We start from the raw sequence: 115,343 nt of genomic DNA, 5'->3' as shown, positions 1-115,343 counted from the left end.
CCATGGAGATGCTGCGCGACACGGACGCATCGGTCGTCGCGGTCGCGGAGGTCCTCGGCTACGGCTCTCAGACCGCGTTCGCCGCGGCATTCAAACGGTTCACCGGCGAAACGCCGACCAATTGGCGGCGCAGCATGCGCTAGCAGCAATCGCGCTGCAATCGGCGCAATCGCTCTTGGGCAGTGGTCCGCGAGCTCCCCTAGATAGCCGCAAGAAATCTGACGACACGGAGACCAACAGATGATTTCCAAAAAGACCTTCAGCGGCCTCGCCACGTCGCGTCGAAATTTGCTGGCGAGCACGCTCATTTGCGCGACATCGCTGACCGTTCGCCCGTCTTCGGCGATTGGCAAGGAAAGGGACCATTCGATGTCGGCCACACAAGGAAGCGATCCCGCGACTTCTGTGACGACCAAGGACGGCGTGCAGATATTCTACAAGGATTGGGGGTCGAAGTCCGCCCAGCCGATCGTCTTTCATCACGGTTGGCCGCTCAGTTCCGACGATTGGGACGCGCAGATGCTGTTCTTCGTCGGCAAGGGCTATCGAGTCATTGCGCATGACCGGCGAGGTCATGGCCGCTCGAGTCAAGTGAGCGATGGCCATGACATGGACCACTACGCAGCCGACGTTGCGACTGTCGTTGACCATCTCGATCTTCGCAATGCCATTCACGTTGGTCATTCCACGGGCGGCGGCGAAGCAGCGCGCTACGTCGCACGCCACGGCAGGAACCGGGTGGCCAAACTGGTCCTGATCGGGGCCGTGCCTCCCTTGATGTTGAAGACGGAAGCCAATCCGGCGGGCGTGCCCATTGAGGTGCTTGACGGATTGCGCAAGCAGCTCGCAGCGAACAGGGCACAGTTCTATCTCGAATTCGCGAGTGGCCCGTTCTATGGCTACAATCGCCCAGGTGCACAGGCGTCCCCGGCGGTGATCTGGAATTGGTGGCGCCAAGCAATGATGGGTAACGCCAAGGCACAATACGATGGCGTCAAAGCCTTCTCGGAAACCGACTTCACCGAGGATCTGAAGAACATCGACGTCCCCACGCTCGTCCTGCATGGCGGCGACGATCAGATCGTGCCCGTTGGCGATTCTGCAACCTTGTCGGCGAAGCTTCTGAAACGAAGCACTTTGAAAATCTACGACCTGCTACCGCACGGTCTGTGTACGACGCATCCCGATATCATCAACGCAGACTTGCTGAAATTCGTGAGCGCCTAACCCGGTGCCTTCATCGAAGAGAGTCAAACCCAAGGAGCAATCAAATGCGACTAGTCATCATTGGCGCCGGATTCGCCGGCATGTATGCCGCTCTCTCTGCGGCCCGGCTGCGCGACATCCAGGGCGTTTCGCCCGAGGCGTTCGAAATTGCGTTGGTTTCACCGGAGCCGACGCTGGTGATTCGACCGCGGCTCTATGAGCCGAAACCGGAGACCCTGACAGCTTCGCTCCTGGATGTGCTGAAGGCCGTTGACGTTGCCTATGTGAAAGGCAGCGCCGAGTCGATCGATACCAAGTCTCAAGTGGTAGACATCGTTGCGGCCAAGGGTGCGAAGCAGAGACTCACCTATGACCGATTGATTGTCGCAGCTGGTAGCCGGCTGTTCCGTCCCAGTATTCCCGGGCTCGCTGAACACGGTTTCAGCGTCGACCAGCTCGACGACGCGATCGCCCTCGACCGGCATTTGCATCATTTGGTGGGGTGGCCGGTATCACGGATGCGCGACACGGTTGTCGTGGCCGGCGGCGGATTCACTGGCATCGAAGTCGCGACAGAAATGCCCGCACGGCTTCGTGAGATCCTCGGCAAGGATGCCAAGCCGCGTGTCATCATCGTCGAACGAAACAGTGCGATCGCCCCCGACATGGGCGAAGGTCCTCGTCCTATCATCGAAGCCGCGCTCCGCAAGTTGGGGGGTCGAGACCCGGCTCGGCGTTGGCGTTACCTCGCTCGACAAGTCCGGCATCACGCTTTCCAGCGGCGAGCATATTGATAGCGGGACCGTGATCTGGGCGGCCGGCATGCGGGCCGCTCCGCTAACCGCGCAGATTCCCGCTGAGCGCGACAACTTTGGGCGCCTGCTCGTCGATCCCGACTTGCGCGTGCTGTCGGTGCCTGGGGTCTTTGCGACCGGCGATGCGGCGAGGGCGGCATGTGACGAGGTTGGCAACTACGCGCTGATGTCCTGCCAACACGCCACGCGGATGGGCGCCTTCGCCGGCAACAATGCGGCCGCCGAGCTGCTCGGCGTCCCTACCAAACCGTACCGCCAGAAGGCTTACGTCACTTGTCTCGACTTAGGAGAAGCCGGTGCGCTCTTCACGCGCGGTTGGGAGCGCAAGGTCGAGATGGTCGGCGACGAAGCCAAGAAGACCAAGAAGGAGATTAATACCGTCTGGATCTATCCGCCGCGGGCCGAGCGTGCCGCTGCTCTTGCTTCCGCTGATCCGGAGCGTGTCACTGATCTCTAAACACCTCACGAGCATTGACCGCGCTTTCTGCGCGAAAGCACGAGCCGCTCAGGATCGAGCGCAGAAGTTCTCGAAGATGGATCGGATGATTCGCAATACTCAACAGGAGACAACCATGAACTTAGACACTGTCGCACGCTCCGTTAGATCGAAGCCCGACGAATTGGTACCATCGCGCTACGCGCTGAAAATCGGCGACATCGATGTTATGGTGATCAGCGACGGCGTGCTGCCGCTGCCGTCCAAAATGCTGGCGCACAACGCCGACCCGGCCGTCCGCGCCGCCTGGCTGGACGACATGTTCCTGCCGCCGGACGCGTTCGACTGGGCACTGAACGTGGTCGTGGTACGCAGCGGCGCGCAGACCATCTTGATCGACGCGGGTCTCGGACTGGACCCGGATCTGCACCTGCCGCGGGCCGGGCAGTTGGTCAAGCGACTGGAAGCCGCCGGCATCGACCTGGCATCCGTGACCGACGTGGTGCTGACCCACATGCACATGGACCATGTCGGCGGCTTGCTGGTCGAGGGCGTGAAGGACCGGCTGCGTCCGGACCTGCGGATCCACGTGGCGGCCGCGGAGGTCAAATTCTGGGAGGCGCCCGATTTCTCCCGCGTCTCCATGCCGCCGGGATTCCCGGACGCGCTTCGGGCCACCGCCAAGCGGTTCGCGAACGAGTACCACAACCAGCTGCGGACGTTCGAAGATGAGCACGAAGTTGCGCCGGGCGTCGTAGTCCGCCGCACCGGTGGCCACACTCCCGGACACAGCGTGGTTCGCGTGGCATCCGGCGGCGACCGGCTGACATTCGCTGGCGACCTCGTCTTCACCGTCGGGTTCGAGCACCCGGATTGGCACAACGGCTTCGAGCACGATCCCGAGGAAGCCGCTCGCGTCCGGATCGAACTTTTGCGCGAACTGGCGGCGAACCGCGAACTGCTGGTGGCCACGCACATGCCGTTCCCGTCGGTCGGTCATGTTGCGGTCGCAGGCGACGCGTTTCGTTGGGTGCCGGCCTTCTGGGACTACTGACCGATTGTTGGCTCAAATCCGAACCAGGGGCGGGCGTTGACAAGCGGCGACCGCGCCCGCCACTGACAAGCTTGGAGCTTACCACCGTGAAACACGAGACCGTGCGCGCATCGTCGTTCGCGATGCCGCTGAGCAGTCCGGCCTTTCCTCCCGGTCCTTACCGCTTCGTCGACCGCGAATATTTCATCATCCAGTACCGCACCGATCCCGACGCGCTGCGCCGCGTGGTGCCGGAGCCGCTGGAGATCACCGAACCAGTAGTGAACTACGAGTTCATTCGCATGCCGGATTCCACCGGCTTCGGCGACTACACCGAGAGCGGCCAGGTCATTCCCGTATCCTACAGGGGCCAGCTGGGCGGCTTCACCCATCAGATGTTCCTGAACGACCATCCGCCGATTGCGGGCGGGCGCGAGCTATGGGGGTTTCCCAAGAAATTGGCGCAACCGAAGCTCGAGGTCGAAATCGATACGCTGGTTGGCACTTTGAACTATGGCTCAATCCGCATTGCGACCGGCACCATGGGCTACAAGCACCGGTCGCTCGATACGGCGGCGGAAGCCCGCAAGCTCGCAGCCCCCAATTTCCTGCTCAAGATCATTCCGCATGTCGATGGTTCGCCGCGCATCTGCGAGCTGGTGCGTTTCCACCTAAAGGACATCACCGTGAAGGGTGCTTGGACCGGCCCCGCTGCCCTGGATCTGTACTCGCATGCCCTGGCACCCGTCGCCGAGTTGCCGGTGCTGCAGGTGCTGTCGGCCAAGCACCTCGTCGTGGACCTGACGCTCGGGCTAGGCGGCGTGGTCCATGACTATCTTGCCACCGACCAGAGCCGCGGCTCGGTCTCGGACGTCTTGATCGAAGCAAATGCCGGCTGACCGAGATCAGCCCTACATCCGGAGCTCCAGAAAATGCTGAACGTCATGCGCGGGGATATCGATCCGGCGCCGCAAGCGGCCAAGCCATTGCCATATGATGTCGTGGCCTTGGTGCTGCAGGGTGGCGGCGCGCTTGGTGCATATCAAGCCGGCGTTTACGAAGGCCTGCACGAAGCCGGCATACGGCCGAACTGGTTGGCTGGCATTTCGATCGGCGCGCTGAACGCCGCCATTATTGCCGGCTCGCCCGAGGCCGAGCGGATCGAACGGCTACGCAAGTTCTGGGAGAGCATCTGCGCGGCGGCGGTGGAATGGCCGGTCGGCGAAGGGCTTGCCAATGCGATGCCGTTCGCCTTCGATCTCCGCTCAGCGCACAATGCCCTGGCGGCGCTCAGGGCCCTCTTGCAGGGGCAACCCGGCTTTTTCAAGCCACGCTTCCCGCCACCGTTCCTGTCGCCCTTCTCGGGCAACGCGGCGACGAGTTTCTACGATACCTCACCATTGCAGCAGACGTTGGAGCGGCTTGTCGACTTTGATCGGCTGAACGCCGGGCAGGTGCGCGTCAGCATTGGCGCGGTCAACGTCCGTACGGGCAACCTGACCTATTTCGACACGGCTGAACGCCGGCTCGGACCGCAGCATTTCATGGCATCCGGTGCCCTGCCGCCGGGCTTCCCTGCGGTCGAGGTCGACGGCGAGCACTATTGGGACGGCGGCGTCGTTTCGAACACGCCTCTATCCCGAGTGCTGTCGAGCGAGCCGCGCGACACGCTGACCTTCCAGGTCGATCTTTGGTCGGCACGGGGCCGTGTGCCGAATGACTTGATGGAGGTGTCGAGCCGCCAGAAGGACATTCAGTATTCCAGCCGCACACGCGCCATCACGGACCAGGCGCTACGGATGCAGAAGATGCGTCAGGCGCTGCAGCGAATGCTCGAAATGTTACCGGATGGCGCGAAGCAGGATCCGGAAATCCGCGCCATCGCGGACATGGCTCGCCATCGCTCCTGCAACATCATCCATCTGATCTACCAGTCCAAGATCTACGAGCGCCATTCAAAGGATTGCGAATTCGGATTGAATGCGATGCGGGCGCATTGGCAGAGCGGTCTGGAGGATATCCGCCGTACATTGGCCGATCCGCGGCGGCTCGACCCGCCTGCTCCCGAGCTCGGCATTGTCACGCACGATATCCACCGCCGTGACTGATCTCGCGGCAAATCTAATCCCAAACCATCGAAAGGAAGTCCCATGTTGAAGGGCAGGGTAGCCGTCGTCACCGGATCGACCAGCGGTATTGGGCTCGGTATCGCTAAGGAGTTGGCTAAGCTCCGGGCAGACATCGTTTTGAATGGCTTTGGCGATGCCAGCGAAATCGAGGCGATCCGAGGCGGCATCGAACGCGAGCATGGTGTGCGCGCCGTTTACGATGGCGCCGATATGTCGAAGGAGGAGGCCGTGCGCGGATTGATCGCAGCGACGGTCGAGAAATTCGGCCGGCTCGACATCCTCGTCAACAATGCCGGCATCCAATTCACTGCGCCGGTCGAAGAGTTCCCAGCCAACAGGTGGAACGCGATCCTGGCGATCAATCTGTCGGCCGCCTTCCACGGCATTGCGGCGGCGGTCCCGCAGATGAAGAAGCAGTGCTGGGGGCGGATCGTCAACATTGCCTCCGCGCACGGCCTCGTCGCTTCGACGCATAAGGCAGCCTACGTCGCGGCCAAGCACGGACTGGTCGGCTTGACCAAAGTAGTCGGCCTGGAGACTGCCGGGAGCGGGGTCACATGCAATGCAGTCTGTCCGGGCTGGGTGCGAACGCCCCTCGTCGACAAGCAGATCGACGACATCGCTGTGCAAAGAGGGGTCAGCCGGACGGAAGCGGCCAGGACACTCCTGGCGGAGAAGCAGCCGTCCCTCGAATTTGTTTCTCCGGCGCAGCTTGGCGGCACTGTCGCTTTCCTATGTTCGTCCGCCGCCGACCAGATCACCGGAACCGCGATCTCGGTTGATGGCGGTTGGACCGCCCAGTAACCGCAAAGGAACGCGATCAACATGCATAGCGAAGAAAAGGTCATTGTCCTGACCGGCGGCACCTCAGGGATCGGGCGAGCGGCGGCAATCCGCCTTGCCAACCAGGGCGACAAGGTGCTCGTGACCGGCCGCCGGGCGGGTCCTCTGGACGAAACGATCGCCGAGCATCCGAACATCGCGGGTATCGTTGCGGATGCGGCCTCGATCGATGATGCCAGGCGCACAATTGCCAAGGCGATGGATCTCTGGGGCAGAATAGACGCCTTGGTCAACAACGCCGGCGCGGGCGCAATCCTTCCATTGGCCGATACCACGGCCGATCGGATCATGGATATCTTCTCGGTTAATGTGCTCGGTCCTAGCCTGCTTGCCTCCGCTGCCCTTCCGCACCTGAAGACGAGGTGCGGCACCATCATCAACGTGTCGAGCACCTTTGGTCACCGACCCGCGGCCGGACTGTCTCATTATGCTGCGAGCAAGGCCGCGCTGGAGCACCTGACCCGTTGTTGGGCGCTGGAGCTTGCGCCATTCGGCATACGGGTGAACGCTGTCGCCGCTGGGCCAACGGAATCCGGCGCCCTCACCGGCATGATGGGACTGACCCAGGAACAGGCCGCCGCGGTCAAGGAACAGGAGCGTGCGCGCATCCCGCTCGCGCGGCGCGGCGTTCCGGACGATGTCGCAGAATGGATTGTCCGGCTTGCCGGCTCAGCCTCGGAATGGATGACCGGCCAGGTGGTTGCCATCGACGGCGGCCTCGGGTTGGCCTAGTCGCAATCGGGGTGTGGGCGCTGAATCCGGAAGTGATGATCAGCACAATGGATGCCGACCTGAGGAACAGGGTCGATGAGCTCGAACAACGACTGCAGAGCGGAGTAGCCGAGAATGCCCGCCTGCAGGGCGAACTCGCGATCGCGTTGGAGCGGCAGTCCGTCACGGCAGGAATCCTCAATGTCATCGCCAGTTCGCCAACTGACGTGCAGCCGGTATTCGACGTCATCTCCGAAAGCGCGAGGCGATTGCTTGCCGGCCAAACGGCGCTCGTGACACGTGTCGTCGGCGACATGCTTCATCTGGCGGCATGCACGGCAGGAAGCGTGGCCGGTGATGAGGAGATCCGAATCTCATTTCCCGCGCCGCTCACGTCCTCCGGGATCCACAGCCGGGTCGCACTCACGTCGACGATTGCATTTCGCTCCGATATCGAGACCGAACCGGGTGTGCATCCGGCGATCAGGAGTATGGCACGCGCGAGGGGATATCGAAGCATTGTGGTCGTGCCCATGCTCCGAAAAGGCGTGGCGATCGGTACGATCGGCGTTTCGCGCGTCGAACCCGGAACCTTCACTGGTAGCCAGATCAACCTTCTCAAGACGTTCGCCGATCAGGCCGTGATCGCGATCGAGAACGCACGGTTATTCGAAGAAGTAGAGGCCCGCACGAAGGAGCTCGCTAGATCCCTCGACGATCTACGCGCGGCCCAGGACCGCCTGGTGCAGACCGAAAAGCTCATATCGCTCGGTCAGCTCACTGCTGGCATTGCGCACGAGATCAAGAACCCGCTCAACTTCGTCAATAATTTTGCCACGCTCTCGGTCGAACTGACCGGCGAGTTGAACGAGCTCCTCACTCCGGCCATGCTCCCGGACGACATCCGCGGCGAAGTGGATGAACTGAGTGAGCTGCTAACGGACAACCTTCAGAAGATCGTGCAGCACGGCAAGCGCGCCGACTCCATCGTCAAGAACATGCTCCTGCATTCGCGTGGTGGCGGCGGCGAGCACCGGCCTGCCGACGTCAATGCGCTCGTCGAAGAGAGCCTCAATCTTGCCTATCATGGCGCGCGCACCGAGAGACCGCAGTTCAACGTCACCCTCAGGCGCGAGTTCGATCCGAACACCGGGATCGCCGACGTGTTCCCGCAGGAGATCACGCGGGTGCTGCTGAACGTCATCTCCAATGGCTTCTATGCCGTGGCGAAGCGCTGTGAGCGCGGTGATCCCGGATTTGAACCCGCGCTCAGCGCCGTCACGCATGATCGCGGCGAATACGTCGAAATCCGCATCCGCGACAATGGCGTCGGTATTCCGCCCGAGGTGAAGGAGAAGATGTTCAATCCGTTCTTCACGACCAAGCCGCCGGGCGAGGGAACGGGCCTCGGACTTTCCATGAGCCACGACATCATCGTGAAGCAACATGGCGGCAGGATCGATGTCGAGACTGAGCCCGGCGAATTCACCGAGTTCACCATCCTGCTGCCGCGCAACATCGGTCTTTCTCACAGTATCGGGGGCTGACTATGACTGTATCGGTTCTTGTGGTGGATGACGAACCCGATCTGGAGGTTCTGTTTCGCCAGCAATTTCGACGCGAGCTTCGCGCCCGGCGCTTTGTGATGGACTTTGCCGGATCGGCAGCGCAGGCCCTGAACCGCATTTCCGATACCGGCGAGCAAACGCTGATCCTCATCCTCTCCGACATCAATATGCCCGGAATGAGCGGGCTGGAGATGCTGCCGGAGCTTCGCGCTCGGCGGCCCGACGTTCCGGTGATCATGATCACGGCGTACGGGGATGCCGAAACGCGCAAGACGGCACTTGAACGGGGGGCACACGCCCTGTTGACCAAGCCGATCGACTTCGGCCAGGTCCGCCAGGCGATCCAGGCGAGACTGGAACAGCCCGCATGACCTCCACCGTTCTTGTAGTCGATGACGAGCCGGATCTGGAGGTGCTCGTCCTCCGGAGGTTTCGCCGGCAGATTCGCGAACGGCAGTTAAGCTTCGTGTTCGCGCGTGACGGTCTTGAAGCGCTGCAATCGATCGAGCAGCATCCGCATGTCGATCTCGTGGTCTTGGACATCAACATGCCGCGCATGGACGGCCTTTCCCTGTTGGCGAAACTGCAGGAGCGAGAGGACAAGAAGGTGGCGATTGTCGTGTCGGCCTACGGCGATATGAGCAACATACGTACCGCAATGAATCGCGGCGCGTTCGACTTCCTGACCAAGCCCATCGATTTCGCCGACCTGGAATCCACGATCCAGAAGACCATCCGTCACATCGAGGTCTTGCGCGAAGCACGCCGGCGACAGGCGGACGCGGAGCGGGCTCATGCGTCGCTGTCGAGATATTTCTCGCCTGAGCTCGCCAAGCGCCTTGCTGCTGTAGATGGCGACGATGGAATGCAGGTCCACTGGCGCGACATTGCAGTGATTTTCACCGATATTACAGGGTTTACGTCACTCGTCGAGACGGCCTATTCGAATGTGCTGAGAGATCTGCTCAACGAATATGTCGGTGGACTGACGGAGGTCGTCTTCGCCTATGAAGGGACGGTGGCGAAGGTGATCGGTGACGCCATTCAGGTACTGTTCAATGCACCCGGCGACCAGATCGATTACCCCGCCCGCGCGATCGCCTGCGCGCAGGCGCTCGATCGATGGGCCGAAACATTTCGGGAGCGCTGGAAACAGAGGGGCGTTGACTTCGGTGTCACGCGGATAGGCGTCCACGCCGGACCTGCGCTGGTCGGCAATTTCGGCGGCGGCCGTTACTTTGACTACACAGCCTACGGGGACACAGTTAACACTGCCGCCAGACTGGAGGCGGCGAACAAGACATTGGGCACACGGATCTGCGTCAGCGACTCGATCGCATGTAAGGTTCGGGAGTTCAGAGGGCGGCCGATCGGCGACCTTGTTCTGCGGGGACGAAGTGAGGCGCTACGCGCCCACGAGCCCTTGTCAGCTGCGGAGAGTTATGGGTTGGCCGCGACACAGTACGCGACTGCCTTTAACAAGTTGGAGGCAGATGACACTGACGTGGTGCCAGCCTTCGCAGCACTGGTCGGTCTCAACGCCGCCGACCCGCTGGCGAATTTTCATCTGAAGCGGCTCCTCAACGGGGCCAAGGGTGTTCGAATGCATGTGGGGTAATTGGGCACACCTCCAGGGCGTGGGCTCATTGATGCGTAGCTTCACCTGAGCGTAGGGCCCTTCCGTCGGTGGCAACCGACCGCTATTGCTGAATCCCAATCATGTTAAACGAAGATCATATGATGCCGCTTGTTCTGACCAACATCCTCGGAATTGCCGGTATCGTCGTTTGGCATCTTCAGGGGAGCAACCGTCCGACCGGCCGACTGATCGCCCAGATCCTGTTCTTTATCGGCATGAGTTTTACGCTCTATCTGGGCGGCATCGCTCCGCATCGCGTCGATGGCGCCCAGTTGCGGGGTCTCGGCGCGTTGCTCTCCATATCGGCCAGGATCCTGTGGTGGACCCATCTCGCATGGGCCATCATTGGCCTAGTCCACATCTATATGTTGCTCAATCGTCGGCCACGGGAAGCGCACCTGATCCAGGACATGGCCGTTGGTGTCATCTATCTCGGTGTGGTGCTGTCGATCATTGGTTTTGTGTTCGGTGTCCCGGTTGGTACGCTGGTCGCGACCTCAGGCGTCGTCGCGATCATTTTCGGCCTTGCGCTGCAAAATACCCTTGGCGATGTCTTCTCAGGGATCGCGCTGACGCTGGGGAGGGCCTATGCCATAGGCGACTGGATCCAATTGAAGGATGGCACGGAAGGCCGCGTCGTTGAGACCAACTGGCGCTCGACCAATCTGCTTACCGGAGGGTACAATGTCGTCGTTGTGCCGAACAGCATCCTGGCAAGACAGGGTGTTACCAATCTCAGCCGCCCCGATGAGACGCACCAGATCACGTTGACCGTACGCATTGCCACCACGACGCCAAACTTCGTCGAGCAAGTCATGCGGTCCGTACTGGATGCCAGCACGCGGATCGTCCAGGACCCGTCGCCGATTGTCGCCCTGAATTCGATTGACGCCGCCGCGATTGAAGTCGAGTTGTTATTCCGTGTGGAGAGTCCCGCCGGCTGGACGGCGGCCCGCAACGAAGTCATCGACCTCCTTTACAGCCAATGCAAAGCAAACGGTCTATCTTTGGCCGCGCCGGCCGAAAGCCTTGTCTTCGACTCGGCCGCGATCAGCGGCGAACATTCTGCCAGGGCAATCGAAGCGCATTCATCCCGCGCGGGTTAAGGTTCACGCAAAGGTATCCTTCCAGAGCGCCGCAGGTGTTTCCTTTGAAAGGAACGAGATCGGACAGCGTGACGCTGCGCGGTTTCTCGCGCCAAGCGTCGTCGGCCTCCCACATGATCTGTGCGACAGCGCCCCTAGTACCCCAACGCGTGGACATGGAGCTTGAGGTTGCCGTCCTCCCGGTTGCCGATGTCGATCGCGCTAAGCGATTTCGGCGGCTACAAGGCGTAGTCGATTGCGCAGCCAGGCGTGTGCGGGGTCGTTGTTATGTCGAGGATGCCAATACATCGCTTCGTGAATGTCGGGCAAGGCAATGGGGGGCTCGAATAGTTTGAGCCTCGGGCAGGAATGCAGCGCCCGGACCTCGCGCTCCAGCACGAGACTGATGAGCGGGGTACCCTCGATGAGAAACGGAACCAGCAGGAAGCTTTCGACCGTGACGTGAATGCGCCGCTGGATACCCATCTCGGCAAGGCGCTGGTCGGCCAAGTTTAGCTGCCGGTCCATACCGATGCCATAGACGAGATGCGGCAGTTCCAGGAACTGTTCGTGGGTCAAGCAATCCTTCGCGATGTGCGGATGTTGGGCGTCGGCGGCACATAGCCAGCGGTCGCTAAGTAGAGGCGTCGACGGGAATCCGGCGTCGCCAAACAGTTCGCTGGGCTCGATCACGAGGTCGGCCTGGCCGCTCTGCAACATGCGCCCCGGGTCGCGGGCGCGCGGCAGGAGGTGAACGGTCACGTTGGGTGCTTCGGTGGTGAGCGCACGCACCAGCGGCGTCAACAATACCAGGACGGCGTAGTCCGAAGCACTTATCGAAAAGCTACGCGAATTTTCGGCAGGATCGAAATGCGCCTTCTTTGAAAGCGTCTGCTCGATGCGCTCCAGCGTCTCCCGCACCGGAACGATGAGCTCTTCTGCGTTTCGCGTCAGCTCCAACCCTCGACCGAAGCGAACCAGAAGCGGATCGTCGAACAACTCGCGGAGACGCGACAGAGCCGCACTCATCGCAGATTGCGTAAGGCCAATGCGCTCGCCGGCGCGACTGACGTTTCGTTCCGTCAGCAGTGCATCGAGCACGACTAGGAGATTGAGGTCGACGCTGCGAAGGTTCAAAGCCCTGCTCCCGTTGACCGGCAAGTGGCACGATGCAGGAGTGTGCACGTTCCGACCGAACAAAATCAACCTGATTTGATGGTTTCGGGAGCCCGCGGCCGGGGAAAGATCGGGTCATAATATCCATACGATCGATGTTAGACATCCATTGCATCGATAGTGGGGCGCGGCGCCGGGTTTGCTGATCGCCACAGTCCGATCGCCTGCAAAACGCAGCATTCGCGTAAATATTTGAAATCACAAATATCGATTGGACGCCTTGTAATTCTCCCGAATAGCCTCGTGACGTTGCCAACATGTCGCGCACTTTCCTCCAAGCGGGGCAGGAAATAGCGCGAGGCTGCGATGGGAGGCTATACGATGAGACATCGTTTGGAGATGGGCGTTAGTGCGCGCGCTGCGCTTTGGGATCTCGCTTCCGGTCCGCGACCCGATGCTTTCCGCACGGTGATGCGTCGGATCGTGGGAGGCGTCGCCGTTGTTGGCACGCTTCGGGAAGAACGGCCGTGGGGAATGACGGTGAGCGCGTACACGCCCGTCTGCATGGAGCCACCGACCCTTCTGGTCTGCATCAACGCGAAGACGGTCACGGCCGCGGACATCGAGAGAGACCGGAAGTTCTCGCTCAATCTGCTCAGTGAAGCTCAAGCCGGACTCTCTCAACGTTGCGCACAGCCCGGTGCTTCGAAGTACCTCGACGGCTATGTCGTGCCCGCGGACGAGCTTCCCGTCCCATCTTTTACACCCGTGCTGCGTGAGGCGATCGCAACGTTCGATTGCGACGCCTCCGAAATCCAACGGATAGGGACCCATGTCGTCGTGATCGGTGCGATCCGCACGATCTTGGCGCCTACGTCGCTTCGTCCCCTGCTGTACGGGCAGGGCCGTTACTTGAAGACAGTCGCGTTGGACCTCGCATCCGCAGGGGCGTCTGCATGAGTATCGAGAAGGTCGTCGAACGATTCTACGAAGCCCACAACGCCCGCGATGCCGCAGCGGTCGCGGCTCTTTATGCGCCCGACGCCAGTCACGAGGAGATTGCGCAACGCAAGGTCAAACAAGGTCCGAAGGAAATAGCGACGGGCCTGGAGCGCTTCTTCGGCTGGTTTCCCGACGCTTCCTGGACACCGGAACGGCGTGCCGTCGGTGCGAACGGTGTCGCCATGATGAGCTACCTCCTGAAGGCGACGCTCAAGAGCCAGATGGGACCGATCGCGCCGCGCGAGCAGGCGATTTCACTTCGCGGCGTGCATTTGTTGGTAATCCGCGACGGCCTCATTCACCGGAGCGAGGACTACTGGGATGCAGATACTTTTCAACGTCAACTCAACCATGTCTAACGGAGAATAGAAATGAGAAGCGGGAAGGAATACCTGGAGTCGCTCCGCGACGGCCGGAAAGTCTATGTCGGAGGCGAACTGATCGAGGACGTCACGACTCACCCTGCGACTAAGGGCTATGCCCAAGCCATCGCCGGATATTACGATCTCCACCTCGATCCGAAGAACCAGGAAATTGCGACCTTCATCGACAAGCACGGTAACCGCCAGTCGATGCATTGGTTCCTACCGCGCAGCAAAGAGGACGTCGTCAAGCGCCGGCAATACTGCGACTTCCTCTGCCGCCATTTCAAGGGCGGCATCTTCACCAGGCCGCCTGCCGGCATGAACGTCGTGATGTTTACCCAGGTGGACGATCAGAAGCCCTGGTCGGAAAACTCCCGCTTCTCCGGAAAGAAGCGCGATCTCTCCGGCAACATCCAACGGCAGTGGGAAGAAGTGACTTCGCAGGATCTGGCCATCTCGCCGATGTTCCTCGACGTGCAGTTCGATCGCGGCCGCGAAAATGCGATGGCCGAGACGCCGATGCTCAAGATCATCGAAGAGCGCGATGACGGCATTCTGGTGCGAGGCTGGAAGGCGATCGGCACCTCCGTTCCGTTCGTCAACCACCTCCTCATTGGAAACCTCTGGCGCCCCGGTCAGACGCCCGAGCAGACCGTTTACGCGCTGGTACCGATCGCCACGAAGGGCATCTCGGTCGTCGCCCGTAAATCGAACGCTCAGCCAGATGCCGATCCGTACGATCGTCCCTTGGCCACGATCGGAGACGAATTGGATGCGATGGTGTACTTCGACGATGTCCTGATTCCCTGGGACCGCGTCCAACACGTCGGTAATCCCGATCATGCCAAGTGGTATCCGCAGCGGCAGTTCGACTGGGTGCATCTCGAGACTCAGATCCGGCATTGCGTCCACGCCGAACTGATGGTTGGTCTCGCGCTGCTCCTAACGCAATCGCTGGGTACCAGCACCAATCCGGTCGTACAGGCCCAGCTCGCTGAACTCATCCGCTTCCGCGAGACGTGCCGTGCATTCATGATCGCCGCCGAAGAAACCGGCTTCGCGACACCCGGCGGTCTTTTCAAGCCGAACAACATCTACATCGACTTCGGCCGTGCCTATTATCTTGAAAATCAGAACAAGATGGTCAACTTGCTCATCGATTTCTGCGGCCGCGGCGTCGTGATCCAACCGTCGAGAAAAGAGCTGGAGGACCCCTACATCGGTCCGAAGCTTTCCGAGGCTTTGCGCGGTGCCGAGATCAGCGCGTACGACCGCATCAAGATCTTCCGTCAGATCAGCGAGCGGTTCCTGACCGAATGGGGCAACAGGCACGAGATGTTTGAGAAGTTCAATGGAACGCCGCTCTACCTCATCAATCTGCTCACGATGCAGCGTACGGAGTACCAGGTAGACGGTCCATTGACCGAGTTGGCTCGGCAGGTTCTCGGCTTCGGCGATACGGCAGAACTCGGCAAGCGAGCTGCAGAGGCACAGAAGAACTCGCACTACGCCAATGTGCGCTTCCAACCCGAATACGTCAAGGCGCAGGACCAGCGCGACGGTTATATGTCGACGGCCGCCGAGTAGAAAACATCCTGAAGAGCTCGGGCGAAAGCCCGAGCGTCGAGGGCTCTCTTCAGTGAGAGGCCGGCAGGTGGCAGCGCTCCGCCATCGACCAACCCCTCACATTTCGGACTTGAATCTACTCGATACGGATTTGCAAGGCGCCGCGGCAACCGCTGCGATGCCCTCGAACTTGAGCGACCCACGGATCGGGCTGCCAACCTACGCTCTCATAAGAACAGTGCTGGCATGATCGGATCATTCACGTACGAAAGTCTTCCGTGTCGCGTTGTCTTCGGCAGTGGCACGCTGGGTACCGTCAACGCCGAGGTCAGACGCCTCGGTGGCAAACGAGCTCTGGTGTTGACCAGTTCGCAACAAATGACGCAGGGCGTCTCGCTCGCGGACGAGCTTGGGTCGCTCTGTGCCGGCATATTCTCCGACGCCACGATGCATACGCCGGTCGAGGTGACAGAGCGGGCATTGACCGCGCTGAGGACGTGCCAGGCGGACTGTGTCATTTCGCTCGGCGGCGGATCGACCATCGGCCTCGGCAAGGCGTTAGCGTTGCGCACCGGCGTCAATCAGCTCTGCATTCCCACCACTTATGCGGGCTCCGAAATGACTCCGATTCTCGGAGAAACCCGCGATGGACGGAAGACAGCCCTACGCAGTGCGGCCGTGCTGCCGGAAACGGTTGTCTACGACGTCGACCTGACGATGACCTTACCTGCTAAGCTTGCCGCGACTTCGGGCATCAATGCGATCGCCCATGCCGCGGAGGCGCTCTATGCTCAAGAGGCCAATCCCGTGATCTCGCTGATGGCGGAAGAGGGCATCCGTGCCCTTGCACATGCGCTGCCCGTGATTGCCGTCACAAGCGACGATCACGACGCGCGCACCGAAGCACTCTACGGCGCATGGTTTTGCGGGGTTTGTCTCGGTACCGTCGGAATGGCACTGCATCACAAGCTTTGTCACGTGCTCGGTGGTCGGTTCGATCTTCCGCATTCGGAAATGCACGCCATCGTTCTCCCGCATGCGCTGGCCTATAATGCGGCGGCAGCCCCCGACGCCGCGGCTCGCATCGCCAAGGCAGTAGACGCGAACAACGCAGCCGCCGGGTTATTCGATCTAAGCCGGCGACTAGGCACGAAGCGCGGGTTGCGCGAGATCGGTATGCCGGAAGATGGTATCGACCGTGCGGCGGACCTTGCGATAGTCGACGCCTATTGGAATCCCCGTTCTCTCGAGCGCGACGCAATCCGAGACCTTATCGCCCGCGCTTGGGCAGGCGAACCGCCTGCCGTACCTTAGGAGACGATGCTCTCTTCCGCCAAACAAAGCGAACTCAACCCACGGAGTGATAATGCGCAACTTCAACGAAGATACGATCACTGATGCGGTGCTTGAGCGACTGCAGGGCGCAACGAATGCCCGCATTCGAGAGATCAGCGAGGCCCTGGTGCGACATCTCCATGCGTTTGTACGCGAGGTGCGTCCCACCCAAAAGGAATGGGAATACGGCATCGACTTCCTCACGAGGACCGGTCAAATGTGCGACGACAAACGCCAGGAGTTCATTCTGCTCTCGGATACTCTGGGCGTCTCGATGCTGGTCGACGCGATCAATGTTTCTTCGGTGCCCGGCGCGACGGAAAGCACGGTGCTCGGCCCGTTCTTCGTTCAGGACGCTCCAGAAGGGAAATTGGGGGAGGACATCTCCAACGGCGTCGAAGGCGATCCGCTTTTCGTCACGGGCTCGGTCTCGACCGTCGACGGTCTCCCCCTTGCCGGCGCATCGGTCGATGTCTGGCATTCCGACGACGATGGTAATTACGACGTGCAGCAACTCGGTGAGATCGGGGGGCTGGCGATGAGGGCCCGCTTCCGCACCGACGCCAGTGGTCGATTTAATTTTTGGTCGATCAAGCCGGCAGCCTATCCGATACCGCACGACGGCCCAGTCGGCGAAATGCTAAAGGCACAGGGCCGGCATCCTTGGCGGCCGGCACACGTGCATTTCATGATTTCCGCCCCGGGCTTCGAGCAATTAGTGACGCACATCTTCGTCGCAGGCGACCAGTACCTCGATTCCGATGTCGTCTTCGGCGTGAAGGACGATCTGGTCCGGGAATTCGTGCTTCGTAACCCCAGCGACGAAGGCGACGGTCGGGCCACCAATAGAAAGTACTACTACCTAAACCACAATTTCGGTCTGAAGAGGGCTGCGAAAAGCTCACAATCCTTGGAGTCAACGAAGGTCTCGAGAGTTCCCGGCGCACAAACCTGAGTGCGTTCGCCGCTCAGCTCTCTCGACCGTAGCGTCGAGCAGCTACTCACTAGTGTTGGGCTGCCAAGATGAGCATAGGCGCCACGCAGGGCTCAGCGCGCCCGGCGAGACTGGCGGTCCATCGTCCGATCCCTGTTGCCGGCACGCGTGGCCCATTCCGACAAAGCAAAATTATCTAATGATCTCAATAGCCCGAAAGGCTGCAAAATATCGGAATAGCACCAGAAAACATTGCCGAGATTCGAAGACTTCCAATCTGAATGGAGACCGGCTTCTCGATCATCTTAGCGCGATAGGAGGTCGCGTCGAGGCGGCTTTAGGCGAAAGATTTCAGAAGGTACCGTAGGTTTTCTGGCTGTGCGGAAAGGCGGTAGCGCTCCCCCGCTACCATGCGGCATTCGTCATAACGTCGCGGTTCACCGCCTTATCCAGCCTCCAAAGGGATGGTGCCTTCCACGCGGTCCGCCAACTCGGGGGCCAGCTCGCTCTGCGGCCACGGCACGAGTAACGAGGGAAAGGCTGCCTGGCGTTCAGCTGTCGGGTCGGGGGCGCTGCATCATCATGGTCGACTCTCGCCGTTTTGATGGCGGTCGTCATTCTAAGACCTTCGTACAAGTGCGGTGTCTTGGCGACCATTGAGCGAATTAGTGGCGCCAAGCTTTCCGGCCGTCAGCGTCGTACCAAGATACGGCCCAGCAATGCCGTGCTGTACTCGCCGGTGGCCCTCGCCAGATTTCTTGCGCTCGAACTCGGCTGCCCGGCCGGAAAGTTGAAGGGCAGGCTGAGCGTCCAAGGCGCGATGAACCGGAATCCCCAAGAGTCGTCCTTTTGCGGTGGCTTTGAGATCGGTGCGAGTTCGATCTCCTCTGCCTTATGGGCGAAAGGCGAGGATAGCGCGATCTTGCCCTTGATGGGTTGAACGACCGCACCGCCAAGACCGTATTTCAGCATCGAGTAGATGAAATTGCCATCCGGCTGGACGCCGACCAGAGGCTGATCCAGTTTGTCGCGGAGTTGCTTGATGACGAGATAGCTGTCGATGCCACCGGGCACGCCGTCGCGCTCGAACCAGGTTCTTATGGTGCCGGATGAGCTTCGCATGGAGAAGGAGTCATTATCATCCTGGATTCGTGCGACCTGTTTGTTGAAGCCGTAAAAATTCTGACCGATCAACGTGGCTGCCAGCGAGCTCACGAACAAATGCGGCATGTAGCTGAACAGGACGTTCTGCAATGAAGGTGCGTTCTTATGGACAACGTCGGGAATCAGCTGGGCGATTTCGAGGTAGTGCGCGCCGCCGAAGGGTAGTGGTCCCGGACGCACGTTGCGTTGCCGGGCAAAGATCAGGACGACATGATGCGGTGGCTCGGGAATAATCTCCGGTGTCTTTTCCGTCTTGCCCTCTGCATCGGACGACGTGCCGTGATGCGCTGTCTTGATCGTGCTGTGGGGCGCTGGAGGTTCGAGGAGTGTCAGCCCATCGGGTAGCATCTTCTCGAGTTCGCAGCGCGGCCGTTGTTGGACGACGCAAAACGCCTCGATTTCGCCGGTACCGGCGACGGCGTTAGTGGCAAGCTTGCGCAACAGGTCCAATGCCGGCAACAAGGCGGTTGGCAGCGAAACGTCGTTGAAGTCGTTGGCGTTTGGCATGGCAATATCTACTCCTGCAATTGCGGCTGCCGCGGCGCGGCCCGCCATGACCGATGCTTCAATACAACCCGCATTAATACCGGTACGAACCCAGTCGCCGGCGAGAAAGAGATTGTCGACCCCCGACTTGCCGGCCTCCATGCGTTTGAACACGCTGCCGGGAACCGATAGCACATATCGGTCCGAGGGATTGATGTTCACCCTCGGATATTGCGCGAAGAACCGCCTTCGAGTCGGGGGGGAATAAGCACGATAGTCGAAGAATCGCTCCCAACGAATGGCATGGCCGGGGCCTTCAATTCCGGGCCATAGGAAGTGAAGGTTGCTCTCGACCCAGTGCAGCATCCTTCGCCTTTGCCGCGCGAGCATCCTGGCCGGATAACTGTGTTTGCAGAACGGGGGCGGCGGATGCAGGGGATCGTCGACCAGGGAGCCAACGAAATATGCCAACCCCTTGGGAGGCGATTGAGGCCATTTTTCCAGTGGCAACATCAGGCTGAGGTCGGCCCAGGTATCGAGCGGCAATACGAATCCCGAAAGAGCCGTTCGATCCTGCTTGCAACCGAGCTCTCGCATGCCGACGCTTGTCCATGCCTGAAAGGCTACCGTCGCCGTCGTCTTGATGGCATCGACCATCTCTCGCCAGCCGGGCGTGTGGCAGATCAGGTCGCTGCATATCGTGCAAAATGCGCCGATGCCGATGCCGAGCACGACATCGTCGAAATCCCTCCCTCGCCGCAGCTTTCGGGGAGGGGCGACGCCGGGCCACTTCGTCCACGCCGATTCCAGGTCTATTCTTTGGTCCCGCAGATCCTGTCCTTGGACCAGCTGACAGTAGTCTGGATGGGAAGGCCAGCTCGGGATTGTGCCGTCTGCGCCGATCCAGATCAGCGGATCGTAAGAATTGCCGGAGTGGGTGGTCGCCTGCACGGTGGTGTCGATGAACTCGATCGAAGCTTTGTCTTGAGACAGTCCGATGTGCTCGACCTTGGTAAAGAATTCGAATTTGACATGGCGTTTCGTGAGGACCTGGTAGAGCGGAGCGAACAGCAGCTCGCCCATGGTCGCCTTGAGAAGGTAGAAGAACGACCCGCGATATGTGAAGAGCAGCTTCAACAGGATGCGGGTGCCGGTGCCTGCCGCCACGTTCCTGCAGGGAATGACATTCCCGTATTCATGCGTGTGGCGGCTACCGAAGAACCCGAACACATAATCATAGCAGCCACGGATAATGGCGGAATCCAGCGTCGAATCCGAGCAACCGTTCGACCTCATCCAATCGGTCCACTCCTGATGGTCGATGCAGTCGAAGCCCTGCCACAGCACGCCGTCGCTCAACATGCCGATCGCGATCGTCAGAGCGACCTCCGCCACGATCTCGCGCGGGTCGCGAGACATCGCAGCTGATGGCGGCTTGTCGCAGAGCTGAGTCCGCGCATGCCTTAGTATCGTCTGTAGTTCGGCGGCGTCACTCGGGCTGACCGCCCTGGGATCCTGCGGCAGGATATCGATCTTCGCCCGCGCCGTTCTGAACGGACCGTCGGTTGTTCCGGCCGCCACGGCGGAGTGCTGGGTCCCCGCCGGCCATTGGTCGGTGAAACCAGCGATCGACTGGCTCTGCTGCACCGAGCATTCGAGCAGGGAGCGCAGAAAATCGACGAGCGAGACTGCGGGACGCGGTGTGCCGGGAATACCTTCATGGGGTGGAATGCCGATAGTCCATGAAGTCCAACCGGAATTGAACGGCTCCATGAGCACGGATCGATCGAGGCCCTCGAAGGCGTTCTCGCGTGATCCGAACGGCGGGCTGAGATCGAGATCGTTCATCGCGGCATAAAGCCGGTCGACCAGTTCGAATGCGTTATCGTAGAAACCGGTCCAGACATGAAGTCCGTGTTCTTCGGCGCGATATCCTTTTTCCTTGTCGCGGCCGACCGCTCCCTTGCCGCCAAGCCGCCAGCCGATCGTGTAGACGGTGATGTCGAACAGTTGATGCTGCGGATCTTGCTCCGTCAGCTCGAACGCCGCGCTGAGCGCCGCGACACCGCCTCCCAGGATTGCAATCTTTCTGAGCGCCATGCGGCCGATCCTCATTCAGCGGGAGCGGGCGCGCAGCTGCGCATAACATCACAGAGAGACACAAATTGTCGGGTAGCGTGAAGGAAACGCTCGCCGGGAATTTCGAGCTCTGCGCCGGTGATCGCGCGCGCCGCCTGCATTCCCGAGATCACGGCTGTTTCAACGCATTCGGTGTTGAAGCCGGTGTCGATCCAGGTTCCGGCGAGGTACAGGTGCTTGAAGCCGGACTCGTCGGTCTTCAGGCGCCAGGCGCTGGTGCCGGCCGCGGTCGCGACACAGCAGTCCCAGGGACTGATATTGGCTTTGACGTGCTGCGCCCTGATCCGGCGATAGCCGTGGCGATCCTGATCGTCGTAAAGCACGGTCCAGTCAAACGCACCGTTCGTCATCACCTTCGGCCAGATGAATTTAGCCTTGTGCTCGAGCCAATCCAGCGTCTTGAGATAGGCGAGCAGATTTGCCATCTCCTGGGCATGCCGGCTTGTCTGCGGCGCTGCGTACAATTTCGAAGGGAAGACGTCACAGAGGTAGTGAAGCGAGTAGGGAGGAGGGGCGCGGCGCTCATACCGCAGGAGCTGGAACATGTCCGCCCAGATGTCGAGAGGATTGGGGCCTGACACCAGCGCGGGCTTTTGTCCGGACCAGCCGAGGTCGGCAAGCGAGCGCGTGCTCCAGAGCTGAACTGCGATGCTGGGCACCAGGCGAAGCTTTGCCGCCATATTCCAGAAGCCGGTGCTGTAGTTGTAAAGGTCGTCGAACGGCTCGTGCATTGCTTCAATAGCAGATAGGCCTGGTCCGGGCGGTCGCTCGACACTTTTGTTGCCCGTGAACTTCTTGAAAGCGCCGAGCGGTATCGCCAGGACGACATCGTCGAAATCGTCGACGCGTGTCTTTACGTCGGTGCCGACCCGCTCGTTGCACCAGAACGATTCAAAATCAACGCAGCCGTTCGGGGGCACGTCGAGGTGAAGCCAGTCGGGTTGGCTGCTCCAGCCGAACAGTCCATCGCCAATCGGCACGGTCCATTCATAGCCGGACTTCGGTATCGCCTGCACGTCAAAGTGCAGTAAATCGACAGATCGCCCATCCGACGAGACCCTGATGTCGGTCAGTTTGTGAAAGAACCGAAACTCGACGTCTCGCTGCTTGAGTATCTCGAACAGGGGAGCGACGATCACTTCGCCTGCACCGGCCTGCAGCTCCCACGCCACGGCTCCTTGATAGGTTCCGAGTGCTCGAAGCAGGACCTGGACCGCGGTTCCTGCGCCGTAGCTCGCGTTGGCGATGTCTCCGTCCGGATACTGAAACATCGTGTCGTAGAGCGCTCTCACCATTGGCGACTGCTTGACCAGTGAGGGCTCGGCGCCATGACGAACCAACCAGCGGCGAAAGTCCTCGCCGTCCATCTGCTGGATGGATCGTTGCTCAATCACGATGTCGTCGAAAATGCCGTCCACCAGCGGCCACGCTAGTCGCAAGGCCTGGTCGAACAAGTGACCGGCTGCGGTATTCGCAAAGGTCATATGACAACTGGCGCCGGCAGCGCCCTGAAGCACCCGGCGGACTAATTCCATGTCCGCGGGGCCAAACGAGATCATGTCTTCGTCGAGATGCAACAGCCATGCCGAGGCAATCTCCAGACAGGTTCTTGCCGTCACCACACCGAGTAGTCTTGAGGGGGGAAACCGCGGGTCGTCGCGCATTTTTATCGTTTCGATCGAAACTTCGTCGAGCTTGACGATCGGCGAGTCTGACCCGAGCGCATAGTCGTGGAAGTTGATCAACAGCCCTATCGCGTGCGACAGACAATTGGCGATGCTGAGGTCAGCCGGTTCTCTGCCGGGTATACCGACTTTCTTCGATGTCGGGAAGTTGACGTCATACACGGTCGGCTTGGCCCCATCGGGATCGCCGATCGGCGTGTAACCCTGTGGGAGAATCAAAGTGTTCAAATCGACTTTCGCTCCCTTCCGCGGCAAGTCTCGGTAAACTTCGGCCAACATCTGGAAAGCGTTCAGGTAGTGGCCGAACCAGATATGCAGGCCATGCTCGATGTTGCGGCCCTGCGCATCGCGCCCGCTGGCGCACTTGCCTCCGAGCCGCCATCCCAGCTGATAGACCGTGACGTGATATTGCTTGCGCAATTCCGATGTAAGGCTGAGCTGATAGGCGGCGGAAAGTCCCGCCATTCCGCCGCCCACGATGATGATGCGGCGCTGGCTCAAGCCTGTCTCCATTGCGACGACGGCGATGGATGGACACGTTTCAGTTCGGCGAGCTCCTTGGCGGCGCCGAGGCGTTCAAAGATGTCGGCCGCCTGCCGGAGGCGAGACTCACGCTCAGGATCGCTCGCGCTGGTCGCAAGGCCGATTCGATAGATCGCCTGCGCCTGCTCGCGGGGGGTTTGCAGCAGCTCGGCCACTTCGGCGGCGCGCTTCCAATTCTCGAGCGCCCGCGCCGGTCGACCGGTCAGGAAGCACAATCGGCCGTTCATTAACAGACTGTAGAGACGGCAGATCGGCGATGTTCGAGCGAGCCGGGAAAGCTCCCGGCACGCCAGCTTCGCCTGGCTTTGAATGTTCGAAGAGACCGCGCCGGAAGCTTGCTCCCAGTGGCTCAGTAAGACATCGGCGATTCCTGCCGGCCCGAAGGCATATCCGCCCCAAACAACGCCGCATTCGCGCAAGATCGGAAGTCCCCGTTCCGCAAGCTCCAGGGCGACCGCGGCCTCGCCGCGCTCGAGGTAGCCGGCCGCGGCCACGCCGGTGCAAAGCAATTGTTCGGTGCGGATCAACCGCTGGCCCGCCAGCGCTTTCAGTTTGTCGAGGCATCCCGTATCGGCCCCGCCCCGGGTGATGTCGATCAATGCCCGTAAGGAAAGACTCCAAGCGCGGATCTGCGGCGGGGAATCGTCGGAGAGTTCCGCGAACAGCCTGGCAAGCCGCTCGTCGGCGAGCGAAATATATCCCCGCAACAGCGCGATGAAGATCAACATCGTCTCGCTGTTCTGCGCACGCTTTCGGTCTCCCAGGCGCTCGTAACAACGTCTTGCATGTTCGCCATGCGCCTCGGCATTGTCCCATTCGGCTAGGCCATAAGAGAGAACGCCGAGCACGAGTCGGACCCGCGCGATCTCGGGCAGCGAGCCGTAACCTTCCGCAAGTTGGATCGCGCGCGCCGCGTAGCTGCGGCCGATCCCCACCATGCCGGACATCCCCATTCCGAGCGCCAGCGCGCTGTATCCTCGAATCGTCTCCGGGGTCGCGCCGCATTTTTCGGCCAGGTTCAACGAGGCCAGCGTTCCGTTGAGCACGGCCAGCGAGTCATTCTGGTAGAAATACTGCTCCGACAGAAATTCGTGCATATGAGCGACGCGCTGCATGTCGGACCTGTCCTGCTCAGCCAGGGCCACTTGTTTCGACGAAGTATACCGTAACCTCAACTGGGTTGCGGCGTTGCGAACAAGCGCGCCGATTCGTTCGGTCTTGCTCGCCGGAAGACGATGACCAAGCAACTCCATCGCGCGGTGGTAGTGGTTGGCGGAGCTCTCGTAGTCCGACAATTCGTGACAAGCGTCACCGAGGATGACCTCCCAAGCCGCCTTGCGGCTGCGTCCGATCTGGATTGCTTCGCGCTGCGTGAGATCGAATAGCTTCTCCACGTAACGGATCGCTTCGCGATTTGCCGAGTTGTTGCGCGACTGTTGGGCCGCAAGCTCGAGGTAAGTGATCGCCCGCAACGGCTCGCCGCCAAGCTCGAGATGCCTTGCCAGGCGCGCATAATTCGGTTGCAGCTCCTCGGCGTGATGCTGCTCGATGAAGCCGGCAATCCGCCGATGGAGGGTTTTTCGCTGCGCAAAAGACAAGACATGATAGGCAACCTCCATCGTTATGGAGTGCCTAAACACAAAGGAAAGTGGCCGCGTCTCGCGATCGAGTTGCAGGAAGTCGAAGTCGATCAATCGGCGGATGCATTCCGCCTTGGTGGCAGCGGACAACTCCGGGACGATTTGATCCAGCAACTCGGAGGAGAAGGCGTCGCCGACCGCACTGGCGGCCTTGAGCACCAGCTGGTCGTCGAGCGATAGCAGGTCGATCCGGCTGACGATTGCGCGTTCAACGCTGGTCGAGAGCGAGATACTGGAATCGGCGAGGCTCTGTTCATCGAACGAACATATCCCCCGCGTAACCTGAATCTTTCCGGTGTCCCTGAGCGCGAGCGCGAGCTCCTCGCTGAAGAACGGATTTCCACTGGCATGACCGTAGACATATCGCACCAGTTCCGGCGGAACCTCGGACGATCTCAGGCGCCGCTTCACCAACAGCCGCACGTCGTCGCGCGACAGCCGGTCGAGCCGCAACTGCAGCGATGAGGCGAGTTCGACGACAAGACGCTGCTCTGCGATCGCTGTCGTCTGGGTCCGCTGAGTAACCACGATCAGGAAGTCCGAAAGCCGGCGCGCGACGGCGCCAAGCAGTTCGATCGAGGGGCCGTCGAACCAGTGGACGTCCTCCATCAGGAGGATGCGAACGCTCGATCGGCGAAGGATGAAGATCACGAGTTCTTCGATCGCGCTCGCGCGAGCCGAGCCGACGATCTGTTCAGTGAAGGCGAATTCGGAAAATCCCAGTGGAATGACTTCTTCGAGCAGCGGAAGCCAATTCAGCAGCGACTCGTTTTCGAGCAGCGCTTCCGACAATTCGCGTCGAACCCGCGGTCCGTCGCCCGGTCCTTCAAACTGCAAGATCTGCCGCAATACGGCGCGCCACACGAAATAGGGCGTCGATCTTTCGATCGCCGTGGCATTTGCAACCAGGACGGCGTGATTGTCGGCCTGCGCCGATCCGATGAAGTCTTCGAGTAGGCGCGATTTTCCGATACCGGCTTCGCCTGCAATGAGGACGAGCTTACCGGTTCCTGTCTTCAGACCGTCGAGACAGCTCCTGAGCATCGCGGTTTCGCTGATGCGGTCGATGATGGTGCGCCGGGGTGGAGCATGGAAATCGTCGGTCACTGCCGCCGGACTGAACGCCAACATCGATGCGCCCGTCCCCTTGACCTGGAGATGTGGCAGCAGATTGAACACGATCCTGCGCCCGACGGCCTGGGCCGTCGTGGCGTCGCAGACGATGTCGCCCTGTGCGGCCTCGGCGAAATGCGCGGCCACATTGATGGCCTGCCCAAAAATCCCGAATGTCCTTTGATGGAGGCCGCCATAATTGCTGCAGAACAGGCGGCCGGTCGCCAGGCCGACAGAAATCGGAATGGCCTTCGCTTCCAGCTGGCGACGGAGGCGCAGACACGCCTCGACTGCCCTGAAGGGATCGTCTTCGTGGGCAAGCGGAGCCAATCCGAAGACGAGCGTGAGAGTCAGGCCCTTGTCGTCCATCAGGACCTGATGAACGGTTCCCTCGAGCCGTTCGGCGATTTGCTGGACGTCGACGACGAAGGCCTGCAGTCTCGTCAGGAAATCATCATCAAAATTGAAATCGGGGAGGCCGACCCGCGCCACTGTGAGCGTGCGAAACTCGCCGACCCAGTCGCTGGCATCGGCCTTGCCCGTGTGGCTTCCGAAGATAATGCCGTCTATCGGTGCGACGGCATCGGGCGCGTTCATTCCAAGGAGCCGTGCTCCATAGGGCATGGGCTCGAGTTCGCACGAGCCCGTCAACAGCCGCGCGGCGTTTGCACACAACGCGATGTCGCCGATCGCGGCCTTCTGATAGGCGAGGCCGATGCTGTAAAAGGGTTCTCCGGCTGCAACATAGTGCCATTTGTCCTGCCAGCCGCCGAGCCTGCAGAAGAACACTTCGCCGGTTTCCACCGCCGTACGCGCACTGATCGCTTCTCGGCCCGGCCCGGCGGTCATGGCCTGTCGCAGCGCAAGGCCGCAGCGCACGGCCTGCGCGGTAGCGACGGCAGCGTCCGGATCGACCCAAATCGCGAGAATGGCGTCACCGGCGAAAGCGACGATGTCGCCTCCCTCGGAATCAATCACGTCGGCCAGTATCGCAAAGCAATCGTTGATGAAGTAGGTAAGGCTTTCAGCGCCGTCGCCGGCAGCGCGGTCGGTCTTCGCTGTGAAGCCGGCAATGTCGATAAGCAGCACTGCCGCGGTCCGGGCGTCCGCGCGGGGGTTGTTTGACCACTCTTGAGACCGGAGGCGTGCATTCACCCATTTTGGCGTGTGGGCGGCTTGCTCCCTCGCGACAGCTCCGGCAGGCATTGCAGGACCTCGGCTCAATGGAGCCGGAATGGAACCCTGTCTTGGAGAGAAAATCAACAAACCTGCGGTTCTCGGACCGCCGGAGACCGTCAGCGGTCTTGTCCAATGTCTAAAATGCCTTTTATCACTTCGGCCGCATCCGGGCTGTGGGGTGGTTCACAATGATCGTCAAACTTCGGGTCCGTTCGTGATCCGGAAAGAACGCGACCACAGGCGATGACCTTGTCACTCACACGCATGTCGACGTGCACATGACGGGCCGGCCGAGCCGTGCGCATGAGGCGGCGCGAACGCGCGCCAAAGGACCGTCACTGGCTCTCTTGGCTTTCGACACCTTGCTTTCGTTCCAGTCTTCATGAGGCTGCGCCTTCTGAACAAGCTCGACTTCCAAATTGAGGCTCAACCTATTGAAAACACTGGGCCGGGAAATGACGGGGCGATCCCGGCAGGAGGGATATCCCAAGCAAATTCAATGGCATGGACTTGATAACCCCGCCAATGCCGCCATTGCCTAGCGTTTTCGTTGCGGTGGCTACCGTGTTCGTCGCTGAAAGGGATATCACCGCGAACAAAACGGATTAACCATTCTGCCCGTCGCGGGGTGCTGCCCGACTGCAGGGATTGGATGGTTTTCAGTGCTGTGGGTTGACCAGGATCGGCTTACTGGTCGGGACGGCTAGCCCGTGTCCGTGGGCCGTTCGAACGTCTCGATACTTGCCGAGATTTGCGGAAATCTCCCTTGCGACGGGCGACCGTGAAGGTCACCGACGCTCCCCGACCTCTCCCGACTGGCGGGTCGCAGGCGATACATTCTCGAACCGGTGCGCTTGCCAGCCTATGCTCAAGCCGAGCTGTCCTGCCGCCATCACCGCAGCCCGGGCCAAGATCCCACCGTAGGTGGGGTAGGCTAGCCGCGACGTTCAGCCGCTTCGTGTCTGCGACCCAACCCACCGCCACAACCGCAAGCGAGGCTTCAGCATCCAACCGGGCTCCATTCTTCGTAAAGACCATGCGCACGCCAGCGGGTGTCTTCGCGAACGCCTCGATGGTGCCGAAACTCTGGTATCCTGAGCGTTATGGTGTCATTTGTCGCTGCCTCGCAGCTCATGCCGATGCTTGCGATTTTGTTGAATCGAGAGAAGCGATGCCGTCACCCGCAACGTCGACAATCGAGCGTCTGCGTTGTGAAATTCAACCTGAGGTTAGTTAGCCCTCCGGACATGGCCGAAGACTCCTACGCCTTTGTTTTGACGGACAGGCGTGTGACGAATGCTGCCAAGAGAGTAGCGAAGCTCCGGCCGGCAATCCCGGTATGCATCGAGGTGAGCAATGAGTTCATTCGAGGCTTTCCCGTCAGCTCTGCACGACCGCCACTTGGGGGAGGTGTCGTGTGAGATGGCTGCCCACCGCGCCAGGCGGGGAGATCCAATCTCGCAACGCAAGCGGACGTCGATTCGACCGGTCTGGTTATGCATCCTGGCGCTGGCGGTGGCCGCGTTCGGCTGCGGCGCCCTTCACGCCCAAGCTGCCGCGGCCCCTGACAGGGAATTAGTCGTGGCGACCAAGCAGGCCCCTCCATTTGCCATCAAGCAGCCGGATGGGAGTTGGAGCGGTATGAGCATCGCGCTCTGGAAAAGGATCGCCGATCAGGCACACCTACGTTTTCGCCTGGTCGAAACCCAGAGCGTGCCGGATTTGCTGGACGGCGTCGCAAACGGCAGATTCGATGTTGGCGTCGCGGCGGTTACAGTGACTGCCGAGCGTGCGCGCAAAGTCGATTTTACGCAGCCGTTCTACAACACCGGGCTCGGCGTTGCGGTGCCGGTCAACGAAAACCCCTGGGTCGCGATCGGGCGGGCGCTTCTCTCTTTCGGATTCTTCCAGGCCGTCGCGGTGCTGCTTGGTTTCGCAATGGCGGTCGGATTCCTGATCTGGATGCTGGAACGGCGCAAAACGGAGCACTTCGGTGGCGGCGCCAAGGGACTCGGCTCCAGCTTCTGGTGGTCGACCATCGCCATGACGCAAGCCGGAGCCGCTCAGAATGCGCCGACAACACTCCCCGGCAGGATCGTGGCAATGGGATGGATGATCGCTTCCGTGATCGCGATTGCGGTGTTCACCGCCGGTATCACCTCCACCCTTACGCGCAGAGGGCTCGAGGGCGCCGTTCACGGCTTCAACGACCTGCGTTCCGTGCGCGTCGGCGCTGTCGCGAACTCCGCGACGACCGACTACCTCGCTCGTCAGCGGCTTTCGTTTCGAACGTTTCCGGACATCCAAGGCGGCCTCTCCGCGCTGGGGCGTGGGACAATCGATGCCTTTGTTCATGACAAGCCGTTGCTGACCTGGATGGTTCGCAGCGACTTCTCGGCCTCGGCTCGCGTCGTCGATACCAGCTTCAGCAGCGAGAGCTATGCGATCGTACTGCCCAAAGACAGCGCCTTGCGGCCGATGCTCGATCTCGCCGTACTCGATCAAATCGAAGGTGATTGGTGGCAGCAGACGGTGTTCGAGACGCTTGGAAACGCTCAATCTCGCTGACGATACCGTGCGAGGAGCCCGGTCCGTTCAGTGCTGTCAGGGCCTCATCGTTGCAGCGGAACCGACAAAGTTCCGAACATCGGCCTCGCGAGCGATGCAAACCGTCAATAGCCCTGTGCGTATGCGCGAGTTGCTGTTCCACCAAATCAGCTTCAAGCTTGGTTCATCCTCGGCGTGGCGGCTTGGCGCATTTTCTAACATGGCCCCCAAACCACGTGCGTGAGTTGCCGTTGCCGAGGAACTGCTCCAGCGCGCCTTGTCCGTAGACCGAGTTCGATCCATCGGCCAACTACGCGGGCCAATCATTCCCATCTGAGCGGCCTTCCTATTGGCGCGGTCTCAACCTGTTGTCGGCAACTGTGCTGGCGCGAGTGCGTTCCATGCTTCTGCGAGATGTTCTCCGGTGCCGCGACTGGCGCCACCGGGCACGCAACGTGAGCGTGATTTCCCAACCGTCGCGTCCGTGCCTGACCAGTATTGTCGACCATCGGGGCCGGCTGCCCGCACGCATTGATTCGTGCAGCACCAGAGTTGATCCTTTTCTCTGCCGGAGCGATTGGCATTTTCGACATCATCCTGACCGCACATCAAGCCGCCCCAACAGGCGATGGTCTCGAAAAGGAGGCCGCGTTACACGCGCGCGCACATCAGTGCGCAGCGCAGTTCCACGAAGCGAGGTTGAAAAAAAGCGCAATGGGTTTGTGCGTCGATCAATCTCTGCAATAGGGCATCAAGCACTTGAACGCAGCAGCCGTCGAGTGGCTTGCAAGTTGAAATAGGAGACCGGGTTGCAAACACATTTTTCGCGCATCAATCAGTCCAAGGCCGTCTTCGATGATATTTATGCCCTGGATGATCCCAGGGCATATTTCTCTGTCCTCGGAGATTTGGATTACATGATCCCGGACGTGGCCGAGCCGGTTGTGCGCCAAATTCTGGCAGCGAAGGTTTCGGAAACCGGCGTCAAGCCGACCGTGCTTGATGTTGGCTGTTCATACGGAATCAACGCAGCGGTGCATCGGTTTCCACTGACTTTCGGGGGCTTGCGCCATCGCTACGCCCGGCGCGAGATGAGGGCGATCGGTTCTGAGACATTGGTGCGTCTCGATCGCAATTTTTATGCGGCTTGGCCGGATGTCGGTCTCGCGCGATTTATCGGTCTCGATGTATCGGCGCCGGCGATTAGGTATGCAATGGGTGTTGGTCTGCTTGAGCAGGGCATTGTCGCAGATCTTGAAACGGAGGCGCTCTCGACCGACAGCGCGCATCTTGTCCGATCCGCTGATGTCATCATGTCGACGGGGTGCATCGGCTACGTCACCGAGAAGACGTTCAGCAAGATTCTCGATGCGACGGAGAAGCGTCCATGGATCATTTCGTTCGTGCTACGAATGTTCCCGTTCGATTCTCTAGCCGCGACGTTCGCGAAGCGTGGCCTTGTGACGGAGCGTCTTGCCGGCGCGACTTTTATCCAGCGTCGTTTTCGCGATGCTGAAGAGTTTGAAAGTTGCTTGGCAAGCCTGGCGGCTCTTGGCATCGATGCTACCGGTCTTGAGTCGGAAGGGCTGTTTCACGCCGATCTGATGTTGTCCCGGCCTGAGGCGGATGCGCGCGCCGCTCCCCTGGAAGACATTGTCACTGTTGCCAGCGGCAGGGGGCGTCCGATCGGACCGCGTTATGTCCATGTTGAGGGCGACGACGGCCTGCAGGTCGCGTTGGAGCCGTGACGGGCTCGCCTTCCGAAGATGGGCGTGGGTGTGACCCAGGGACCTGCGCATCCAAGCGGATCATGCCCTGACGCCTGCTTGCTCATTTTCTGGCAGTTCTGCAGTCCACAGGGAGGCCCTGTTCATGACAGCTTCGCCGATTTCGAATCCGTCTAATTCCGTGCCGTATATCGAGATCGATGCTGTATCGAAATCCTACGATGGGGGGCGGAGTGTTGCTGTTTCCAACGTATCGCTCGACGTACAGCAGGGGTCACTGGTCGCGCTCGTGGGCGGCTCGGGATCCGGCAAGACCACGCTGCTGAAGACCATCAATCGACTGGTCGATCCTGACGTTGGAGAAGTCAGGATCGACGGAGTGCCTGTAAGCAAAGCCGAACCACCGATGCTGCGGCGGAGCATCGGCTATGTCTTTCAGGGGATCGGTTTGTTTCCACACATGCGAGTTGCCGACAACATTGCCGTGACACTCAAATTGCGTGGCTGGCAGGCGAACGAGATCGAATCGCGGGTGGCCGAGATGCTGGATATGGTGGACTTGCCGCAGGATTACGCCAGCCGCTTTCCGCACATGCTGTCCGGAGGTCAGCGCCAACGGGTTGGCGTCGCGCGTGCAATCGCCGCCCGACCGCGCATTGTTCTGATGGACGAGCCGCTGGGTGCGCTCGATCCTGTCACCCGCGACAGCCTGGGTTCTTCCTACCGCGAGCTGCACGACCGGTTCGGCATGACGACCCTGATGGTCACCCATGACATCCAGGAAGCTGCGCTGATGGCTGATCGAATCGTCGTCATGAAGAACGGCCGCGTACTCGCCGACGATACGCCGCATACTCTGATAATGGGCTCTGGTTCTGACGATCCGGACGTGACCGCCTTGATGGAAGTGCCGCGACGTCAAGCGGAGCGCATCGCCGCGCTTGCGACCAAGAACGGACCTGCTCGTGCCTGATGCCGGCGCAGAGCTGCTTTCCAGTGCCCGATTAGACGCGTTGTTCGACGCCTGGCGCCTGCTTCCCACCTATCTCACACCACATATTGTACTTTGCGCCACGGCGCTGGCGCTTGGACTGCTCGTCAGCCTGCCGCTGGCTGCCCTCGCAGCGGAACGACCATGGCTACGCAGGCTGGTGCTTGCCATCGCCAGCTTGATCCAGACCATACCGGGACTTGCGTTGCTCGCACTGTTCTATCCATTGCTCCTTGCGCTCTCGACATTGACGGCACGGCTCTTCGGCTTCGGCATCCCCGCACTGGGATTCCTGCCGACGCTGATCGCATTGACGCTCTATGCGATGCTTCCGATCTTGCGCAACAGTGTGGTTGGTTTGAATGGCGTCAGTCCAGCTATCGTCGAAGCGGCAGAAGGCGTTGGTATGACGCCTCAGCAGATTCTGACGCGCGTCAAGGCGCCGCTCGCCACGCCCGTCATCATGGCCGGGGTGCGGACTGCAGCCGTATGGACGATTGGAGCAGCCACGCTTTCCACGCCCGTCGGCCAAACCAGCCTTGGCAATTACATTTTTACGGGGTTGCAAACCGAGAACTGGGTTTCCGTGCTGTTCGGCTGCATCGCCGCGGCCGGGCTTGCTCTGATCACCGACTTCTGTCTCGGTCTTGTGGAGACAGGGGCGTCTGAACGCAGCAGGAAGCGTGTGTTGTTCGGCATCGCCGGGCTTGCTCTCGGCACGCTCGCCGGTTTCGCGCCGCTGCTCTCGAACGAAGCAGAAACCTATGTCATCGGCGCGAAGAGCTTCTCCGAACAGTTCATTCTGGCGGACCTGATGGGTGACCGGCTGAAGGCTGAAGGAGTCGGCGTAACGCGCAAGGATGGGCTCGGTTCGGCTATCGCCTTTCGCGCGCTGGCTCACAATGACATTGATGCTTACGTCGATTACTCCGGCACGCTCTGGCGCAACGTTATCGGTCGCACTGACATGCCACCGCGCGAGGAGATGCAGGCGGAGATCGTCCGCTGGATGAAAGCGGAGCAGGGCGTCACGGTACTCGGTGCGCTTGGTTTCGAAAATGCCTACGTTCTCGCGATGAAACGGGAGAAAGCGCAGGAACTAAATGTCACCTCGATTGCCGATCTTGCTCGTGTTGCACCTCAACTTACCATCGGCGATGACCTTGAGTTTTTGGGCCGACCGGAATGGCGCTCGCTCAGGAATGCCTATGGTCTGTCGTTCAGAACGCGACGCTCGTACAATCCAACGATCATGTACCAGGCTCTCGAGGCCGGCGAGGCCGATGTCATCTCCGCGTTCTCCAGCGACGGGCGTATCGCGGCGCTTGATCTGCTCGTGCTGGCTGACCCGAAGCATGCGATACCTTCCTATGATGCGCTGATCCTCACCGCGCCAAAGCGCGCCGCCGATGCGCGGCTGAAGCGAGCACTTGTTCCGCTTGTCGGCTCGGTGCCCGTTGAGGCGATGCGCGCCGCTAACCTCATGGTCGACGGTGATACGGACAAGGCTTCTCCGGCAGAGGCGGCGCGAGCCCTGGCAAAGGCCGTGCATTTGCAGTCGCGATAAATACGAGAACACGATCAGGGGCGTTCTCGTTCGAGGTTCGACCATCGCCGATGAGTCGTGCTCAAGGTCCCGGACGAAATTGCGCGTCACGCAATGAACGATCACTTCGGCAGCGTGATTCATAATGAAGCCACGAATCGTTGTCACGAATGTGCAACCGTATTTGGGGATGACAATGCGGGCAAAAAGAGTGGAAAGGGCGGTTGGTTCCAACCAATCGCTACTCGAGCTGCTCCAGGCAGAACTTGCAGCCTTCAATTCGCAAATCGAAGCGGTTGAAAAGACGCGGGCAGAAACGCAATCGATCGATGAGTTGAGAGAGTGTGCGATCCGCGCGTGTCGACGGATTGACGAGATTCGTTCCATCGTTGCTGCCGAACAGTCGAACGACGCGCCCAACAGCGCAACTCGTGAATCTCCGTCTACGGTTGCTCGTTGAAGCATGTTCGAGACGCTGTTTTAAGTATCGCCGGCCGCGTGGTCCGTCTCTCGGATTCCTGAGCGGTAGACGCGATCAAGGCGTTCGCCAAACGGGGGCGGCGATGCTCCGTTCGCTCGTCTGCGGCGGTCGTCCTGAAGGCGAGGACGAATCTCGACTTGCGTCATGCGCTTGGGCACCAGCCCTAACCAAAATCGTCCCTTAGATCCCGACAGCCGCGCGTGTCGCCATCAGCCAACTTCCGGGTGTAGCGCGATCAGCAAGATCGCCACCGCGACCACTGCGAGCCAGCATTCAGCGGCGATGATGGCCCATTCGGTGCCTGTTCGATTTTTCATTGGCGCCACCTTTTTCGACGGCTCCGACGTGAGTCTGAGGGGCTTCAACGTCGAAGCTGTCTTGGCCAGTGCTTCGGCCTATCCGAGTTTGATGCGCTGTGGGGCTCGGCTGATCGAATGACGATCAGATCACACTCGGCCTTGGATGGAAGTGCACTTTGTGCCAACGCAACTGGTTCCGCTGTCCTGCTTGTATCATGGTTCATGCACAACGCAGGTCGTCCTATCGTGAGGCACCCAACTGTGTTGCCGCGAGTGCATTCCAGGCCAGCCCGAAGCTCAGTCCGATGGACGACACTTGATCCGCGTTAAGCGCAAGCCTGATTTCCCATCCGCGTCCATGCTGGCGTGAAATCAAAACCTCGGACGACCCAAATCCGCGCACGTCGCGTTTCCATTCGCGCAGCATTAGAATCAATTCCTTCTCTTCCGCGCTCACTTCTATTCTCGACATCGCCATCACCGCGCATCAAGCCACCCCAACCGGCAAAGCTATTGAGCGCCGCAACGCCGCGTCAACACGCGCGCGTGCATATCCGACAATGGCACTTCATGGCTGTCGCCCATCTCGCAAGCTCCGCTGACACAAGCGACGGCCCCGACGTGCTGTCTGAGGGCCGCGCCGGAGCCGTCTTTGCCAGTATTTTCGGATTGGCCGAGCCGATGCGCCTGCTCGGTCGATCCGATGTACGCAATGAGATCACAACCGCCTCGTGATGGGATGTGCAGTCCGTGCCAACAGCACAGGTTCCATGGTCACGATTGCATCATAATCAATCAACAACCAAAACACCCACGTGTGTTGCTGTTCCATCGAATGCGTTTCACTTTGCATTCTCCTCGGCGGTGGTGGGCGACTCATGATCCAGCACTGGACTCGCAAAGTGTGTCGGCTAGCACTCGCCGGGGAACGGAGGCCATGATGAAACGCTGCGACCGCAAGCGCTCCGACATGACGCCGTGCGTGATTACCGACGGCGCGGATGCCTATAGCTTCGAGAGCGATCAGGACACTCAGCCGATCTGCGTTGGCTGCGGTCGCAGTCCGCAAGTTACAGGCGTGGCGCCACCCGCCGATTGGGCTGAGCAGGTTGCCGACTATCTGAAGGCCGTGCAGATCAGGCATCGGCGCTGAAGCTTCGCAGCGCGCGGCGCCCACGCGGCAAATCCGACCGGCCTGTCCAAATAACCAGCCCCGGCCGAACCGCTCGCAACGGGCCTCCTGTTCGCAATCCATCAGCCCGATGAGCGTTAGCTGCCATCGTCCCTTGGAGGTCAGTTCCATGACGCATTGAGCGTCGTGCGTCATGTCGTCACGGATCAGCCCGTCAACGTGCGTCAATCGACCGCGCTAGAGGCTTCCAATCCGGGAGAAACCACCGTTTCAACGAAAAAGCTCCGGGCCTTTGTTTGGCCCGGAGCTCTCATGTCGCTTGGAGTTAAGCGAGCGATCAGTACCTGGCGACGGCCGGGCCGCCCAGGTTGAACCTGTAGTTCAAGCCCGCCTTGATGGTGTGCTGGTCGTTGCGGAAGCTGCCGATAAAGCCGAGAGAATCGGACACGTTGACGGTGCCGAAGTCATAGTACTGATATTCGAGCTTGCCCGACCAGTTCTGGGTAAACATGTATTCGAGACCGGCACCGACGGTGTAGCCGTCACGGCCGCCGTCGCCGCCGAAGCCGTTCGAGAAGCGCGTGTCAGCCCAGGCATAGCCGCCCTTGACGTAAAGCAGCGCCGGACCCCAAGTGTAGCCGAGGCGGCCGGTTACCGAACCGAGGCCACGATTAGCGAAGCTCGAACTGGTATCCAGAAAACTATAGTTGGCTTCAAGACCCAGCACCCAGCTCGGCGCGAACTGGTAATCATAGCCAGCCTGCACGCCGCCCATGAACACACCGTCGTTGCCACCGCCGAAGCCGGGGGCGAGGACGTTGTCGTTGCCACCGAACGCACCACCGACGTGACCACCGATGTAGAACCCGGTCCAGTTGTAGATCGGGGTCGGAGCAACATAGGGCGGAGCCTTGGTGTAGGGCTGCGGCGCGAGATCAGCCGCGGAAGCGGGCGCGACCGCGCCGAGCGCGATCATGCTGGCGGTGACAAGCAGAATTTTCTTCATCTTTTTCATTCCAACTTTCTTGTACTAGCCCAGCCCCAAGTTCTTCGCCTATCAGACACGTGCGGAATTGCTGTAACTTGGCTGCAACAGGCGGCGCCAAACGGGGGCTGCTAACGACAAAGGCGAGGGACGCTTGGCGTTAGGCGAGCTTGGAACTTTCGTGACGCGGATTATGCATTGCAGATCACGTCCCGGCGCAACGCGTCGGTGGATAGATGACTGTCTTCGCATGGAACTAGGGCGAGCTCGAAGACGACCGAGAGCGAAGCGCGGGCCCGCAGCGCTTGTCGAGCCAAAAGGAAGAGTCACTATCGGGCTTCTGTCCCGTAGCGGAACGAAGTGGGAGGCCCCGACGCATACCAGCCCCGCGCCGCGGTCCGTTTGCGTGCGCGCAACACCCCGCCCGATATCTCTGACAGATTGATCCAGCGATAATGCAGGGCAGCGTCCCGATGATGGGAGTCCTGAACCAGGCTGTGTCAATCACCGGAGAGGATGTCGCAGCAGACTCGTCCAATGAGCCACGAAATAAGGCCAAGGGCTGCGATCACGACTCCAACTATTGGGGCAAACGCCACGTAATGGCGATAGGTCGTCGATTGGGGCGCTACGTAAGCCTTCTCGTTCGCTGGACGGTGCCGTTCTCGTGAAAACGGCGTGCTGTGCGTTCGGCCGGAGTAAAGTGCCCGTAATGCGGTCACATTCTCTGCGCTTGCAACGCGAACTCGGCTTCGTCGCTCGCGCTGAACTAGGAGCGCTTTTCGAGTCGCGGCCGCGGCCCTTCGGTGATGCGGAACCGGGACAGCACGTCGGTGCGAATGGCGCCGCGGAGGATCTTGCCGATTCCGTTGCGCGGCAATTCGTCGAGGGCAATCAGCAGGCGCGGACGCTTGTAGTCGGTCATGTTCGGCACCACGCGATTGATGCGCTCCTCCCAGCCTGGTGCGGGATTTTCCACCGCTGCAAGAATGACCTCGCCCCAATAGTCCGAGGGAATGCCGACCACCGCGACTTCCGATGGCTGCAGCGCCGGCGCAAGCAACCGTTCGACCTCTTCCGGCGCTACTTTGTAGCCGCCCGACTTGATGACGTCGGCGCTACGGCCGGTGAGGTGCAGCCGGCCGCGTGCATCGAGATAGCCGAGATCGCCGGTTTCGTGGAATTCATTCGGTGCCAATCGGACGAAACCCTCGGCGGTGCGGTATCCGGCCATCAGATGTTGCGCGCGCATCAGGACTTCGCCGCCATCGCCCATGGCGGCCGGCCGGCCGTCCTCGCCGCGGATGACGATTTCAACACCGGGAGCGGGCCAGCCGACGCAGGCGTCCTCGCCTCCGGATGCATACCAGGACTCGGTCTCCTCGGCTTCAAGCACTGTGATCGGATTGAATACCTCGCTCTTGCCATAGGTCACCCGCACCACGGGGCCGAACATCTCCTTGACGCGCGCGTAGAGCGTGGGCTTCAGCACGGCCGTGCCGCAGAAGATCGTGCGCAGCGACGAGAACTGGCGCGTGCCCGCGGCAGCCACGATCTTTGCCAGCACGGTCGGCGGCGCAAACATCGCATCGCATGCGCCGCGTGCAAGGATATCAAGTACGCGCGGCGGGTCGACGCCGTCGAGCAGTGTCACGGCCGCACCCGACGACAGATAGGCATGCGTCATCAACGCGGAGCCGTGCGAGAATGGCGTCATCAGCAGGACGTTGCTGCCGGCACCCGGGCGGAACGGCAGGTTCGCCCGCAGCAATATGTTGGCCGTCCAGCGGCCGATCTGGCTGTGAACCGCGCCTTTCGGGCGTCCGGTGGTACCAGAGGTAAAGACGATACGCGCCGGCGCGTCGCCGTCGACCTGCGGAAAGGCGGCCGGATCCAACGCGGTCCGTTCGATGCTTTCGACCTCGATGATGATCGGACCGCCGGCGGCCTTTTCGGTCGCGAGGGCCGCGCCAGTGATCAACAGACGAACGTTGGAGACCGCGAGGCAGTAAGCGCGTTCGTCGCTGCTCAGCGCAGGATTGATCGGGACTTCGACGGCGCCCGCCAGCATGACGCCGAAAGTGGCCGCAACGGCGTCGGCGCTGTTGCGGAACAATGTAGCCACGGCATCTGTCGGCTCGATCCCGGCCTGCATCAGGGCATTCGCAACGCCGGCGGCTTTGGCGAACAACTCCGCATAGGACGTCGTGCCGGCGGCGTCGACGACAGCCGGCCTGTTGCCGTAGCGGAGCGCGAGCGTGGAGAATTCGCCGGCCCAATGGATTGATTTCGATGACATGCTCGAGTTCTCCGTCGAGGCGATCCGCGCTGCTAGCCCGCGCCATAGACCAGATTGGGCAGCCAGAGCGAAAGCTGTGGGACATAGGTGATGATTGCAAGGCACAGCAGCAGCAGGCCGAGGAACGGCAGAACGCCGCGCACCACTTCGGTGACCGGCGCCGTCGAAATCGTGGCCAGCACGTAGAGGTTCAGTCCGACCGGGGGATGAACCAGCGCGATCTCCATGTTGTGGGTAAAGACGATCGCGAAATGGACGGGATCGATTCCGAGCGGTTTCAGCGCAGGCGCAAGGATCGGCATTACCACCAGCAGCGTGGCGGCGACCTCGAGAAAGCATCCGAGCACGAGCAGCAGCACGTTGATCGCGAGCAGGAATTGCCAGGGATGAAGCTGGTTGTCGAGCGTGAACTTCACCAGCGAGGCCGGGATGCCCGAGTCCGTCATCCAGTGGCCGAATGCCAAAGCGGTCGCGACGATGATCATGATCGTCGCGGCGCTCTTGATTGCCTCGGCGATCACCTCGAGCGTCTGGCTGACCTTAAAGCCGCGATAGAAGAACAGGCTGACGAGAAGAGCCACCGTGGCCGAGACCGCGGCTGCTTCGGTGACGGTCATCAGGCCGCCGTAGATTCCGACCATCACGATGAAAGGTACGCACAGCGCGGGCATGGCATTGAGACTCATCCGCACCAGTTCGGCGCGAGGCACGGACGGTTCGCGCGGCAGCTCGTATTTGTGCGAGTAGTAGAACACCCAGCCGAAGAACATCGCTGCCTGCAGCAGCCCGGGCATGATGCCCGCCAGGAACAGGCGCGGTACCGATTGCTCCGCGATCAGTCCGTAAAGAATCAGCGACAGGCTGGGAGGAATCACGATGCCGATCGTGCCGGAAGCGCCGACCACGCCAAGCGCAAAATGACGCGGATAGCCGCGCTCGATCATCGCCGGCACCAGAATGGTGCCCATGGCGAGCGCGGTCGCAACCGAGGAGCCGCAGATCGCGGCAAACAGGGTGCATGACACCACCGTCACGAGACCGAGTGCGCCCCGCAATCGTCCGAACCAGGCGATCGCGACATCGACCAGCGCTTTGGCGACGCCGCCGCGCCGCATGAATGCGGCGGCCATCACGAACAGGGGCAAGGCCATCAGTGTGCTGGAATTCATTTCATCGGCGATCTTCTGCGCGATCGCCACCAGAGGCTGGTCGCTGAAGCCGAACAGGACCGCCGCGCAGAGACCCAACACCAGAAAGATCGGCATTCCCGCGCAGAGCAGCCCGAAGAACATCAGCAGGAAAAGCATCGTCCACATCGTGTCGGTCTCGTTGTTGCTGGACCTGAAGCGTCCCGATGCGGGACCACGACGGTCAGTTTGCCGATGGCAGATCGGTCATCAAGACGGCTGACGTCGTCGATCGCTCAGTGATCGTGAACGGCGATGACCATGGTGGCGGGATCGAAGCGGAATACGAGCAAATAAAGCTTGATGACGTAGCGCAACAGCATCAGCACGGCGCCGGTCAGGATGGCCGAGTAGTAGATCCACATCGGGAATTCGAGGCCCGTGATGCTGCGCTCGTCGAGGCTGCGGGCGACATCCGCAACCTGGAAGCCGCAATAGGCCAGGCCGCCACAAAACAAGATCGCGACACAGCAGTTGAATGCCTCGACCCATCTTTGCCCTTGCGGCGGCAACAGTCGCAGCACGACGTCGGGCCTGACATGCCCATCGGTCCGGACCAACTGGCTCGACGCCAGAAACACCGCCCAGACCGTCAGATAGACCACTACCTCCTCGCCATTGATGAAGGCGAAGTTCTTGTTCACGTAGCGACCGATGACCTGAGCGGTCCCGACCGTCAGCGCGGCGGCACCAAGAACTCCTATCAACAGGAGTTCAAGCCTGTTCCAGATCTTCATCATGGGTGGCAATCAATGGCCGACGGTCGTTACATCCGCCTGCACCTGCAGCAGCAAGGCGGGCGAAATCCGCAACTCCTTCGCGATGCCGTCCTGCAAAGGCAGCATCTTGGCGCGGACCGCAGCGAGCGCGCTCTCGGACGGCGAAACGAACACGATGCCGTTCTTTTCCAGCGTGTGGCGCGCCTCGGTCTGAGCTTCTTCCATACTCTTGCGGTAGGCCTGGATGTTCTCCTGCCAGAGGTCGACGACCAGCTTCTGGAGATCCGGCGGCAGCTTCTTGTAGAAGCTCTCGCTGATCATCGGCACGTAGAACCCGACGAATTCGCGATCCGCAAATCCATATTTCACGCCGGATTCCCAGAGCTTTGCGCTGGCAAGGCTTTCATCGGTCGAGCTCAGCCCGTCGAACGTGCCTTGCGAGAGCGCCAGCGGAACGTCCGGCCAGGCTGTGACGTTCGGTATTGCATTGAAGAACTTGGCTCGCGCCGATTGTCCGGCACCGCCGGAGTTGCGGATCTTCATGCCGGCCTGATCGGCGAAGTCGCGGATCGCCTTGTTGGTGCTGTAGGTGTTTTGATATCCGAGCTGCAGCCAGGGGCCGAGCAATTTGACATCGAGCTTGCTCTCGAATTGCTTGTTGATGATCTCGCCGATCTTGCCGTCGGCAGCAGCATAGACCACCGGGTAGGGCTGCCCGAAAAATGCCGGCAGCTGGAAGACGTCTGCATCGGGGACGAAGCCGGTCAGCACCCAGGTGCCGGGGATCGCCATCTCGACGGCGCCCTGACGCAGCGCCTTCACCACGTCGCGGTCGCGAAACAACTGGCCGCTGTGGAACAGCTCGGTCGTGATCCGGCCGCCGGATTTTTCCTGCAGCTTCTTCAGGTAGTCGGCGGCAGACAATGTCCGTCCGTGTGTCGCCGACGTGTCCACCGAAGCCCGCAGCTTGAACTGAGGTTCGGCTGCTAGCGCTCCCTGGCTGCACTGAATCGCAAGCACGGCAAGCACGGCCGTCACGGCGCCCCGCATTATCGAGTTTCTCCCCTTGGCCGTCGTCTTCTGTCCGCGACGGGTCACGGAAGCTAACGGGCAGGCTAGGTTGATTCGAGTGGAACGTTTCATTGTATAGGTGTGCCAGTAGCGGTGCGTCATTTGGAGTTCTGATGGATCGCTTGATCGACATCATAAATTACTGTTATTATTCATATTTATTACATGTCGAGAACGGTGGCTCATCTCAACCATAGCTGATCTGCCCTATTTTTCATGAAACGTTTCATTGACAGGGCGACCTCCGCGCGCCTAGCATCCCGGCGCCGAGCGATACGCGCGGCCCCGGAGCGGAACGCTTCGGGTTTCCACGCAACAAGTGGACGGCGCATGAGCCGCAACAAATTACGGGGGGAGTGATGAGCACTACGCGGAGAAATCTGCTGTTGTCCGGCATCGCCATCGGCGCTGCGCTGGCCAGTTCGAATGTTTCGGTGATGGCGGCGGGACAGGAATTGACGCTCGGCGTCGTCGGCGTTCTGTCGGGTCCCGCTGCGCAATGGGGCCTCGCGCTGCGCGGCGCGGTCGAGCTCGTCGCTGCCGAGGCCAACCGGGACGGCCTGATCAAGGTCGACGGGACGCCATGCAAGGTCAACGTCGTTGCCATCGACAGCAAATACACGGCCGAAGGCGCCGCCGCTGCAGCCAACACGTTGGCAGGGCAGGGCGTTAAATTCATCATCGGCCCGATCGGCTCGCCCGAGCTCACCGGCGTGAAGCCGATCGCCAAGCGCAATTCGATGCTGGTGATGGGCAACGGCTACGCCAAGGATGCGCTGTCGCCGCAGTTGCCACTGGTGTTCCACATGGGGCCGGGTCCTTCGGGCTGGGCCGAGCCGATCATCAAGATCGCCAAGCAGAAGTTCGGCATGAAGAGCGTGGTGCTGGTCGCGCCGAACGACCAGGGTGGCACGGATATCGCGAGCGTCGACGCCGACGCATACAAGAGAACCGGCATCACCGCTTCCGAAGAATATTATCAGCGTGGCACCACCAATTTCGCGCCGATCGTGACCCGGATCATGAACGCGAAGCCCGACGCCGTCGATCTCGCTTCATCGCCCCCTGGCGACGCCGGCATCATCGTGAAGCAATTGCGTCAGGCTGGCTTTGAGGGACCGATCGGACGTCTCGGCGGTCCGGGATACACCGAAATCTCCCGCGTCGCCGGTGGCGACGAGGTGCTGAAGGACTTCTATTGGTACGAGCCGGTTCTCATCGACGAGAAAGTGCAAATGATCGCCGACGAGTACAAGAAGCTGCTCGGTGCCGAGCGGCCGGAAAACAATCTGTTCTTTCAGTGGGTCTCCGCCGCCCGCATGGTAACCAAAGCCATCGCCAAGGCCGGTACCATCTCGGACACGGCCAAGGTTGCCGAGGCCCTGCGATCGTTGCCGGTTGAGGATCCCAATATCGGTCCCGGTCACTGGATCGGGCAGGATTTCTTCGGCATCAACCAGGAACTGTCGTTCCCGTTCGGTGTCGGACTCGTGGAAAAAGGCAAGCTGCAACCGACCATCAGGGTCGAAGCGGCCGGCGGCAAGTAGCGGGTACTCCGTGCAAGGTTTTGTCGCCGCCTGCCTCATCGGCATCAGCCTGGGTGCGCAGTACGCGCTGCTCGCCCTCGGCTTCACCCTGATCTTCGGCATTCTGGGAGTCGTCAACTTCGCGCATGGCGGCTTCTACGTTCTCGGAGGATATCTCGCCTATTCGGCGGTGACCTATCTTGGCATGCCCTACGCGCTGGCGGTGATCTGCGCGGCGCTGGGCACCACGCTGCTCGGATTCCTGTTCGAACGCTTCGTGCTGGATCGCGTGATCGACGATCATCTGGCGACGCTGATGCTGACGCTCGGCCTCTATTTGATGATGTCGAGCGGCATATTGGTGGTGTTCGGACCGCAATCTCCGGCCTTCGCCTTTCCATTGACCGGTGTCATTCACGGCCATGGCTTCTTTGTGCCGATCGAGAATCTCGTGGTGCTGGGCGTCTGCATCGTCGGGATCCTGTCGATCTACGGCCTGATCTATTACACCGATTTCGGCCGCGCGCTGCGAGCGCTAGCCGATGACCGCGCGGTGGCGACAGCGCAGGGACTGCGTCCCGCGATTCTGTTCCCGGCTGCCTTCGCCCTGGCGACGGGGCTCGCCGGCCTCACCGGCGCGCTGGTCACACCGATCCTGTCGCTCGCGCCGCATATCGGCGATCCTGTGCTGGCGACGTCCTTCCTGATCGTCATTCTCGGCGGTCTCGGTAGCGTCGGTGGTGCGACAGTCGCGGCTTTCATCGTCGGCATGGCGGAGGCGTTCTCTGCGGTCTATCTCGGTGGCTCGAAGGGCGCACTCGCGCTGTTCGTGCTCGTCCTGGTCATGCTGGTCGTCAAGCCATCGGGTCTTTTCGGTCACCGGGTTCGGGGAGCTTGAGCACATGACAGCCCGCACCCTTTCCAAGCGCGGCGACCTGGCCGAGGCAGCAAGCGTCGTAGTCATCGCGGCCGCTTTCGTAGTTCCCTGGCTCAGCCAGAACCCGATGGTCTATTCGCTGGCCAACCAGATGCTGATCGCGATTACGGCCGCGTTCAGCGTCTACATCATGCTGCGCATGAATCTGATGACCTTCGCGGTGCCGACCTTCATGGCGATCGGCGGTTACACCGTCGCGATCCTGGGGCTTCGTCACGGCGTGACCGATGTGCTGCTGCTGGGGCTTGCGAGCTTCGTGGTGCCGGCGCTGTTTGCGCTGCCGCTCGGCGCGCTGGTGCTCCGTCTGACCGGCGTCTATTTCGTGCTGGTCACGTTCGTCCTCACCGAGATCACGCAACTGTTGCTGTTTGAAACGCCGGGGTGGACCGGCGGGTCCAATGGACTGGTCGGCATGCCGGCCGTGACGCTGTTCGGGCTGGAGCTCGCCGACAACCGCGCGGTGCTGCAGGTCACGATCGGGCTGGCGCTCGCCGGCGCTATCGTCACCGCTGCGGTGACCCGCACGCTGCGCCAGCATTTCGCGGCGATCGAGGAGAACGAACTGCTCGCCCAGAGTCTTGGTCTCGTCGTCTGGCACTACAAGGCGTTCGGCTTCGCCATCGCCGCGGGCGTATCCGGGCTCGCCGGCTTCGCCCTCGTCAACATGCTGCTCACGGCCCATCCGACCTCGTTCAGCGCGCTGTCATCGGTCAACTACATTGCCTATGCGATCATCGGTGGGAAAGAGCAGCATGCTTGGCCCGGTTGTCGGTGGCGCCCTGCTGATCTGGGCGGGAGACGTCTTCGCATTGCGCGGGGAGTATTCCCAGTTCCTGTTCGGCTTCCTGATCGTGGTGGTGGTGCTGGTCGCGCGCGAGGGCGTCGTCGGGACGATCCATCGCCTCGGCGTCCGCGTGTTTTCGCCACCGTCGCCGTCGCGGTCTTCCACCGTCGCCTCGTCGCCGACGCTGAGTGTGCCCAATGCGATGGAGCCCCTGCAATGACGGCTGAACGCACCGGACGGACCGACGGCGGCGCGCTGCTCGAGGTCGCAGCCATCTCCAAGCGTTTCGGCGGGCTGCATGTCTTCGACAATGTCAGCTTCGCCATCCCGCCAGGCGACGTCCTTGGCGTCATAGGGCCGAACGGCGCCGGCAAGACCACGCTCATCAACGTCATTTGCGGCATGCTGCCGCCGACCATCGGCCGGGTGCGGCTCGACGGCAAGGATATGACCGGCAAGCCGCTGCATGCCGTCAGTCGCATGGGAATTATCCGCAGCTTCCAACAGACCAACACCTTCCGTACGGCATCGGTCCGCGAGAACATTTCGAGGGCCCTTCGCTTCAGCGGCAGTGGGCCCGGATGGGACAGCGTCGCGCCGCTGATCGACGAGTTCGAGCTCGAACCGCAGCTCGACGAGCAGAGCGACAAGCTGCCGTACGGGCTCCAGAAGATGCTGGGCCTTATTCTGGCTTGCGCCGCCCGGCCGAAAGTCCTCCTGCTCGACGAGCCGGCGGCCGGTCTCGAGCGGCGGGAGCGCCTGCGGGTCGATGCTTTCGTGCGCCACGTGAGGACGGAGCTCGGTTGCGGGGTCCTGATCGTCGAGCATGACATGGATCTCGTGCGCCGCCTCTGTCCAAGAATACTGGTGCTCGATTCCGGTCGTGTCCTGGCCGAGGGCGCTCCGGCCGACGTCCTGGCACGCAAGGATGTCATTGACGCCTATCTCGGGACAGTGGACGAGGAGGCGGCCTGATGCTGGCGGTGAAAGACCTCGAAGTCCGCTACGGCGGCATCACGGCAATCAGCGGCGTCTCGATCGACGTCGCCGAGGGCGAGACGGTGCTGCTGATCGGCGCCAATGGTGCCGGCAAGTCGAGCCTGATCAACGCCATCATCGGTCTGGTCCAGGCCTCGCATGGCAGCGTGCGCTTCGCGGGCCGTGATCTCAGTGCCGTATCCTGCGATGGACGCGCGCGGGCCGGAATTGGGTATTCGCCCGAAGGGCGCCGCGTGTTCCCGACCATGTCGGTCGCTGACAACGTCCTGAGCGGCGCCTGCTGGCACGGCGGAGCGAGCCAGCGCCAAGCCTGGGCCTGGCTTTGTGGCATCTTTCCGATCCTGAAGGAGCGCGCCAGCCAGCCGGCCGGACAATTGTCGGGGGGACAACAGCAGATCGTCGCCTTGGCGCGCGCCATGAGTTCGTTTCCCAAGCTGCTGCTGCTGGATGAACCCTTCCTCGGGCTCGCGCCGGTGTGGATCGCGCAGATCAGCGAGGCGATCCGTCATATGCAACAGCGCGGCACGACCATTCTCATGACCGAGCAGATGGCGCGTCCGGCGCTCAAGCTTGCCACACGCGGCTACGTGATGCGCGGTGGCGAGGTCAGGCGGAGCGGCACCGTCGCCGAAATTCGCGACGTTGCGCTTGCCGAGGAGTATTTGTGATGTCCGCTACTTTGAACGCCACTGCGCTGCTCGGGACCTTCGCCGCAACGACGTCGGCGAGCGAACTGTCCCCGGATGTCGCCACGAAGGCAGCCATTTGCCTGCTGGACTCGCTGGGGCTCGCGCTCGCGGCGCGACACGAGCCGACGGCCGCGGCCGCGCGCGCGATGTCCGCGGAGGTGCTGCCTGGACCGCGCACCGCGCGCATCTGGGCGAGCGGCAAACATGCCGCGCTGTCCGAGGCGGTTCTCGCCAACGGCATTGCCGTTCACGCCCATTTTCAGGACGACACCGACCACGATTCATGGACGCACCCGGGATCCCTGATTGCGCCGGTCGCGGTGTCGCTTGGTGAAACGCTGGATGCGCCGCTGCGCACCGTATTGACCGCTCTCACGGTCGGCTATTCCACGCTCAAATGGCTTGGTGCGGGTGAAGTCGTTGCCCGCGGCCTGATCGGCAGGGGCGTGCGGACCAGCCCGACCTTCGGCACGATCGGTGCTGCGGCGGCGGCCGCAGCCGCACTTGGGCTCGATCCACCGAGGTCCACCAGCGCGGTTGCAATCGCGGCCTGCACGACCGGCGGCACGCTGGAGCCGGTGCGCTGCGGCTCCGATGAATGGCGCGTACAGAACGGGCGCGCCGCCCAGGGCGGGCTGGTGGCCGCGGAGCTTGCGGCGCGCGGCGTCCAGGGGGCGCCCGATGCGCTGGAAGGACCGAAGGGATTGTTGCGCTCGCTTGCCGGCCTCGATCGCACGCCAGAACAATGGCAGCGAGGCCCCGATGTCGCGACGATGATCGGCATCATGGCAAAGCCGTTCGCAACCCTGGGCGACAACATGTCGGCGGTGCTGGCGGCGCATATGCTTCACCGCGACGGCATCGATCTGTCGCAGGTGAAGCGGATCACCGTGACGATCTGGGAGCCCTATACGCAATATCCGGGAACGTCATTCAAGGGACCGTTCACGCGGACCGTGCAGACCCAGGCCAGCACCGCCTTTGCGGTCGCCGCCATGCTGCGCTACGGCCGCCTCGACTACGAGATGGGCGTCGAGCACCGCCAGGACCGGGAGATCATGGCACTCGTCGGAAAGACGATCGTCGAGCCGGACGCGGTCGGCACCCATCTCGACGCGACCGTCGAGTTGGAGATGGAAAATGGTGCGCGTCTTCGCCGGACCGCGCGCGAGGCGCCCAAGGTTCTGGTGTTCCAGGACGAAGCCCGCGCCACCGAGGTTTTCGATAGCCGCCTGGCCGGCACCGGAATTCCGGCCGGCGAAGGCGCCAGCCTTGCGGCCGAGGTTTTCGCCTCGGCACGTAGTGGCGGATCGATGCCTGTGCGCAGGCTGCTCGACCGCCTGACCCGATCTCAAAGGGATGCGATCAAATGAAACTTGGACTTGAAGGCAAGACTGCGATCGTCACCGGCGGCAGCAAGGGCATTGGTCTCGAGACCGTACGCTTGCTGGCGGAGGAGGGTGTCAAGGTTCTGGTCTGCGCGCGCCGCGAGGACGCGCTGGCCGAATGTCGTTCTGACGTCGAGCGGAGCACCGGCGTCAAGGTCGAAACGCTGTCGCTTGATGTGACGGATCTGAAGCAGATCGAGCGGCTGCCGGCGGCCGCCCGCGACCGTCTCGGCCGCGTCGACATCCTGGTCAACAATGCCGGCACGGGCACCTACAAGCCGTTCCTCGAAGTTACCGACGAGGAACTGCAATACGGCATGGCAATCAATTTCTTCGCTCAGTTCCGTATCTGTCAGCGCATCATCCCGATCATGATCGAGCAGAACGGCGGCGGCATCGTCAACGTGTCGGGCGAAACCGGGATCATGGTGACGATGCCGCCGTTCCTGTCGTCATGCACCGGTCCGGCCAAGTCGGCCGAAATCCGCTTCTCCAAGATTCTCGCCAACGAATTCGGGCCGCACAACATTCGCGTCAACTGCGTCGTTCCCGGTTTCGTCAATACTCCGGAACGTTTTGCAAAATGGGAGCGTGAGCTCGCCAAGCGCAATCTGGGCGAAGAGGAGGCGGAAGCCGAACGCAAGCGCTGGTCGGAAAATAACTCGATGCGCAACACGCGCTGGGGCACGCCGGAGGAACTCGCCAATTTGATCGTCTTCGCGCTGTCCGACCGCGCGAGCTTCGTCAACGGCGCGGTGCTGGTTGCCGACAATGCGCAGGACAAGTCGTGAAAGCGACGCCGCTCGACATGATGAATCGATTGATGACAACAGGAACGTCGGCGGCCCTTGCGGCAGCCGGGAGGATTTGATGGACGTTGACAAGCCGCTCGCTGGTATCACCGTGATTGAACTCGGACACAGCGTGGCCGCCCCCTATGCCGGATTGATTCTGGCCGATCTCGGCGCCCGTGTGATCAAGGTCGAAAATCCCAAGAGCGGCGATTATGCGCGTGGCTGGGGGCCGCCGTTCTGGAACGGAACGGCAAGTGTGTTCCATAGTCTCAATCGCGGCAAGGAAGGCATCACCGTCGATTTCGGCGCGGCGGAGGATTGCGAGAGGCTGAAGTCGCTGATCCTGAACGAGGCCGATGCCGTCATCCAGAATCTGCGGCCCGGCATTCTGGACAAGTTTGGTCTCACCGCGGATGCGCTCAGCGCCGCGAAGCCATCGCTGATCTGGTGCGACATCGGCGCGTTCGGCGCCAAGGGGCCGCTCGCCAGCAAGCCCGGCTACGATCCGCTCGCCCAGGCCAGCACCGGCATCATGAGCGTTACCGGCGAGGGCGGCCGGCCGCCGGTGCGTGTCGGCGTCTCGCTGGTCGACATGGGCTCCGGCATGTGGGCAGTGATCGGCATGCTCGCTGCGTTGGTGGCGCGCAACAAGGGCGGTCAGGGTCGCAGCGTTGCGACCTCGCTTTACGAGACCGGGCTCGCGTGGATGACCGTTCCGCTGGCCGGCTATGCGGCGTCAGGTGAGGTGCGCAAGCCCTATGGATCGGGCACCGCGGAAATCGCGCCCTATCAGGCATTCGAGGCGTCCGACGGATGGCTGATGATTGCCGCCGGCAACGACAATCTGTTCAGCAAGCTGTGCGTGGCGTTGAGCCTCGAGGCGCTTGCGCATGATCCTGACTTCGCGACCAACGCGGCAAGGGTCGTCAACCGCGAACGACTGATCCCCCAAATCGCGGCCGCGGTGCGTAAGTATACGGCCGATGCGCTCGGCGGCATTCTCGACGGCGCCGGGGTTCCCAATGCACCGCTGCTGACCACCGACCAGGTTGCGGAGCATCCACAAACCCGCGCCCTCGACATGATGGTGCGTTGTGCTGGCGACGATATCGATCTTGTCGGCGTTCCGCTTGCCTTCGACGGTACGCGACCACGCGCGCGCACCGCTGCGCCGGCGCTCGGCCAGCACAATGCCATTCTTCGAAAGCCTGCGAGCAAGGGAGCCATCAATGCGAACTGATTTCCAGACCATCAAGGTCGAACGGCGTGATGGCGATATCCTGCTGGTGACGTTGCACCGGCCGGAAGCGTCCAATGCGATGAACACCCAGATGGGCCTTGATCTGGTGGAACTCTTCGAGGGCTTCTCGACCGACATCGAGGGGTTGCGCGCGGTGATCCTGACCGGACACGGCGACAAGGCGTTCTGCGCCGGGGGCGATCTGAAGCAGCGCAACGGCATGACGGACGAGGCCTGGCAGGCACAGCATCTGGTCTTCGAGCGCATGCTGCGCGCTCTGCTGGGCTGTCCGATTCCCGTGATCGGCGCGATCAACGGTGCGGCCTATGGCGGCGGCTGCGAGATCGCGGCGGCGCTCGACTTCGTCTACGCCTCGACCAATGCGCGCTTCGCGCTGACCGAAGTGACGCTCGGTATCATGCCAGGTGGCGGGGGCACGCAGAATCTGCCGCGCGCCGTCGGCGAGCGCCGCGCCAAGGAATTGATCCTGTCCGGCCAGCCGTTCTCGGCTGCCGAGGCCGAGCAGTGGGGGCTGGTCAATCGGGTGCTGCCGCCAGGGGAATTGCTGGAGGCGACCTTCGCCATCGCCCATCGCATCGCTGCCAATGGCCCGATCTCGGTGCGCCAGGCCAAGCAGGCGATCCATCGCGGTTTGCAGATGTCGCTCGCCGATGGCCTCGCCTTCGAGATCGAGGCCTACAACCGTCTGGTCCCGACGGCGGACCGGCGCGAAGGCGTGCTGGCGTTCAACGAGCGCCGCAAACCCAACTTTCAAGGCAAGTAGAAGGAGGCGCGAAATGCGTGAGAAAGCTCATGTTCGCGAGGTCGGACCCCGCGACGGCATTCAGATGGTCAAAACGATCTTGCCGAGCGCGCGCAAGCTGGCCTGGTGCCGTGGCGCGGTGGAGGCCGGAATCCGCGAGATCGAGGTGACCTCATTCGTACCGGCCAAGGTGATCCCGCAATTTGCCGACGCGGAGGAGGTGGCCCGCGGCGCGCTGACAATGCCGGGCTTGCGGCCCTCGGTTCTGGTTCCGAATCTGAAGGGGGCCGAGCGCGCCTTCGCGCTCGGTGTGCCAATCGTCAACTACGTGCTGTCGGCGAGCGAGGAGCACAACCAGGCCAATGTTCGCCGCAGCACAGAAGAGTCGCTGCAGGACTTCGCGCGCATCGCCGCGGAGCGCGATCAGCGCCCCGGAGCACGAATCGGACTTGGTGCGGGCATCGCGACCGCGTTCGGCTGCACCATCTCGGGGACGGTATCGGAGGCACGAGTGGTCGAGATCGCGGTGCGACTCGCCGGGATGGGCGCCGACGAGATCATCGTCGCCGATACGGTCGGCTATGGCGATCCGGGTCAGGTCCGCCGCCTGATGGGCGCGGTGATCGCCGCGGTGCGTCCACTGCCGGTCGCCTGCCACTTCCACGACACGCGCGGTCTCGGTCTCGCCAATGTGACGGCGGCACTGGATGCGGGTGTACGCGCCTTCGACGCATCCCTCGCCGGACTCGGCGGCTGTCCGTTCGCACCCGGCGCCACCGGCAACATCGACACCGAGGATACCGTCTTCCTGCTCGAGCAACTCGGTTTCGATACCGGCGCCGATGTCGAGCGGCTGGTCGCCTTGCGACGCGAGGTCGAGAGCTGGCTGCCCGGCGAACGGTTCTCCGGCGCGATCGCCCGCGCCGGCCTGCCCAAAACGTTCCGCGTGTCGGCCAGCGCCGCCGCCTGAAAGGATATGACATGAACTATCACGACGCCGCCCAAACCGCCGACATGGAGGTCACCGTCACGTTGGGCGAGGATTTCTCCGACCTGCGCAACACGGTGCGGCAGATCTGCAAGGGCTTTCCGGGCGAATACTGGCGCAAGCTCGACGATCAAAGCGCCTATCCGACCGAATTCGTCGCGGCGTTGACGGAGGCGGGATTCCTCGGCGCGCTGATCCCGGAGGAATATGGCGGTTCGGGCCTGCCGCTGCGTGCGGCGGCAGTGATCCTCGAAGAGATCAATGCGAACGGCTGCAGCGCCAGTCCCGCGCATGCCCAGATGTACATCATGGGTACGTTGCTTCGTCACGGCAACGAGACCCAGAAGCGGACCTACCTGCCGGAAATCGCGGCGGGACGGCTGCGGCTGCAGGCCTTTGGCGTAACCGAGCCCAATACCGGCTCCGATACCACCCAGCTCAAGACCCGCGCCGAGCGTCAGGGGGACATCTATGTCGTCAACGGCCAGAAGGTCTGGACGTCGCGGGCGCTGCACTCCGACCTGATGCTGCTGCTGGCGCGCACCAGTCCGGTCGATCAGGTGAAGCGGCGCACCGACGGACTTTCGGTGTTCCTCGTCGACTTGCGTGAGGCCAAGGGCAACGGCGTCGAAATCCGCCCGATCAAGGCGATGGTCAATCACAATACGACAGAGGTGTTCATCGAGAACCTGAAAGTGCCGGTCGCCAATCTCATCGGGGAGGAAGGCAAGGGCTTTCGCTACATCCTCGACGGCATGAACGCCGAACGAATCCTGGTCGCCTCCGAATGTGTGGGCGACGGACGCTGGCTTCTCGGCAAGGGCGTCGCCTATGCCAATGAGCGGCGCGTCTTCGGACGATCGATCGGCCAGAATCAAGGCATCCAGTTTCCGCTGGCGCGCGCCTACGCCGAACTCGAAGCCGCCGACATGATGTGCCGCCGCGCCGCCGCGCTGTTCCAGGCCGGGCAGCCCTGCGGAGCAGACGCCAACATCGCCAAGCTGCTGGCGTCGGAGGCCACCTGGAAGGCTGCCGATACGACATTCCAGACCCATGGCGGCTTCGCCTTTGCGCAGGAATACGACGTCGAGCGCAAGTGGCGTGAGGTCCGTCTTTACCAGACAGCCCCGATCTCGACCAACATGGTGCTGGCCTTTGTGGCGCAGCACGTGCTCGGTCTTCCGCGTTCCTACTGAGGAGACGACCCATGCTGGATATCACGCGTCAGACGGCCAATTTTGTAGCCGGCCTCAAGCTGTCCGATCTGTCCGGCCGCTGCCGCGAGGCGGCGCGGACCGGCATCATCGACTGCGTCGGCGTCATGATCGCTGGCGCCGCCGAGCAGCCGGTGCGGATCGTGTCGGCGATGGTGGCCGCGTCCACGCAGAACGACGGCGCGCCCGAGGTTCCTTCGGGCCGCAATCTCGCGGCGCCGGATGCTGCGCTCGTCAACGGCGTCGCGGCGCATGTGCTCGACTATGACGACGTGGCGCTGGCCGGACATCCGAGCACGGTGCTGGTGCCGGCCATCCTGGCCGAAGGCTGGTCGCTCGACTCCAGCGGTGCCGACGCGCTCGCTGCCTATGCCGCGGGCTACGAAGTCTGGGCGCAGGTCATTGCGCTGGAGCCCGGTCACCTCCATGAGCGCGGCTTTCACCCGACGGCCGTGATGGGCGCGCTCGCCACCGCGGCCGCCTGTGCGCGGCTGCGCAATCTCGACTCCACGAAGACCGCGCATGCCATCGCGATCGCCGCCTCGCTCGCCTCCGGACTGGTCGCCAATTTCGGCACCATGACCAAATCGCTGCATGCCGGCCGCACCGCCCAATCCGGCGTGCTTGCCGCGCGCCTCGCCGATCAGGGATTTACCGCATCGCTGGACGTGCTCGAGCACCAAACCGGCTTCCTGCGCGCCCATTCGCCCTCCGGCATGCCGGATATCGAAAACGGCACGATCGATATCGGTCGCAACTGGCGGCTTGCCGATCTCGGCATCAATGTGAAGCGCTATCCGACCTGCTATGCGACCCATCGTTCGATCGACGCGATGATTGGCCTGGTGAATGCGCACAAGCTCAAACCCGACGACGTGAGGGAAATTCGCGTCCACACCGGCGTCACGCAAAGGCTTATGTTGCGCAACACCAATCCGCAGACCGGTCTCGAGGCCAAGTTCAGCATGGAATTCGCGATGACCGCCGCGCTGATCGCCGGCCGTGTCGGGCTGTCCGAGCTCACCGATGAGTTCGTCTCGCGGCCGGATGTCGGCGCTACCTTCGCCAAGGTCCGCTGCACGACGACGGACGAGATCATGCCGGGCGACCAGCCGTTCGCGCCGGCCGACCGCGTCAGCGTCGTGTTGACGTCGGGCGAAGTGCTTGAGCACGCGCCGGTGGTTCATGCCAAGGGCAGCTGGCAGCGCCCGCTCTCGCGCGATGAACTGCAGGATAAGTTCATGGAATGCGCGACCCGGGTGTTCAAGCAAGGCCAGGCCGCAGCGCTGTTCGAGCAGCTCTGGAATATCGAGGACCTCGGGTCGATCCGCTCGCTTCGCCTGACCAACGACCGGGGCGACGCATGAGCGCGGCAATGCTTGGGAAGGGATCGACGCCGCGCATCTGGCACCAGTCGGTCAACGAGCTCGATCATCTCGAAGTCTACAAGCGCGCGCTCGAGGCCCATGCGGCGGAAATCCTTGGCGACGACGCCGAAATCGTCGTCCACGGGCTTCCGTCCGGATCATACGCCGGCGCTTCGGCCACTGCGGTGCTCGGCAATGCATTCGCCTATCACCGCATTCTCAGCCGGGTGATCGACAATGCGATCACCGCCGAGCGGCAGGGTTATGATGCCTTCGTGATCGGCTCGTTCAGCGAGCCGTTTCTGCGCGAGATCCGCTCCGCGGTGGATATTCCCGTCGCCTCGCTGACCGAGAGTGGTCTTCTGGTCGGCTGCTCGCTCGGCAGCTATGTGGCATTGATCTCCAATGCGCCGGCGGTGCAGTGGATGACGAAGGTGGCGGTCGACAAGCACAAGCTCGCCGCGCGTGTGCTGGAGGTCGCGGCGATGGATCCGCCGCTCGACGAGCCGCAACTGGCGCGTGCTTACGCCGACCCGGCTCCGGTCATCGCAAATTTCGCCGCCGCGGCCGAGCGCCTGGTGGCGCGCGGCGCTGACGTCATCATTCCGGCGGAAGGCGTGCTGGCGGAACTCTTGGTTCGTCACGGCGTCCACCGCATCGCCGGTGCTCCTGTGATGGACGTGTTTGCCGTCACCTGGGCCTACGCGCTGATGCAGATCAGGCTCTGGTCGAAGGCGCAACTTGGCGTGGGCCGGAGCTGGCACCACAGGCGCGACGATGCAGCGATCGTTGCAAGATTTTGGCAAGGGGACGCACAATGAGCACTTCACCCTCAACGCAAGTCGCAGGAGTCTATCACCGCAGGCTTGGCGACGCGCTGGTCACCGGCCTCAGCGACGGTTACGTCGACATGGGATACACGATCTTTCGCAATATCCCCGAGGAGGAAACCAAGGCCATTCTGGCGCGCGATCATCGCACCTCACCGCCGCGCATCTCGGTCAACGCCTTTGCCGTGCGCATGGACAACCGGACCTACCTGATCGACTGCGGATCAGCGGATCTGATGGGGCCGACCTGCGGTCGCCTGCCGGCAAATCTCGCTGCCGCCGGCATCGATCCGGCCTCGGTCGACGCGGTGCTGCTGACCCATGTCCATCCCGACCATTCCAACGGGCTGACAGATGCCGCAACCGGAACGCGGCTGTTTCCCAATGCGGAAGTCATCGTCCATGAGAACGAGATCAATCACTGGTTCAACGACGAGGCGATGGCCAAGGCGGCCGAGCGGCCCCGGCGCCGCTATTTCGAGGCCGGCCGCACCCAGCTGAAGCCCTATATGGCTGCCGATCGCGTCAAGACATTCCGGAAGGGCGAGGTGCTCCCGGGCGTCACGGCGATCCCGATCCACGGTCATACCCCCGGCCACGCCGCCTATGTCGTATCGCGCGGCCGCGAATCAATGGTGGTTTGGGGAGACACGGTCCATGTGCCGGAGATCCAGGTTGCACGTCCGGAAGTGACAATGGAATTCGACACCGACCCCGAGGCGGCCGCGGCCGCTCGTCAGATGATGTTCGACATGGTGGTCACTGACGACATGCTGGTCGGCGGCATGCATCTGCATTTCCCCGGGTTCGGACATATGCGGCGCGAGGCAGGCCGATACAGCCTGGTGGCGGAGCAGTGGGCGTTCGAAGTATGAGCCGCAATATCGTCGAAGCCGACGCCATCTGATCGTTCCGGAACAAGGACGGGAGGCCAGGCCGTTTGGATCACGGTGGAGAAATGCACAAATCATTTGCCTTCGGCCGGCGGATAGCACCTGCGGCCGAATTGGCTTCCGCGTATTGTGCAGGGGATTGAGGTCTCAGCCCCGGTGATGGTGATGGCAGAACAGCAAACGGCAGGTCGCGGAAGCAAATTGACGATCCGCGACGTGGCGACCGCAGCGGGCGTTTCGACCGGCACGGTGTCGCGGGTGCTCAATGCCAATGCCACCGTCCATCCCGACATCCGCCGGAAGGTCCAGCGCGCAATCGATGATCTGGGCTATACGCCGAACGCGGTGGCGCAGAGCATGCGCATCCGGTCGACCCACACGATCGGCTGCATCTTGCGTGAGATCAACATTCCGCAACTGGCGGGCTTCGTCAAAGCCGCGCACGACGTGCTGGACGAGGTCGGCTTCTCGCTGCTCATATCCAACTCGGAAGGCCGCAAGGAGCGTGAGCGAGAGCTGCTCAGCCGGCTGTCGCGGCGGCAGGCCGACGGCGTGATGATGGGGCCGTACACGCCGATCGCCGGTGAGTTCGAGGCCTTCCTGCGCGATCTCGATATTCCGATCGTGCTGATCGATCGTGATCAGCCGGATTGGACTGATGCCGTTATGGCCGATCACGCCGAAGGGATGCGCGTCGCGGTCAGTCATTTGCTCGATCTTGGTCATCGGCGCGTGGCGCTGATCACCGGCGACGCCGGGCTCTATCCGGCGCGCGAACGCGTTCGCGGCTATCAGGAGGCTTTTGCCGCGCGAAATCTCGAGCCCGATCCCTCGCTCGTTCACGCCGGGAGCTTCCTGCCCGGCGCTGGATTTCGTATCACCTCGGCATTGCTCGGCCAGCGCAACCCTCCGACCGCGATCATTTCCGGCGGCATCGACATGCTGTCTGGCGTGCTGCGCGCGGTGCGCGGGCGAGGCCTGCGGATACCTGAGGACGTGTCGCTGATCGCGTCAGGCCATTCCGAGCTCGCCGAGCTCGTCTCGCCGGCCGTCGCCATCATCGGCTGGGATCAGGCGGAGGTCGGCCGAATTGCGGCTGGCATGCTGCTCGATCGCATCCGAAACGACGGTCCGCACGAGCCGCGGCGCGTGCTCGTGCCCAACGAGTTCATCCCGCGCGCGTCGCTGGGGCCCCCAAGACGTACCTGAAGACTTGCCGTCCATGGCACGAACGGACGGCCATAGCATGCAAGGAGACAGTTCCATGAGTGGTGAAATGATCAACGGCAAAGAAGACGAGCGGCCGATGCTGTTCAAGCCACTCACGATTCGAGGCCTTACGCTGAAGAATCGCCTCGTCGTGCCGCCGATGGTCCATTACAGCTGCGAACCGGGAAATACCTGCGGAGCGTTTCATCTCGTACACCTTGGTCGCTATGCGCTCGGTGGATTTGGGCTCGTCTTCGTCGAAGTGACGGCGGTGGAGGAAGTCGGACTCACCAACGAAAACGATCTCGGCATCTGGAATGACGAGCAGGCCGAGAGCTTCAAGCCGCTGGTCGCCTTCATGAAGCGTCAGGGGACGGCGATCGGCATTCAGATCGGCCATGGCGGCCGCAAGTCGTCGGCACAGTCCGCCATGCAAGGCATGGGGCCGCTGACCGAAGAGAATCTGAAAGCCGGCGCCAGGATCTGGCAACCGGTAGGCCCGACCGCCGAACCGGTCGCCAAGGGCTGGCTGACACCACGGCAATTGACCACCGCCGAGTGCAAGGCCATGGTCGGCACCTGGGCAGGCCGCTGCAAGGCGGGCGGTTGCCGCCGGCTTCGACACCATCGAGATCCACACCGCGCACGGCTATCTGCTGGCCTCGTTCCTGTCGCCGGTCTCCAACACACGTAATGACGAGTATGGCGGCGACCGCGCCGGGCGCATGCGTCTGCCGCTCGAGATCGTCGAGGCGGTGCGCCGCGAAATGCCGGCGGACATGCCGCTGTTCGTGCGCGTCTCGTCCGTCGACGGCACTGTCGAGGGCTGGAACATGGATGATACGGTCGCCTTCGCGCGCGAGCTGAAGGCGCGCGGCGTCGACGTCGTCGACTGTTCCTCCGGCGGAATCTCCGGCGCGGCTACGGCAGCGCAAGTGCCGCGCAGCCTCGGCTTCCAGGTTCCTTTCGCCGAGCGCGTGCGCAAGGAGGCGGATGTCACCACCATGGCCGTCGGCATCATTCTCGAGGCGCAGCAGGCCGAGGCCATCCTTCAGAAAGGCCAAGCCGACCTCATTGCCGTCGGGCGGCAATCGCAGTTCAATCCCAACATCGCCCACCACTGGGCGCACGATCTCGGCATCAACAGCCGTTTCGAAGATTGGTCGCCCGAGTTCGGCTGGTGGCTCGAGAAGCGGATCAAGACTCTCCAGGGCTTTGCCACGCCGACGGGTGTCGTTACGCGTCACTCCTGACCGGCGTCACACACATCGCTCGCAGCCGGTGAACGGAACGCCGTCCACGGCATCGCTGCTATCTTTGAGGATCCGCGGTGCCGCGCGACGGGTATCGCAGCGCGGGTCCAGCAGCGCGTTTCAGGTTCGCTGCTGAACCTGCGCCGAGTAGATATCGGCGAAGCGGTCGCACAACAGGTTCTTCTGCACCCTCCCCATCGTGTTGCGTGGAAGTAACTCGACAATGACAATCGAACCGGCTCCTTCGCTTTCAGCCGGATTCCGACAAGCGGCGGAATCATTTCGTGGAAGGTCCGGGTTTTTACGGACTGAGCGTTAACGCTGCCGCACGAGCACAAAGGTGGGGGTCTTGTCAGGAAGCGATTTGGCCATTTTAATCGAGAGATTGCAGTACGTTATTCTTATTGTAGAGCGCATTTCCGATGAAAGCCATCGAGCAGATTGTTGCCGGCTACGTTTCGTTGAAGGATCGCCAAGCCCTGGAAAAGCTGAGGCACCATCGACAGCAATTGCTGGATGATGTTCAGATGCACACCATTCCAGGGTTCAAGCCGTCGATCGTGAGCGATATCCTCCGCGAGGAGATCGAGGTCATCGAAGGCGCGCTAGCGCGCGTAGATGAGGATCGATCATTGCCATGAGCAAAAACTTCGACGAGATCGAGACACTGAAACCAATGGCCTGCAGTGCCATCACCGATCCCAGTCTGAGGATGATATACGAAGCTATCCGCGGCGCGCTCGAGGCCGACGATGAATTCGAGGCAAGCGGCAAAGATCCCAAATTCCGAGTCCGATCGACGGCCGAATGGAAGCGGCATGCCCGCGATCTTGAGGCAGAGATGTTGAAGCGAGGGCTCGAGTTCGACGTTATCGATTGGACGAATGGTCAGAGTGAGCGGCGAGGAAGCCGGTGAAGGCACTCGCTGCTCATGCGTAAACGCCGTTGCAATGGCACCAACGGACAAACGTGTAGATGGACCAGACCCGCGACCAGTATATGCCGGGCGCTCCGTCGAGAAAGGCTCGCCAAAGTCGCTCAACCGCGTCGGGATTCAGGCCGGTAGGTGCGATCGCCTGCGGATCGCGCATGGTTCGATCCATGGCGTCCTTCAATCCGCGGCGAATCCACCGGTCAAAGGGCATGACGAAGCCGGTCTTTGGGCGCTCGAAGAGCGCAGGATCGAGACCGCGCAATCCGATCCGCCGAAGCATATCTTTGCGCCCCAAGGGCTGATATCGCGCTTGGTCCGACAGGGCGTCGACGCTTTCAAACAATACGTGGTCGACCAGCGGAACGCGCTGCTCGAGCGAACTGGCCATGCTTGCTGCATCATTATCGCGCAGGAGGCGTTCACCCAAAAAGAGACGTTGTTCCATCACGCTAATAGCGGAAACTGGGGTACGGCCTGCCGTTTCGGCCGTCAGCCGCCGGCGCATCGCGTCGGGAAGGCCTTCCATGAGCGCGCCCGCGAAATCCGGTGCAAGCAATTCACCCTGAAATCCAGGCAGGAAGAGCGCGTAGGCCATCTGGTATAACGCCAGCAGATCCTCGCTACGATCGACCATATCCGGAAGCTTCGCCCAGCGCGTTTGAGGCGGCACGGGATGCGAGGATCGTCGCAGGGGCCAAGTCAACAAAGCTGCAGCCTTGGCTTGCCATTTTCTGGGAAATGCGCGGCCCCGATGACACCACTGCTGCAAGATCGGAAGATCGCGGTACGTCGGATACCCGCCGAACAGCTCGTCACCCCCGGTTCCTGACAGCGCGACGGTAAAGCCTGCTTCGCGAATGGCCCGGGAGATGAAATAGGCGTTCAGTCCATCGAAGGTTGGCTGGTCGAGACTATCGAGGGCGTCGTCCAGACTGTCGACGAACCGCTGCTCGGACAACACCACCTCATGATGCTGAGTGCCGATTGCCGCAGCGGTCTGTCTTGCGAACGGCGCTTCGTTGAACTGCTGGTCCTCGAACGCGAGCGTGAAAGTATGAACCGGGGCGTCAGCGGTCAGTTGCGCGAGATTTGCCATCGCGGAGGAATCGATGCCACCCGACAGGAAAACCGCGAGCGGCACATCACTGGCGAGGTGAAGCTTCATCCCTTCGTCGAGGATCGAGGCAAGCGCCGCTTCGTCCATTGTCGGTTTTGGCGCCTCTCCGGGAATGCGCCAGAAATCGTGCTCGCTTATTTTGCGGCCTGTCCCGTCAAACTCGGCGTAGTGACCCGGCGCAAGAAGTTCAACACCCTGAACGGCGGTGCAGGGGCCGACAACAAACCCGTTCCATACGTTGCTCGCAACCGCCTGCGGATCAAGACGCGGCGTTCCGAGCAAGCCTGAGGCCAGCAATGCACGCAATTCGGATGCAAATATCAGCGACCACGTCGTGTTCGGATTGCTGGACTGCGCGATATAGAGCGGCTTGATGCCGAGCTGGTCGCGCGCAAGGAGAAGTCGTCGCTGTTGCGGATCCCAGCTTGCAAATGCGAACATGCCGCGCAGCCATCCGACTGCCTCCAGGCCATGCAGCCCAAGTGCCCGCAGCATGACGGCGGTGTCGCCGCTGGACCGAAAAGACTGCCCTTCGCTCTCGAGGCGTTTGCGCAGGGCGACATAGTTGTAGATTTCGCCGTTGAACGAAATCACGTGCCCGGTTGTATCGTCCACCATCGGTTGGGCGCCGGCGGACGACAGATCGAGGATCGAGAGGCGGCGGTGATCGAGCATGACACCCCAGCCGCGGGCATCCGGCGTCGAAGCCCACGAGCCATGGCCGTCCGGCCCGCGATGGATCATGGCCTTGCTCATCCGAGCGAGCGCGGCCCGGTTGTTTTCGTCAAGCCGGCCGATGATACCCGAGATACCGCACATTCAATCGTCGCCTTCGCGGCTTGAGCTTGAGCTGGCCCGCATGAGGTAACGTTGCGGAGAACCTACCAAGACTGCTTCGGCAATGCTTTTACGTCGAAAATCCAAGCGGATAAATGGACACGCCGCCTTTCTATCATTGTTTCGTTAAGAGGAACGAGGCAACTATTAACGCAAGGCTTCGGCTTAAGCATTGAGTAAGCCGAGCTATGTGAATGTGGGCCTCAGCGAGCATCTCAGTACCTGTCGACGTCGGCAGGCAGGTTTGGATCGATGCACTCAGACCGCCTAAATATTCTCTTCGTGTCACAAATGCCTGCGAGCCCGCCGCGGATCGGCGCGCAGGCACGTATGCACGGTTTGATGACGGAATTGGCTCAGCGCCATGACCTGACGGCAGTCATGCTCGTGGATGACGAGCACGACATCGAGGAATGCCGAACTGCCATGCAGGCCTATTGCCGCAAGGTGGTGCTCGTGCGTAACCCGTTCGGTCGCGATGGGATGCCGAAGCGCTTGCTTCAACTCCGCTCCCTGGTATCGCCCCTCAGCTTCGAGCGTTTGCGAATCACGGCAGACGTCGTGCGTCAGACGCTGGATGACTTGCTTGGGTCGACGCGCTTCGACGTGGTTAATCTCGAGTTCACGTTCCTTGGTCACTACGAACTGCGCAAGGCGCCGGCAGGAGAGAAGCTTCCGGTATTGGTCGTGGATTCTCACAATATCGACTACGACCTTGCCCGCCAGTACGCCCAAAGCGGCGACAGCTTGTTTCGTCGCCTTTATTCCGAAGTCAATTGGCGCAAGCTTCGGAAGGAGGAGCTCGGGACCTATCGTGACGCGGATGGCGTCTATCTGTGCAGCGCTGCTGACGAACGACGGCTGCTTGAAGAAGTGCCGGAAGCCAGGACTGCCGTCATACCCAATGCCGCGGATATCGAGTTCTATCGCCCGCGTGCCGACGGTCCGAAGCCCGACGGACGCACCGTCGTATTCTTTGGCCTCTTGTCGTATGCACCGAATGTCGACGGTGTCATCCACTTCATCAATGATATATGGCCGCGCATCGCGGCCAGCCATCCGGATGCGCGTTGCAAGATCATTGGCGGTTCGCCGCCCTCCGCCCTGTTGGCGCTGGCAGGTCCCCGAATCGAGTTCACCGGCTTCGTGCCGGATCTGAGACCGCATCTTGCCGAGGCGGCGGTCGTCGTCGTCCCCCTGCGATTGGGAGGCGGGACACGGCTCAAGATTGTCGAGGCTATGGCGATGGGCAAGGCAATCGTCTCGACAACCCTGGGCGCCGAGGGGATCGAGGCCGTGCCGGATCGTAATATCATGATCGCGGACGATGTCGAGAGCTTTGCCGCCCGTGTCAGCGGCTTGCTGGGCGATGCCGATCGCGCTGCGGATCTCGGACGTTCCGCAAGGCATTTGGCCGAAAGCAAGTATGCCTGGAGTTCAGCAGCTCGCGCTCTCGAGGGTTTTTACCATACGAGGCTCGCCATCAGTTGCGGTACGGATGGGAAGGCGCCAACGCTTCGCCAGCAGCAACGGTGCGCTGAGCTTTGAAGAACCGCTTCAGGTCCAGGAAGCGCTTTTCGACGAATTCATAGCTCAGATAAGCGATCAGCAGCGAGACGAGTGCTCCCGCTGTCGCCTGTATTGCCACGGCTGCGCTGTGAGAACCGAGCCATTCGCCGAGTGCCAGTTCGGTTCGGTGAGTCACGAGATAGTACGATATAAAGTGATGGTAGACGTACAGGCCGTAGCTATAGGTCCCGAGAAACATCAGCGGTCGGCTGCAGAAAAGGCGCGATAACAAGGAATGTTTTGGCGCAACGAGCACCCAGATGAGGAGACAAGCCAACAGCACGGTGATGATGGAAGACCGAACCGGAAGGACGAAAGCGTTACCTTGGTCGGTCACCAAGCGCGTCCAGGTGAAAGTCAGGGACAGCAAGCCAAATGCAGTGGTCGCAACGTATGGAAGGGCGCCAACAAGTCGCTGAAGTCCGCCCGGTTGTCGGACCACCACGGCGAGGAAGGCGCCAAGGGCCAGACCGTCCAGGCGAAACGGTGTCAACACGTAGGTTGTCCACCAGCTAAGTCCGGCCAAGGAGCCGCCCAGGCGAGCGAGCATCGCAGCGACCGATAGGCCGAGGCTGACCGCAATCAACTTTCTCGGTTGCTTCGCGACCAGATATACGACGAGCGGCCAGAAGAAATAGAAATGTTCTTCGATGCAAAGCGACCAGAGATGCTCCAGATATGAGAATGACCAGTCACCGTTCCATGCGATGTAGACGTTGACTCCGTACAGCCAGGCCCAAGCCTGACGGTCTATCAGATAGTCGAGGGTCGGACCACGCAGCGGGCTCACAAGCGGAGCGACGAAGAAGACAATTGCGAGCACGCCATAATAGAGCGGAAAAATGCGCAGCACTCGCCGTATATAGAAATTGCGGAAGAAGTTCGGCTCCTCCCGTGAATCATAGAGGATTCCGGTGATGAGAAAGCCGGACAGGACGAAGAACAACTCGACGCCATAGGAGCCGTAGTTGGTGATTCCGACGACGATCTTCTCGACAGCGTTGGTCGGCAACGTATTGCCGACGAAGTGCAGCAGCATCACCATTGCGATGGCAAGTCCCCGCACGCCGTCGAGCGCAGGAATGTGTCCGTGAAGGCGGGGCCACCGGTCGCGGACTGTTGCCTCGGCGGATTCGGTTGCCGGCAGCATACCTGCCGCGCGAGCCGATTCCGCCAGGCCAATTGTCGTCATCGGGACGACGTAACGATGGTTGTCGCGCCAGAGATGCTGCCGTTGGCGAGTCCCTTCAGCGTGTAGGCATCGATCCCGGCGACGATTGGATCGCTCACTGTGCCGATGATCATCCGCAGGTAAGTCATGAACTTTGTCGCTTCGACAGAATTTGCGTTGGACGCGAAGATGACATCTTTATTCCGCATCTCGAATTCTGTCGCGATGAAGTAGCCGCCGGGATCTCTCAAATCGAGAATATAGATAACGGGGACAAGGGGTCCGCTATAGCGAGTGCAGTCGACGCCGAGCTGCTTGGCAACTTCGCGTGGCTCCCCGCGGTAAATAAACACGGACCCAGGGTCGGCGTGATCATCCTTGAGGCCGCCCGCTTTCGCCATGGCCTCGGCCAGTGTCAGGCGCCAGGCTCCAAACGAGAACTGCCCCTGTTGCCCGGAAGCGCCCATCGCGAGGAAGGTTTGCGGCTGCGTGAATACGTAGACCGTATCTTGGGGGCGAACGAAGATGTTGTTTGCCGGTTGGCTGAGCAGCGATCCGAACGGTGCGGTACCCTGCCGGCCGTCGCGTTCGAGGGTCACCCAGGTATCGAAGCCGGGATTCTTGGGGCCGCCCGCGCGTGTGATGATGTCGAGCAGCCGCTCGCCGCTGGCGCTTGCGGGCAAGCGTGCAGGCGTTCCGACCTCGCCCAATACGCTGATGGACGTTGCCTTCTGATCCACCAGCGCAACCACTGCCTGTGGTTCGATCGCACGGTCCTGCAGGGACTTCACGATCGCATTCTGGACTTCCTCCGGCGTCCGGCCCGCAGCGCGGATCGAGCCACCATACGGAACCGTGATGTTGCCTTTGTAGTTCACGGCCTGATTGGGCAACGTGACGTAATTTCCCTGACGTGTGCCGGCTTCGGTCGGAGTAAACAGGCCACCGGCCATCGATTCAAACAGCGTCACGCTGACCGTGTCGCCGATGCCAAAACGAATCTCGGGAGGGCCGCGGCGATCCGTGAAAACACGGTCGATCCGCCTGGAGTTGCGCACCAGGACCCTCTCGGTGTCAGCCGTCAGGCGCACCAGAGCATAGTGCACGCTTTCAGGGTCGGTCTGCCCCGCGCGGACATAGGAGCTTGCCGGTCCCGAGGTCGGCATGGTCGAGCAGCCAGCGAGCGCGATTGTCGCTGTGATGGCCAGGGCGCCCAATAGGCGGCTACCACTGAGACGCGAGGAATTGCCAGCCGAATGCGCCGGCGTCACTTCGCAAGTGGTCAGGCGCAGCGTTCGTTGACTACTCTTGCCTGCACTTCTCGGCACAACATTGGACCCTGGTTAACGAAGATTAACGAACGGAGTCTTGGTAAACGCCGGTCTCTTCTTCGCGCTTGCTTGCGCGCCGCTTGCGGTCGTCGCCGTCCGGCATCGACCGCCGCACCGCCGGACACAGGCTCGGAAGAAATTTGCGCGAGTAAACATGTGCTTACGCGGCATCCACAATTTCCCGGAATATCAATCGACCAGGCGAAACAGCCCGCCCTGTGCGCCACGCTAGGGGACAAGCGTTAACGAAGCGTTCACTATAAAAATTCAGGAAAGATTGACTTATCGTTGGTGTTCGGAGCCGTGTCTGAGTACGTGTTGGCGCCAGCGCCATTGAGAGGCTGATCGTATCGCTGCGTGGCCCCACGATCGGGCAAGGCGGGCGAGTAACGATCAGCGTGCTGCCTTGGCGACTGGAGTTGACGGGCACCGAGCATGCACGAAGCCGTATTGCGTTCTCAGCGACCAGGCTTGGCGGCCCCGTCCGATCGGGTAATCGATAGATACGCAATCATCCCGCTGCTGGCTTGTGTCTACGCCACGATTGCTTTTCCCCTGATCCTCGTGACCTGTAGTCCGACGGACTCGGCTTGTCTTTTGGAAGCTCGACCAGAGAGCAAAATCTTTTGGCCGATCCTGTCCGCAGTCGCGCTCGTCGTTGCGCTGCGCAATCGGTCGCGACTCCGCTTTCCGCCGATCCTGATCATACTGTTTGCCTATCTTGCGCTGGCGGGGGCGAGCGTTGCCTGGGCATTCAAGCCGGAGGCTTCGGGGATCAGGTTTGCGCAGCAGGCCATGATCATTGCCTCGATCGCGCTCCCGGCGATCGTTGCAACTCGATCGACCGACCTGCTGCGCGGCTTGTTCTGGTGCTTCTTTATCGCTGCCGTGCTCAACATGCTGTTCGTCATGGGCAGGCCGCCGATCGACGTGAAGTTCGCCACGTGGGGCTACCCCGGCTATTTCTCGGGCAAGAACTATCTAGGCGAATGCGCTGCCGTTGCATTCCTGCTTGCGCTCCATGAACTGCTTCATCCCGGACGGCGACGGATTCTCGGCATCGTTACCGCGCTGATGTCTGTTGCGCTGCTGCTGCTGAGCAATTCAAAGACGGCGCTTGCTCTTGCGGTGCTTGTCCCTGCGTTCGCCTGGGCCTTGCTCAAGCTTTCCAGGGCTATCCGCGTTCCGGTGTGGGTGATTGTCGTATCGATACCGATTTGCTGGATGGTTTTTTCGTTCGTCACCGGCTTCAGCATGAATCGCGTATCGTACATGCTGTACGGCGATTCGACTTTCACAGGCCGTACCATCATTTGGGATTTTGCAAATATGCAAATCGCAAAGAAGCCGCTGCTGGGCTGGGGTTATCAGTCGTTCTGGCTGGTTGGACCCGACGCGCCGAGCATCGTGGAAGCGCCGGGCTGGGTCAAGGAGATGCCCAACGCCCACAATGGGTATGAAGACACGTTGCTCGAACTTGGCTATGCGGGATTTTTCCTGCTTGTCGCGTTCATCCTTGCGACGATACACGGCATTGGTCGCCTGGCGCGTTTTGATCTTTCGCGGGCATGGATCCTGCTGTCGATCGTTCTCTACGTTGCCATTACCAACGGTCTCGAGAGCACATGGATGCGCGGCTTCGAAATGCTGTGGGTCGTGTTCGTTATAGCCGCGGTTGAAGCTGCCAGATATTGGGGGCAGGCGCGTCCCGCGGCCAGCTTGCGGATAGCCAGGCGTCCAGCAATGCGGCGCACCCACGGATCGCGGTTCAGGCCGCCGTCCACTGCCGTCAACGTCGTGAGGTCACGCTAGCAGGCGCGAAGCCGGTCGGTTCGGCGCTGCAAGTCAGAGGATGCATGTTCAACCGGAAGGTCATCGCGACGCGGCGCAACCCTGGTCACCGGACGCTGCGAACGGCCCTGCGACGGCCTTGGCAGCGCTTGGCTGCAACGATGATCTTCGTTGCATGCTCAAGCCATTCGTCCGCATTTGCTCTCGATTCGATGGAAATACTGCCTTCAGATCGCGCGACCACCTGGCAACCCGGCCTGATGGCCGAGGGTGGTATACCCTCTCGAAAAACCATCTGCGCGACGCTGTCGCCTCGTGGCGGCACACTCGATGACGCTGCGGTAATCCAGGGCGCAATCAACGCATGTCCGGTAGGGCAGGTCGTGCAACTGTCCGCGGGACGGTTTCTGATCAATGGCGGCAATTTCCTGCTGCTCAACAAGGCAATTACCCTGCGCGGCTCCGGTCCGGGCCGGACGATGCTCGAAAAGCAGGATGGCGCGAAACCTTTCAATGACGCGGTCGGTGCCCGGCCGTCTCCGCTGGTCGTGGTGGGACCGTCGCTTTTCTCCAGCACGAGCGATACGGTCAATGCCGTGCGGTCGGCGAACCTTCGGAATGATGCAATAAAGGGCGAAAGAACGGTCGAGGTCGACGACGCTGCGGGCTTTGTGCCTGGACAGATCGTACTGCTCGACGAGGCGTCGGCCGCTGATTGGCGTGTCGACCCGCAGGGGCGAGGGCAGATCTGGGCGTCGGAAGATTTCAGGGTTGTCTGGCAAAAGCACAAACCTGCAATTCAGTTTGTCGACGACTTTGCACCCGATGGGTTTCCATCGACGCCGCAAAGCGCCGGATCGTGGTTCGGAAGACCTGATCGGCCCGTCGCCGAGATCAAGGAGATCAGCACCGTCTCCGGTTCCAGGATCACCTTCACGACCCCAATTCACATCAGCTATCGGAAGGCAAACGCAGCTCAACTGTCACGGTTCGCGCAGCCGCATGTGAAGCACGCGGGCATCGAAGATCTGGCGCTCAAGGGGGGCGACGCGGGCAATCTTCGCTTCAATTGGGCTGCTTCTTCGTGGGCGAAGAATGTCGACAATTCGGTTTGGCACGGCGAAGGCTTTGCAATTCACAGCTCCTTCCGGGTCGAACTGCGCGAGTTCTACGTGCACGACGCGGCCTGGGCTCAACCCGGCGGAGGCGGATATGCCATTAGCCTTTCCGCCGGATCGTCGGAAGCTCTGATCGAGAATGGAATTGCCGTGAGGGCCAACAAGCTGGTGGTGGCGCGTTCCGCCGGGGCTGGTTCGGTGGTCGGTTACAACTACATGGACATGGGCTACATCAATACCAATGGAGCCTGGATCGAGACCGGGCTCAACGCCAGCCACATGGTGGGCGCCCATCACGTCTTGTTCGAGGGCAACTATGCTCAGAACGCCGACAGCGACGACACTCACGGCAACAGCATCTATCACACGTTTTTCCGCAACTATCTGCGCGGCGTCCGGGCAGCGTTCGACAATCAGGCTGGCGGGACGATCGATGATGTGTCGCAGCTCCGCAATGGGCCGCGTCGCGCCGCCGGTCTGATGGCGTATTCCTACTGGATGTCTTTCATAGGAAACGTGCTCGGGGTTCCCGGTCAGATGGACGGCTGGTCGTATGAAACTTGTTTTACCGACGCAAAGCCCGGCGTCTGGATGCTCGGCTGGGACGCCGTGAAGCCATATCCGACGGACGCAAAGGTTGCGACGTCCACGATTCGATATGGCAATTTTGATTACCTCACCAACAAAACGCACTGGGATTCCGGAAGCGAGGATCAGGCCTTGCCTGCTTCCATGTACCTCACAAGCCGCCCCCCGTTCTTCGATGCCGGGCGCGGATACGAGTGGCCTTGGGTGGACCCGGTCGGGATAACGAAGCTTCATGTGCTTCCGGCCAAAGCGCGCTATGACGCCGGCACGCCGTTCGTGCAACCGAATTTGGATGGATCGGCACGCAAAAGTTCGCAGTGAGCATACGCCTCGCGGGCAATGATTAAATATGTTTTGAACAGGCGCGGTATTGCGTCAATGCGTCACCTGACCGACGCCGAGCTCGGAGGCTAACTAGGCGAGCGCCCGATTTAAATGCTGCAGACGTCGTTAATTAACTACAATAGAAGCTAAGGCCTTCTGATCCGCGCGGACCTTGGGCATTTCTGCACGTTTTGGTTTAATCAGATTGCCGATTCGCTATCCGGTTAGTCTCCGGAAGAGGAATTTGATGCGCAAATCGGTCTTTCACGAGGATTGGTGGCTGGATGCGCTGGCTCCCGGTGGCTGGCGCGAAGTCACTTGTTCGCGTGGCGGGCGCGTCGTGGGTTCTCTGCGGTTCGTCACGCGTACTGAAAGCGGGATGAACATATGTGAGATGCCTCAGATCACGCGTTTTCTCGGGCCGACGGTCACGCTGCAGTCCGGCAAGACGGAAGCGCGCATGCGGTTGGCGCATGCGGTCATCACTGACCTGCTCAAGCAGGTCGCGGATTTCGATCACGTCGAGATGACGCTCGATACCGGGTTCAGCGATGTGGCCGCGTTCCTCGCGTGCGGCTACGAGGTGCGCGCGCATCCGACTTTCATGCTGAAATGCACGATCCCCCGAGACGAGCTCTGGTCGGGATTGCGCGACAAGACGAAGAACGTGATACGACGCGCGCGGGAACGGCTCGCCATTCGCGAAGTCACGTCCCCAAAATACTTCGTGAAGTATTACCAGGCCAACCTGGAGGGCGCGAAGTCGTATTTCGACCTCTCGCGATTGGAAGCTGTCTATGCCGCCGCGAACGAGCGACAGCAATGCAAGATCCTCGCGGCGGTGGACTCGAACAACAACGTCCACGCCCAGGTCTTCTTCGTCTGGGACCACAAGTTCGTGCACTATTTCCTGTCATCGCGGGACAGGAGCATTGCGCATCCAGGCGCAGTAAGTCTGCTCCTCTGGAGTGGCATCGAGCTGGCGCACGAGCGGGGCCTTCATTTCGATTTCGATGGCGGAATCGAAAACGAGGCGCGATACAAATTCGTTGTGGCGTTCGGCGGAGAACTGGCCAATCGCTTCGACGTCAGCCGCTCCACCACACGTTACCGGCTTCACCGGCAACTACGCAGAGTTCCCCAAGCGCTGCTGCGGCGTCTCTCGCCTGGCGCCGCTACCGGCGACGTCAACGATCATGGGGTACGGCTCAACCATTTTCCGTCGTCCTGAGCGGATCGTTCCCGCAATTTCAGGCGCGCCATTAACTAAGGTTTTACAAACACGTGCATCAGCGGGCGATTTTGAAATAAGTAGGCGAGATAGAAACAGAATAAATTTGGAGGCGTTTAGATGCGCGTTCTCGTGAGCGGACATCTCGGCTACATCGGAACAGTGCTCACCCCGATGCTACGGCGTGCCGGGCACGAAGTCGTGGGCCTCGACAGCGATCTGTACTCTCGCTGCACATTTGCAGAGGGCGGGTCGATCGTGGATGTGCCGGCCCTTTGCAAGGACACGCGAGACATCGAACTTGCGGACCTGAAGGCTTTTGATGCGGTCCTGCATCTTGCCGCGCTGTCTAACGATCCGCTCGGCAATCTGAGACCTGGCCTTACCGACCAGATCAATCATGTAGCCAGCGTGCGCCTCGCGCAGCTGGCCAAGCAAGCCGGTGTGCGACGGTTCGTGTTTGCGTCCTCCTGCAGCAACTACGGCAAGGCGGGCGACGGGATGATCGACGAAACCGGAGCCCTCAACCCGGTGACTGCTTATGGCGAATCCAAGGTGCAGTCGGAGCGCGATATTGCCAGCCTCGCCGGTGACGGATTTTGCCCGGTCTACCTGCGACCCGCAACGGCTTACGGCGTATCTCCCCGGCTCCGATTCGATGTCGTGCTGAACAATCTCGTTGCCTGGGCGGTGACAACGCGGAAGATCCTCTTGAAGTCGGACGGCACGCCCTGGCGGCCCATCGTTCACATCGAGGACATCTCCCGCGCCTTTATCGCGGCGATGGAGGCTCCCGAGGCGGCGGTGTTCAATGAAGCTTTCAACGTCGGCCAGACGGCGCACAACTACCAGATCCGCGATCTCGCGAAGATCGTCGCCGATGTTGTCCCCGGTTGTCAGATCGAATTTGCCGATGGCGCCGGTCCCGACACGCGGTCCTATCGCGTGAGCTTCGAAAAGATTCGAACCAGGCTGCCGGAGTTCAAGCCGCAATGGGATGCGAAGATGGGCGCGGAGCAGCTCTATAAGGCCTACCGGGTCTCGGGCATCACGCTCGAAGAGTTCGAAGGTCCCCGGTATCAGCGCATCAGCCACGTCAACAAGTTGCTGGCGGACGGCGTGCTCGATGCGGATCTCCGCCATGTAAAGTCGAGGCAGAGCGTCGGGCAATCGGCTCTCGCCGCGAACTAATACACGCGCCGATCGATTTGACACACCAGGAGGACGGCGTGTCGGCGGCAGACGATGGCACGAGTTCAGGCGCAAAGATCTTTGCGCTTGCCCAAAAGATCTACCCGATCTGCCGCAGCATTACCGGTAACGGTGTGCGGCAGACCCTTCGGGAGATCGGTGCGCACATCTCCCTTGATGTCCACGAGGTGCCGACCGGTACACCCGTTCTCGACTGGGTCGTGCCACGTGAGTGGAACATCCGGGACGCGTACATCAAGGACCCGCGGGGCCGGAAGGTCGTAGATTTCAACGAATCGAACCTGCACGTCATGAGCTACAGCGTGCCGGTGCGCCGCACCATGTTGTTGGACGAGCTTAAGTCCCACATCTTCACATTGCCCGATCAGCCGGACCTGGTCCCCTACCGAACGTCTTACTACCAGGAAAACTGGGCTTTCTGCATGGCCCACCGACAGCTGGAGCAACTGCGGGACGATAGCTACGAGGTCGTGATCGACTCGACCCTCGCCGACGGGCATTTGACCTATGGTGAGTATTTTCACCGGGGAGAGTCAGACGACGAGGTGCTTCTGTCGGCGCATGTTTGCCATCCCTCGCTTGCCAATGACAATTGTTCCGGTCTGGCCCTGCTTGCGGAGCTCGCAAGCCGCATCTCCCAGATGCGAACGCGATACAGCTATCGGTTTCTCTTTGCGCCGGGAACGATTGGCGCGATCACCTGGCTCGCCCGCAATGAGCATCGTGTGTCTCATATCAAGCACGGCCTCGTGGTATCAATGGTCGGAGACGGCGCCGGTCCGACATACAAGAAGAGCAGGCAGGGCGATGCCGAAATCGACCGTGCAATGTTACACACGCTGCAGCATTCCAAACTGACGCCGACGATTTTGGCGTTTTCGCCCTACGGCTATGATGAGCGGCAATACTGCTCGCCCGGGTTCAACCTGCCGGTGGGATTGTTTCAGCGCAGCCGTTTCGGTGCCATCCCTCAGTATCATACCTCGGCCGACGACCTGAGCTTCATTCGGCCGGAGCACCTCGGGGAATCCTTCCGCATCATTTCCGAAGTCATCGACCTGCTCGAAGGCAACCGCAGCTACTACAACACGTCGCCGAAAGGCGAACCGCAGCTGGGCAGACGCGGACTCTATGGTGCGATCGGCGGCGACAAGGACGCCGCTGCAGCCAACATGGCGATGCTGTGGATTCTAAATCTGTCCGACGGACATCATTCTCTGCTTGATATCGCCAGGCGTGCCGACCTGCCGTTCCCGGTCATTCTGAAGACAGCAAAGGTGCTCGAGCGCCACGGGCTCCTCGCGCCTGTTCGGTAGGCGCTCACGCACCTCGAAGCGGCCAGTTCAGGTCCTTATCGGAGATCGTGCTTACGGCCAGAGGCCAGCTGATGCCGAACATCGGGTCGTCGTATCGGAGGCCGTTAGCAGCCGAAGGCTCGTAGAACTCCGAAATCAGGTAATTGACCTGAACGTTGTCGCTCAAGGTTTGAAAGCCGTGCGCGAACCCCTTGGGGATGTAGAGCTGCGAACCGTTCTCCGCTGAAAGCTCGAAGCCGCGCCATTGACGAAAGGTAGGCGAGTTCGCACGCAGATCGATGATGACGTCCCAAATCGATCCGTTCAAGCAGCGCACGAGCTTAACCTCGGCGTGCGGCTCATTCTGAAAGTGCATTCCGCGCAATGTCGCCTTGCGCGAGGAGCTCGAGATGCTGTGCTGGGGAAATCTGGTCACGAGCCCGTATGCGCGAAACTCGTCTTCGCAGAACGTGCGCGCAAAAAAGCCGCGCTCATCGTGTGCAGGCTCGATTTTGACGAGCCACGCTCCGTCAAGTCCTGTTGCTTCAAAGCGCATGGGACGTATCCACTCCCGACCGAGAGGCCAATTGTCGACGACAAGTTCTATACAATTTTACTAAAATTTTCAGCAACTGCGTGGTTTACCTTGTTGTTCGATATCGCTTCATATTGTTCGCTTTCATACGATAAAATTCAATCTATCGAGCCCGATTTAAGCGCCGGCAATCTCATATTCGGCAATCCTATATTCATGGTACGGCCCAATGAACGCTCACTCGAGATTCAAATCGATTCGGTCGAAATCCTCTCACGGTAACTGCCGTCTGTGCGGTGCGACGTTGAAATCGACGTTTGTCGACCTGGGAATGTCGCCCCTCTGCGAAAGTTTTCTCACAGCCGACCAGACCGACGCCATGGAGCCGTACTATCCGCTGCACACCGTGGTTTGCGGGGTCTGCTTCCTGGTGCAACTCCAGGAATACGTCAAACCGGAGCATATCTTCACCGAGTATGCCTACTTCTCGTCTTACTCGACGTCGTGGGTGGAACATGCGCGGCGCTACTGTGAGATGATCAAGGCCAGGCTGAGCCTTGGTGCCGAGAGCCGCGTCTACGAGATCGCGAGCAACGACGGCTACCTGTTGCAGCACTTCCTGCCGCTCGGAGTGCCGGTCACGGGAATCGAGCCGGCGGCCAACGTGGCCGAAGTTGCTAGGCAGAAAAACGTCCCGACAATGGTCGAGTTCTTCGGCCTGGAGCTTGCGCGGAAGCTGGTGTCGGATGGCAAGCGGGCCGATCTGATTATCGGCAACAACGTGCTGGCACAGGTTCCGGATCTAAACGATTTCACCGCCGGAATGGCGTGCCTGCTCGCGCCGCAAGGCGTGATTACGCTCGAATTCCCGCATCTTGAGCGGCTCATCGACGAAAATCAGTTCGATACCATCTACCACGAGCATTTCTCCTATTTCTCGTTGGTAACGATCGACCGTCTCGCGCGGCGGCATGATCTGAAGGTTTTCGATGTCGAGCAGATCCCAACGCATGGCGGCTCGCTTCGCGTCTATCTCTGCCGCGCCGACGCGATCCACGCCGTCTCGGCCGCGGTGACCGCGCTGCTGGCCCATGAGCGTCGGATCGGCCTGGAAGACATAGGTCAGTACGAGCAATTTACATCGCGTGTTCATCGCACCAAGCGCGAATTGCTGTCGTTCTTGATTGAGAGCAAGAACAAGGGGGCGCGGATCTGCGGCTATGGCGCTCCCGGCAAGGGCAACACGCTGCTTAACTACTGCGGCATCGGAACCGACTTTCTCGACTTCACCGTGGACCGCAACCCCTACAAGCACGGCCGCTATACGCCGGGAATGCACATTCCGATCCTCCCAGTCGAAGCCATTGACGAGGCTCGTCCCGACTACCTGTTCATCCTTCCCTGGAATTTGAAGAGGGAAATCGTCGCGCAAATGCGGCATGTCGCGGACTGGGGCTGCAAGTTCATCGTTCCGATTCCTAACGTCGAAATCATTGATCCGCGTGAGGTTGCGCCATGAAGGTTGTCCTTTTTTGCGGCGGTCTCGGTACGCGGATCCGCGAGTATTCGGAGAGTATACCAAAGCCGATGGTCCCGATCGGCCATCAGCCGATCCTCTGGCATGTGATGCAGTACTACAGCCAGTACAATCACAATGATTTCATCTTGTGCCTTGGCTACAAGGCGAACGTGATCAAGGATTACTTCCTGAATTATCGCGCGACTGCGAACAGCGACTGCGTGATTTCAGAGTACGGCAAAAAGGTCGAGTTGATCGGCGAACATCAGCCGGACTGGCGGGTTTCGCTGGTGGATACGGGGACATGGCGCAACATCGGGCAGCGCTTGCTGGCCGTCCGCCATCTCGTCCAGGACGAGGAGATTTTCCTTGCGAACTACAGCGACGGGCTGACCGATGCGCCGCTGCCGGACATGATCCAGAAGTTCAAGGAAAGCGGAAAGATCGGCTGCTTCGTGGCGATCCATCCACCGATCAGCTTCCACCTTGCCGAGTTTGACGCCGAGGGGTCGGTGCAGCGGATTCGCTCCAGCCAGGAGTCCGAGATCTGGATCAACGGCGGCTACTTCATCTTCCGCAACGAAATCTTCGACTACATCAAGGAGGGAGAAGAACTCGTCCAGGAACCGTTCAACCGTTTGATCGAGGGCGGTCATCTCATGGCCTATCGCTATGAGGGTTTTTGGCGCGCCATGGATACCCTGCGCGATAGACAAGTGTTGGAGGACATGGTGGAGCGCGGCGACACGCCGTGGCGGCTGAATCACTCGTCGGTCGCCAGCGCGGCATAACCGGAATGAGAGCATTGCAGCTTGCCAAGCCCGGAGACCGTCTGTCGATCCTGTGCCTTGGCGCCCATTCGGATGATATCGAAATCGGCGCGGGAGCGACGCTGCTGGATCTGATCGAGCGGGGTATCAAGCTGGACGTGCATTGGTGCGTTCTAAGCGGTGGCGCCATACGGGAGGCTGAGGCGAGAGCGTCGGCGGCTGACTTCTTGTGCGAGGCGGCATCCGCGAATGTCGAGGTGCTGTCATTTCCCGACGGATTTTTCCCGGAAAGGGGAGAAGCCATCAAGGAATGGTTTGAATCGCTGAGGCGGCGGGTCGAGCCCGACGTCATTCTGACGCATCGCAGGGATGATGCTCATCAGGACCATCGTCAGGTCTGTCGCCTGACCTGGAACACGTTTCGTGATCATCAGATTCTGGAATATGAGATCCCGAAGTGGGATGGGGACTTCGGTCAACCCAACGTTTACATGCCGGTGTCGGCGGCGGCGCTCGATCGTAAGATTGAACTCCTGCTCAAGCATTTCGGGACGCAGCGATCCAAGCAGTGGTTCGATGCGGACACCTTTCGCGGCCTCGCACGGATTCGGGGCATGGAGTGCAGGGCTACGGAACGCTTCGCCGAGGCATTTTTTGGGCGAAAGTTGACACTGATCTGACGATGGTTGCGCGGATGTCACGCAGCCGGTGAATTTCTGATTGCAGGGTGTATCTCAAGGCGCACGATATGAGCACGCTATTTTCAAGCATCTTTCGCGCTGGTGACCTGGTGGAGGTCAGAAGCAAGGAGGAGATCCTCGCGACGCTGGATGCCAACGGTCGCCTGGAGGAAATGCCCTTCATGCCCGAGATGCTGAAGTATTGCGGCAAGAGGCTTCGCGTCGGCAAGCGAGCTCACAAGACCTGCGATCCCGCGCTCGGTATCGGCGGGCGCAAGATGCTGAACACGGTCCATCTCGAGAACATTCGCTGCAACGGCGCGGCTCATGACGGCTGTGAGGCGGCCTGTCTGATATTCTGGAAGGACGCCTGGTTGAAGCCGGCGGGCGAGAAAACGCCGTCGCCAGATGGCGCTGACAAGCCGTTCAGGTCAGGCGGCTGCAGCGAGGATACGCTGTGGAGCACGATCAAGCATCCGCCGAAGGTCGGCGAAACCGAGCCGACCTACGTTTGCCAGAACACACAGGTCAAATTCGCCACGCAACCCCTGAAGTGGTGGGATCCGCGTCAGTATCTCGAGGACTACACTTCGGGTAACGTTCGGTTGCAGGACCTCGTCGCCGGATTGACGTTCTCGGTCTGGCGCACGGTCACCGAAGCAGGGCTCGGCATTGGCACCGCGATGCGCTGGATCTACGACACATTCCAGCGCATGAGAGGTGGCGGCGTGCCTTATCCGATCAGGCCCTTCGGTGTGCCGGAGGGTAGCAAGGTCCCGCAGTCCCGGCTTGATCTGCAGGTGGGCGACGTCGTGCGCGTCAAGCCGTACAAGGACATCCTCGAGACACTGGACTGCAATTACCGCAATCGCGGCCTGTATTTCGATCCGGAGATGGTACCGTTCACGGAACGCGAGTACGAGGTCGAGAGGCGTCAAAAGCAAATCATCGACGAAGGCTCATGCAAGATGGTCCGTTTCAAGACGGACGCGATCATCCTGAAGGATGTCGTGTGTGAGGCGCGCTATGCGATCTGCCGCCGCTTCTGCCCGCGCGCCATCTATCCCTATTGGCGAGAAATCTGGCTTGAGCGGGTACCTCAAGGCCAGAATCCAGCGAATTGAACGGGAACGGCGCGTGCATCGGAACGAACGTACCGATCAGTATTTTGCGGACAACAAGCCATATTCTGGCCTTGGCCGCAGGTCGCTGCACAGCGGCGTAGCGTTCATTGCTGCGCGTGGACTGAATATCTTCGTTCAATTGGCCTCGACGATCGTGCTGGCGCGACTGCTCGGACCGCACGATTTCGGGTTGGTGGCCATGATGCTGGCCCTGATCGGCTTCGCGCCCCTTTTCGTCGATCTCGGGATGAGCGAGGCCTCCGCCCAGCGGCGCAGCATCTCACGAGCCGAGGTCAGCACGTTGTTCTGGCTGAACGTTCTGATCGGCGTCGTGCTGGCTGTCGTGCTGGCTGCGTCCGGTCGGTGGATAGCGCGTGCCTTCGGCGAGCCATCGCTCGCGGGCATGGCATTGGCATTGTCGGTGACCTTCCTGATGATGGCCTTGTCGACGCAACACTATGCGCTGATGCGTCGGGCAATGCAGTTTCGCCGCATCGCGATGATCGACATATCGGCGAACATCATCGGAAGCGCTGCAAGCGTTGGATTGGCGCTTTCGGGCTGGAGCTACTGGGCGCTGATCGCCAAGCCGATCATAACATCGGCCTTGACCGTCGTGGGAGCCTGGACCGCCTGTCGATGGATCCCAGGCAGGCCCAGGCTCACGCCAATGGTCAAGGAACTGCTGCGCTTCGGGCTGGGAGTCACCGGCTTCACCATGACGGATTACTTCGCTCGTTCGGCGGACAGAATCGCGATGGGGTATTTCCTCGGGGCGGGGCCGCTTGGCTATTTTCAGAACGCCTTCACGATCTACAACAACCTGCTGTCGATTCTCAGTGAGCCGCTGCATAACATCGCGGTTTCGGGACTGAGCAAGCTCCAGCACAGTGCGGCCGAATTGAAACGCTCCTGGGAAGGCGCGCTTTCATTGCTTTGCTACTTTTCGGGGCCTGCCTTCGCGGCCCTGGCCGTGAGCGCTCATGACATCGTGATCGTGCTTCTCGGAGAAAAATGGTCTCCCGCGGGCTCCTTGCTCTGCATCCTGGCCATTCGCGGCATTGCAGACTGCATCGAGCGAACTCTCGGTTGGGTGCATGTCGCGGTCGGGCGTCCCGATCGGTGGATGCGATGGGGCATCTTCAGTGCAATCTGCCAATTGGTTGCGCTTGCAGCCGGACTGCCGTTCGGCGTGGTCGGAGTGACGATCGCCTACACGGTCACCATGTTTGTGCTGTTCGTTCCTGCGCTCGTCTATGCCGGCAGGCCTGTCGGGATCACAATCGGGGACGTCCTGCGCGCGACAGCGCCGCAGACCATTGCTGCGCTGGTCGCGGTAGCGATCGCTTTCTCGATACAGGGCGCATTCCTGCAGGAATTGCCGCGGTTGCTGCGAATTCCCGTCGCGAGCGTGATCTGTGTGACGGCCTACCTGGCCGTCGTGGTCGGGGTCTTCAGGATCACGCGGCCACTGCAACTCGCGTGGTCCTTGCTACGCGACTTCGGCATTGTACGACTGCAAGTCAACTCCTGATCCTGGATCACGCCCATGACCTCCGTTGAGCGCTTCCTGATTAACTTGGACACGTGGCCCGCCGGGGCATTCCTGAGGATCGGCCTCGGCCTTTGCATTCTGCCGGTGTTCCGACTGCTGTCTGGCGGCGACGATCGTATCGTGGTCGCGTTGACGATGTTTCTTGCCTTGCTGCTCGCGCTTCGCCTTGTGCCGGCCGTGTGCCGACGTGTCCTTCCGTTTTCGCGCGAAGCGAAAGATCTGTGGTTCAAGCGTCGCAATCTTGGCAAGAGGTACGACTCCTACCAGTGGCAAAAGCTCTTCTGGATGGGTCTGGGCATGCTGCCCTACGCACTGATCTCTGGTGGATTGGGGCGCGGTGAAATCGTGCTGCTTGCGATCTGTACGATCGGCGGCGGAGCGGGGTTGCTGCTTTGGCGCAAGACCGGCCAGCTCAGCATCGGTGCCGCCACTGCGAAAGCGACAAAGTTGCCGCCGGCCGCGGTCGCGTCGACGCCGCCCTAGGACCGGGCCGCCCTACATTACGGGAGCCTGCGGCACTCGGTGAACCTGTCGCCGTCCGGCGTTTCCGCCCTCTCGAGGCAATGAGCCTTATCGGTAACCTTGCCGGCTACGACAAAGTCGTAGGCCTGGTTTTTGAAGACCAGCACGTAACGGCCGGGTGAGAGGACGAGATCTGGGTTCACTGGCTGCAGCTCGACCATCTCGCGGCTTTCAGGGACCGGCGCTACGGTCAGGTCGATGGAAACGGACCGGATAGCCCAGGCATCGTTGGCCATAGCGACTGCCGGTGACGACGGTGTTCGTGCCACCTGGGCGAGAATGCGCAATTGTGCGTTGTCGGGCGCGCTTGTCATAAGCTCGCGCTGATACGCGACAAACGAAAGCGGGCCGTGCGGCACCACAACCGTGCCCGGCTTCGTGGTCAATACCGACACGGCGATCCGGCTGTCGGGAAGGCGGATGTTCATCGGCTCGAGCCGGATCATCCGCCCGATGCTTGACGCAAAAATCCCATATGTCGTCGGCAGTGAACGTGCGGTTGGTGCGGGCGCGGCTGCTTCGATCGGAGCACGATGTACGAACGTGGCAATTGCCGGTTTCAGCTTGCGTCTGCTTTGCGGTGGCGACTGAACGGGCGTCGCGTTCGAATGGCTGACAACCTGGGGTGTTGTATTGAACACGGATGCAACATTGCCCCGCATGAGCATTCCGGTGCCAATCGCCAGCAGAGCCGCTGTCGGAGCAAGGAACCACACAAAGTTGCGCACTTTCCATTCGCTGGTGATGGAACGTCGGTCTCGCGGCGAGCTCTGAAGTTCTTCCGCGATCAGCTTGTCGATCAGTATGATCTGCGGTTCCTGCACCGCGACGCTCGCCTCGGCAATGCTGGTGTGCACGGGCGGTTGCACTGCTGGACGGATTGACGCCGGCGGCACCGAGTTCGGACCTGGGTCCGCGGCCGGACTGAATCCCTCTCCTTCATCTGCTTCAGGCGTGTACGAGGCAACGGCTGAGCCGGCATGCGAGTCCGGTGGCGCTGGCTGCGTGTCGTTGTCGGATTCCTCCGCTGAAGCATCGTTTGGATCGGCCGTAGAGGAGACGGACCCGTCGTCTGGTCCGGCATCAGGCGGAGCCACATTTGTCCAGCGGCCGATGTTCTCCGCGGCCTCATTCAGGCGCAGACTGACCTCATCCTGCGGGAGCACGATCGGCTGCAGGTGTTCCAAGTCGGGGACCGGGTGGGCTTCATTCGTCGGCCCACCGCCTGGCAAGCTCGGATTGTCGCCGAGGATCGTCGGTTGCTTGTCGGTCGGACTGTCTGGCGGCGGCTCGGCGGGATTTCGTTCCGGATTTACGGGCTCGCGCAGGCGGGCTTCGACGAATTGCGTCCAGGCGCCACGCCGTCGCAGAGGTGCAGCAAGCCTGTCTGCCTGACGTGGCAAGGGCGGCGCATTGAGGATGGCCGCCTGAGCCGAGGGGAGCTGACTGGAGCGTTTCATGCCTGGATACGCAGCTTGACGTTTGTCCGCCATTGCGGACGTTCGCGACACCCTGGCGATCATATGAAAAGGATCGCCTACCTGCCGGGATGTAGCAGCCGCCGCTTAACAGGCCGTTAACCATAAACCGGCGGAAACGCCGCATTGCTCCGCACTGCGCGAGGGCGACGATTTCAGGCGGCCGCTGGCAGCTCAAAGGATTCGGCGATCTGGCGCAGACGGTTGGCTCGTGCGCGCATCTGATCGGTATGAGCAATACCGAGGATGTCGAATACCGTCTGTATGCGGTAGAGCCAATCGTGCCTCAGCGCGGCTTCCCGGACGTTTGCGTTCTGAACCGCTCGCAGTCGCGCCGGGTCTGCGTCCAACGCTTCGAGGATCTGGCAAATGTCGGACGAATCGAAGGGTACATGAATGACGGCGTCGGGCCAGTCGAACTGCCGTGCAAACTCTTCGGTGCGCGGCGCTTCTCCAACCATCACCGCCCCGGCTGCAGCGCCTTCATAGTAGCGAGCGGAAATCTCATCACGGCCGGCCGTGAATTCCGGGTTGTTGACGTGACTGCGATTGGCAATGAAATAGCGGCTGCGCTGCAGGATATTCGCAATCATGATGCGGTGTTCTTCCGGATTGTCGACCCGGAACGTCCTTTCTTTTCGGTTCGAACCGCTCGCCGCCACAGTGTCGTAGTAGTAGAAGAAGCGCTCTCTCTCGGCGCCGGCCAGCAACGCGGCGTGGGTCGTCGCCGAACGACGCCCGATGTTGCACACGGCGATCGATCGCTGCTGCTCGGGCCTCGGCGCGAACCGCTCCACGTCGACCGCCAGCGGCAGATAGCTGCACGGTCGACCTGCTATTCGCGCAATCTGCGGTGCGCAGTGATGCAGGCCGACGAATATATGATCAAATCCGGACAGGAGCTCGACCAGATACTCCGGGATGTCGTCTGCCCAGACTTCAGTGATGAAGCATGCGGCCTTGCGACACCGTTTGCGCCAGTCGGGAATCGCGGCGAGCGAGTGAAGTTGATACGCATTGCTGAAGATCGGGAAGAACAGTTCGTAATCACGTTGCAGCCGCAGTTGCGGCGGGGAGGGTGCCAGCACACCTGCCAGTTTGGTCGATCCTGATGCAAGGCGCGTCCACTTGTAGACCCGTCGCGAGAACTCCAGCGCAGCGCGATTTTGAACATCGAACTGATCGGCGCGCGCCATCGCCGCCAAATTGTCCTCGAACTCATAGCTGAGGCAAAATGCAACAAGATCGGAAATCCGACGCTGCGAGAGGAGTAAAACCTTGCCTTCCACGAGGCGCTGCCTCCGACCTATCAAATGCCGGAAAGTGCCGGCCGCACGACTTCCGGAATCTCTCGACCAGGAGCGAGTTGCGCGTTGATCGTCGTCACGATGCGCGCAATGGCGCCAATCAACGCTAGTCCAGATACGCTATTTAATCTTGTTTTGTACAAGTTTTCCCGAAATTGGATAATGCGAGCCTGTGGAGTTCATTGCACGCGCATTGGCATTCCCGCCGTGCCGTTGCGAATGCAAGCACGAGGATGCATCGGCGAAGATTTGCGAACGGTACAGCGAATCCGCGTTAACCTGGAGAAGTTAAATCTGGAACTCGCTGGCAGTAGCGAAGAACGTCAGCGGACAATGACTGAGTGCGCGTTAACCCGAAAAGGTTAAATCTGGAACCGCCTGACAACAGCCGGCTTCGATGATGCGCAACGCGCTCTGCGGCAACTCCGAGAATTAGCTATAAATTTCATTTAACATGTGCCGAGCCAACGTTGGCGATGAACGCGTCGGGAAAATCCGGTAGCGTGCCGCATCATTTCGAAACGACAAAAATATTCAACACGGCAAATCATTGAACACAGGCGGCGTCGGGGTTCATGCGTATTCTTAGCGTATTTGGTACTCGTCCAGAGGCGATCAAAATGGCACCGCTTGTGCTTGCGCTGGGCGAAGCAGAAGGAATTGATACGCGCGTCTGCGTGACGGGCCAGCATCGTCAGATGCTCGATGATGTGATGTCGGCCTTCTCGTTGAAGGCTGACTACGACCTGAACATCATGCGACCGAACCAGTCGTTGAGCGAAGTGTTCAGCGCGGTCATGACCGGAATCGATCCGGTCATCGCCGACTACAATCCGGACTACGTTCTCGTACAGGGCGACACCGCAACCAGTACGGCGGCTGCACTTGCCGCGTTCTTCCGGTCGGTCAGTGTCGGGCATGTCGAGGCGGGATTGCGAACCGGCAATCTCATGAGTCCATGGCCGGAGGAGGCCAATCGGCGGGTCACTGCCGTCGTTACGACGAGGCATTATGCACCGACGTCGCGTGCGCGTTCTGCCCTGCTGAAGGAGGGGTATCCGCCAGACGCCGTCATTGTCACCGGCAATACCGTGATCGACGGGCTGCTCCGTATGGCTTCAAATATCTCTCAACCAGGCGAGCTTCGCCGGTCGCTTGAAGCGAAATACTCATGGCTCGATACCTCGAAGCGGCTCGTCCTCGTGACCGGACATCGGCGCGAGAGCTTTGGATCCGGGTTCCGGCAAATCTGCGAGGCATTGAAGACGATCAGTCGGCGGGACGATATTCAGATCGTCTATCCCGTTCATCTGAATCCGAACGTGCGTGGGCCGGTATTCGATCATCTGCGCGACGCGTCGAATATCTTCCTGATCGAACCCCTTAACTATCCCGAGTTCGTCTACCTCATGACGCGTTCGTATCTCATCCTCACGGATTCCGGTGGAATTCAGGAGGAGGCGCCGGCGCTTCGGAAGCCCGTGCTTGTCATGCGAGATACCAGCGAGCGCATGGAGGCCGTTGACGCCGGCGTCGCTCGCCTGGTCACCACCGACCCGGTTCGCATTGTTGCAGGCGTCGAGCGCCTGCTCGATGTGCCAGCGGAGCACGAAGCCATGTCTCTCGGTGCCAATCCGTTCGGTGACGGACGCGCCAGCAAACTGATCGTGCATGATCTTCTGAATGTCCGTCGGCCGAAACATCCAGCTGATGGCATAGCGAGCGTCAATCTTTTGTCGAATGCCGAGATGCATACGAAACCGCCGTCGCCGGTTCCCCAACCGGCCCACTGATCAAACGAAGCCATGGACACCAGAACCAATCAATTGGTTATTCAGGAATACGGCCAGCCGCTTGCGGAAGACTATGGTCCGCCTGCGGCGGGCCGTCCCGCTTTCGGCTTATGGGACATTGTCGACGTTCTGCGCCGCGAATGGCGGTTGCCCGTTATCGGGCTGTTGATTGGGCTGGCGGTTGCCGTGGCTTCCATTGTGGTCATGAAGGCGCCCTACAAGAGCAGTGCACGCATCCTCATCGATCGAAGTCTCAATCGTTATCTGCAGACGAACAAGATCGTAGATCAGCCGACGATGGATGAAGTGGAGGTCGGCAGTCAGCTCTACGTACTGTCATCAGACAGGGTCCTGCTTCCGGTTATTCGCTCGCTGGGTCTGGCCAGTGATGGCGAGTTTGCCGGGCGATCTGCACTTGGCAGCGCCACAGACGGGAACTCCAGCACGGCGGAAGCCACTGCAGCCGCTGAACGAGCGGCGCTCGAATCTCTGCTGAAGCGGGTGACTGTTGCACGTGAGGATGTCGCGAACGTTATCAACGTAACGGTCGAGTCGCAGAGCGCGGAGAAGGCCGCGAAGATCGCCAACGGAATCGTGGATAGCTATCTCGCGTCCCTGCAGGACGCAAAGCTGAAATCAACGCAGAAGGTGAGTAAGTGGCTGCAGGAGCGGCTGATCGAGCTGAAGAAGCAGGTGGCCGATGCTGACAAGGCGCTGCAGGACTTCAAGACGGCTAACAATCTCAGCAGCACTGGCGCTCAGGATACCGAGCTCCTGGCAAGTCTGAATACCCAGCTGATGAATGCCAAGTTCGCGGCAGTTGAAGCAAAGGAGCGTCTCGACCGGATCAAGCGGACAGAGGCAAACGGGATTCCGTCGGCCGTGTCGACGGACGCGCTATTCAACGACAAGCGAGCGGCGGTCATCAACTTCGCGCTCAACAACAGCGAACTTGCACGTCTCCGCACGCAAAAGCGCGATCTTGCGTCTCGGCTTGCGGAGATGGAAGCTCGCGTCGGTCGCAAGCACGCGGCTGTCGTCAAGCTTCGTGCGCAGCTCAACGGCGTTGACGCCGCCATTCGGTCCGACGAGGGGCGCATTACCGATTCCTACGCCAGCGAATACGAAGTCGCTAGGGCACGACAGACTGAACTCGAAGACACCGCCGCGAAGCTTTCCGCGGAAACCGGAAGCCAGCTGCGCGAACTCGAGAGCGCTGCCGAGGCGCTGCGCAATCTCTATAGCGGATTCCTGCAAAAGCATAAGGAGATCGAGGCGGCGCAGGCGGAGACGCTTCCGGCCCAAAGTGCGCAGATCATCACGAGAGCGGTTCCGCCGCTGACAAAGAGTTCCAAGAAAACCCTCGTCGTGGCGGCAGGCAGCATTGTTCTCGGTCTGTTTCTCGGCATAGGCTCTGCCTTCGGACGTGAATGGATGGCGGATGTGTTCCGTACGCCCAAGGCCGTCGAACAGGTGACCGAGATGCGGTGCATCGCACTGCCCTTCGTCTATGCTGGTCAATTACCAATCGAGGAGCATGTCCTTGCTGCCCCCTTCTCGCGCTTCGCGGAAGGTCTTCGCAATGTGAAGGCGATGCTCGACCGTTCGTCCGCCTCGACCGGGGGCAAAGTCATCGGCGTCGTGTCGGCGGTTTCGAAAGAGGGAAAGACTGTCGTTGCCGCCAATCTTGCCGCGCTCATATTGTCGTCCTCTGGATCGCGCACGCTGTTGATCGATGCCGACCTTCATCTCCGGAATCTCACGACTGCACTGTCCCCGGATGCGAAGGTCGGGCTTTTCGAAGCGCTGGAAGATCCCTCCCGTCTTGGCGAGTTTGTTTGCAAGCGACCGCATTCGGGGCTGGATGTCCTGCCGAATGCCTGCGCGCTTCGGATTCCCAACGCTGCTGAACTCCTGGGCTCGCGGGAAATGGAAAACCTGCTCGCCGTCGCACGGAAGTCCTATGACTACATTGTGGTGGAGGTGGCGCCGATCATGTCGGTCGTCGATGCAAGGCTGATCGAGCGCTTCATCGATGAGTTCGTCTTCGTTGTGGAATCCGGTCAGACCAAGCGCACGAGCGTGCTCGAAGCGTTGTCGGTAACGCAGCTCATCCGTGAGCGCGTGTCGACCATTGTGCTCAACCAGATCGATCCCGTCGAGCTTAGAACCATCGAGGCAAGAAATGGCGTCAGGTCCGAAGGATATTACCGGGAGTAGACCTGTGGACGAGCTTGACAGGCGCGCTTCAGGTGTTCCGCACAACGCCACGCCGCGCAGGTATGTGCTGATTTCGCCCTGCCGCGATGAGGGAGCCTATCTCTGCCGTACGCTGGACAGCGTGGCTGAACAGTCGGTGCCGCCTGCGCTGTGGATCGTCGTTGACGACGGATCCACCGACGAGACGCCACGGATTCTGGAAGAGTATGCGGCGCGGTTGCCTTATCTGCGCGTCGTGCGCCGCCATGACCGAGGCCATCGGCGGGTAGGGCCCGGCGTGATTGAGGCGTTTTATGATGGTCTCGATCAAGTGTCGCTCGGCGACTTCGGCTATTTGTGCAAGCTTGATATGGATCTCGACCTGCCGCCTCGCTACTTCGAGCTGCTGATGCAGCGAATGGAGGATAATCCACGTATCGGGACGACCTCAGGCAAACCCTGGTTCGTTCATCCCCAAACCGGTGATCTCGTGCCCGAAATCTGCGGCGACGAAATGTCGGTTGGGATGACGAAATTCTATCGGGTTGAGTGCTTCGAGCAGATCGGAGGATTCGTGCGACAAGTCATGTGGGATGGCATCGATTGCCACCGCGCCAGAATGCTGGGCTGGATCGCGGAGAGCGTCGATTCAGAGCCAATCCGGTTCGTCCACCTTCGTCCGCAAGGGGCCAGCCAGAAGAGCATCTGGGCAGGCAGAATTCGTGCTGGCTTCGGTCAGTATTTCATGGGCACTTCGCCGTTTTACTATCTGGCGGTGGCGGCTTCCCGTCTTCGCGCGCACCCAATGTTCATCGGAAGCATCGCGATGCTTTGGGGTTACTTCAGCAGCTGGGCAAAGGGGTTGCCGCGCTATAATGACCCCGAGTTCAGACGTTTTCTTCGTACGTATCAGCACGCGTGCCTGAGACTGGGTAAACGAGCTGCCACGGCTCGCCTGGACGCCGAGCAAGTGGCTCGGTGGCAAGCCAGCCGGCAATCGCCGCAGGGGAGTTGAGCAGATGAAGCAACACGCGAGCCTATTGGGCGTCGAATTTGATGCGGTTACGCTCGATCAGGCGGCGCGGCGCTGTGTCGATATCTGTCTCCGCTCGAACAGTTCTCACGTCGTGATGACGATCAATGCGTCGCATCTCTGCATGATGCGGCGAGACGTGGAGTTGGCGCACGCATGTTCCGCGGCCGATATGACGGTGGCGGACGGTATGCCGGTGGTTTGGGCAATACGAGCGTCAGGTCAACACATGCCGGAACGCGTGGCCGGCATCGATCTGATGGAAGGACTTTTAAGGGGGGCCGCGTCCAACGGACTTTGTGTCTATTTTCTAGGGGCGCACCAGCAAGTCGTCGAAAAGCTCGTGCGGGTCTGCGAGGCGCGCTTTCCGCAGCTGAAGATCGCTGGTTTTCGGAACGGCTACTTCGGTCCGGACGAGCACGAAATTATCGTCGATGAGATACGAGCCAGCGGCGCCCACATTCTCTTTATCGGCTTGCCGTCCCCGTTCAAGGAGGTATGGAGTGAACGCTATCGGGATCGGCTGCAAGTTCCCGTCATTCTGGGGGTCGGCGGCAGCTTCGACGTCTTGGCCGGCTTTATCAGGCGCGCTCCTCGGCTATTCCAATCGCTCGGTCTCGAGTGGTTCTGGCGCCTGATGATGGAGCCGCGCAAGTTATGGCGGCGATATCTTTCCACCAACAGCGAGTTCATCTGGCTGGCGCTCCGCGAAGTGGTGGCGCGCAGGGCTTACGCCGTCCGTCCGGGAAGAGCGATCGCCGGATCGGCAAGCGTGGTGCGGAGAGACGACCGAAAAGTGGGTACGGAACGCAGGGTAGCTGATCGGCGAATTCTTGTCCGGCGAAGGAGCAACGTGCGGGATTCGCAGGTTCCGATACCCGATCGCCGGCGCGGCATAGAGCGACGTATCTCAGAGCGTCGGGCACGGACGGCTAATGCTCTCAAGGGTATCGAGGTGAGCGCCTGATGTATCGGCTGACCGACCAGGATCACTGATCCAAGCAGGCGGCTAAGCGATTCGCTTCATGGCGCAAGCGCGGGAAGCATCAAAGTGATTAAACCGCCAAGCAGTACCGATTCCTTCGGGTACGATAACGCAGACCAACCCATAGTCGTTAAGCTAAAGCCTGATGTGTACGTATTTGGGTATGAGTTCTGCCACGTTCTGCAAACGCTGATCAAACACGGCTGCGTGCCCGCCGAGCTCATCTATGAGGACGGAGGGGCGCTCATCCTTATTTTTGATCCCAATGAGAAGAAAGCGGAACTATGGTCAGGATGGTGGAGGTGCGACAAACCCGACATTTACTCCATCATTGAACCAGAGCATCGCGGGCTCGTGAATCAAATATTCGAAACCTCAGACGCCTTCATGGAGTTTTCCAATGCTCGATCTCCTCAGATTGAGCTGATCCCAGGCCAGATCCAAAAGATTCAAAGATCGGGGGCTGCGGTTTTCCGCGGAGACGCTCCCCTTCGTCCTCGACCTCTATGAAGAGCTGCTTCCGCACAGCGCGCATTGGAGGCGTTTTTCTGAGTGTTGGGAATGGCGGCAGCGCTCCCCCGCTACCACGGGCTATGAATCTCGCCACGCCAAGCGTCGATCCTCCACCATTGCACAATCCGGACAGCAGCGGCGGCTCAGAAATTTGAGGTTGAAGCAAGCCGAGGCGGAGCACCGCTGTCGGTCAATTTCGAACAGCCTGTTGTGACCCTCGCTACGGCTCAGCCGGATAAGCCGGCTTTGCGCAAGCCGTCGAGGAAGTGCTCGCGTTCGGCAGAAATTCTGTACCTTTCGGCCCGTGCTCGAACGAGATCGAGGGTGTTCGCTGGCGGCGTTGCGCCGTTCGCGCTCATTTCTCGACAACGTTCCGTGACGAACGCTTCGGCTTCGGATCGCGCTTCGCTGTGCCGACCCATCTGCGCATAACAGGCGGCAAGCAGACTGTGCGACCAGCGGTCGGGGGATCGCGCCTCCATCAGCGTCTTGACTGCTTCATCGTACTGGCGCCCCGAATAGAGCGCGAGCGCGTGGTACCAGTGGTACAGATTGGGCGGGAAGGGATTCAGTCGTTTGGCCGCACCGATCCATGTGAGGGCCTCTCGCCACCGTCCCCAGTAGACCAGAATGTTCGCGAAAACGGCGGCGACGTCGGCGTCGTTTGGATTGAGCGCGAGAGCCCGGCTGAAATGGATTTCGGCCTTGGCGTCCTCGCGACGCAGGAACAGCAATTGCGCGAAGACGCCATGGGCCCAGGCGTCGCCGCCGTCGATGTCGAGCGCGGTCTCGATCTCGCTCAGCGCGTCGTCGAGCTTCGCCATGCCGGGCGATTCGAGAAACACGTCGCAGACCATAGTCCAGGCAATGTTGACGTGAGCGCGGGCATATTGCGGATCGAGCGCGACGGCGTCCCGGAAAAACTGCCTGGCTTCCGCCATGCCCTTCACCGTCAATTGACGCCACCGCTCGTTGCCCAGCAGAACCAGGTCGTAGGCGGTGATGCTCGGGGTCGGCTTGCGTCTGGCGATCTCGCGGCCGGCGTCCTCGAGCCGGCCCGGAAGGGCTGCGACGATTGCGCGGACGATCTCGTCCTGCAGGGCGAAGATGTCCTCGAGTTCGCGGTCGTAGCGCTCGGTCCAGAGATTGTAACCGCTGGCGCCATCGAGAAGCTGGACGGTCACCCGCATCCGGCTGCCGATCTTGCGCACGCTTCCTTCGGCCACGTACCTGACGCCGAGTTCGCGGCCGACCTGCTTGATCTCGGGCGTCTTGCCCTTGTAGGCGAAGCTGGAGTGGCGGGCGACAACGAACAGCGAGCGGAAGCGCGAAAGTTCGGCGATGATGTCTGCCGTGATTCCGTCGGAAAAATATTCCTGCGCGGGATCGCCGCTGAGATTCGAGAACGGCAGCACCGCAAGCGACGGCCCATCCGGCACCGTCGGTGCCGGCGAGGTGGGCAGGCCGGCGCCGGATTCGGCGGCGACCAGTGGCCCGACATAGCGGTAGCCCCGGCGCGGCAGGGTCTCGATCCAGGTCGCGCCGCCCTCTACGTCGGCAAATACCCGCCGCAGAGCGGCGATCTGCACCGTCAGGTTGCTCTCCTCGATCGCAAGCCCCGGCCACGCCGCCTGCATCAATGCGTCCTTGGAAACCGGCGTTCCGGCCTGCTCGACAAGCAGGCGAAGCAGCGTCACCGCGCGCCGCCCGAGCGCGACCGGTTCGGACTTTCGAAACAACATCACGGCTTCCGCGTCGAGGCGGTAGGGGCCGAATTCGTGGATCGTCGCCATGGTTCGGGAGACTACATTTTTTGCATCTTTTTCGGAACAGATTCAGGGCCTCCGGGAATTCGGCGACCCGCCCCGCTGCCGCTGACGCGCAGCTTTGCGCGGCCGATTTCCGCTTTCGCCTCGATCCCGCGGCACCTCCGCCAGCCGTTCGCGCCGCCGCGGCGAGGCGACGGCCGCTTGACAATGTAAGTAAGAATATTATTACAAGCTGCTGCTTTCGGAGAACGCGTTGATGCTGCAGACCAAGCGAAGCTATAGCGGAATGGTGACCGCGCCGCATCAACTTGCGGCGCAGGCCGGGCTCGCCGTCCTCTCCGAAGGCGGCAATGCGGTCGAGGCGATGATTGCGTCCGCCGCCACGATCGCGGTGGTCTATCCCCATATGAACGGCCTCGGCGGCGACAGCTTCTGGCTGGTCGGCCGGGCGGGCTCCGCACCGGTCGGAATCCAGGCGTGCGGACGGTCGGCGAAGGCCGCCAGCCGCGCCTGGTATCGCGAGCATGGCTGCAGCACCATCCCAAGCCGCGGACCGCTCGCGGCACTCACCGCCGCCGGGACCGTCGATGGCTGGCAGAAGGCCTATGAGCTCAGCCGCGATCGCCATGGGGGGCGCATGCCGCTGTCGCGGCTGCTCGAACCTGCGATCGGCTACGCCGCCGATGGCGTCGCCGTGACCCAGACCCTGCACGACAACACCTCGAAGAAGCGCGCTGAGCTGCAGGATGTGCCGGGCTTTGCCGATGTCTATCTGCCGCAGGGCGTTCCGCTTGCAGTCGGCGCGCGGTTGCGGCAGCCGCGCGTGGCAGACACGTTGCGGCAGCTGGCGCAAGCCGGCCTTTCCGATTTCTATCGCGGCGACCTGGCGCGTTCGATGGCCGCTGATCTCGAACGGCTCGGCAGCCCGCTCCGCCTATTCGATCTGGAGCAGCATCAAGCCACGCTGGTGACACCGCTGTCGGTCGATGTGGCCGGGCACAAGGTGTTCAACATGCCGCCGCCGACGCAGGGCCTGGCTTCGCTGTTGATTCTTGCGCTCTATGCCCGGCGCATGGCGAAGGAGGCGGACGGGGTCGATCATCTGCACCGGCTGGTCGAGAGCACGAAGGCGTCGTTCCGCATCCGCAATCGCTACGTGACCGATCCCGACTACATGGCGCGGTCGGCGGCCGAGTTTCTCACCGACGAATCCATTGCGGCGCTCGAAAAGACGGTCGCCGTCGATCATGCAGCGCGCTGGCCTGACCCGCCGGCCCAGGGCGATACGGTCTGGCTCGCTGCGACCGACCGGAACGGCCTTAGCGTCAGCTTCATTCAGAGCATCTATTGGGAGTTCGGCTCGGGCGTCATCCTGCCCCAAAGCGGGGTCACCTGGCAGAACCGTGGGACGAGCTTCGGTCTCGCCGAGACCGATATCAACCGCCTGGAACCTGGGCGGTTGCCGTTCCACACCATTCAGCCCGCAATGGCTGAACTCAGCGACGGCCGGCTGTTGTCCTACGGCACGATGGGCGGCGAAGGGCAGCCGCAAACCCAGGCGGCGATCTTCACCCGCTACGCGTTGCACGGTCAGGATCTTCAGTCGACAGTGACCGCGCCGCGCTGGCTGCTCGGTCGCACATGGGGCGAGGAGAACAACAATCTCAAGATCGAATCGCGTTTCGATCCTGCCGTCATCGACGCGCTGCGGGCGCTCGGCCACGACATCCAGGTGGTCGGGGCGTTCGAGGAATTCATGGGCCACGCCGGCGCAATCGTCTGGCACCCGGATGGACTGCTCGAGGGCGCCAGCGATCCCCGCAGCGACGGCGTCGTCGCTGCCCGGTGAAGCGAGCACCCTTAGCGCTCACCCGCAGACTGTTCGGAATTTGCCGCGCGCGAGCTAGCGTGCGGCGCCGGCCGGTGTTCTGGCTGCGGACGATTTCCGTTTTCCCTCGCTTGCGGCCGCCGTCGCCGTCAACCAGGTCATGATCACGTCCAGCGCGTGGTGGCGACGTTTCTCCAGCCAGTCCGGCTCTCCCAGATCCTTGTCGAACATCGCCGACAGCGTGTAGCGGTTGGAGACATGAAAATAGCTCATGGCCGTGATCGTGACGTAGAGCTGAACCGGATCGACGTCGCTGCGGAACGGCCCGACCGCAAGGCCCCGGCGAAGGATATTTTCGATGCTCGCGACCAAGGGTAGCGTGAGGTCGGCGATCTTGCGCGATTTGCGCAGGTTACGCCCACGCTGCAGGTTCTCATTGTTGATCAGGGCGATATAGTTCTGGTGCGCTCCGAAAAAGGTGAACGTGAAGTTGATCAGCTCGCGCATGGCCGCGACCGGATCGAGGTCGTCGAGCTTGAGTTGCTGTTCGGCCGCGCGGATCTCGGTGTAGACGTGCTCGAGCACGGCGAGATAAAGGCCGTTCTTGTCGCCGAAATAGGCGTACAGCAACCGCATGTTGGCTTTGGCGCGTTTCGCGATGGCTTCAACCCGAGCTCCGCCAATGCCGTTGCGGCAGAATTCGAACGTCGCCGCGTGCAGGATCGCTTCCTTGGTCAACGCGGAATCGCGTGCCCGTCTGCCGCGTGTGGCGCTGCGGGCCGGGCTGGTCGATGCTGTCGTTTCAGTCACGGGACAAGCTTTTCTCAGGTTGTACGAGCCCAGCGCGGACAATATGCCCCCGCCCATCATGTTCAACGGGATGCGGGGCCCTGCCGTGCAGGCTCGCGGGATTGAGATCGCTATTGCGGTGGCTCGTCAAGGGGTAACCTTCCCGATGTTCCGGTCTCCACATCCACATCAACGCGCCAACGTCACGACCGTGCCGCCATGCGCGACGAGGCGCCCATTCTTGTAGACGTCGCGCGGCCTGGGCCGGGCCACCACGGCCTCTTGCACGTGCTGCGCGTCGATCACGACGAAGTCCGCCGCCGCGCCCTCGGCCACCCCATAGTCCGGGAGGCCGAGTGCCTGCGCGGCGTTGGTGGTCACCATGTCGAAGGCCGCCGCCAGGTCGGCATCGGTGCTGAAGCCGGAGCGGTAGCCGACGATCATGGCGCGCTCCAGGAGGTCGCCGTCGCCGTAGGGCCACCAGGAATCGCGGATGTTGTCATTGCCGGCGAATATATTGACGCCGGCATCGCGCAGCAGCAACACCGGCGGAAACGCATGCGCTCCGGGCGCGTTGGTCAAAATCGCGACCCCGGCCTCGGCGAGCAGCTGCGCGGTGCGCTGAACCACGTCTCGCGGCACCTCGCCGAGAGCATAGGCATGGCTCATCGTGACCTTGCCGCCGAGCCCGAGGGCCTTGGTCCGACGTGCAATGTTCTCGATCTCGAAAATACCGAGCAAGCCGCCGTCATGCAGGTGAATGTCGATGCCGACCCCGCGCCGATCGGCAATGCCGAAGATGACGTCGAGATGCCCGTCGATGTCGGCATCGTAACCCGCCGGATCGAGGCCGCCGACCAGGTCCGCGCCGGCGCGAACCGCCTCGTCGAGCAATCCGGCCACGCCCGGCGACGTCACGATGCCGCTTTGCGGAAAGGCGACGATCTGGACCGACATCTTGTCGCGGTGCGCGTCACGCGCCGCCATGACCTGCTCGAGATTGCGCAACCCGACCTGAAGGTCGATATCGACGTGGCTGCGCATCCAGGTCGTGCCCTGCGCGACGCAGAGGTCGATCAGCGCGGCCGCCCGCACCGCAATCGGCCTCGCGCCGGCAAGCGCCTCCTTCTCGAACTTGACGCGCTCGCGCACGCTGAAACCGGCGGTGCAGGGGCGGTGGGACTTCCAATCGTCGCCGACGAAGCCCTTGTCGAGGTGGATATGACCATCGACCAGCCCCGGCAACACCAGGCGTCCGGCCAGATCAAGGGTTTCGCCGGCCGCGACCGGCGATTGCGACGCGATCGAGGTGATGCGGCCATCGCGCACGGCGATATCGACGGTGCGCCCATCGACCAATCGGGCGTTTCGAAACAGCGTGTCGGCAGTGCTCACTGGTCGTCTCCGGTTCGTCGCAATGGCGAGGCGATCGGGGCCCGATTCGTTTTCATCATGTTGGGACGATGCCATCGGGCAGCGCGCGCGAGAATGCGGCTATACCTCCGGCGGTGGTGATCCAGATCTCGTCACGCCGCGCCAGGATTGTCTGCAGGTCGCGCCGCAGCGGACGCAGGCGGTGCGGCTGGCCGACCAGATAGGGGTGCAACGCAATTCCCATGACGAGCGATTGCCTTTTCGACTGTGCCAGCATCTCCTCGAACGTCTCGGTGATCATGGCGGCGAACTGCTCGCCGGAGTCCTTGCGACCGACGATCGAAGGGATATCGTTCAACTCCTGCGGATAAGGCACTGAAAGGATGCGGCCGCCGTTCCGCGTCGAGAACCACACCGGCTGATCGTCCATGCACCAGTCGAGCAGGTACTCGTAGCCTGCTTCGGCCAGCAGATCGGGCGTGACCTGTGATTGCGAAATCCAGGGCCCCAGCCAGCCGCGCGGCGGCCGCCCTTCGGCTCGCGCGATGACATCGGTCGCTTCCGCGATCAATTGCCGCTCCTCGTCGGGCGCAAGTACACCCTGGCGCTCGGAATTGGTGCGGCCGTGACCGACAATTTCGTCGCCGCGGGCGCGAAATGCCTCCATGACTTCAGGGCAGTAGTGATAGATGCTGCTGTTTGCGAGCACCGACAGCGGCAGCTTCAGCTCGTCGAACAGCTCGATCAGGCGCCACACGCCGACACGGTTGCCATAGTCGCGCCAGGCATAGTTGAGGACGTCCGGATGCGGACCGCCGGGGCAGAGCTCGGCACCGAGCCCGTCGCCGAATGCGAAATGCTCGAGGTTGAGACCGACGTAGACGGCAAGCCGCCGCCCTTGCGGCCAATTGAAATCCGGGCGTTGCCCGATCGCGCTGTAGCGATAGCGTCCGTGAGCGGCGAGGACCGGTCCGACAGAATCCGAGCGCAGCACGGCTTCCCTGCGCGACAGGCGGTCGCCATCTTCCGCGATCGAGATCAACACGTCGCCGGCCTCGACATTCCTTGGGTCCATCGGAATCTTCCCCGCGCGGTTGATCGCTCGCTTGACATCGGAATATTTTTGAAGAAAGTTTTTACTTCCGTCAAGTCCGCGCATAAGCGGCAGCGGAGGAACTGGCGGCTTCGATGCCGAGGCCGCCATCAGCGGAGGAACACCGAACATGAACTTCAGGAGCATAGTTTCGTCCGGACCTGCGCGTCGTTGGCCGGCTTGGCACGCCGCTGCGACGATCCTGCTGGCCGCGTTGCCGTTCGCGTTCGGCGCGCGCGCGGCCGAACCGATCAAGATCGGCCTGGTGACCGCCCTGTCGGGACAGTCGGCGCGCGCCGGCGAGGCGCTCACCCGCGGAGCGACGATCGCCATCGAGGAAATCAATGCGAAGGGCGGCGTGCTCGGACGTCCGCTCGAGCTCGTCCGCCGCGACGACGAGAGCAATCCGGCCAAAGGGCTGATCGCGGCGCGCGAGTTGATTCAGCGCGAGAAGGTCGCGGTCCTGGTCGGCGGCCTCGACACGCCGGTCGAGCTCGCCATCGTGCCGTTCGTCAACAACGTCAAGGTGCCGTTCGTGGTGCCATGGGCCGCCGGGACCAACATCACGCGGAACGGCGCCCCGTCCAACTACGTGTTCCGCGTCTCGGCCATGGACGATGAGGTCGATAAGGCGATCGTCCAGTTCTCGCGCAAGACGTACAATGCGAAGAAGCCCGGGCTCATCCTGGTCAATAATCCCTGGGGCGAGTCGAACGAGCATGGCCTGAAGGCGGCATTGAAGGCCGCAGGAATCGAGCCTGCCGGCGTCGAGAAGTTTGAAGGCAACGACGTCGATGTCGTTTCCCAGCTGTCGCGGCTGAAGCAGGCGGGCGCCGATACGCTCTACCTGGTCGGCAACGTCGGACCGTCCTCCCAGGTGGTGAAATCGCTCGACCGTATGGGCTGGGCGCCGCCGATCGTCTCGCATTGGGGGCCGGCCGGCGGCCGCTTCACCGAGCTCGCCGGGCCGAGCGCGGAGAACGTGATCTTCGTCCAGACCTACAGCTTCTTCGGGAACTTGTCGCCGGTCGGCAAGCGGGTGATGTCGGCCCTTCAGGCGAAGTATTCGGACATCAAGGGGCCTGCGGACGTGACGCCGGCGGTTGGCGTGGCCAACGCCTACGACTCCATCCTGGTCATTGCGCGAGCGATCGAAAAGGCCGGTGGCACCGAACCGACCGCCGTCCGTGACGGCTTCTACGCCATCGATCGCGTGGATGGCTTGATCAAGACCTACGAGAAGCCGTTCGCGCAGGACAAGCACGATGCGCTGACGGCGGGCGACTACATCTGGGCGCGGTTCGAGGACAACCACATCATGCCGTTCGCACGGAACTGACCGCGCGAGATCGTCCGACAAACAAGCAGGGTGGTCATCGATGTCATTTCTTCCCGCGGTGATAACAGGACTGGCGCTTGGGAGCATGTACGGGCTGCTTGCGCTTGGCTTCCACGTTACCTACGCCGTCTCCGGCACGGTCAATTTCTCCCAGGGCAGCTCGATGACCCTGGGAGCCGTTGCCGGCTACTTCTTCCTCGTGCTGTGGGGCTGGCCGGCGGCGGCCGGCATTCCCGCCGTTCTGCTCGTCTGCGCGGTCTATGGCCTGCTGATTGAGCGCTTTGCGGTTCGGCCATTCGTGCAGCGCGGCTCCGACAACTGGCTGATGGCGACCGTTGCGGTCGGCATCATCGTCGACAATGTGATGATGTTCGTCTTCGGCAAGGAGCCGCGCAGCTTTCCGTCCGTCCTGGCGGCCAAGCCGATCCAGATCGTCGAGGGCGCGGGCGTCTATCCGTTGCAACTCCTGATTCCCGTGGTCGGATTGCTGCTGGCGCTGGCACTTCATCTGCTCAGTCGCAGGACGCGTCACGGAGTCGCCATGCTCGCGGTGGTCCAGAACCCGAACGCCGCGCGTCTGATGGGCATCAACGTCAGCGGCGCCATCGCGGCAAGCTACGCGGTCTCGGCGATGCTGGCCGGGGTTGCGGCGCTGCTGATCGCGCCCCTGTTCAACGTGTCCTCGGAAATGGGCACGCTGTTCGGCATCAAGGCCTTCGCGGCGGCGATCATCGGCGGTCTCGGCAGCGCCTGGGGCGTGATGCTGGCCGGGCTCTGCCTCGGCCTGATCGAGGTGTTCGCGACCAACTATCTGGGGTCGGTCTACACCCAGATCATCACATTCGCCTCGGTGATCGCGATTCTTGTCGTCCTCCCCCACGGGCTGCTCGGCCGAGCCGGAGTGAAAAAGGTATGACCTCTCGCGTCTCCGTTCTCGCCGCCGTCGCGGCACTCGCGGCCGCCATCCTCTATGCCGCCGTTGCCGACAGCTACGGCGTATTCCTGGTCGCGACCATCTCGCTGACGGCGATCGCCTGCATCGGCCTTAACGTGCTGCTCGGTCTCGCAGGGCAGATCTCGCTCGGCCACATCGGTTTCATGGCGATCGGGGCCTATACGACCGTGCTCCTGATGGAGAAGGCAGGGTTGCCCTATCTTGCGGCGACGGCTGCAGCGATTGCTCTTGTCAGCGTCGTCGGTGGCCTGCTCGCCATGCCGGCCTTGCGTGTGCGAGGTCCATATCTCGCGATGGTGACAATCGCCTTCGGCTTCATCGTCGAGCACGGCACGATCGAGTGGCGCGACCTCACGGGCGGCGGCAACGGCCTGATCCTGACCGCGCCGCCGCAGGTGTTCGGCTTTCCGCTGTCGGAGCGGCATTTGGCGATCGCGGGCGTCGTGTTGGTGTTCGCCGGCCTCATCCTGTTCGAGCGCTTGAAGCGCAGCGGCTGGGGCTACGCCATGCGTGCCGCCCGCGACACCGAGGTTGCGACGCGCTCGATCGGCATTGATCTCGTGCGGGTCCGCACCGTGGCGTTCATCATCTCGGCGGCAGCGATGGCGTTGGCGGGGGCGCTATTTGCGCCCCTCCAGGGCTATATCAGTCCAAGTTCGTTCCCCTTTCTGCAATCGATCCTGCTGCTGTTCGGCGTCATGGTCGGCGGCGCCGGCTCGGCGCTGGGGCCGGTGATCGGGGCGGCGCTCGTCGTGCTGCTGCCGGAAATGCTGTCCGATCTCGCGGAGTATCGTCTGCTTGCCTTTGGCGTGTTGCTCTTCGCCGTGCTGCGGGTCGCGCCCTCGGGCATCATGGGGCTGATCGAGCAATTCGCTGCAAGGTTCCTGCCGGCGGGATCGAAGGCCGATACGGGCGCGGGGGCCGTCGAGCCGGTCGCCGACCTCAGCATCGGAACCAGCAGCGCGTCGCGTCTTGACGTCGCAAACCTCTCGATCTCGTTCGGCGGTGTCCGCGCCGTGCAGGACGTCTCGTTTACCGCCGAACCCGGCACGGTAATCAGCGTCATCGGCCCAAATGGTGCGGGGAAAACCAGCGCGCTGAATCTGCTTTGCGGCTTCTACCGCCCGAAATCCGGCACTGTGAAGCTTGGCGACCGCGACGTCACCGGCTTGCCGTCGCACCAGCTTGCGCGTGTCGGAGTGGCGCGAACGTTCCAGACGACGCAGCTCTTCGGCTCGCTCTCGATCATCGAGAATGTCCTGCTGGCGGCGACGGCCGGCAAGCTCGGTAACATCGTGTCGGCGCTGCACAATGACGCGCAGGAGCGCCTTGCACGGTCGCTGTTGCGCTTTGCGGGTGTCGACGGCGATTTGAGCAGACGCGCGGACGCGCTGCCCCATGGTGAGAAGCGACTGGTCGAGATCGCGAGGGCGCTCGCCTTGCGTCCGAAGGTCCTGTTGCTCGACGAGCCGGCCGCGGGTCTTTCGAAGGGCGACAAGCAGCGGCTGACGGTTCTGCTCCGTCGCATCGCGGAGACCGGGATCGCGGTCATCATCGTCGAGCACGACATGCCGATGATCATGTCGCTAAGCGACCTCATCGTCGTTCTCGATGGCGGCAAGCGCATCGCGATCGGCGATGCGGCGGCGATCCGCAACGATCCGCTGGTCCGCAAGGCCTATCTCGGCGATGCGCCGTCGGGTGAGCGGCGCCGCGCGCCGCGCCCGGCAAAACAAGGCACGGCGCTCGAAGTCCGCACGCTCGATGCCTTCTATGGCCTGTCGCGGGCGCTCGGTGGGATCGACCTTGCCGTCGCGCCCGGCGAGGCCATCGCCGTACTCGGCGCCAATGGAGCGGGCAAAACCACCCTGATGCGCTCGATTGCCGGTCTCGAACCACCGCGGTCGGTCGGCGAGATCCGGCTGTCCGGCGCCCGCGTCGACAAGATGCCGGCGCATATCCGCGCCAGGGCCGGCATCGTGCTGGTACCCGAAGGACGGCAGGTGTTTCCCGAGCTGACGGTGCGGCAGAACTTGCAGCTCGGCGCTTTCGCACGCAAGGGTCTCGAACTCGACGCGGAGATCGACGCGATGTTTGCCCGCTTTCCGCGCCTGAAGGAGCGTATCAACCATCGCGCGGGCCTTTTGTCGGGCGGCGAGCAGCAGATGCTCGCAGTCGCGCGTGGGCTCCTGACCGCGCCCAAGGTCTTCATGCTTGACGAGCCGTCGCTTGGACTGGCGCCGCTTGTCGTCGACGAGTTGTTCGCCTCGTTCGAGCAGCTTCGCGTCGAGGGGATGACCCTGATCGTGGTCGACCAGATGGCCGGGCAAGCCCTTGCGCTTGCCGACAGGGCCTATCTGCTTGAGACCGGCACCATCCTGAAGAGCGGTGCGGCCGAAATCATCGCGGAGGATCCCTCGCTTGAAGCCGCCTATCTCGGCGGAGAGGCCCACGGGAGTAGCGTGCCGCGAACCGCCGTGCTCACGTCCTGACGCCATGGTTGCGCAGCAGGAGATCGGTGTGATGCGGCTAGGCAATACGTTTCGCGACCTGCCCGGCGCGCCCGTGTCTGAACGATTCGACGGCGGTGCCGTAATCGAGGTCGGCGTGCTTGCGCGCCGCGCGCTGCGCAGCGGACGGCGCGGCCGTATTGCGGCGGTGTTCGAGCGCAGCCTTTATGCGGTGCTCGACGATTGCTGGATCTGCATCGGTGTCAAAGACCTCGGCTCCGGCCCGCTGCATCTTCGGTGCACCGGGATCGAGCCGCGGCTGCTCGTTCCCGGACAAGAGGTTGCGATCGTCGACACGATGCTGCTCGTCGACGGTATGCGGTTTGCCGGTTTCGAGACGGCCTCCGTATGGGCGCCGCCGCCTTCGCCGGAATGGACGCTCGACAGTTTGCGGGCAGGGCTTGCGATGGTCGATCAGGTCTGGCGTCGCTTGCCGGTCGAGCAGGGGCTGGCCGCCTCGGGTGGCGCGGAGCCGCCCACAAGGCCGTCGCGGGTGCTCGCTGCCGCGGCGCCGGCGCTCGCCGCGCTCAAGCAATTGATCGAGGCCGGGCTTCGCGGAGAGCGATGCGTACCGCGTGACTACCCGGAGATCGTCGAATTGATCGGACTTGGTCCCGGGCTCACGCCATCCGGCGACGACTTGATCGGCGGCGCGCTGGTCGCGCTCGCCAACCTCGGCCGTCTCGCGACGCGCGACGCGCTGTGGAAGACCTGTCGCGCGCATCTCGGCCGGACCAATCAGATCAGTGCCGCCCACCTGCACAGTGCCGTGCTCGGCTTCGCGGCGGCGGCGCTCCATGAAGCCATCGACGCGACGATTGGCGGACGGGTCGATCGTATCAAGTCCGCGGTCGCGGCGCTGTCGCGGATCGGGCAAAGCTCTGGACTGGATGCGTTTGCAGGTGCGCTGATGGTGTTGCGCGCGATCGAGTGCCGGCTGCTCAACGACAGCGCGCTGCATCATGCCGGCCTCACCGGCAACGGCCCGCCGACGCGATCAATCGCAGGGGCCTAGACGATCATGCGCCGCGACGGGAATTGGACGACTGGTCGCGCGTGTTTGACAAAGTAAAAATTTTCTTACTAAGATCGATGCATCGGATCTCGGGAGGCCGCAAGTGGTGACCAAGCAGGAAGGGACGCCGAGCGGGCGTTTGTTGATGAGCAAGCCAAGCGTGGTGAACGTCGGGCTGGCAGGCTTTGTGAAGGACTTGCGGGACTGCGATGTCGAGGTCGTGCAGGTCGACTGGACGCCGCCCGCCGACGGCGATCCCGAAATGGCGGCACTGCTCGCCAAGCTCGGTACGTGAGAGCGCGGCCATGAAGCTGATCGAAGACGCCAACAAGCAGGCGCTGGCCCGCATCCTCGAGGGTGAGCCCAGGCTGATCGATATCGTTCCGGCACGCGACGTGCTGGAAGGGTTGAAGGAACGCATGATCCTTCATGCCGGGCCGCCGATCACCTGGGACCGAATGTGCGGTCCGATGCGTGGCGCGGTGGCAGGCGCCATCGTGTTCGAAGGCTGGGCTCCGGATCTTGAAGCCGCCTTCGAACTCGCGGCCGGCGGCGGCGTCGCCTTCCACCCCAACCATCATTTCGGCGCGGTCGGTCCGATGACCGGCATGACCACGGTCTCCATGCCGGTGTTCGTCGTCGAGAACATCAAATATGGCAACCGCGCCTACTGCGCCATCAACGAGGGCCTTGGCAAGGTTATGCGCTTCGGCGGCAATGACGATAGCGTGCTGGCCCGCCTCGGCTGGCTGCGTGATGTATTCGGGCCGGTGCTGGCCAGGGCGATCCGCGCGCATGGCGGGATCGACCTGAAGGCGATCATCGCGCGCGGACTCTCGATGGGCGATGAAATGCACCAGCGCAACCTGGCCTGCTCCAGCGTGTTCCTGCGCGAGATCGGGTCGGCGCTGGCGCGCACCTCGACGGACAACGAGGTTCTCGCAAGTTGCATTGGCTTCATCGCGCAGAACGATCAGTTCTTTCTCAACATCGCGATGGCGATGGGCAAAGCGCTGACCGATCCCGCCAGCGGGATTCGCGGTTCGACGGTGGTGACCGCGATGTGCCGCAACGGAACCGACTTCGGGGTCCGCGTCAGCGGATTGGGCGATCGCTGGTTCACGGCGCCGGTGGAAATGCCGGAAGGGCTCTATTTCCCGGGCTATTCGCGCAAGGATGCCAATCCCGACATGGGCGACTCCGCGATCGTCGAGACGGTCGGGCTTGGTGGCTTCGCGATGGCAGCAGCTCCGGCAGTTGCCGGATTCATCGGCGCCGGGGCGCCGTCGTCGGCGGGCAATTTCACGCGGGCAATGAGTGAAATCACCGTCGGGCAGAATCCGGAATGGACGATCCCTGCGCTCGACTTTGCCGGCGTGCCGACCGGCATCGACGTTCGCCTGGTGGTGGAGACCGGCCTTGCACCGGTCATCAACACCGGCATCGCGCATCGCGAGCCCGGCATCGGCCAGGTCGGCGCCGGCGTGGTGCGGGCGCCGATGGCCTGCTTCCGGCAGGCCGTTCTCGCCATTGCGGAAGATCTGGGGGTGTCATGAGCGCGTTTGTCCTGAACGAAATTCGCAAGGGCTTCTATCTCGACTCGGTGGCGTTGATGCGGTTGTCGCGCGAGATCGCGTCGGCGGCGGGCGTCATCGAAGCCGCGCTGATGATGGGCACGCCGTCCAACCAGGCGATCTTGCGCAACGCCGGATTGCTCGATGGCGAGGTGATCGCGCAGGGCAATGATCTGATCCTCGCGATCAAGGCCGAGAGCGAAGCGGCGGCACGCGTCGCGCTTGCCGAAGCGCAAAAGGCGCTCGATCGCCCCAAGACGAGCAGCACGGGCGAAGCGGCGTGGCGGCCGCGCAGCATTGCCGCGGCCGTCAAGGCCGCACCCGCCGCCAACCTCGCCCTGATCTCCGTTCCCGGCGAGTTCGCCGCGGCAGAAGCGCGCAAGGCGCTGAACCGCGGACTTCATGTCCTGATGTTCAGCGACAATGTCTCGATTGCGGATGAATTGTCGCTGAAGCAGCAGGCGCGCGAAGCGGGCCTCTTGATGATGGGACCGGACTGCGGCACGGCGATCATCGGCGGCGCGCCGCTCGCCTTCGCCAACCGGCTGAAGCGTGGGAGGATCGGGATCATCGGCGCATCGGGGACCGGTACGCAGGAGGTGTCGTGCCTGCTGTCCGAGGCGGGCGAAGGAATTTCCCACGCCATCGGCGTCGGCGGACGGGATTTGAAGAAGGAGATTGGCGGCATCACGACATTGATGGCGATCGACGCCCTCGATGCCGATCCCGAGACCGATCGCGTCGTGCTCATCTCCAAGCCGCCGCATCCGGACGTCGCCAGGGCCGTGCTTGGCCGGATCGGCCGGAGCTCGAAGCCCTACACAGTGTGCTTCATCGGCGCCGCCGCGGCGGACCTGCCGCCAAATGCACGCTTTGCGACTACATTGAGGGAAGCGGCCGAAAAAGTCCTGGGCAACGGCCGGAGCATTGGCGGCAAGTTCGACGCTGCCGCCGTGGCTGCGCGTTTGCCGCCGCGACGCAAGGCGGCGCAGCGGATCGAAGGGCTGTTCGCCGGCGGCACGCTCTGCGCCGAGGCGCAGGTGATCCTTGCCGCGGGCGGTCGCAAGGTGGCATCAAACGCCGCTATTCCCGGCGTCCCGCATTTCGGTGAGCCGGAGGCGCAGGGGAGGGACCGCATCGTCGACCTCGGGGCCGACGAATATACCCAGGGCCGGCCGCATCCGATGATCGATCCCTCGGTGCGCGACGATGCGTTGCGGGCGGCGCTGGCCGATCCCGCGGTCGCCGTCATCCTGCTCGATCTCGTGATCGGATACGGCGCACATGACAATCCGGCAGCGCATCTTGCGGCTGTCGCGGCGGGCCGCGCGGATGACGCGCCGGTCCTGGTTGCGTCAGTGACGGGGACCGAGCTCGATCGCCAAGTGCGTTCGGCGCAGATCAGGCTGCTCGAGGACGCCGGCATCGTGGTGGCGCCGTCGAATGCCCAGGCCTGCGACCTTGCTCTCGCTTTTTCCGTCAACGACGTCAGGATGCCGCGCTATGCGAACACTCAATGAGGTCCCGCGCCGTCTCGTGATCGCGATCGGCGGCAATGCCGTCCACCCCGAAGACATCAGGGGCACCTCGGACGAGCAGAAGGCGGTCGCCCAGCATACGGCCGAGGCGCTGCTGCCGCTCGCCGAACTCGACAACGAACTGGTGATCACCCACGGCAACGGGCCGGTGGTGGGCAAGATCATGATGCGCCAGATGCTGACGATGAGCCGGATCCCGCCGATGTCGATGGACATCTGCGTCGCACACAGCCAAGGTGGCATCGGCTATCTTCTGATGCAGGCGATTGAGAACGTCTTGCGTGCGCATGGCAACGGCCGGCACGTCGCCAGCCTGCTGACCCAGGTCGAGGTCGACGCCAACGATCCCGCCTTCGCCAATCCGACCAAGTTCGTCGGACCGTTTTTCACGGAGCAGGAAGCCCAGCGCATCAGCGCCGAGTTGAACTGGAAAATGCGCGAGGACTCCGGACGTGGCTGGCGCCATGTCGTGCCGTCTCCGAAACCGAAACATGTCTGCGACATTTCGCTGGTCGACGCGCTGGTCAAGCGCGGCACCATCGTCATCGCAGGCGGCGGCGGCGGTATGCCCGTGATCCGCGACGAACGGGGCGTGCGCACCGGCGTGCCGGCAGTGATCGACAAGGATCTGACCTCGGCCCATATCGCCAACGTGCTTGGTATCGAGGAACTGCTGATCCTGACCGCGGTGCCCCGCGTCGCGATCAATTTTGGCAAGCCCGACAAGAGAGAGCTAGATCAGGTCAGCCTGGCGAAGATCAGGGCCTATCATCGCGAGGGCCATTTTCCGCCGGGAAGTATGGGACCCAAGGTCGATGCCGCCATCCGCTTTCTCGAAGGTGGTGGCAAGCGCGCGATCATCAGCCACCTCAATTGCGCAATGACCGCGCTGACCGGCGAGACCGGGACCCACATCGTTCCCTAGCGCTCGCCAGATGCGATGGCGGCGCCATTGATGATGGCCGCCGGGATCTGCCCGGCGGGATACCGATGTCGGTCGGCCCCGAGCACAGGTCCGAATCCATGCCGTTCCGCTCGAGCTGCCTGCGCGCCTATTTCAACATCGCCGCGACGTTGTCCTTTGTCACAACGTCGAGACCGGTGTGGATGATCGGCGGCGCCTTCTGCCTTTCTTGATGGCAAGCGGCGTGTCCATCGCTTTCTCGCCCATTTCGAACGGGCGCTGGCCGATCAGCGCATTGGCGTAACCCTCGTTCAGGAGTTCAAGCTGCATCTTGAGGGTATCGGCCACGACGAGCGTGAACTTGCCGGCGTCCATGTCCTTCTTGCTCTTGCTGGCGAACGCCTTGAAGCCTTCGGGCGCGAACATCGGCCAGCCACCGACCGGGATGATGGCTGCAAGGTCGGGAGCAGCGGTGCGCAGATCGGTCATCTGCTGAACGCCGAGCGCGGGATCGTCGTTGCAGAAGGTCGGCGAGCCCCCGACCTCGGTCCACTTCGAGCCCTTGAGTGCCTCACGCACGCCGTCGACCCGCTCGGCTAGGTTCTCCGCACCCGGCCCGCCGGAGATCATCGCGTATCTGCCGCCATCAGGCCGCAGCTTCAGCAATTGCTTGCCGAGCGCGAGGCCGAACTCCTTGTTGTCGGTGCCGATATAGGCAATCCGCTTCGAGCCCGGCGCGTCCGAGTCGAAGGTGATGACGGGAATGCCGGCTGCACTTGCCGCCTCGATCGACTTGGTCATCGCGGCAACGTCGGCAACCGAGATGGCCAGGCCATCCACCTTTTGAGTGACGAAATCCTGGATGATCTGCGCTTGCGTCGCCGGCTCGTGCTCGACAGGACCCTTGTAGATGCATTCGATGTTGCCGAGCTCCTTGGCGCGTTTCTGGCAGCCGTCGCGCGCGAAATCGAAGAACGGGTTGTTCATGGCCTTGGGCACGATCACGAATCTGTAGCTCTGGGCCAGGCCAGGCGTTGCCATCATGGCGAGGACCGCAGCGGCAAGAAGTGCCTTTCTCATTGTTTCCCTCCACATTTCTTATCGTGCCTATCCGCTCAAATCTGCGGCTCCGGGAGGCGGATAGGCGGACATCCATGATCCTCCAGGACGAACTCTTCAGGCCATGCGCGAGCGGAGACGATCGACCAGCACCGCGGCGATGATGATCACGCCCACCAGGGTCTGCTGCCAGTACGAGTTGACCTGCGCGAGCACGAGGCCGTTGCGGATCACCTCGAGCAGCACGCAGCCGACAATGGCCCCGAGCGGGCCGCCGGCGCCGCCCGCGAGATTGGCGCCACCGATGACAGCGGCCGCAATCACGTTGAGCTCATAGGATGTGGCCATGTTCGCCGGCGCCGATCCCAGCCAGCCCGAGACGATGATGCCCTGCAGACCCGCCGCGAGCGCACAGATCACGTAGATCTCGATCTTCACCCGGACGACCGAGATGCCGGTCAGCGCGGCCGCCTTCTCGTTGCCGCCGACGGCAAAGACGTGGCGGCCGAAACCAGTGTGATGCAGCACGACCGCCATCGCCAGCGCGAGAACCACGAGATAGATGAACGGCGCCGGCATGCCGAACACAACGCCGGATGTAAGCGTGTAGAAATATTCGGCGTCGGGGCCGCCGGGAAAACTGCCGCGGCCGTTGGAGACGACGTAGCCGAGGCCGCGCACGATCGAGAGCATGCCGAGCGTCGTGACGAACGGCGACAGTCCAAGCACCGCGATGCAGAAGCCATTGACGAGGCCGACAATCAGCGCGACGCCGAGCCCCGCCAGAACCGAGACGAGCAGAATCAAGCCCGGCATATTGGCAATCACGGTCTTGCCGTCAGGGGCTAAATGCACGAACCAGTCCGCGCCGGGCATGCCCGGTGTCGAGACGTGCGTCATCACCATTGAGGTGGTCATCGCTGAAAAGCACATCACGGAGCCGACCGAGAGATCGATGCCGCCCGTGATGATGACGAAGGTCATGCCGAGCGTGGCGATGGCGATGAAGGAAAAGTTCTTCGCCACATTCTGTATGTTGCCTGCGGTCAGGAAATAGGGGCTGGCGAAGTTCATCAGCACGAACAGCGCCGCCAGCGCCAGCAGGACGTAGCCGGTCTACGAGGCGAACAGGCCGCTGCGCCACCATCTGGCCTTGCCGACATTGGTGAAGGTGAGGGGAGATTCCAGGGGCGTGGCCATCACGCAGCCTCCTTCGCTCCCGTGATGAGGGAGGTGACTTCCTCGGGGCTGGTGTCGCCGATCGCCTTGTCGGCGCGCTTCTCGCCGCGCCGCATGACGACGACGCGGTCGCAGACAGCGAACACGTCGGGCATGCGGTGCGAGATCAGCATGACCGCGACGCCCTGTTCCTTCAGGCGATGGATCAGGCCGAGGACCTGCTCGACCTGGCGAACCGAAATCGCGGCAGTCGGCTCGTCCATCATCACCAGCCTGGCGTTGGAGAGCCGCGTCCGCGCGATCGCGACCGCCTGGCGCTGGCCGCCCGACATCTGCTTGACGAGATCGTGCGGGCGGGTCTCCGAGCGCAGCTCGCCGAACAGCTGCAGCGCGCGCGCTGCCATCGCCTTGTGGTCTAGCAAGGCGAATGGACCAAGCTTGCGCTTGAGCTCGCGGCCGAGGAAGACATTGGCCGCCGCAGTGAGATTGTCGGCGAGTGCGAGGTCCTGGTAGACCACTTCTATGCCGACCGCACGGGCATCGATCGGACGGGCGAAATGAACCGCCCTGCCGTCAAAGCGGATCTCGCCGTGACTTGGCGGAAAGTTGCCGGCAATGATCTTGACGAGCGTCGACTTGCCGGCGCCGTTGTCGCCCATCAGGCCGACCACCTCGCCGGGCGACACGCGGAGGTCGACGCCATGCAACGCGCGAATGGCGCCGAACTCCTTGCCGATGCCCTTCAACTCCAGGACCGCTAGCCCGGCGTCGTGAGGGGTTACCATGGCTGGCTTTGCTCAAGCATGCTGGCCACCTCCGCTCAGAAGTGCACCAGCGTGCGCAGACCGAGAATCCAGGCGTTGTCGGTCTTCACGCCGGCGGCATTGTACCCGCGCCCGCCAGGATGCATCACATACTGGGCGTCGAACTTCAGGTTCATCCAGCCCGTCGCCTGCCACCCGTACCAGGCTTCGATCGGAACTTCGTTTCCTCCGGCGTTGGGCGTGAGCGCAGCGGTATTCACATGGGTCGTACCGACCGCAAAGCCGACTTCGTCCTCCGGGCGCGAGGCGAACGTTCCGGTGTGCCTGAAGCCGAATGCAATCTGGTAATCCTGGTACGACGTGCGGTGGTCGGCGACGGTCGTATTGAGGAAGGTGTACCAGCCCTGTGCCTTGGGACCTTCAACCGTCAGCCGCTGCAGGATCGATTCATAGACGCCATAACGACCGCGCGAATCTCCGAGATTCTGGTCCGAGACGCCGCCGGTGCCCGGAGAGATCGCAATGATCCCCGGCAGGCCGCCATCAATTGTCGATGCGCTGTCATACCAGCCGCCAAATCTCCAGGTCCCGTTCAACGGACCGCTCGGCGCCCAGACCACCTCGACCGGCACCAGAACGCCCGAGGCGGGGCTAGAGCCGGGGACACCCGGCAGGAAGTAAGTCGCGGAGTCCGACGTCGTCAGGTAGTTCGGGTTGGCGTCGTAGACGCCGACCGAGAGCTGCCATTCCTTGGCGAAGTTGTAGTGCACCACACCGGCCCATTGGCTCACCGGCCAATTGTAGATGTAGCCACCCTGGATGTTGCCGGGCTGGCCGCCGCAGAAGGTCAGGTTGATGAACTCGCAGAGACCAAAGAAGAAGTCGGAGCCGACCGGAAGACGGCCGCCCTTGAGCTCAAGGCGATCATCGAACAGCTTCTGCGAGTAGTAGAGTTCGGTCAGGCGAAGAATGCTGCCGCGGCCGAACACTTCGTTGGTCAGCTGCAGCGCCGGAATTCCCGCCTCGTCATTCAGGTTGCGGCCGAAGCGGTCGACCAGCGTGAGGCCAACCGTGCCGCCATGGATGCCGGCAAGTTTTGCCATGTCGAACTTGGCCTGAAAGAAAAGCTGTCCGGCTTGGGTCGCGGTGTTCCTGTTGCCGCCCGACAAATTGCCGACGGCTTCGTCGCCCAGTGTCAGGGCCAGCGAGATCCCTCGCTCCTTTAGTTGCGTCCTGCCGAGATCGCCGAACAGATATGGTCTTGTCCAGAAGTCATCGGTCTCGGTGTAAGGCACCGGCGGAGCCTTCGACATGAGATCGGCCGCATGCGCGCCGCCGCCGCTGAACAGAGATAACAACGCCAACGCCATCCCCACGCCGCACGCCCGCGCGGTGTTTACAGACCTAAGTGACATTTTCTGCACTCCCAGCGTCCCCGGCTTTGTCTATTTTTGTGCCACGTTCCCGCCCAAAGCCCTTCAGCGGGGAACGCGATAGTTTCAATTCATCGCTCTATCAATCAGAGATAGAATGTGCGCACGCAAAGCCCTCCGAGACGGTCGCGAGGGTCTGCCTGCGGCTCACTGGGCCAGGCTTGCTGCGCCAAATTGGATACGAGCGCCGCGAGCTTGATCGATCTTGCGCCTCGAACTCCTTCCCCTCGTTCCTCTACTCAAGCCACCGCGACCATATTCCCGGTCCGGTTTCTTCCTTTTCGAGTTGTCATGCCTGATCGCCCGTCGTCGTCGGCAACGCAGCCGCGCTATGCGAAGCTGCGCCTTGCAGAATTGTGCTTTCCTTCGATCTTGGTGCAGTGCGGGCGAGGCCTGCGAGCGCGGCCTTGCGCCGTCGACGGGCCTGCAATTGCTGATCCGCCAGCACACCGATCAGGATCACGGTCCCCATCACCGCGAAGTTCAGCGAATTGGGAATGCCGAGGATGTTCACGAGGTTCTGCAGCACCTGCAGCAACGCCGTCCCGAGCACGATGCCCAGAATGGAGCCCTCGCCGCCGCGCAGGCTGCAGCCGCCGAGGACGGCCGCCGCGATCGCATAGAGTTCGTAGAAGTTGCCGAAGGAACTCGGAGAGACCGAGTTGGTGTAGAACACAAACATCACGGTCGAGACGCCGGCGAGCCCGCCGCTGATGACATAGGCGGTGGCGATCACGAGATTGGTGTTGATGCCGGAGAAGCGCGCCGCTTCCTCGTTCTTGCCCACGGCATAAAGCCAGCGCCCGTAGACCGAGCGGTGCAGCAGCACGCCGAGGATCAGCGCAAGGATGGTCAGGAAGATGAAGGTGTTCGGGATGCCCGCAATATTACCGGAGGCGATGTTGCTCAGCGTGCTCGCCTCGTCACCGTAGCCGAAGCCGCGTGTCGAATCGCTGGTGTAATAGCGCGCGGCGCCGCGATAGATCAGCAGGCCGCACAGCGTTACGATGAAGGGCTGCATTTTCAGCCGCGTGATCAGGAAGCCCTGGATGCCGCCCAGCGCAAGCCCGCCCATCAGGACCAGCAGCAGCGCGAACGGCCAGGGCACCTGATAGGTCGTCAGCAGGTCGATGAAGATGACGCCGAGCAGCGCGAACATCGAGCCGAGCGAAAGATCGATGCCGCCGGTGATGATGACGAGGCCTTCACCCAGCGCGAACACGCCGAACAGGCCGACCAGATTGGCCATGTTCAGCAGATTCACGAACGACAGGAAGGCCGGATTGATCGCGGCGGTGATGGCGGAGATCACCGCCAGCAGCAAGAATAGGCCGAGTTCCTTCTTCATCATGGCGCAGCGGCCTCCATGGTTTCGAGCGCCTGGCCGACCGCCAGCCTCAACACGTTGTATTCGCTGAACTGGTCGCGCTCGATCACGCCGCTGACACTGCCTTCATGCATCACCGCCACCCGGTCGGAGACGCCGATCACTTCCTCCATGTCCGAGGAGATCATCACGATCGCGACGCCCTGGTCGGCGAGGCTGCGCATCAGCGCGTAGATCTCGCTCTTGGCGCCGACATCGATGCCGCGGGTCGGCTCGTCGAAGAACATCACGCGCGGCTGCATGGAGAGCCACTTGCCCAGCACCACCTTCTGCTGGTTGCCGCCGGAGAGCGTCACGGCTTCGATGTCGATGCTCGGCGCCTTGATGGACAGCCGCCTGGCCTGGTCTTTGGCGATTCTGCGCTCGGCCGCGCCGTTGACCAGCCACATCCGCGCATGATCCAGCAGGCTCGCGAGCGTCATGTTCTCTCGGATCGGCAGTTCCAGCACCAGACCGGATTTCTTGCGATCCTCCGGCACCAGGTAGATCCCTTGCCTGATCGCGTCACGCGGCGAGGCGACGCCGACCGGGGCGTTGTCGATCCGGATCTCGCCGCCCAGCAGCGGATCGACGCCGAACACCGCGCGGGCAAGCGAGGTGCGGCCGGCGCCGACGAGCCCGGCGAGGCCGAGGATCTCGCCGCGCCGCACCGACAGATTGATCTGCCGGTCGGGAAAGGCAGTGGTCACGACGCCGGCGATATCGCAGCCGCCCGGCTGCGGCGTGCAGGACGGCGGTGTATATAGCGCCTTCAGGTCGCGGCCGATCATCAGCCGGATCATGGCGGCGTGGCTGAGCTCGTCGCGCGCCAATTCCCCCACCGTGCGCCCGTCGCGCAGCACCACGACGCGATCGGCGCAGCTCATGATCTCGCCGAGCCGGTGAGAGATGTAGATCACCGAGATGCCGTGCGTCTTCAGGTCGGCGATCATCTCGAGCAGCCGTTCCGTCTCCGAAATCGTCAGGCTGGAGGTCGGTTCGTCCATGATGATGACGCGGGCGTCGATCGAGAGCGCCTTGGCGATCTCCACCATCTGGCGCTCCGCGATCGACAAATTCTCGACCAGCGTGCCCGGCGTGAAATCGGCGCCCAGCCGTTCCAGCAGCGGCATCACGCGGGCGTGCATCTGCACATTGTCCACCAGCTTCAGCGGGCCGCCGGCCAGCTTCTCGCGTCCGATGAAGACATTGGTCGCGACGTCGAGATTCTCGAACAGGTTCAGTTCCTGGTGCACGAAGGCGATGCCACATCGCGTCGCCTCGGTCACCGTCATCCGGGCGTGCTCGGTGCCGCCGATGCGGATCACGCCGGTGCTCGGCGCGATCACGCCGGCCAGCACGCGCATCAGCGTCGATTTGCCGGCGCCGTTCTCGCCGATCAGGCCCAGCACCTCGCCGCGATTGACGCGCAAATTGACGTCGTCGAGCGCCCTGACGCCGGGATAGGTCTTGCTGATTCCGCTGAGTTCCAGCAGCGTTTCCGCCATTCGGCATGTCCTCCTGCACAACGCCCGGCGGCCTGTGGCGGCCGGGCGTTGAAGCCGACTGAAGTTACTTCTTGAGTAGTTCCTTCAGATGTGCGGCGAACTCCGCGACGTTGGTCTTGCTGATCACCTTGGTCGGCACGATCAACTTGCTGTCCTTCGGAATCCAGGACTTGTCACCGTTCAGCGTCTTGATGATGTTGGTGGCGGAGAGATAGCCGAACTCGTAGGGCTGCTGCACGACCGTGGATTCGATCGTGCCGTCGGAAATGCCGCGCAGCGTCCGCTGGTCCTCGTCGAAGCCGACGATCTTGACCTTGCCGGGCTTGCCTGCGGCCTTCACCGCGTCATAGATCAGCGGCGTCTCGTAGCTCCATAGGCCGGACAGCAGCGCGATGTCGGGATATTTGACGAGCACGTTCTCCATGTTCGCCTTGGCCTTGGCGAAGTCCACCTGGTCGGTGAACACGTCGACCAGTTCGACCTTGGTGCCGGCGATCGCTTCCTTGATGCCCTGCACCCGCTCGCGGGCGTTGTCGGCGTCCATCGTTCCGACGAACAGTGCGATCTTGCCGCCGTTCGGCAGCGCCTTCTTGATCTCCTCGCCGGCCTGTCGCCCCGCCGCGACGTTGTCGGTGCCGATATAGGCGAGGCGATTGCTCTGCGGCGCGTCGCTGTCCGTGGTGATCAGCACGGTCTTGGCGGCAACCTTGTTAAGTTCTTCGGTTGCATGCGGTGCATCGTCGACCGAGATCGAGATGCCGGCGACGCCGCGCACCAGCAGATCGTCCAGTTCGCGCCGCTGGCCCGCCGCCGTCCCTTCATTGGTGACGATCAATTCGATATTGTAGTCCGGGTGCTCCTTCTGCGCCTTCTCAAGCCCACGGCCCGCGATGGTCCAGAAGTCGGCCGCGACATTGGTCACCAGCGCGATGGTCTTTTTCTGCTGTGCCTGTGCTACCCCCGTCGCCATGGCGAGCGCGGCAGCGCCCGCCATGAGCGGCACGATCAATTTTCTGGTTGAGACATTCATATGCACCTCCCTGTCGACACCACCGGTGAGGGGATTTCACGCCGGGCGCTTTTCACGCCTTATTTTATTCACGTAACTAATAAATTAGCGCGACAAAATGTCCAGTCAAGGATGATCATGATCACGCCTTCGGCCAATAAAAGTATGGGAGTGATGTTTTTCAGTCGCTATCCGCGATTTTTGACCCGAAAACGA

The 115,343-nt window shown here is 61.8% G+C and carries 90 protein-coding genes and 4 pseudogenes (1 of these 94 only partly in view); 67 read left to right on the top strand and 27 right to left on the bottom strand.

All coding sequences use genetic code 11. The features are described from left to right. The 12 genes and pseudogenes from ACVMB1_RS26695 to ACVMB1_RS26640 form a co-directional block, all read left to right on the top strand. Positions 1-143, top strand: partial view of a helix-turn-helix domain-containing protein gene (locus ACVMB1_RS26695; protein WP_076826971.1) — the 3' end only. Its footprint begins 808 nt before the window's first position; the window shows 143 of its 951 coding nt (coding positions 809-951); the start codon falls outside the window, past its left edge; the stop codon is at positions 141-143. Positions 144-369: 226 nt separating this feature from the next. Further along, complete coding sequence (locus ACVMB1_RS26690; RefSeq protein ID WP_076826970.1) at positions 370-1,227, top strand: alpha/beta fold hydrolase; 858 nt, start codon at positions 370-372, stop codon at positions 1,225-1,227. Between the two features lie 44 nt (positions 1,228-1,271). Further along, positions 1,272-2,478, top strand: a pseudogene (locus ACVMB1_RS26685) (NAD(P)/FAD-dependent oxidoreductase). A gap of 76 nt (positions 2,479-2,554) precedes the next feature. Further along, a complete protein-coding gene (locus ACVMB1_RS26680; RefSeq protein ID WP_076826840.1) occupies positions 2,555-3,511 on the top strand; it encodes an MBL fold metallo-hydrolase in 957 nt (318 codons plus the stop codon). A gap of 86 nt (positions 3,512-3,597) precedes the next feature. Beyond that, positions 3,598-4,389 carry an acetoacetate decarboxylase gene (locus ACVMB1_RS26675; RefSeq protein WP_076826973.1) on the top strand — a complete coding sequence of 264 codons (792 nt, stop codon included), beginning with the start codon at positions 3,598-3,600 and terminating at the stop codon, positions 4,387-4,389. A gap of 33 nt (positions 4,390-4,422) precedes the next feature. Next, a complete protein-coding gene (locus ACVMB1_RS26670; RefSeq protein ID WP_076826842.1) occupies positions 4,423-5,598 on the top strand; it encodes a DUF3734 domain-containing protein in 1,176 nt (391 codons plus the stop codon). Between the two features lie 42 nt (positions 5,599-5,640). Continuing rightward, entirely contained in the window at positions 5,641-6,423 is a 783-nt protein-coding gene (locus tag ACVMB1_RS26665; RefSeq protein ID WP_076826844.1) for a 3-hydroxybutyrate dehydrogenase, read from the top strand. Between the two features lie 21 nt (positions 6,424-6,444). Continuing rightward, positions 6,445-7,194 (top strand): SDR family NAD(P)-dependent oxidoreductase, encoded by a 750-nt coding sequence (locus ACVMB1_RS26660; RefSeq protein ID WP_076826845.1) that lies wholly within the window; start codon positions 6,445-6,447, stop codon positions 7,192-7,194. A 110-nt stretch (positions 7,195-7,304) separates the two neighbouring features. Continuing rightward, a pseudogene (locus ACVMB1_RS26655) lies at positions 7,305-8,720 on the top strand (GAF domain-containing sensor histidine kinase); the annotation flags it as partial. A gap of 2 nt (positions 8,721-8,722) precedes the next feature. Continuing rightward, positions 8,723-9,112: a response regulator gene (locus tag ACVMB1_RS26650; protein WP_076826847.1), complete on the top strand. Its 390-nt coding sequence runs from the start codon at positions 8,723-8,725 to the stop codon at positions 9,110-9,112. Continuing rightward, entirely contained in the window at positions 9,109-10,359 is a 1,251-nt protein-coding gene (locus tag ACVMB1_RS26645; protein WP_456849367.1) for an adenylate/guanylate cyclase domain-containing protein, read from the top strand. The genes ACVMB1_RS26650 and ACVMB1_RS26645 overlap by 4 nt, the downstream gene beginning before the upstream one ends. Before the next feature lie 101 nt (positions 10,360-10,460). Further along, the gene (locus ACVMB1_RS26640; protein ID WP_076826850.1) at positions 10,461-11,486 is read left to right on the top strand and encodes a mechanosensitive ion channel family protein; all 1,026 of its coding nucleotides are present in this window, start codon (positions 10,461-10,463) and stop codon (positions 11,484-11,486) included. 201 nt (positions 11,487-11,687) lie between these two features. Here the strand turns inward: ACVMB1_RS26640 and ACVMB1_RS26635 are convergent, their stop codons facing one another. Continuing rightward, positions 11,688-12,602: a LysR family transcriptional regulator gene (locus tag ACVMB1_RS26635; protein WP_076826976.1), complete on the bottom strand. Its 915-nt coding sequence runs from the start codon at positions 12,600-12,602 to the stop codon at positions 11,688-11,690. 360 nt (positions 12,603-12,962) lie between these two features. Here ACVMB1_RS26635 and ACVMB1_RS26630 point away from each other — a divergent pair, with 360 nt between their 5' ends. From ACVMB1_RS26630 to ACVMB1_RS26610, 5 genes are all read left to right on the top strand, one after another. After that, entirely contained in the window at positions 12,963-13,541 is a 579-nt protein-coding gene (locus ACVMB1_RS26630) for a flavin reductase family protein (protein WP_456849365.1), read from the top strand. Continuing rightward, positions 13,538-13,942 (top strand): nuclear transport factor 2 family protein, encoded by a 405-nt coding sequence (locus tag ACVMB1_RS26625; protein WP_076826854.1) that lies wholly within the window; start codon positions 13,538-13,540, stop codon positions 13,940-13,942. The genes ACVMB1_RS26630 and ACVMB1_RS26625 overlap by 4 nt, the downstream gene beginning before the upstream one ends. Before the next feature lie 12 nt (positions 13,943-13,954). Continuing rightward, positions 13,955-15,535, top strand: a complete 1,581-nt coding sequence (locus ACVMB1_RS26620) for a 4-hydroxyphenylacetate 3-hydroxylase family protein (protein ID WP_076826856.1) — start codon at positions 13,955-13,957, stop codon at positions 15,533-15,535. A 225-nt stretch (positions 15,536-15,760) separates the two neighbouring features. After that, positions 15,761-16,828, top strand: coding sequence for a maleylacetate reductase (locus ACVMB1_RS26615; protein WP_076826858.1), 1,068 nt, complete (start codon positions 15,761-15,763; stop codon positions 16,826-16,828). Positions 16,829-16,880: 52 nt separating this feature from the next. Beyond that, the gene (locus ACVMB1_RS26610; RefSeq protein ID WP_076826860.1) at positions 16,881-17,804 is read left to right on the top strand and encodes an intradiol ring-cleavage dioxygenase; all 924 of its coding nucleotides are present in this window, start codon (positions 16,881-16,883) and stop codon (positions 17,802-17,804) included. Positions 17,805-18,473: 669 nt separating this feature from the next. Here ACVMB1_RS26610 and ACVMB1_RS26605 read toward each other — a convergent pair. Genes ACVMB1_RS26605 through ACVMB1_RS26595 form a run of 3 tightly spaced genes read right to left on the bottom strand, consistent with a single transcriptional unit; the run spans position 18,474 to position 27,642 of the window. Next, the gene (locus tag ACVMB1_RS26605) at positions 18,474-21,533 is read right to left on the bottom strand and encodes an NAD(P)-binding protein (protein WP_158074182.1); all 3,060 of its coding nucleotides are present in this window, start codon (positions 21,531-21,533) and stop codon (positions 18,474-18,476) included. 11 nt (positions 21,534-21,544) lie between these two features. Continuing rightward, entirely contained in the window at positions 21,545-23,758 is a 2,214-nt protein-coding gene (locus tag ACVMB1_RS26600; protein ID WP_158074183.1) for an NAD(P)-binding protein, read from the bottom strand. Next, positions 23,755-27,642 (bottom strand): AAA family ATPase, encoded by a 3,888-nt coding sequence (locus tag ACVMB1_RS26595; protein WP_076826865.1) that lies wholly within the window; start codon positions 27,640-27,642, stop codon positions 23,755-23,757. Before ACVMB1_RS26595 ends, ACVMB1_RS26600 begins: the two co-directional genes overlap by 4 nt. 1,446 nt (positions 27,643-29,088) lie before the next feature. On the opposite strand from ACVMB1_RS26595, the gene ACVMB1_RS26590 reads away from it, so the two are divergent. The 6 genes from ACVMB1_RS26590 to ACVMB1_RS26565 all read left to right on the top strand — a co-directional run bounded on the left by ACVMB1_RS26590 (position 29,089) and on the right by ACVMB1_RS26565 (position 35,003). After that, a complete protein-coding gene (locus tag ACVMB1_RS26590; protein ID WP_244558769.1) occupies positions 29,089-30,300 on the top strand; it encodes a transporter substrate-binding domain-containing protein in 1,212 nt (403 codons plus the stop codon). Positions 30,301-30,777: 477 nt separating this feature from the next. Next, positions 30,778-31,026 (top strand): hypothetical protein, encoded by a 249-nt coding sequence (locus ACVMB1_RS26585; protein ID WP_141340813.1) that lies wholly within the window; start codon positions 30,778-30,780, stop codon positions 31,024-31,026. 62 nt (positions 31,027-31,088) lie between these two features. Continuing rightward, a complete protein-coding gene (locus ACVMB1_RS26580) occupies positions 31,089-32,027 on the top strand; it encodes a hypothetical protein (RefSeq protein ID WP_076826868.1) in 939 nt (312 codons plus the stop codon). Between the two features lie 124 nt (positions 32,028-32,151). After that, complete coding sequence (locus ACVMB1_RS26575) at positions 32,152-32,979, top strand: ATP-binding cassette domain-containing protein (protein WP_076826870.1); 828 nt, start codon at positions 32,152-32,154, stop codon at positions 32,977-32,979. 40 nt (positions 32,980-33,019) lie between these two features. Continuing rightward, positions 33,020-34,564: an ABC transporter permease/substrate-binding protein gene (locus ACVMB1_RS26570; protein ID WP_076826980.1), complete on the top strand. Its 1,545-nt coding sequence runs from the start codon at positions 33,020-33,022 to the stop codon at positions 34,562-34,564. Positions 34,565-34,688: 124 nt separating this feature from the next. Next, positions 34,689-35,003 carry a hypothetical protein gene (locus ACVMB1_RS26565; protein ID WP_141340814.1) on the top strand — a complete coding sequence of 105 codons (315 nt, stop codon included), beginning with the start codon at positions 34,689-34,691 and terminating at the stop codon, positions 35,001-35,003. Positions 35,004-35,564: 561 nt separating this feature from the next. Here the strand turns inward: ACVMB1_RS26565 and ACVMB1_RS26560 are convergent. Further along, positions 35,565-35,801, bottom strand: coding sequence for a hypothetical protein (locus ACVMB1_RS26560; protein WP_092081557.1), 237 nt, complete (start codon positions 35,799-35,801; stop codon positions 35,565-35,567). Positions 35,802-36,260: 459 nt separating this feature from the next. Between ACVMB1_RS26560 and ACVMB1_RS26555 the strand changes: the two genes are divergently transcribed. After that, on the top strand, positions 36,261-36,476 hold the full coding sequence (locus tag ACVMB1_RS26555) for a hypothetical protein (RefSeq protein WP_057017370.1): 216 nt from the start codon (positions 36,261-36,263) through the stop codon (positions 36,474-36,476). Positions 36,477-36,792: 316 nt separating this feature from the next. On the opposite strand, the gene ACVMB1_RS26550 is transcribed toward ACVMB1_RS26555, so the two are convergent. From ACVMB1_RS26550 to dctP, 5 genes are all read right to left on the bottom strand, one after another. Continuing rightward, positions 36,793-37,461 carry an outer membrane protein gene (locus ACVMB1_RS26550; protein ID WP_057017476.1) on the bottom strand — a complete coding sequence of 223 codons (669 nt, stop codon included), beginning with the start codon at positions 37,459-37,461 and terminating at the stop codon, positions 36,793-36,795. Between the two features lie 748 nt (positions 37,462-38,209). Further along, positions 38,210-39,739, bottom strand: a complete 1,530-nt coding sequence (locus ACVMB1_RS26545) for a class I adenylate-forming enzyme family protein (RefSeq protein WP_076826872.1) — start codon at positions 39,737-39,739, stop codon at positions 38,210-38,212. 32 nt (positions 39,740-39,771) lie between these two features. Then, positions 39,772-41,055 (bottom strand): TRAP transporter large permease, encoded by a 1,284-nt coding sequence (locus ACVMB1_RS26540; protein ID WP_083714973.1) that lies wholly within the window; start codon positions 41,053-41,055, stop codon positions 39,772-39,774. A 107-nt stretch (positions 41,056-41,162) separates the two neighbouring features. Then, complete coding sequence (locus ACVMB1_RS26535; protein WP_057017373.1) at positions 41,163-41,666, bottom strand: TRAP transporter small permease; 504 nt, start codon at positions 41,664-41,666, stop codon at positions 41,163-41,165. 9 nt (positions 41,667-41,675) lie between these two features. Then, on the bottom strand, positions 41,676-42,569 hold the full coding sequence (gene dctP, locus ACVMB1_RS26530; protein WP_158074184.1) for a TRAP transporter substrate-binding protein DctP: 894 nt from the start codon (positions 42,567-42,569) through the stop codon (positions 41,676-41,678). A gap of 506 nt (positions 42,570-43,075) precedes the next feature. Here dctP and ACVMB1_RS26525 point away from each other — a divergent pair. From ACVMB1_RS26525 to ACVMB1_RS26440, 18 genes are all read left to right on the top strand, one after another. Then, positions 43,076-44,263, top strand: coding sequence for an ABC transporter substrate-binding protein (locus ACVMB1_RS26525; RefSeq protein WP_141340816.1), 1,188 nt, complete (start codon positions 43,076-43,078; stop codon positions 44,261-44,263). Between the two features lie 10 nt (positions 44,264-44,273). Next, positions 44,274-45,140, top strand: a complete 867-nt coding sequence (locus tag ACVMB1_RS26520) for a branched-chain amino acid ABC transporter permease (RefSeq protein ID WP_076826878.1) — start codon at positions 44,274-44,276, stop codon at positions 45,138-45,140. A 4-nt stretch (positions 45,141-45,144) separates the two neighbouring features. Then, complete coding sequence (locus ACVMB1_RS26515; protein WP_456849936.1) at positions 45,145-46,938, top strand: branched-chain amino acid ABC transporter ATP-binding protein/permease; 1,794 nt, start codon at positions 45,145-45,147, stop codon at positions 46,936-46,938. Then, positions 46,938-47,630: an ABC transporter ATP-binding protein gene (locus ACVMB1_RS26510; protein WP_050387518.1), complete on the top strand. Its 693-nt coding sequence runs from the start codon at positions 46,938-46,940 to the stop codon at positions 47,628-47,630. Before ACVMB1_RS26515 ends, ACVMB1_RS26510 begins: the two co-directional genes overlap by 1 nt. Beyond that, positions 47,630-49,024: an MmgE/PrpD family protein gene (locus ACVMB1_RS26505; protein ID WP_076826882.1), complete on the top strand. Its 1,395-nt coding sequence runs from the start codon at positions 47,630-47,632 to the stop codon at positions 49,022-49,024. The genes ACVMB1_RS26510 and ACVMB1_RS26505 overlap by 1 nt, the downstream gene beginning before the upstream one ends. Next, positions 49,021-49,830, top strand: a complete 810-nt coding sequence (locus tag ACVMB1_RS26500) for an SDR family NAD(P)-dependent oxidoreductase (protein WP_076826883.1) — start codon at positions 49,021-49,023, stop codon at positions 49,828-49,830. The genes ACVMB1_RS26505 and ACVMB1_RS26500 overlap by 4 nt, the downstream gene beginning before the upstream one ends. A 79-nt stretch (positions 49,831-49,909) precedes the next feature. After that, positions 49,910-51,073, top strand: coding sequence for a CaiB/BaiF CoA transferase family protein (locus tag ACVMB1_RS26495; RefSeq protein WP_076826885.1), 1,164 nt, complete (start codon positions 49,910-49,912; stop codon positions 51,071-51,073). Next, on the top strand, positions 51,063-51,857 hold the full coding sequence (locus ACVMB1_RS26490; protein ID WP_057017381.1) for an enoyl-CoA hydratase/isomerase family protein: 795 nt from the start codon (positions 51,063-51,065) through the stop codon (positions 51,855-51,857). Before ACVMB1_RS26495 ends, ACVMB1_RS26490 begins: the two co-directional genes overlap by 11 nt. 13 nt (positions 51,858-51,870) lie before the next feature. After that, positions 51,871-52,806 carry a hydroxymethylglutaryl-CoA lyase gene (locus tag ACVMB1_RS26485; protein ID WP_057017382.1) on the top strand — a complete coding sequence of 312 codons (936 nt, stop codon included), beginning with the start codon at positions 51,871-51,873 and terminating at the stop codon, positions 52,804-52,806. Positions 52,807-52,817: 11 nt separating this feature from the next. Next, on the top strand, positions 52,818-54,020 hold the full coding sequence (locus ACVMB1_RS26480; RefSeq protein ID WP_076826887.1) for an acyl-CoA dehydrogenase family protein: 1,203 nt from the start codon (positions 52,818-52,820) through the stop codon (positions 54,018-54,020). 11 nt (positions 54,021-54,031) lie between these two features. After that, on the top strand, positions 54,032-55,405 hold the full coding sequence (locus ACVMB1_RS26475; protein WP_076826888.1) for an MmgE/PrpD family protein: 1,374 nt from the start codon (positions 54,032-54,034) through the stop codon (positions 55,403-55,405). An 8-nt stretch (positions 55,406-55,413) separates the two neighbouring features. After that, positions 55,414-56,226: an aspartate/glutamate racemase family protein gene (locus tag ACVMB1_RS26470; RefSeq protein ID WP_141340818.1), complete on the top strand. Its 813-nt coding sequence runs from the start codon at positions 55,414-55,416 to the stop codon at positions 56,224-56,226. Beyond that, positions 56,223-57,110 carry an MBL fold metallo-hydrolase gene (locus tag ACVMB1_RS26465; protein WP_057017385.1) on the top strand — a complete coding sequence of 296 codons (888 nt, stop codon included), beginning with the start codon at positions 56,223-56,225 and terminating at the stop codon, positions 57,108-57,110. The genes ACVMB1_RS26470 and ACVMB1_RS26465 overlap by 4 nt, the downstream gene beginning before the upstream one ends. Positions 57,111-57,329: 219 nt before the next feature. Beyond that, complete coding sequence (locus tag ACVMB1_RS26460) at positions 57,330-58,337, top strand: LacI family DNA-binding transcriptional regulator (protein WP_233475241.1); 1,008 nt, start codon at positions 57,330-57,332, stop codon at positions 58,335-58,337. A 55-nt stretch (positions 58,338-58,392) separates the two neighbouring features. Beyond that, complete coding sequence (locus ACVMB1_RS26455; RefSeq protein ID WP_456849363.1) at positions 58,393-59,031, top strand: oxidoreductase; 639 nt, start codon at positions 58,393-58,395, stop codon at positions 59,029-59,031. Beyond that, positions 58,964-59,590, top strand: coding sequence for an oxidoreductase (locus ACVMB1_RS26450; RefSeq protein WP_456849934.1), 627 nt, complete (start codon positions 58,964-58,966; stop codon positions 59,588-59,590). The genes ACVMB1_RS26455 and ACVMB1_RS26450 overlap by 68 nt, the downstream gene beginning before the upstream one ends. Positions 59,591-60,012: 422 nt before the next feature. Then, positions 60,013-60,231: a hypothetical protein gene (locus tag ACVMB1_RS26445; protein ID WP_076826890.1), complete on the top strand. Its 219-nt coding sequence runs from the start codon at positions 60,013-60,015 to the stop codon at positions 60,229-60,231. Next, positions 60,228-60,506 carry a hypothetical protein gene (locus ACVMB1_RS26440; RefSeq protein WP_076826892.1) on the top strand — a complete coding sequence of 93 codons (279 nt, stop codon included), beginning with the start codon at positions 60,228-60,230 and terminating at the stop codon, positions 60,504-60,506. Before ACVMB1_RS26445 ends, ACVMB1_RS26440 begins: the two co-directional genes overlap by 4 nt. Positions 60,507-60,519: 13 nt before the next feature. Here the strand turns inward: ACVMB1_RS26440 and asnB are convergent, their stop codons facing one another. Further along, the gene (gene asnB, locus ACVMB1_RS26435) at positions 60,520-62,460 is read right to left on the bottom strand and encodes an asparagine synthase (glutamine-hydrolyzing) (protein WP_076826894.1); all 1,941 of its coding nucleotides are present in this window, start codon (positions 62,458-62,460) and stop codon (positions 60,520-60,522) included. A 270-nt stretch (positions 62,461-62,730) separates the two neighbouring features. Here asnB and ACVMB1_RS26430 point away from each other — a divergent pair, with 270 nt between their 5' ends. Next, positions 62,731-64,026 (top strand): glycosyltransferase family 4 protein, encoded by a 1,296-nt coding sequence (locus ACVMB1_RS26430; RefSeq protein ID WP_076826896.1) that lies wholly within the window; start codon positions 62,731-62,733, stop codon positions 64,024-64,026. Here the strand turns inward: ACVMB1_RS26430 and ACVMB1_RS26425 are convergent. Together ACVMB1_RS26425 and ACVMB1_RS26420 are read right to left on the bottom strand one after the other, a co-directional pair. Beyond that, entirely contained in the window at positions 63,962-65,239 is a 1,278-nt protein-coding gene (locus ACVMB1_RS26425; RefSeq protein WP_076826897.1) for an acyltransferase family protein, read from the bottom strand. The two genes, ACVMB1_RS26430 and ACVMB1_RS26425, sit on opposite strands and share 65 nt — an antisense overlap. Beyond that, positions 65,236-66,435, bottom strand: coding sequence for a polysaccharide biosynthesis/export family protein (locus tag ACVMB1_RS26420; protein ID WP_057017391.1), 1,200 nt, complete (start codon positions 66,433-66,435; stop codon positions 65,236-65,238). The genes ACVMB1_RS26425 and ACVMB1_RS26420 overlap by 4 nt, the downstream gene beginning before the upstream one ends. A 549-nt stretch (positions 66,436-66,984) precedes the next feature. Between ACVMB1_RS26420 and ACVMB1_RS26415 the strand changes: the two genes are divergently transcribed. The 5 genes from ACVMB1_RS26415 to ACVMB1_RS26395 all read left to right on the top strand — a co-directional run bounded on the left by ACVMB1_RS26415 (position 66,985) and on the right by ACVMB1_RS26395 (position 74,129). Next, positions 66,985-68,361 carry an O-antigen ligase family protein gene (locus ACVMB1_RS26415; protein WP_244558772.1) on the top strand — a complete coding sequence of 459 codons (1,377 nt, stop codon included), beginning with the start codon at positions 66,985-66,987 and terminating at the stop codon, positions 68,359-68,361. A 44-nt stretch (positions 68,362-68,405) separates the two neighbouring features. After that, complete coding sequence (locus ACVMB1_RS26410; protein WP_244558773.1) at positions 68,406-70,367, top strand: hypothetical protein; 1,962 nt, start codon at positions 68,406-68,408, stop codon at positions 70,365-70,367. A 250-nt stretch (positions 70,368-70,617) separates the two neighbouring features. Continuing rightward, positions 70,618-71,601, top strand: coding sequence for a GNAT family N-acetyltransferase (locus ACVMB1_RS26405; RefSeq protein WP_244558774.1), 984 nt, complete (start codon positions 70,618-70,620; stop codon positions 71,599-71,601). 120 nt (positions 71,602-71,721) lie between these two features. Beyond that, positions 71,722-72,792: an NAD-dependent epimerase/dehydratase family protein gene (locus ACVMB1_RS26400; RefSeq protein ID WP_076826903.1), complete on the top strand. Its 1,071-nt coding sequence runs from the start codon at positions 71,722-71,724 to the stop codon at positions 72,790-72,792. 17 nt (positions 72,793-72,809) lie between these two features. Continuing rightward, positions 72,810-74,129, top strand: a complete 1,320-nt coding sequence (locus ACVMB1_RS26395) for a DUF4910 domain-containing protein (RefSeq protein WP_076826905.1) — start codon at positions 72,810-72,812, stop codon at positions 74,127-74,129. Positions 74,130-74,133: 4 nt separating this feature from the next. Here the strand turns inward: ACVMB1_RS26395 and rfbC are convergent, their stop codons facing one another. Next, the gene (rfbC, locus tag ACVMB1_RS26390; RefSeq protein ID WP_076826907.1) at positions 74,134-74,664 is read right to left on the bottom strand and encodes a dTDP-4-dehydrorhamnose 3,5-epimerase; all 531 of its coding nucleotides are present in this window, start codon (positions 74,662-74,664) and stop codon (positions 74,134-74,136) included. Between the two features lie 208 nt (positions 74,665-74,872). Here rfbC and ACVMB1_RS26385 point away from each other — a divergent pair, with 208 nt between their 5' ends. From ACVMB1_RS26385 to ACVMB1_RS26360, 6 genes are read left to right on the top strand one after another with little or no spacing between them, the layout of a single operon-like run. Next, entirely contained in the window at positions 74,873-76,162 is a 1,290-nt protein-coding gene (locus ACVMB1_RS26385; RefSeq protein WP_076826909.1) for a class I SAM-dependent methyltransferase, read from the top strand. Next, positions 76,159-76,953, top strand: a complete 795-nt coding sequence (locus ACVMB1_RS26380; RefSeq protein ID WP_057017398.1) for a glucose-1-phosphate cytidylyltransferase — start codon at positions 76,159-76,161, stop codon at positions 76,951-76,953. Before ACVMB1_RS26385 ends, ACVMB1_RS26380 begins: the two co-directional genes overlap by 4 nt. Positions 76,954-76,958: 5 nt before the next feature. Continuing rightward, positions 76,959-77,612 carry a PIG-L deacetylase family protein gene (locus ACVMB1_RS26375; protein ID WP_057017399.1) on the top strand — a complete coding sequence of 218 codons (654 nt, stop codon included), beginning with the start codon at positions 76,959-76,961 and terminating at the stop codon, positions 77,610-77,612. Between the two features lie 47 nt (positions 77,613-77,659). Continuing rightward, positions 77,660-78,736 carry a hypothetical protein gene (locus ACVMB1_RS26370; protein ID WP_057017400.1) on the top strand — a complete coding sequence of 359 codons (1,077 nt, stop codon included), beginning with the start codon at positions 77,660-77,662 and terminating at the stop codon, positions 78,734-78,736. After that, positions 78,699-80,270 carry a lipopolysaccharide biosynthesis protein gene (locus ACVMB1_RS26365; protein ID WP_244558775.1) on the top strand — a complete coding sequence of 524 codons (1,572 nt, stop codon included), beginning with the start codon at positions 78,699-78,701 and terminating at the stop codon, positions 80,268-80,270. Before ACVMB1_RS26370 ends, ACVMB1_RS26365 begins: the two co-directional genes overlap by 38 nt. Positions 80,271-80,285: 15 nt before the next feature. Then, a complete protein-coding gene (locus ACVMB1_RS26360; RefSeq protein WP_057017402.1) occupies positions 80,286-80,774 on the top strand; it encodes a hypothetical protein in 489 nt (162 codons plus the stop codon). Positions 80,775-80,791: 17 nt separating this feature from the next. On the opposite strand, the gene ACVMB1_RS26355 is transcribed toward ACVMB1_RS26360, so the two are convergent. After that, complete coding sequence (locus ACVMB1_RS26355; RefSeq protein WP_141340355.1) at positions 80,792-82,306, bottom strand: hypothetical protein; 1,515 nt, start codon at positions 82,304-82,306, stop codon at positions 80,792-80,794. A 140-nt stretch (positions 82,307-82,446) separates the two neighbouring features. Further along, positions 82,447-83,580 carry a glycosyltransferase family protein gene (locus tag ACVMB1_RS26350; RefSeq protein ID WP_057017404.1) on the bottom strand — a complete coding sequence of 378 codons (1,134 nt, stop codon included), beginning with the start codon at positions 83,578-83,580 and terminating at the stop codon, positions 82,447-82,449. A 593-nt stretch (positions 83,581-84,173) separates the two neighbouring features. Between ACVMB1_RS26350 and wecB the strand changes: the two genes are divergently transcribed. Genes wecB through ACVMB1_RS26330 form a run of 4 tightly spaced genes read left to right on the top strand, consistent with a single transcriptional unit; the run spans position 84,174 to position 89,590 of the window. Next, positions 84,174-85,391, top strand: coding sequence for a non-hydrolyzing UDP-N-acetylglucosamine 2-epimerase (gene wecB / locus ACVMB1_RS26345; RefSeq protein ID WP_076826916.1), 1,218 nt, complete (start codon positions 84,174-84,176; stop codon positions 85,389-85,391). A 12-nt stretch (positions 85,392-85,403) separates the two neighbouring features. Next, positions 85,404-87,611, top strand: a complete 2,208-nt coding sequence (locus tag ACVMB1_RS26340; protein ID WP_076826918.1) for a GumC family protein — start codon at positions 85,404-85,406, stop codon at positions 87,609-87,611. 4 nt (positions 87,612-87,615) lie between these two features. Beyond that, entirely contained in the window at positions 87,616-88,605 is a 990-nt protein-coding gene (locus ACVMB1_RS26335; protein ID WP_076826919.1) for a glycosyltransferase, read from the top strand. A 4-nt stretch (positions 88,606-88,609) separates the two neighbouring features. Beyond that, on the top strand, positions 88,610-89,590 hold the full coding sequence (locus tag ACVMB1_RS26330; RefSeq protein ID WP_076826921.1) for a WecB/TagA/CpsF family glycosyltransferase: 981 nt from the start codon (positions 88,610-88,612) through the stop codon (positions 89,588-89,590). A gap of 758 nt (positions 89,591-90,348) precedes the next feature. Here ACVMB1_RS26330 and ACVMB1_RS26325 read toward each other — a convergent pair. Then, positions 90,349-91,914, bottom strand: coding sequence for a winged helix-turn-helix domain-containing tetratricopeptide repeat protein (locus tag ACVMB1_RS26325; protein WP_076826923.1), 1,566 nt, complete (start codon positions 91,912-91,914; stop codon positions 90,349-90,351). Positions 91,915-92,146: 232 nt separating this feature from the next. Here ACVMB1_RS26325 and ACVMB1_RS26320 point away from each other — a divergent pair, with 232 nt between their 5' ends. Next, on the top strand, positions 92,147-93,739 hold the full coding sequence (locus ACVMB1_RS26320; RefSeq protein ID WP_076826924.1) for a gamma-glutamyltransferase family protein: 1,593 nt from the start codon (positions 92,147-92,149) through the stop codon (positions 93,737-93,739). 54 nt (positions 93,740-93,793) lie between these two features. Here the strand turns inward: ACVMB1_RS26320 and ACVMB1_RS26315 are convergent, their stop codons facing one another. From ACVMB1_RS26315 to ACVMB1_RS26305, 3 genes are all read right to left on the bottom strand, one after another. Next, positions 93,794-94,570 (bottom strand): TetR family transcriptional regulator, encoded by a 777-nt coding sequence (locus ACVMB1_RS26315; RefSeq protein ID WP_229189708.1) that lies wholly within the window; start codon positions 94,568-94,570, stop codon positions 93,794-93,796. A 126-nt stretch (positions 94,571-94,696) separates the two neighbouring features. Continuing rightward, on the bottom strand, positions 94,697-95,902 hold the full coding sequence (locus tag ACVMB1_RS26310; RefSeq protein WP_076826928.1) for an amidohydrolase family protein: 1,206 nt from the start codon (positions 95,900-95,902) through the stop codon (positions 94,697-94,699). A 55-nt stretch (positions 95,903-95,957) separates the two neighbouring features. Next, entirely contained in the window at positions 95,958-97,085 is a 1,128-nt protein-coding gene (locus ACVMB1_RS26305) for a polysaccharide deacetylase family protein (protein WP_141340395.1), read from the bottom strand. A 19-nt stretch (positions 97,086-97,104) separates the two neighbouring features. On the opposite strand from ACVMB1_RS26305, the gene ACVMB1_RS26300 reads away from it, so the two are divergent. From ACVMB1_RS26300 to arcC, 8 genes are all read left to right on the top strand, one after another. Beyond that, positions 97,105-98,313 carry an ABC transporter substrate-binding protein gene (locus tag ACVMB1_RS26300; RefSeq protein ID WP_371852122.1) on the top strand — a complete coding sequence of 403 codons (1,209 nt, stop codon included), beginning with the start codon at positions 97,105-97,107 and terminating at the stop codon, positions 98,311-98,313. A 40-nt stretch (positions 98,314-98,353) separates the two neighbouring features. Next, a complete protein-coding gene (locus ACVMB1_RS26295; protein ID WP_076826929.1) occupies positions 98,354-99,229 on the top strand; it encodes a branched-chain amino acid ABC transporter permease in 876 nt (291 codons plus the stop codon). Beyond that, on the top strand, positions 99,226-101,760 hold the full coding sequence (locus tag ACVMB1_RS26290) for a branched-chain amino acid ABC transporter ATP-binding protein/permease (RefSeq protein ID WP_076826931.1): 2,535 nt from the start codon (positions 99,226-99,228) through the stop codon (positions 101,758-101,760). The genes ACVMB1_RS26295 and ACVMB1_RS26290 overlap by 4 nt, the downstream gene beginning before the upstream one ends. A 31-nt stretch (positions 101,761-101,791) precedes the next feature. Continuing rightward, a complete protein-coding gene (locus tag ACVMB1_RS26285) occupies positions 101,792-102,793 on the top strand; it encodes a DUF2877 domain-containing protein (RefSeq protein ID WP_158074185.1) in 1,002 nt (333 codons plus the stop codon). Positions 102,794-102,896: 103 nt separating this feature from the next. After that, positions 102,897-103,088 carry a hypothetical protein gene (locus tag ACVMB1_RS26280; RefSeq protein WP_076826933.1) on the top strand — a complete coding sequence of 64 codons (192 nt, stop codon included), beginning with the start codon at positions 102,897-102,899 and terminating at the stop codon, positions 103,086-103,088. A gap of 10 nt (positions 103,089-103,098) precedes the next feature. Then, on the top strand, positions 103,099-104,349 hold the full coding sequence (locus tag ACVMB1_RS26275) for a YlbE family protein (protein ID WP_076826934.1): 1,251 nt from the start codon (positions 103,099-103,101) through the stop codon (positions 104,347-104,349). Continuing rightward, the gene (fdrA, locus tag ACVMB1_RS26270) at positions 104,346-105,887 is read left to right on the top strand and encodes an acyl-CoA synthetase FdrA (protein WP_076826936.1); all 1,542 of its coding nucleotides are present in this window, start codon (positions 104,346-104,348) and stop codon (positions 105,885-105,887) included. Before ACVMB1_RS26275 ends, fdrA begins: the two co-directional genes overlap by 4 nt. Beyond that, the gene (gene arcC / locus ACVMB1_RS26265) at positions 105,871-106,830 is read left to right on the top strand and encodes a carbamate kinase (RefSeq protein ID WP_076826938.1); all 960 of its coding nucleotides are present in this window, start codon (positions 105,871-105,873) and stop codon (positions 106,828-106,830) included. The genes fdrA and arcC overlap by 17 nt, the downstream gene beginning before the upstream one ends. Before the next feature lie 127 nt (positions 106,831-106,957). On the opposite strand, the pseudogene ACVMB1_RS26260 reads toward arcC, so the two are convergent. The 7 genes and pseudogenes from ACVMB1_RS26260 to ACVMB1_RS26230 all read right to left on the bottom strand — a co-directional run bounded on the left by ACVMB1_RS26260 (position 106,958) and on the right by ACVMB1_RS26230 (position 115,148). Next, positions 106,958-107,889, bottom strand: a pseudogene (locus ACVMB1_RS26260) (sugar-binding protein). A gap of 96 nt (positions 107,890-107,985) precedes the next feature. Continuing rightward, positions 107,986-109,068, bottom strand: a pseudogene (locus ACVMB1_RS26255) (ABC transporter permease). After that, positions 109,068-109,832, bottom strand: a complete 765-nt coding sequence (locus ACVMB1_RS26250; protein ID WP_076826940.1) for an ATP-binding cassette domain-containing protein — start codon at positions 109,830-109,832, stop codon at positions 109,068-109,070. Before ACVMB1_RS26250 ends, ACVMB1_RS26255 begins: the two are co-directional and overlap by 1 nt. Positions 109,833-109,867: 35 nt before the next feature. After that, a complete protein-coding gene (locus ACVMB1_RS26245; protein WP_076826941.1) occupies positions 109,868-111,226 on the bottom strand; it encodes a carbohydrate porin in 1,359 nt (452 codons plus the stop codon). Between the two features lie 307 nt (positions 111,227-111,533). Continuing rightward, complete coding sequence (locus ACVMB1_RS26240; protein WP_141340363.1) at positions 111,534-112,595, bottom strand: ABC transporter permease; 1,062 nt, start codon at positions 112,593-112,595, stop codon at positions 111,534-111,536. After that, positions 112,592-114,118, bottom strand: a complete 1,527-nt coding sequence (locus ACVMB1_RS26235; protein WP_141340364.1) for a sugar ABC transporter ATP-binding protein — start codon at positions 114,116-114,118, stop codon at positions 112,592-112,594. The genes ACVMB1_RS26240 and ACVMB1_RS26235 overlap by 4 nt, the downstream gene beginning before the upstream one ends. Positions 114,119-114,182: 64 nt before the next feature. Beyond that, a complete protein-coding gene (locus ACVMB1_RS26230; protein ID WP_141340365.1) occupies positions 114,183-115,148 on the bottom strand; it encodes a sugar-binding protein in 966 nt (321 codons plus the stop codon). Positions 115,149-115,343 lie beyond the last annotated feature (195 nt).

The organism is Bradyrhizobium sp. USDA 4504 (genome assembly GCF_054063995.1).
The sequence above is the reverse complement of the archived record's forward strand: the minus strand, read 5'-3'. Positions and strand labels throughout refer to the sequence as shown.

What these genes read in the sequence shown, in the direction of transcription:
- ACVMB1_RS26470 (WP_141340818.1), top strand. Translation starts at nt 55,414, where the DNA reads ATGCTTGGGAAGGGATCGACGCCGCGCATCTGGCACCAGTCGGTCAAC.
- ACVMB1_RS26475 (WP_076826888.1), top strand. Translation starts at nt 54,032, where the DNA reads ATGCTGGATATCACGCGTCAGACGGCCAATTTTGTAGCCGGCCTCAAG.
- ACVMB1_RS26510 (WP_050387518.1), top strand. Translation starts at nt 46,938, where the DNA reads ATGCTGGCGGTGAAAGACCTCGAAGTCCGCTACGGCGGCATCACGGCA.
- ACVMB1_RS26690 (WP_076826970.1), top strand. Translation starts at nt 370, where the DNA reads ATGTCGGCCACACAAGGAAGCGATCCCGCGACTTCTGTGACGACCAAG.
- ACVMB1_RS26560 (WP_092081557.1), bottom strand. Translation starts at nt 35,801, where the DNA reads ATGGCGATGTCGAGAATAGAAGTGAGCGCGGAAGAGAAGGAATTGATT.
- rfbC (WP_076826907.1), bottom strand. Translation starts at nt 74,664, where the DNA reads ATGCGCTTTGAAGCAACAGGACTTGACGGAGCGTGGCTCGTCAAAATC.
- ACVMB1_RS26605 (WP_158074182.1), bottom strand. Translation starts at nt 21,533, where the DNA reads ATGGCGCTCAGAAAGATTGCAATCCTGGGAGGCGGTGTCGCGGCGCTC.
- ACVMB1_RS26275 (WP_076826934.1), top strand. Translation starts at nt 103,099, where the DNA reads ATGAAGCTGATCGAAGACGCCAACAAGCAGGCGCTGGCCCGCATCCTC.
- ACVMB1_RS26490 (WP_057017381.1), top strand. Translation starts at nt 51,063, where the DNA reads ATGCGAACTGATTTCCAGACCATCAAGGTCGAACGGCGTGATGGCGAT.
- ACVMB1_RS26300 (WP_371852122.1), top strand. Translation starts at nt 97,105, where the DNA reads ATGAACTTCAGGAGCATAGTTTCGTCCGGACCTGCGCGTCGTTGGCCG.
- ACVMB1_RS26325 (WP_076826923.1), bottom strand. Translation starts at nt 91,914, where the DNA reads ATGGCGACGATCCACGAATTCGGCCCCTACCGCCTCGACGCGGAAGCC.
- asnB (WP_076826894.1), bottom strand. Translation starts at nt 62,460, where the DNA reads ATGTGCGGTATCTCGGGTATCATCGGCCGGCTTGACGAAAACAACCGG.
- ACVMB1_RS26680 (WP_076826840.1), top strand. Translation starts at nt 2,555, where the DNA reads ATGGATCGGATGATTCGCAATACTCAACAGGAGACAACCATGAACTTA.
- ACVMB1_RS26485 (WP_057017382.1), top strand. Translation starts at nt 51,871, where the DNA reads ATGCGTGAGAAAGCTCATGTTCGCGAGGTCGGACCCCGCGACGGCATT.
- ACVMB1_RS26305 (WP_141340395.1), bottom strand. Translation starts at nt 97,085, where the DNA reads ATGGCGGCCTCGGCATCGAAGCCGCCAGTTCCTCCGCTGCCGCTTATG.
- ACVMB1_RS26320 (WP_076826924.1), top strand. Translation starts at nt 92,147, where the DNA reads ATGCTGCAGACCAAGCGAAGCTATAGCGGAATGGTGACCGCGCCGCAT.
- ACVMB1_RS26355 (WP_141340355.1), bottom strand. Translation starts at nt 82,306, where the DNA reads ATGGCGGACAAACGTCAAGCTGCGTATCCAGGCATGAAACGCTCCAGT.
- ACVMB1_RS26550 (WP_057017476.1), bottom strand. Translation starts at nt 37,461, where the DNA reads ATGAAGAAAATTCTGCTTGTCACCGCCAGCATGATCGCGCTCGGCGCG.
- ACVMB1_RS26670 (WP_076826842.1), top strand. Translation starts at nt 4,423, where the DNA reads ATGCTGAACGTCATGCGCGGGGATATCGATCCGGCGCCGCAAGCGGCC.
- ACVMB1_RS26630 (WP_456849365.1), top strand. Translation starts at nt 12,963, where the DNA reads ATGAGACATCGTTTGGAGATGGGCGTTAGTGCGCGCGCTGCGCTTTGG.
- ACVMB1_RS26250 (WP_076826940.1), bottom strand. Translation starts at nt 109,832, where the DNA reads ATGGTAACCCCTCACGACGCCGGGCTAGCGGTCCTGGAGTTGAAGGGC.
- ACVMB1_RS26445 (WP_076826890.1), top strand. Translation starts at nt 60,013, where the DNA reads ATGAAAGCCATCGAGCAGATTGTTGCCGGCTACGTTTCGTTGAAGGAT.
- ACVMB1_RS26295 (WP_076826929.1), top strand. Translation starts at nt 98,354, where the DNA reads ATGTCATTTCTTCCCGCGGTGATAACAGGACTGGCGCTTGGGAGCATG.
- ACVMB1_RS26590 (WP_244558769.1), top strand. Translation starts at nt 29,089, where the DNA reads ATGAGTTCATTCGAGGCTTTCCCGTCAGCTCTGCACGACCGCCACTTG.
- ACVMB1_RS26610 (WP_076826860.1), top strand. Translation starts at nt 16,881, where the DNA reads ATGCGCAACTTCAACGAAGATACGATCACTGATGCGGTGCTTGAGCGA.
- ACVMB1_RS26650 (WP_076826847.1), top strand. Translation starts at nt 8,723, where the DNA reads ATGACTGTATCGGTTCTTGTGGTGGATGACGAACCCGATCTGGAGGTT.
- arcC (WP_076826938.1), top strand. Translation starts at nt 105,871, where the DNA reads ATGCGAACACTCAATGAGGTCCCGCGCCGTCTCGTGATCGCGATCGGC.
- ACVMB1_RS26575 (WP_076826870.1), top strand. Translation starts at nt 32,152, where the DNA reads ATGACAGCTTCGCCGATTTCGAATCCGTCTAATTCCGTGCCGTATATC.
- ACVMB1_RS26410 (WP_244558773.1), top strand. Translation starts at nt 68,406, where the DNA reads ATGTTCAACCGGAAGGTCATCGCGACGCGGCGCAACCCTGGTCACCGG.
- wecB (WP_076826916.1), top strand. Translation starts at nt 84,174, where the DNA reads ATGCGTATTCTTAGCGTATTTGGTACTCGTCCAGAGGCGATCAAAATG.
- ACVMB1_RS26640 (WP_076826850.1), top strand. Translation starts at nt 10,461, where the DNA reads ATGTTAAACGAAGATCATATGATGCCGCTTGTTCTGACCAACATCCTC.
- ACVMB1_RS26245 (WP_076826941.1), bottom strand. Translation starts at nt 111,226, where the DNA reads ATGTCACTTAGGTCTGTAAACACCGCGCGGGCGTGCGGCGTGGGGATG.
- ACVMB1_RS26615 (WP_076826858.1), top strand. Translation starts at nt 15,761, where the DNA reads ATGATCGGATCATTCACGTACGAAAGTCTTCCGTGTCGCGTTGTCTTC.
- ACVMB1_RS26525 (WP_141340816.1), top strand. Translation starts at nt 43,076, where the DNA reads ATGAGCACTACGCGGAGAAATCTGCTGTTGTCCGGCATCGCCATCGGC.
- ACVMB1_RS26500 (WP_076826883.1), top strand. Translation starts at nt 49,021, where the DNA reads ATGAAACTTGGACTTGAAGGCAAGACTGCGATCGTCACCGGCGGCAGC.
- ACVMB1_RS26285 (WP_158074185.1), top strand. Translation starts at nt 101,792, where the DNA reads ATGCGGCTAGGCAATACGTTTCGCGACCTGCCCGGCGCGCCCGTGTCT.
- ACVMB1_RS26455 (WP_456849363.1), top strand. Translation starts at nt 58,393, where the DNA reads ATGAGTGGTGAAATGATCAACGGCAAAGAAGACGAGCGGCCGATGCTG.
- ACVMB1_RS26290 (WP_076826931.1), top strand. Translation starts at nt 99,226, where the DNA reads ATGACCTCTCGCGTCTCCGTTCTCGCCGCCGTCGCGGCACTCGCGGCC.
- ACVMB1_RS26535 (WP_057017373.1), bottom strand. Translation starts at nt 41,666, where the DNA reads ATGATGAAGATCTGGAACAGGCTTGAACTCCTGTTGATAGGAGTTCTT.
- ACVMB1_RS26665 (WP_076826844.1), top strand. Translation starts at nt 5,641, where the DNA reads ATGTTGAAGGGCAGGGTAGCCGTCGTCACCGGATCGACCAGCGGTATT.
- ACVMB1_RS26660 (WP_076826845.1), top strand. Translation starts at nt 6,445, where the DNA reads ATGCATAGCGAAGAAAAGGTCATTGTCCTGACCGGCGGCACCTCAGGG.
- ACVMB1_RS26495 (WP_076826885.1), top strand. Translation starts at nt 49,910, where the DNA reads ATGGACGTTGACAAGCCGCTCGCTGGTATCACCGTGATTGAACTCGGA.
- ACVMB1_RS26515 (WP_456849936.1), top strand. Translation starts at nt 45,145, where the DNA reads ATGACAGCCCGCACCCTTTCCAAGCGCGGCGACCTGGCCGAGGCAGCA.
- ACVMB1_RS26240 (WP_141340363.1), bottom strand. Translation starts at nt 112,595, where the DNA reads ATGATGAAGAAGGAACTCGGCCTATTCTTGCTGCTGGCGGTGATCTCC.
- ACVMB1_RS26540 (WP_083714973.1), bottom strand. Translation starts at nt 41,055, where the DNA reads ATGTGGACGATGCTTTTCCTGCTGATGTTCTTCGGGCTGCTCTGCGCG.
- ACVMB1_RS26425 (WP_076826897.1), bottom strand. Translation starts at nt 65,239, where the DNA reads ATGACGACAATTGGCCTGGCGGAATCGGCTCGCGCGGCAGGTATGCTG.
- ACVMB1_RS26555 (WP_057017370.1), top strand. Translation starts at nt 36,261, where the DNA reads ATGATGAAACGCTGCGACCGCAAGCGCTCCGACATGACGCCGTGCGTG.
- ACVMB1_RS26565 (WP_141340814.1), top strand. Translation starts at nt 34,689, where the DNA reads ATGAAGCCACGAATCGTTGTCACGAATGTGCAACCGTATTTGGGGATG.
- ACVMB1_RS26400 (WP_076826903.1), top strand. Translation starts at nt 71,722, where the DNA reads ATGCGCGTTCTCGTGAGCGGACATCTCGGCTACATCGGAACAGTGCTC.
- ACVMB1_RS26405 (WP_244558774.1), top strand. Translation starts at nt 70,618, where the DNA reads ATGCGCAAATCGGTCTTTCACGAGGATTGGTGGCTGGATGCGCTGGCT.
- ACVMB1_RS26645 (WP_456849367.1), top strand. Translation starts at nt 9,109, where the DNA reads ATGACCTCCACCGTTCTTGTAGTCGATGACGAGCCGGATCTGGAGGTG.
- ACVMB1_RS26625 (WP_076826854.1), top strand. Translation starts at nt 13,538, where the DNA reads ATGAGTATCGAGAAGGTCGTCGAACGATTCTACGAAGCCCACAACGCC.
- ACVMB1_RS26235 (WP_141340364.1), bottom strand. Translation starts at nt 114,118, where the DNA reads ATGGCGGAAACGCTGCTGGAACTCAGCGGAATCAGCAAGACCTATCCC.
- ACVMB1_RS26385 (WP_076826909.1), top strand. Translation starts at nt 74,873, where the DNA reads ATGAACGCTCACTCGAGATTCAAATCGATTCGGTCGAAATCCTCTCAC.
- fdrA (WP_076826936.1), top strand. Translation starts at nt 104,346, where the DNA reads ATGAGCGCGTTTGTCCTGAACGAAATTCGCAAGGGCTTCTATCTCGAC.
- ACVMB1_RS26545 (WP_076826872.1), bottom strand. Translation starts at nt 39,739, where the DNA reads ATGTCATCGAAATCAATCCATTGGGCCGGCGAATTCTCCACGCTCGCG.
- ACVMB1_RS26415 (WP_244558772.1), top strand. Translation starts at nt 66,985, where the DNA reads ATGCACGAAGCCGTATTGCGTTCTCAGCGACCAGGCTTGGCGGCCCCG.
- ACVMB1_RS26360 (WP_057017402.1), top strand. Translation starts at nt 80,286, where the DNA reads ATGACCTCCGTTGAGCGCTTCCTGATTAACTTGGACACGTGGCCCGCC.
- ACVMB1_RS26620 (WP_076826856.1), top strand. Translation starts at nt 13,955, where the DNA reads ATGAGAAGCGGGAAGGAATACCTGGAGTCGCTCCGCGACGGCCGGAAA.
- ACVMB1_RS26375 (WP_057017399.1), top strand. Translation starts at nt 76,959, where the DNA reads ATGAGAGCATTGCAGCTTGCCAAGCCCGGAGACCGTCTGTCGATCCTG.
- ACVMB1_RS26480 (WP_076826887.1), top strand. Translation starts at nt 52,818, where the DNA reads ATGAACTATCACGACGCCGCCCAAACCGCCGACATGGAGGTCACCGTC.
- ACVMB1_RS26505 (WP_076826882.1), top strand. Translation starts at nt 47,630, where the DNA reads ATGTCCGCTACTTTGAACGCCACTGCGCTGCTCGGGACCTTCGCCGCA.
- ACVMB1_RS26430 (WP_076826896.1), top strand. Translation starts at nt 62,731, where the DNA reads ATGCACTCAGACCGCCTAAATATTCTCTTCGTGTCACAAATGCCTGCG.
- ACVMB1_RS26330 (WP_076826921.1), top strand. Translation starts at nt 88,610, where the DNA reads ATGAAGCAACACGCGAGCCTATTGGGCGTCGAATTTGATGCGGTTACG.
- ACVMB1_RS26465 (WP_057017385.1), top strand. Translation starts at nt 56,223, where the DNA reads ATGAGCACTTCACCCTCAACGCAAGTCGCAGGAGTCTATCACCGCAGG.
- ACVMB1_RS26340 (WP_076826918.1), top strand. Translation starts at nt 85,404, where the DNA reads ATGGACACCAGAACCAATCAATTGGTTATTCAGGAATACGGCCAGCCG.
- ACVMB1_RS26230 (WP_141340365.1), bottom strand. Translation starts at nt 115,148, where the DNA reads ATGAATGTCTCAACCAGAAAATTGATCGTGCCGCTCATGGCGGGCGCT.
- ACVMB1_RS26440 (WP_076826892.1), top strand. Translation starts at nt 60,228, where the DNA reads ATGAGCAAAAACTTCGACGAGATCGAGACACTGAAACCAATGGCCTGC.
- ACVMB1_RS26380 (WP_057017398.1), top strand. Translation starts at nt 76,159, where the DNA reads ATGAAGGTTGTCCTTTTTTGCGGCGGTCTCGGTACGCGGATCCGCGAG.